Here is a 115,343-nt window from a genome sequence, read left to right as displayed (position 1 = left end):
CCGCCTCCACGAACGCGTCGTGCGTCTCGGCCACGTCGAACAGGTCCGTATAGAGCCGACACTCCGGGACCGCCGTCGAGACCAGGGGCCGCGTCGCCCCCATCCCGTCCATGATCTTGGTGGGCGAGCAGGCCCTGTTGAACGGGTGGTCGACGAGGTAGGGGATCAGGTTCACGTCGAACGTCTGGTAGTAGGCGGGCAACTCGTGCTGGCGCCGCCAGCCGAGGACGTGGACGTTCGGCAGGGCGATCGTGCGGGCGCAAGCCTTGCGCCAGGCTTCGGCCCCGGGCCCGGGCGGCCTGCCGACGACCACGATCGACGCCGTCGGGAACGCCATCGCGATCGTTTCCAAGAGCGGCCAGTCCAGCCGGTCCTCCAGCGAGCCGACGTAGCCCAGGAGCGGCCGGGGGAGCCGCGCCACGTCGTCCGGCGGCGGGCCGGGACGGTCCAGCGGCTCCCGCGTCAGGAACATGGCGGGCGTCCCATGGGCGATGTGGTGGATCCGGGACGCGGCGGCGGGGACCTCCCGACGCAGGGCCTCGGCCTGCTCGAGCGCCACGCAGACCGTCGACGCCGAACGGGAGACCAGGTCGCGCTCCAGCGCGCGAAGCTCGTCGGCGTGGTCGGGCCAGTAGAGCGTGTAGTCGTCCAGGTTGTAGTAGAGGGTCGCGTCGGGGCGGGCCAGGTCGACGAGGTGTCGATAATGCGGATAGGTGACGACGAGGCCCCGACGTCCCCCGCGGCGCGTCCAGAACCGCTCGATCGTCCGGGCGATGGGACGCATGCCGATGCGGGGGAACCGCTTCATCCAGCCGGGGGGGAGCAGCATGTCCCGCGCCCATCGCCGTTCGGCCTGGCGATGCGTGCGGCACGAAGGGGACCAGGGGCGAAGGCCCTTTCGCCAGCCGTTGCGGTAGTCGAGGCATCGGAGGGCCAGCAAGGAGACGTCGGGCTCGTCCAGCTCGCGAAAAAGGTTCTCGGTCGTGAACCAGCTGACGTCGGCGACGGCCAGCGAGAGCCGATCCGACGTCATGGGCCGACCGTCGCGAAGGTCTTGAGGACGGCCTCGGGTTCGTCCGGGATGTCCGTCTTGACCGTCATGAGCGAGTGGAAGGCCCCGGGCTGGTCCGGCGCCTTGAGCGTAAGCTTGACCTGATGGACGGCCTGCGCCCCCTTCGACTGGTCGTCGCTCTGCAATTCCGTCTTGGAGGTGGTGAGGCCCGTGATGCTGAACGGTTGCGCGGAGCGGACGAGCACGGTCTTGGTCACGCTCTCGCCCGGCTTCACCTGGCCGAAATTGATGATCGAGGGCGTCAATGCGACGGCGCTCTGGATGTTGGCGACCACCGAGATCGGGATCTTCTGCTGGTCGCTGGTCTCCAGGGTGATCTCGTCCTTGAAGTAGCCGTTGGGCGCGCTGGGCTGGAGCGTGGCCGTCAGCGTGAAGTTGATCTGGCCTCCCACGGTGCGGTCGACCTCGCGGAGTTCGGCCTTGATGTGGTCCGAGAGCGTGTTCATCTTCGTCACCTGCCAGTCCGGCTGGCCGCCGGCGTAGGCCAGCGTGAGCGCCGTGGTCTGCGGCTTGTCGGAGCGGCGGACGATCCCGAAATCGAGCTGGCCGGGATTGGTCACGATGTCGCCCCGGATGAAGCAAGAGGTGTTCAGGTCGACCTGAACGTAGGACGGGCTCTCAAAGACCAGGGTCAGGCCCGAGGGCTTGTGGCCGAGGAAACGCGTCGTGTCGACCGTCACCTCGATGGTGGTCTGGGTTCCCGGAGGGATGACCTTCGCCCCGACCTTGACGTCCGTGCAGCCGCACTTGGTGCGCCATTCCAGGATGCGGATCTCCTGGTCGGTCCGATTGACGACCGCGAAGGCGTGGCGGAGCTGCGAGCCCCGGGCGACGACGCCGAAATCATAGGCGCGCTCGGGGAGGGCCGCATCAAGCCAGTCGTAGCTCTGGGCCAGGGCCGCCGGACCCGCCGTGGCCAGCAGGGCCAGGAAGAACGCTCTGAGTCTCATCGAACACATCGCAGCGACTCCGATAATGGCTCCGCCCGGCGGGGACGACCTCGATCGAGGGGCGACCCTGGACACGTCCCCTCGGCTCGATTCCGCCCGGGCCCGTGGATCTCGGCGGGCCCTCCCCCCATTGTACCCGGGAGTCGAGTCGCGGCGGGAGTCGGCGTCCGGGCGGGCGTCGCCCCCTGTCGGGGCGGTCCAAGGGTCGTATGGGAAGCGGGTCCTCCTTGGGGAGATCGTCCATCAAGTCCCTGTTCGACGACGAAATTCCGCCCATCCTCCCCGACGAGTTCCGGATGCATGGATTCCGCGCGTCGTCCCGTGCGGAACGGTTCGAACAGCTCCCTGGTCGGAGTTCCGGGCCGATGCTACGATGGCCATCGCCGCCGACTCCACCCGGATGCGGGGTCGAACCGTCTGCGGCGCCGTCGCGGGGGGTCCAGGCCTTTCGCCGCGTGGGACGGCCCGCTCGACCGCGAGCGGCGACCGGGGCGGCCGGTCCGTTCCTCGCAACCGTGTGGCCCAGGTGATCGACCCATGTTGAAGCCTTCCGTGCAAGTCCACAACGTCGGCGGGGTGCTGCTGGCGGAGTTCTGGGACTGTCATCGCCTGGATCCGGCTCCCACCCTCGAGCTTCGCACCCGCTACGACGAGCATCTCAAGTCCAAGGGACGCCCGTTCGTGGTGATCGACCTGGCCGGGGTGGGGTTCGCGGGCTCCTCGTCGCTCGGGAATTTCGTGGCACTCCAGCGGACCGCCAGGCAGAATGGGGGGCGGGTCGTCTTCTGCCACGTCGAGCCCACGGTCCACGAAGTCTTCCGAGCCAGCAACATCGACAAGCTCTTCGAGTTCGTCGCCGATCGGGACTCCGCGATCGAGGCGATCGAACGAGGGGAGGTCGAAGCTCCGCCCAAGCCCGCCGAAGCGGCCGAGCCGACCCCGGCCCGGCGGAGCGGTCCGGCCTCGGACCGCCTCGAACGAATTCGTCGCAAGCGATCCGCTTCCGAACCCGAGTGATCTTATCAGGATCAGTAAAATGCCTCCAGCAGACCGGATCAGCATGACGGAGGTCGACGGGGTCAAGGTCGTCCGCTTCCACGACCGGCAACTGTTCGACGAGCGGACCGTGCGCGAGGTTGCGGAGCAGATCGCGGCCCAACTCCCCAACGACGGCCAGCCGATTCGGCTCGTGCTCGACTTCAGCGACGTCGGACTCATCTCCAGCACCCTCCTGAGCAAGCTGATCCTCCTCCAGCGCCGGGTCGACGGGACCCACGGCAAGCTCCGCCTCTGCGAGCTCTCGCCCGTTTTGCAGCAGGTCTTCCGCACCTCCAACCTGGACCGCCTGTTCGGCGTCGACCGCGACCTCCGCTCCTCCGTCGAACTCTTCCGCGCCTGACGCCCCGCGGCGATTCGGGCGCGACTCCCCGAACGCCGAGACGTTCCTCCACCGCCGCATCAGGTCTCGGAAAAGCCACGCCGCGGCCCGTTTCGAGATTTTCGACCTCGCCGACGGCCTCGTCGCGATCCGCACCCTAGGGTTGATTTGCAGAGGGGAGCGGAGGCGTGGACGCGAGCCCGGCTCGGTCCCGCGGTCAAGACGGTGCCTGGACGCCCGAGGTCCAGAAAGTGGAGGATCCGATGTTGAACCTGGACAAGTCGACGCAGCGACGGCTGATCTCCGGACCGAGCCGAGGGCGTGGCCCGCACATCTCGCTCGACCGTCGGGCCAGTCCCAGGATGCCGGCCGTCGACTGCCGGATCTGGCTCGGCTGGTGGGCTTCGGAGACGCAATTCGCCACGGTCGCCTCGCGGGTCGTGGATCTCAGCCGGGGCGGCGCCAGGCTCACGTCACCGACTCCTCTCGAAGAGTTCGAGGAGGTCTGGCTCAAGACGGCGAAACCCGAAGCGTCCGACTGCGTGCGCGCCGAGGTGCTCGAAGTCTCCGAAACTCCCGAGGGCGACCATGTGATCCGCCTCCGTTTCCACGAGGAATGCCCGGACGATTTCTTCGACGCGGTGACCCGGGGCTGACGGCTCCACCCTCCTCGACATCCCGCCCCGACCCTCCAGCCCTCTCGGGGCCGCCGCCTCTCCAGCGAGTCGGCGGCCCGTTCGATTTCCACTCTCGACGACTCGCGGGACGACGATCGTTGACCTGCGGCTCGCAGGCCTCCATAATTCGGGAAACTCCCGTCTTACGGTCGTCATGGTTCGAACTCCGGCGGCGTGGTCCACGAGGGACCCCAGGGACGGAAGTTCGGCCGGGAAGAGGTGGTCTTTGGGGCTCTTCGGCCGAGCGAGGAACTTGATCAAGGGCCTGGCGACGACGCCCGAGGTCGGCATCCAGCATTTCAACGTGGTGTGCCCGCTCGGCCACCGCGTTCGGGGCCAGCGGACCGAGGGCTATCAGGCGCTCCGATGTCCGGCCTGCGGTGAGGGCGTGTTCGTCCTTCCCGCGAGCCCGCTGCCCGACCCCGGCCCCCGGCTCTCCTCCCCTTCGGGACGTCGCAACGTCGAGTCTGGCGCCACGTCCCGAGTCGTCGAGGAAGGGCCGATCGAACTCCACGACCCCGGCGAGGTCACCGTCGAGATCGCCGACGCGCTCCCCCATCCGGACGCGGAGATCTCCTGGGAAGACGACGCCCCGTCCCGCTCCGCCCGTACGCCCGACGGCGCGGCCGAGCCGCCCGCGGACGCGTCTCCCTCGAAGGTCGCGAGGGCTCGCCCGGCTGGGAGGCCCCCGCGCCCTTCCGTCCGACCCGTCGAACCAGAGCCCGATCGGGACCCGACCCCGAAAGGCTCGCGTCGCCGCGAGGTCCCGCAAGGGGGGGTCGTCGAGGTCGGCGTCCGTGGTCGTCGCCGTTCCGGCGTCAGGCCGCTCCAGGTCTTCGCGATCGTCGCCCTGCTGGTCGTCGGCACCGTGGTGTACCGGGTCTGGAGCACGAGACGGCAGGGGCTCCCCCAGGTCGCCGCGCTGGGACGCGACGAGGGAATCCCCGCCCTGGAAGCCGGGGATTTCGACAAGGCGTACCAACTCCTCGCCCCGGCCAAGCAAGCCGTCGAAGCCCTGGGCGGCGAGGTCGAAGGGGCCGACCGGATCCGCCAGGCCGCCGACGAGGCGTCGCTTTACGTGGGATTGGCCGCCGCCGGGCTGGAAGAGCTTCTCGACGAGGCGGCCCGGACCAATCCCAAGTCCTGGGCGTCCCGCTTCGACGACCAGCATCGGGGCCGCGGGGTCCTCTTCGACTCGCGGATCCGGTCGACCCCGGACGGACCCGAGGGGAGGTATGAGATCGACTACGTGGTCCTGCCCACCGAGGACGCCGGCAGCTTCCGGGCCGGCGGCTCGCGTCCCGAACGGTCGGCCCGGATTGATTTCCGGGACTTCGAGCTGTTCGCTCTCGCGAAACCGCAAGTCGGCGATCACGTCGTCTTCGGCGCCCGGCTCGCCGCGATCGAGTTCGACGCCGGCAGCAACGCGTGGGTCGTCCGCCTGGAGCCCCGGAGCGGCCTCTTCGTCCAGTTCCACGAGGCGCTCGCATCCCTGGGATGGCCCGAGGCCGCCCTCTCCCCACCCACGCCCGAACCCGGAGACGAGCCATGACGCCGACCCCTGAAAGTCGACGACGGCACGCTCTTCGTCCCTTCGCGACGGCGATCGGCCTGCTCCTCGCGACGACGTGCTTCGCGATTCGGGCGAACGGCCAGGAAGCCGTGACGGCGGTGGAACCGGCCGATCTGACCCGTCGCGACGACCTGGTCGGGAAGTTGGTGTTGGTCGACGACCGGATCCGGTTCTTCCAGAATCATCCCCGAGTCGGCTACGACGAGCTTTACCTGAAGCGGACGCCCCTCGCGTTCCGGCTCCCCGAGGAACTTCGTCCTGACACTCCGCCCCGCAATCCGGCCGTCGTCGTCCAGGGTCGCCTGGTTCGCGAGGGCTCGCGACTTTACGTGGACGTGACGGGCCTGAACCTCCAGCCGGCGGACCTGGAGCGGTTGGACAAGGCCGTCGCCGCGCTCTCCGCTCGGGATTTCGCCCAGCGTCGGGAATGGGGGCGGTGGGCCGCGAAACGCGCCAGGGACTTCGGCGACGGGGCCCTCGGCGCGCGCGCGAAGGCGGTGGAGGCCGAGGCCCTTCGGATCGAGGCCGACGGGAGCCGGGGGACAGTCGACGCCGCCGACGAGTGGCTTACGCTGGCGAAGCAGGGACGGAAGCAGGGGGTCGCCGAGCCCGATCCCTCGGCCCTCGCGCACCGCGCTTTCCGGTCCATGCTCGGCTCCGCGAAGTCTCCCGCCGAGCTGGAGAAGCTCAAAGGCGAGGTCGAGGGGTTCTTTCCCGACGCCGCCCGGCCCGTCTCCGGTCCTGTCGGGGCGGTCGCCGCGTTGCGGGCCCGTTACGACCAGGACCCGGCCGCGACCTATCGGGCCGCGCCCGCCGAGCTTCGGAAGCCCCTGGATCGGGAACTCTGGTCGGACGTCGTCGAGAAGTGGCTGAGCGTGCAGGTGGCCCAGGACGTGCCGTCGGCGCTGAGGGTCGTCGATCAGGCCGCCGCCCTGGTTCCGGATCGGCCCGAACTCGCCGCCCGGCTGATCGACCAGGTCCGAACCCGGGCGCAAGCGACCCTCCCTTCCCTGCGGCTCTCGGACGTGAAGACCATCGGCGCGTTGCTGACCGATCGCGCCAAGGAGCCCGGCGCGGCCATCGATTTCTACCGCGACTGGCTCAAGGCCCGGCGCGACCGGCTCAGCGAGACCGACGCCGAAGGGCCGATCGCCCTGGCCGCGCTGTACGACGAACTCTTGCACGATTCGGACCAGGCCCGCGAGCTGCTGGAACGAGCCTGGAAGATCGCCCCGGGCTCGAACGAGGTGACCGAAGCCTTCAAGCTTCGGGGCTATCGCCGGGCCGGCGACGAATGGATCAAGGACTCCCCGAATCTCCAGGCGGCGGCGACGCCCCCACCCGTGGAGGGCGAGCAAGGCCTGCGAGGCAAGACGCCCGCCGAGGTGCGGGCCGTGATGGGGCTGGAGCCTTCCAGCAAGACCATCGTGGCGACCAAGGGCCGCGTGATCCTGCAATGGGTTTTCGTGGAGACCAGGCAACGACGCTACGTCAACTTCCTCTACGTCCCCGGAAGCCAGAATCCGCGGGTCGCCTCGGACTTCTTCCTGCCCCGGTAGCGATTCCGAGGGCCCAGGTGTCGGGCCGGCACGTCGATTTTCGATAAAATCTTCGTTCCACGAGATTTTTTGATTGCTTTCCGGCGACCGGGGTCCAGAATAACGACGTTTTCCCGCCTCATCACCCTCCTCAATTTCAGAAGCCGGGAAGTCTCGTCAACTCGAAGAGGCTCGCGGTCGAATTGATATCAGACGTGGACGAGGAACTCCGTGGAAGGGAACGTCCCTTTCCCCGAAAGTTTTAGGTTTCGGGAACAAAATCCTAGAAAATTCGTCAAACCTTTCTCTGGAATCGACGTAGTAACTGCGGCTTTGGGGAGATCCAGGCCCAGACCTTGTCGACGGCGCATCATGTGCTAGTAAAGGGTGTCGCGATTCGAGAGGCCGCCGGGCAGTTCGGTGCCATCTCGAGGGTCGACGCGGGATCGTCACGAATGAGACGGCGACCCACAAGCCATGAGCTATCATCTGTTTGATCGATATCCGATCCCAGCCGTTTCATCCCCCGCTGGCACTTGTAGGTGAAAGCGGACCCCTGATTCGCGGCGGCCGAGTCTCAGTGATCCCAGAAGAAAATACACCAGGAGGTGTACTATGGCCCGCAAAGACGCTCTGCTTCGCTTGACCTCTCGGTTGATCGCGCGACGGGACGCTCTCCGCAAGGCCCTCTCCGGGGATTCGGACGGCTTTCCGAAATTCTCCGACATGGGCGGGGTGGGTGACAACGTCGACGCCGCGGTGGATTCGGCCAACGACGAGATCAGCTCGCGCCTGGTGGAGATCGAGAGCCGCGAACTCGGCCAGATCGAGCACGCCCTCCAGCGGATCGCGGCCGGCGTGTATGGCCGTTGCGAATTCTGCAGCGGGAAGATCTCCGAGCCTCGCCTCAACGCCCTCCCCTATACCAACAGCTGCATCGACTGCCAGCGCGAGAACGAGCGGCTGGGGCAGGGGGGCCGGTTGATGGATTCCGACTCGCTCCGCTGGGCGAAGGTCTTCTCCAAGCCCTCCGACGAAGAGGGCGACGCCAAGATCAACCTCAGCGACTTCGAGATGGATTTCAGCGACTCCGCCCGCTGATCGCGAGCGAAGCATCGAGTCGAGCCGACTCGATCCCGAAATGATGCAGGCCGCCGAGGGGGAGTCCCTCGGCGGCCTGCGTTTTTTGGTGGGGTCGTCGGTCGCGGGTGGTGGGAAGGGATTCCAGCCCACGAGGGTCGAGAGCGGAACCAGCCCGTCTCGCGGATGGCACGGCGAGACCCAGAACCAGCCGGTTCAAGACCGGGGCCGGATCTCGACGAGCCGGTTTGACATCACGCGGGAAGCCGACAATCGCTCAGTCGTTCGATCGTCCACGCCCTGGGTCGGGGGCTCAATAGCGTCCGCCGCGACCACCACCGCCGCCGCCGTAGCCGCCGCCGCCGCCATAGCCGCCGCGACCACCGCCGCCGCCGCCGTAGCCGCCGCCGCCACCACCGTAGCCGCCGCCGCCACCGTAGCCGCCGCCGCCGCCACCCGAGCGAGGCTCGCGAGGTCGGGCTTCATTGACGGTCAACCGACGTCCGCCGTGATCCTGGTCGTGCAGGGCCCGGATGGCCTCCTGGGCTTCGGCATCCGTGTCCATCTCGACAAATCCGAAGCCTTTGCTGCGACCGGTCTCGCGGTCGGTGATCACCTGAGCGCTCTGGACCGTCCCGAACTGGGAGAAGAGCTGCTCGAGGTCGGCATCGGCGACCCCGTAGGTCAGGTTGCCGACGTACAATTTCTTGCCCAACTTACAATCTCCTGAGCGTGGACGTGAAAGCGGCCCTCGTTTTACTTTCTAGGCCGAGGCGAAAGGGGCCGGATGGCGGCCCGGCGGAAGGGAACGGAGGGGGGGCGAGAGGGTCCTGAAAAGCGGATCGACGTCGCCAACACATCCATTTCCAGCCACCCTTGAGTATACCGAACCCCGAACGACGCTCCCAAAGAATTTCCACGCTTTTTGGGGAATCGCGGCGAGGCTCGTCGAGGCCCTGGGCCGGCCTCTCCGCCGTGCCCGAAAAGCGTCCCGGGACGCCGTCAGCGAGGCGGTTTCCGCGCTTCGCCAGGTCGAGATTCCCGCGCCGCCCAGAGATCGAGGGCTCGTCGGTAGGCCTCGGGGTCGTTGAGATTCATGAGGGGGTCCAGGTCGGGGTCGACCCGTCGCATTTCGACCTCGGTCGCCTCGCGGCAGTGCAGGATCCGGCCGAGTTCCCGCGCCCGATATTCCTTGCGTTCCAGGAGGCTCGCGACAGCCCGGCGAGTCGGCTCGATGCGATAGAGGGTGTTGACGAGGTTGGTGAAGCCGCCGACGACCGGAGCGACCGCGTCGTGATCGCCGATCATCGCGACGAGGGCTCGGAGCCATTCGGGCGTGAAGAACGGGGCGTCCACCGGGGCGACGTAGACGAGTTCGGCCTCGGCGGGAAGCGCGGCGAGGCCCGAGGACAGGCCCTCGAGCGGACCCCGAGGCGATGGGGGGTCGCGCACGATCACGACGCCGTCCGGCAGCGGCGGGATCTCCTGATCGAAGGCCGCCGCCACGACCACCGGCCGGGCCGCCGACCCGACGAGCCGGACGACCCGCTGGAGCAGCGTCTCCGCCCCGAACGGGAGGTCGGCCTTCGACCTTCCCATCCGCCGACTCTCCCCCCCGCAGAGAACGATCGCCGCCACATCCGGCATCACGCACCTCCTCGGAGCCATCCTTCGCGGAACCGATCGCTACGGTACGCCCCGCGGTCTTCGCGGGCAACTCCTTATGGGGATGCGGAGAAGGAGGCTTGTAGGCCGAGGCGGCCGGGGGAGGGGGCGTGGAGTTTTGACTTGGGATTCCGGCAGGGGGTATATTGATCTGGTGCCGGTCCGTCGGGGTCGCGCGGCTCGCGTCCGTTCATCGCGAGCCGAGCCGCCCAATGACCGCTCGGCGTGGAGCCCGTTCATGAAGATCCGGTCGGCCTCGATCATCCTTGCGGCGGGCTCGATGGCCGCCGGGCTCGGCGTCGGGTTCCATCTGGGCCGGGGAGGCGGGACGATCTCGGCGCAGGCCGCCTCGGCGCCGGACGGCCCGGCGAAGCCCGACGTCCGCAAGATCAGCCGGGTCGAGGCCAACGACGTCCAGGTGTACGACGAGCTGGCCCGCGAGTACGACAGGTTCAAGCACGTCGATCGGATGTTCGAGCTGGTGTCGCGGGCCGTCCGCCCCACGGTCGTCCACATCATCACCCAGAAGACCACGAGGCACGAGGAAGGCCAGCGCACGCGCAAGTTCGAGGAGACCGGGTCCGGGGTCATCGTCCGGAGCGACAAGGCGTCCGGGCTCTACGTCCTGACGAACCACCACGTGGTCGAGGGAGGCAAGACCAGCCGGATCCGCGTGTTCCTGCAAGACGGCCGGTCGCTGACCCCCGAAAAGATCTGGAGCGACGTCATGGCGGACATCGCCGTGCTGAAGCTCGATCGCGACGACCTTCCCGCCGCCCGCCTGGGCGACAGCGACGTGGTCCAGGTCGGGAGCTGGGTGCTGGCCCTGGGGAGCCCGTTCGGGCTGACTCATTCGGTGAGCCAGGGAATCATCAGCGCCCGCAGCCGCCACATGGATGAGCTGCAGGACGTCGAGAATCAGGACTTCCTCCAGACCGACGCGGCGATCAACCCGGGGAATTCGGGCGGACCGCTCGTCAACATGCTCGGCGAGGTGGTCGGGATCAACAACTCGATCGCCAGCAGCCACGGCGGCAACGAGGGGGTCGGCTTCAGCATCCCCATCAACCTCGCCCGATGGATCATGAACGAGTTGATCGTCAACGGGCGGGTCACGAGGGGCGGGCTGGGGGTGATCCTCGACCCCGACTTCCGGCCCGAGAAGGCCGTCGAACGCGGCCTCGACCGCCCCCGGGGCGCCCTGATCGAACGAGTCGGGACCGATTCCCCGGCCGCCCGAGGCGGGGTCCGCGACGGCGACGTCGTGCTCCAGTTCGGCGGCGCCGTGATCCAGGACCTGAATCACCTGATCAACGCCGTCTCCATGTTCCCCGTAGGCAAGCCCGCCGATCTGGTCGTCTGGCGCGACGGTCGCGAGACCAAGCTCCAGGTGATGGTCGCAGACCGCGAGCGGACCCTCGGCCCCCCCGAGGAGTCGACCCAGGGCGGTCAGGGCGATCGGGCCGAGACTCCGGCGAAGACGTCGAGCCGCTCGATGGGACTGGAACTCCAGAGCCTGAATGCGGAACTCGTCGCCGGCCGAGGCCTCCCCGACACCCTCCTAGGGGCCCTCGTGGTCCGCGTCGAGCCCGACAGCCCGTTCGCCGCCCACTGCCAGGTCGGCGACGTGATCGCAGCGGTCAACGATCAGGCGATCCAGACGGCCGAGCAGGCCGCCCGCTACCTGGCGCTCAAGGACGGCGGCCCCTTGATCATCAGCATCGATCGTCCCGTGGGGGACCACGTCGAACGCCACGTCTTGCGAGTCCCTTGATTCATGCCACTGCACGAAGCGATCACCGCCGCGATCGAAAGCCTGGCGGCCGGACGTCCCCTGAGCACCGAAGCGGCACGGCTTGCGATCGGAGCGATCCTCGACGGCGAGGCCGGCGACGTGGAGACGGCCGCGTTCCTCACCGCCCTCCACGTGAAGGGGGAGACCGGCGATGAACTGCTCGGCGCCGTCGAGGCCATCCGCGAGCGGATGATCCCCTTCGCGTCGGGCCGCCCGGCGGCGATCGACACCTGCGGCACCGGCGGCGACCGCGCCGCGACGGTGAACATCTCGACCGGGACGGCCGTGATCCTGGCGGCCTGCGGCGTGCCGGTCGTCAAGCACGGCAACCGCGCGGCGTCCGGGAATTCGGGCAGTTCGGACGTGCTCACGGAACTCGGGATCGCGATCGAGTCGGAACCCGCCCTCCTGCGATCCACGCTCGACGACCTGGGCCTGGCGTTTCTGTTCGCCCCCCGCTTCCACCCCGGCATGAAAACCGTTGCGCCGGTCCGTCGCCGACTGCCGTTCCGCACCGTCTTCAACCTGATCGGCCCGCTCTGCAATCCGGCCTCGCCGGCGTTCCAGCTCGTCGGCGCCCCCCAGCCGGCCCACGCGGAAAGGATGGCGGAGGTCCTCTCGCGGACCTCGACGATCCGCCGTGCGGCCGTCGTTCGGGGGGAAGACGGGCTGGACGAGGTGACGCTCGCCGCGAGGACCGAGGTCCTGCTGGTCGAGGACGGCCGGATCGCGCGGCTCTCCTGGATCCCGGCCGATTTCGGCCTCTCCGAGGCGTCCGCGTCGGCTCTCAGGGTCGAGAACCCGGCGCAGAGCGCCGCCATGCTCCGGGGGGCTTTCGAGGGCGAGCCCGGCCCCGTTCGGGAGTTCTTACTGGCGAACGCCGCGGCCGCCATCTGGGTGGTAGAACAGACGCCTCTGCCCGAGGCCGTCGCTCGGGCCGCGCGGGCGCTGGACTCGGGCGAGGCCGCCCGGTTGCTGGAACGCTGGGCGAGGCGGACTCACGGGGCGTCCTGACCGCCCTACTCCGCCTTGGCCCGCGATCGGCCCAGCCAGAGTTCCTCGAGCACGGAGTAGCCGGCCTCGTCCATGCCGAGCGCCTTGTAGGCGTCGCGGGCCCGGTGGTTCTCGTGCTCGACGTAGAGGCGGATGCCGAGGACGTCGTCGGTCGCGAGCGCTTCGTCCCGGATGCGGCCGTAGAGGGCCTTGAAGACGCCCTGACCGCGGGACTCGGCTTCGACGTAGACGCTCTGGAGCCACCAGAGCCAGCCGGCCCGCCAGTCGCTCCACTCGCGGGTGATGGCGGTCTGGCCGACGACCCGGCCGTCGTCGCGGCTGACGGCCACCCAGTAGCGCAGCCGCTCGGGATCGGCCAGAGCCCGTGCCACGCCGTTGCGGAGGATGACGCGGTCCAGCCGCTTGTCCTCGGTCTCCTCGGCGAGCCTCAGGTTGTAATCGACGATCACGTCGAGATCGGAAGGCTCGCCGTCCCGGATGGTGAAGGAGGACTCCGGGCGATTCGATTGCGGGGTCACCTGCGGTCGCTCCGTCGATCTCGGGCTCGTCGGCTGGCTTCCTGGAGAACCCGGCGCTCCTCCTCGTTGAGCCCGTCGCGGCCCTCGCGGGCGATCTTGGCGAGGACCTCGTCGAGCCGGGCGTCGAGCTGTTCCTCGGGCAGGACGGAGACCGACGACGCCATCGCGCCGACCTTCTCGCCCCGGCTGACGACCGGGGTGCGGGGCCGGGTCGGCTCGTAGCGCGGCGGCGTGACGAGCTTGAGGCGGGGCCGCCTGAACCGGCCGTCGGTCAGCCGGGACCAACGCAGGTCGAAGTGCTTGAAGGCCACCGCGAAGGCCGCCCCCGCGAGGTGCGACTCGTAGGCGACGGCGCCGCCACGGCCGTCCGACAGCAGCGGCCAGACCAGGAAGATCGCCAGGACGACCCACATGGGCATGGGGATGAAGAAGAACAGGATCTCGCGGCGGGGATAGTAGAGCGTGTAGAGGGTGAGGACCCCCGCGACGGCGCCCGAGGCCCCGATCATGTAATGATATCCCGGCGCGAAGGCCTGCGCGACGGTCCAGCAGAACGTGCTGACGATCGCCGCGGCCAGGTAGAACGCCAGGAAGTCCCGCCCGCCGTAGAGCGACTCCATCTCCCGGCCGACGATCCAGAGGAACAGCATGTTCCCGAGGATGTGCCAGATCTTGGAATCGTGCAGGAACGTGGCGGTCAGCAGCTCCCAGACCCGGCCTTGCCGGAAGATCCCTTCGGGGGAGGCGGCGACCCATTCCCGGATGAAGTCCGGGTCGATGGCGAAGGCCCGCTGGGCCAGGAAGATCACGACGTTGATCAGGATGATCGTCTTGCACCACGGCGCCGGTCCGCTGAACCAGCCGGGGCCGCTCTTCTCACCACGATAATATTCGCGGTCGTATATCCCCATCTTGGCTCCGCTCCCGGGAAACGGGACGATCGGCGGTCGGGTCGGGATCCGGCCGAGGCCCACAAACTCATCATCGGGGCGGCCAGGGGAACTGTCAACGTCAGGCGCGAAGCCCGCCGAGAACGCGACGCGGCCGGGCCGTCGGGGCCCGGCCGGCGACGTGACGCCTCAATCGAGTTCGAGCGCCGCGACGGCCTCGCTGCGGGTGTCGTAAATCGGCCACACGATGTCGAGCGAGGTCACCCGCAGCAGTTCGCGGGTCCTCGCCGTCACGCCGGAGATCGCCATCGAGCCGCCGGAAGCCGTGGCCAGCTTCCAGGTGCGGATCAGCAGGGCCAGGAACATCGAACCGAAGTAATTGACCCGGCTGAGGTCGAAGACGATCAGCGGGGCGTCCTGCCGGCGGATCGGTTCGAGGATGAGGTCGGCGGCCTGTTCTTCGAGCCGGAACGAGAGCTTCTCCAGCGCGGGGGTCGCCGTGATGACGGTCACGTCGCCATGCCGTTCGATCGTGAAGGCCTCGTCATTGCTGATCTTCTTGGTGACCATCGTGGGAGCTCGCTTCGTGGATATGCCGAGTCGGACCGAGATGGAGTGGGACGTCCTTGTGGAGCCACCCACCTAGCCTAGCGCTTCCGCGGGGCGGCGGCAAGGTCGAAGACCCGCCTCCGGTCCACCCGCCGCAAGGGCGACGGGCGCGGCGGGGTGAAGTCGCCCGATCGGCGGGTCAGGCCGAAGGGCGGCAATTCGAGAAGGCGCGGATCACCTCGTAGAGGTCCCCGCTGACGAGCAGCTCGTCGTTCTCGAAATCGCGGAGCCAGACGTAGTTGTCGCGGTAGGCCTGGGCGAGCAGGGGGTACAGGTCGCAGAGGCGGATGGGGATGGACGGAGCCTCGACTTCCTCGTGGTCTTCCTCAGGGTAGGGGAAGAGTCGCAGACGTGCGGTCGCCATCGTTTTTCGTCCTCCGTGCATTCCCGCGGTTCGAATGACCGGGCGGTCCCGAACCGTTCCATGATCCGCTCGAGGGCCGAGCACGAGACCGGGGCGCGTCGATAGAGACGTGGTTTCGACCCTCCCGGCTCAATCCTGACGGAATCATCCATCGGCGTCCGGTCGGTCGCGGCATCAGGATTTCCGCCGGAATCGGTCGAGGTTCCGCCTTCTCATCCGTCACGATCGCTCCGGGACGCGGCCTCCGGCTGGGGATCGATCGCGCGGATCATCCTGGGGAGGCCGCGCGGACGCCGGGGCCGCGGCCGGTCGACGCCGGGACGAACCGCCCGGGCCGCGAGAAAGCGGCTCGTCCGCCCCGGCGATTACGCGGGCGAGGGTCGATTCGATTCTCGATCTGGACTCTTCTCGCGACATGTCCGTTTGTTATAGTTGATGAACCGCCCCGGTCGACCTTCCGCCGACCTCCTCAGGCCCGGGATCTCCCGGGGCACCCCTGCCAGCCCCGTTCCCTTGCGCAAAGGCCCTCTCCGTGAAGGCTCCACGAAGCGGAGTGAATCGTCGCGATCTCATGCGTCTGCGACGCCTGGGCTCGGTGGCGCACCGGGCCGATGCCGAGGCCGCCGGCGCCGACGGTTCCATGGACCTGCTGCGGGTGCACCGCCCCGGCATGGGCTCGTACTTCGAGATCCGCCTCGGGGCCCGCGTCCCGGGCGCCCTCGAGCTGGCCTCCCGCGCGCTCGACCTGATCGAGGCTCTTGAAGGCCAGCTCACGATCTACCGGGACGACTCCGAGGTCAGCCTCCTGAACCGGGACGCGCCGGACGGCCCCGTGGCCGTCGAGCCGGGCCTGTTCGACCTGCTGACCCTGGCGCGGGGGATCTCCGAGTGGAGCGGCGGGGCTTACGACGTCACCGCCGGGGCGCTCTCCGAGGCCTGGGGCTTCGTCCGGGGCCCGAAACGCGTGCCGACCGACGCCGAACGGGCCGACGCCCTGGCGAAGACCGGCTGGTGCAGGCTGCGGCTGGACCCCACGCGGCGGACGGTCGGCTTCGAGACCCGGGGGATGGTCGTCAACCTCGGCAGCATCGGCAAAGGATACGCCATCGACCGCGCGGTCGACGTCCTTCGCGGCCACTGGCTTCCCACGTCGGCCCTCGTCCACGGCGGTCAATCGAGCCTGTTCGCGCTGGGCTCTCCGCCGGGGCGGTTCGCGGACCGCTGGGAGGTCGCCTTGCGGAACCCGTTCGACCCGGAATCCCCCCTGGGAGTCTTCCGGGTGCGGAATCGGGCCGTCGGGACCTCGGGCGGAGCCTTCCAGCACTTCGAGGTCGACGGTCGCTCCTACGGCCACATCCTCGACCCCCGGACCGGCTCGCCGGCCGAGGGCCCCGCGAGCGTGACCGTCCTCGCCCCCAACGCCGCCGAGGCCGACGCGCTCTCGACGGCCTTGTACGTCCTGGGCGCCGAAGCCGCACGCGACCTGGTCGCCGCTCGGCCCGACGTCGGCGTCGTCTTCGTCCACGAAGGCCCTTCCGACCACGCCCCCCGCGTCGTCGCGATGGGGCTCGGCCCCCGGGATTTCGCTTCGTCCTGATTGCCTCTCGCACGTAGAAAGGAGGCGTCCCCTGAACGCCGCCAGACGCTATCAAATAGGGTTCCTCGGGGCGCTCTTCCTCGTCCTGCTCCGGATCGCGATCGGCTGGCACTTCCTCACCGAAGGGCTGGATAAATACGATTCGGGCCGGCACGGCAAGCCGTTCTCGGCCGAGATCTATCTGCGAAACTCCAGCGGGCCGCTCGCCCCCTATTTCCGGGGCATGCTCCCCGACGCCAACGGCCTGGAGCTGCTGGACGCCGACCGGCTCAAGAAGTCGTGGGCCGCGACGGTCGACGGGATCGCCGCCCATTACGGATTCGACGAGGACCAGAAGGGCAAGGCGAAGGTCGTGCTCGACGACAGCTACGTCTGGGCCGACTACTGGTTCAACAACCCGGAGAACGTCCAGAACCGCGACAAATACCTCCACGACCTCCGCGCGGCGATGCTCGTCGAGCGCGACCCGAAGTCCATGTCGTTCGAGCGGGAGCGGGCCTGGGAATCCAGGCAGGTGCTCAACACCGAGCGCAAGGCCCTCACGGAGCCGATCGTCGCCCAGGGCGCGGAGCTCGAATCGGCGGTGCTCGGCCTGGTCACGCCCGACCAGAAGCAGGCGGGCCGCTCCTGGCTCGACGTCGCCTGGGTCAAGTCGATCCTCCCCACCGGGCTCGCGGCGGACTACGAGAGCTGGCTGGCCCGTCGGGCCGAGTACCGGCCGCCGACGACCTTTCTGGACGTCGCCAACGTACTGACCATGTACGGCCTGATCCTGATGGGGGCCTGCCTGATCGTCGGCTTCCTGACTCCGTTCTCGGCGCTGTTCGCTGCGGCCTTCCTGGCGATGATCTATTTCTCCATGCCCCCCTGGCCGGGCCTCCCCGAGAGCCCGAAGGTGGAGGGGCACTACTGGATCGTCAGCAAGAACCTCATCGAGTTGATCGCCTGCCTGCTGATCGCGGCCACCCCGAGCGCCCACTGGGTGGGGCTCGACGCCCTCGTCTTCGGCCCCCGACGCCGACGCCGCCTGGCCCGGCGCGAGGGGACGCTGGAAGGCGAGGACGACGCCGAGTCGTCCCGCAGGCTGGAACGGTCCGTTTCCTGACTCGACCCTGACAGACGCACATCGATCCGAGAGGAGCTTGGGAATGACGAATCTGACCGCCGAGCAGCGCCTTCTGGGCCGAGAGAACGCGAACCGGGCGCTGGGGATGAGCCGCCGAGACTGGCTCGCCGCCGCCGCCGCCGCGCCCGCGATGGGCGCCTACTATTTCGGCTACAACAAGGGCCTGGGCGACAAGCCCCCGGTCAAGGCCGCGATCATCGGGACCGGCGACGAAGGCTGCCAGGCCATGATCCGGTTCCACAACCGCGACTACATGAACATCATCGGCTTCTGCGACGTCCGCCCCTCCCAGCAGGAGCGGGCCCGCAAGGAGTTCGCCAACCACAAGCAGTACGGCGAGGCCGACGCCAAGGCCGTCAAGCAGTATCAGACCAAGGAGGAGATGTACAACGACCCCGACGTCGAGGTCGTCATCATCGCCCTGCCGCTCTGGCTGCACGCCCCGGTCGCCATCGAGGCGATGAAGGCCGGCAAGCACGTCTTCACCGAGAAGCTGATGGCCCACTCCATCGGCGAGTGCAAGGAGATGTGCCGGGTCGCCCGCGAGACCAACAAGCTGCTCGCCGTCGGCCACCAGCGGCACTACTCGGCCCTCTACGACAACGCCAACTTCCTGCTCAACAATGGCGTTCTCGGCGAGGTCCGCCACATCCGCGCCCTCTGGCACCGCAACAACGCCCAGCCCAAGGTCGCCCGCGACAAGGCCGGGAACCCGGTCTACGACCTGGCGACCGGCCTCCCCCAGTACCAGCGCGACGACAAGGGGAACATCGTCTATCAGGATTCCTGGAAGCGGCCCTACCCCGACGCCGACAAGGGGATCGACTACGCCGCCTGCGGCTACAAGAGCCTCGACGAGCTGATCAACTGGCGGCTCTACAACCGCACCGGCGCCGGCCTGATGGCCGAGCTTGGGAGCCACCAGCTCGACGCCTGCTCGATCTTCCTGGGCAAGAAGCACCCGATCGCCGTCACCGGCGTCGGCGGCAATTTCTTCTACAAGGACGGTCGCGAGGTGGACGACCACATCTTCACGATGTACGAGTTCCCCGGAGAGGCCGAGAAGGACCGGGTCGTCGTCACCTACTCGTCGATCAACACCAACTCGTTCGACGGCTTCGGCGAGCAGATCATGGGGTCCAAGGGGACCATGATCGTCTACCAGGAGAAGGAGATCCTCCTGTTCAAGGAGGCCGGCCCCGCCGCCCTCTCGAAGACGACGAGCGTCACCGTCGACACCCAGAACAAGAAGCCGGTCCTGGAGACCAGCCCCAGCACCGCCGGCCCCAGCGCCGCGACGGCGATCGGCGGCCTGGCGACGGCCGACCCCTCCCGCGGCTACCGCGAAGAGCTGGAGCACTTCGCTTACTGCGTCCGCCACGGCGACTCGTCCAACTACCACGCCGACACCGACCACCAGCCGCGCTGCCGCGGCGAGGTCGCCCTGGCCGACGCGGTGATCGCCCTGACCACCAACATCGCAATGCGGGAGAACCGTCGGATCGAGTTCGATCCCAAGTGGTTCGACTACGCGTCCGACGCCACCCCCGACGGCTCCACGGTCGTCGCCAACCGCGGCTGACGTCCCTCGGAGAATGGGCGGGGCGCGATCCGACGCCCCGCCCCTCCGCTCCCCCCCCGACTTCTCGGCCTCCCGCCTTCCCCGCCGCACGCCGGCGCGGCCCCGCCCGGCCCCCGTGCCGAGACCTCCCTGGCTTCCCGACGAGGGTCCGTCCATGCAGTCCACCGCCGTCCCCGCCGCGACCGACGCCGATCGCGCGACCGCCCGCGTCCAGCTCCCGGGCCGGGAGGTCGAACTCCCCATCGTCGTCGGGTCGGAGGGCGAGCACGCCGTCGACATCGGCCGGCTCCGCGATCGGACCGGCTACGTCACCGTCGACCCCGGCTTCGGCAACACCGCCGCCTGCAACAGCGCGATCACGTTCATCGACGGCGAGAAGGGCGTCCTCCGCTATCGCGGCTACCCGATCGAGGAGCTGGCGGAGAAGAGCAGCTTCGTCGAGGTCGCCATGCTGCTGATCTTCGGCGAGCTCCCCTCGCAGGCGGAGCTGGAGCGCTTCCGGGCCCTGCTCACCGACGAGCAGCTACTCCACGAGGGGATGCGCCACCACTTCGAGGGCTTCCCGCCGCACGGCCACCCGATGGCGATGCTCTCGGCGATGATCAACGCCTGCGGATGTTACCATCCCGAGCTGCTCTCCGCCGAGATGGACGACGAGCGCCTGCTCCGGGCCACCGCGACCCTGATGAGCAAGGTCTGCACGATCGCGGCGTTCAGCTACAAGATGACCCAGGGGAGGCGGATGGAGTATCCCGACCCCTCGCTGAGCTACTGCCGCAACTTCCTGCACATGATGTTCTCCAGGCCGCACGGGCGGTACGAGCCGCCGCTCCAGGTCGTCCGCGCCCTGACGAAGTTCCTGATCCTGCACGCCGACCACGAGCAGAACTGCTCGACCTCGACGGTCCGCATGGTCGGCTCGTCCGGGGCCAACGTCTTCGCGTCGGTCGCCTCGGGCGTCTGCGCGCTGTGGGGCCCGCTCCACGGCGGGGCGAACATGGCCGTGATCGAGATGCTCCGGCAGATCCAGGAAGGGGGCGACGACCCCAAGACGATCGTCGCCAAGGTCAAGGACAAGAAGTTCCGCCTGATGGGCTTCGGCCACCGCGTTTACAAGAACTTCGACCCCCGGGCCAAGATCCTGGAGCAGACCTGCGGCGAGCTGCTCGACACCCTGGGCGTCTCCGACCCCTCGCTCGACGTCGCCCGCGAGCTGGCCTCGATCGCCCTCACGGACGACTATTTCCTGGAGCGGAAGCTCTACCCCAACGTCGATTTCTACTCGGGGATCATCCTCCAGGCGATCGGCATCCCGCTGAACATGTTCACGGTCATGTTCTCGATCGGCCGGGTCCCGGGCTGGATCGCCCACTGGTACGAGCTCTACCGCGATCCCGAGCGCCGAATCTGCCGCCCCCGGCAGATCTACACCGGCTCCGGGAAGCGGGAGTACGTCCCGATCGATGGCCGAGGCTGCTGACGCGCCACACCCGTCCTCGACGCCCGGCCGGGCGTCGAGGGATCGGGGTTGATCCAGAGACCTCGCGGCTCAGGAGACGTCGAGCGAGGTCACGAGGATGACCTCCAGGGTCCGGGGGCCGTGGACCCCTTCGACGCGGTTCAGCTCGATGTCGGACGTGGCCGACGGGCCCGAGATGAAGGTGATCGGCTGCGCCGGGGACTCGGCCGCCTTCTGGAGCTTGGCGACGGCCTCGGGCACGATGCCGACGACCTGGTTTTCGAAGATCACGCAGAGGTGATAGTCCGGGACGAGGGAGATCGCGCGACGGCCCTGGCCGGGGCCGCTGTCGAGGACCACGGTCCCGGTCTGGGCGATCCCCAGGGCGGAGCCGGTCAGGACGCCGTCGCTCTGTTCGAGCTGGTCGTTCGTCAGGCCCGGCTCGCGGACCAGGGTCACGCCCGGCGGCGCCCAGTCTTGCGGGAGGTCGGCCGGGACGACCAGCCGCGCGACGTTCCTCGCGGCGCACGACTCGGCGATGGCCCTCGGCAGGTCCGAGGCCCGCGCGATCTTGACCTTCGCCTTGTACTCGCGGACCCGCTCGATGAAGCGCTCGAGGCGCTCACGCTCCCCCTCCTCCTCGAGGAGCCGATAGGAGCGATCGACCACGACGTCCTCGGGACGCTCGGACGCGGGGACGTCCTTGAGGGCGGCGCGGATGCTGGCCAGCACGGTTTCTCGGGAGATGTTCACGGCCGGGTCTCCTCGCGGGGGGGCTGCTTGGGCTCGACCTTGGGCTGGCGCTCGCGCTGCGTCCACCACTCGCGGAAGGTCTGGGGGGCGACGGGGTAGACGTCGCGGACGGACGTCCAGCCGCCGAGGTAGCCGGGGAGGCGGTCGATCACGCCCCGCTTGACGACGAGCTTCTGTCCCTGGCGGCCGATCTTCTGCATCGCGGCGTAGCGCCGGGGCGAGGCGAACACCTTGGCCAGGGCCTTCATCGCCAGGTTCTCCGGGGCGAGGCGGCCGAGGAGGCTCTCCTGCTTGTGGCGGACGACCTTGCCGCGAAGGTGGACGAGGACCTCCGGGATGTTGATCTTCACCGGGCAGACCTCGTAGCAGGCCCCGCAGAGCGACGAGGCGTAGGGGAGCGAGCCGGCGTTCTCGACTCCGACGAGCTGGGGCGTCAGGATGGCGCCGATCGGTCCCGGGTAGACCGAGTTGTAGGCGTGGCCGCCGGTCCGTTCATAGACGGGGCAGATGTTGAGGCAGGCCGAGCACCGGATGCAGTTGAGCGCCTGCCGGCCCTCGCGGTCGGCCAGGACCCGGGAGCGGCCGTCGTCGAGCAGGATCAGGTGGAACTCGTCGGGGCCGTCGCCGGCCGGGGCCAGGCCGGTCCAGAACGAGGTGTACGGGTTCATGCGCTCGGCGGTGCTCGATCTGGGGAGGAGCTGGAGGTAGACCTCCATGTCGCGCCAGGTCGGGATGAGTTTCTCGATGCCCATGACCGAGATCAGGACGCGGGGGAGGGTCAGGCACATGCGGCCGTTCCCCTCGGACTCGACGATGCAGACGGTGCCGGTCTCGGCGACGCCGAAGTTCACGCCGCTGACCGCGACGGGGACGGTGAGGAACTTCTTGCGGAGGTGGGCGCGGGCGGCCGCGGCGAGGGCCTTCGGGTCGTCGCTCAGGTCCTGGGTGTTCTCCAGGGTGCGGCGGAAGAGCTCGCGGATTTCGGCCCGGCTCTTGTGGATGGCGGGCACGAGGATGTGCGAGGACCGCTCGTCGGCGAGCTGGATGATCAGCTCGGCGAGGTCGGTCTCATGGGCCGTGATCCCCTGATGCGCCAGGGCCTCGTTCAGGCCGATCTCGTCGGTGGTCAGGGACTTGATCTTGACCACCTCGCGGGCACCCTGGGCCTTGACGAGGTCGGCGACGATGCGGTTGGCGTCGTCGCCGTCGGCCGCCCAGTGGACCTTGCCGCCGACCCGGGTCACCGACTCCTCGAACTGGATCAGATACTTGTCCAGGTGGCGGAGGGTGCGTTCCTTGATCGCGCGGCCGGCCTCGCGGAGGGCCTCCCAGTCGGGCAGTTCCTGGACGGCCTTGACCCGCTTGCCGCGGATGGTCGTGGTGGCCTTGCCCATGTTGAAGCGGAGCTGGGAGTCGGCCAGGGAGAGCTTCGCCGCGTCCTGGAAGGCCATGGCGGGCTGCTTCGTGGGGAGGGGAGGGACCCCCTCGCGCGACATCAGCTCGGCGTTGGTGGTCGGGTCGTGTCGGGCCATGATCAAGCGTTCCTTTCGGCGGTCGCCGCCGCCGCCGCGATGCCGCCGGTCGGCATGCCTTCCTCGGTCGAGGCCAGGATCTCGGCGAGGTGGATGGGGTGGACGCCCGCCCGCTGGCGGTGGAGCCCGCCGCCGATGTGCATCAGGCACGAATTGTCGGCCGAGGCGCAGTACTCGGCGCGGGTGTCGAGCACGCAGCGGATCTTGTCCGAGAGCATGGCGATCGAGGTGTCGGCGTTCTTGACGGCGAAGGTCCCGCCGAAGCCGCAGCACTCGTCGGCCTGGGGAAGCTCGACCAGGTCGATGCCCCGCACCTTGCGGAGCAGGCGTTCGGGGGCGTCGCCGATGTGGAGCATCCGCTTGGAATGGCACGTGGTGTGGAAGGTGACGCGGTGCGGGAAGTACGCGCCGACGTCCTCCACGCCCAGCCTGTCCGTCAGGAACATCGACAGCTCGTAGACCCGGGGCGTCAGAGCGGCGACCTCGCGGATGAGCTGGGCGTCGCCGGTCTCGGCGGCGAGCTTGGGGTAGGCGTCGTGGACCATGGCGACGCAGGAGGCCGACGGCGAGACCACGACCTCGGCGTCGCGGAAGACCTCGACGAACCGACAGACCAGCGGCAAAGCCTCGCGCTGGTAGCCGGTGTTGTAGTGCATCTGGCCGCAACAGGTCTGGTCCATCGGGAAGTCGACCGTGTGGCCGAGCCGTTCGAGGAGGGCCACCATGGCCTTGCCCGTCCCGGGGAAGAGCGTGTCGTTGAAGCAGGTGATGAAGAGCGAAACTTGCATCGGCGCCGACTCCTGCGGACCCGCGGCGGCCGGGAGGGGCGAGCCGCCGTGCCGAAAGGCCGACCGCGCATCCCGCGAGTCGCGAACAATCAAGGAAAAGGATTATAGCCCAAGCCCCGCCCGACGACAGCGACCAGGGGCGGACGCCGGGACTCAGGGGGCCTCGGATTCCCGTCCCGCCGGCTCGTCCGCGGCGCCTTCCCGGATCGGCTCGATCCGGATCCGGCGGATCCGGGTGGGATCGGCCTTGAGGACCACGAGGCGGTGGCCCTCGATCTCGACGTAGTCGCCGGCGTGGGCCAGGCGGCCGAGAAGGTCGAGGATCAGACCGCCGGTCGTCTCGGCGTCGGTCTCGGGGATCTCGATGCCCACGGCGTCCTCCAGGCGGTCCAGCGGGCAGGACGCCTCGACCTCGAACACGCCGTCGCCCAGCGGGATGACCTCGGGGGCCTCGCGGTCGAACTCGTCCTGGATCGGGCCGACCAGCTCTTCCAGGACGTTCTCCAGCGTGACCATGCCCACGACGCTGCCGTACTCGTCGAGCAGCATCGCCAGGTGGACCCGGTTGCGCTGGAACTCCAGCAGGAGCAGGTCGAGCCGGAGGGTGACCGGCAGGTAGGGCGCCTTGCGGGCGAGCTGGCGGAGGTCGAGCCGGCCGTTCTGGAAGCCGCCGCTTCGGAAGACGTCCTTCACGTGGATCATGCCGACGACCGTCGTCAGGTCGTCCTCGCAGAGCGGGTAGCGGGTGTGGCCGGCCTGGCGGGCGAGCCGAAGGTTCTCCTCCAGGGGCCGCGAGAGGCTCAGGTAGACGATGTCGGGCCGGGGGATCATGACCCGCCTGGCGGTCTTCTCCTCCAGGGTCAGGACGTTCTCGATCATCATCCGCTCGCTGCGCGAGAGGTGGCCCCCCTCGTCGCTCTCCGCCAGGATGTGGCGGATCTCCTCGTCGGTGTGGGTGATCTCCTCGGCGCTGGTCCCGCCCAGGCCGAACACCTTGAGGGTCAGGTTGCTGGCGGAGTTGAGGAGCCAGATCGCCGGCCAGAAGATGTAGGCGAGCAGGACCAAAGGGGGGGCCGTGACCAGGGCGACGATCCGCGAGGCCCGGATCGCCAGCGTCTTGGGGGCCTGCTCGCCCAGGGCCATGTGCAGGAAGGTCACGAAGCTCAAGGAGAGGATCGGGACCAGGGCGATCGTCATCCCGCCCACGGCGAACTCGGAGTGGCCCAGGCCGACCCACTCCAGGAGCCGCTCCATCACCGGGTCGATCCACTTCTCGATGGCGCGGCCCAGGGCGAGGCTCGCGACCGTGATGCCGATCTGCGAGGCCGACAGGTAGAGGTCCAGCCGGTCGAGGGCCCGACTGGTGAGCCGGGCGGCCCAGTTCCCCTGCTCGGCCAGCTGGTCGATCTGGCTGGTCCGCACCTTCACCAGGGCGAACTCGGCCGCGACGAAGTAGGCGTTGACCAGGATCAAGCCCGAGATGATGAGGAAGTGGGACGTCTCCATGTCGGGCTTGCCGGGTTCCTGCTCTCGGGTTTGGCGGGTCTGGGACGCGGCCGGGGAGGGGCGGGACTCCCGCGATCCGGGGATTCTAACCGATCGCCGTCGGGCTGACACTCTCGAATTCCGTGCCCGCTCCCGGCTTGCGGCGAGGTGGAAAAAGAGGCGACAGGGAAGGGGGATTCTGCTAAAGTCTCGGCGACGAGATGGCGAGGGCCCCCGGCGACGATGCGGATTCCGGCCCCTCGCCCCCGGCTTGCTCGAAGGATCGGGCCCGTCTCGCGAACGCTCAAGGAGGAGTGCGCCGCATGGATGCTCATTGCGTTCGGTCTTCCGTCCCCCGCGCCTGCGTCGCCCTGCTCCTGGGCGCCCTGCCGTTGCTCTGCGGCGCCTCGCACCGGACCACCAACTTCGTCGTCGAGGCCCCGAGCCGCGACGTGGCCAAGAAGGTCGCCGAGCACGCCGAGGAATGCCGACGCACGATCGCCCTCGCCTGGCTCGGTCGCGAACTCCCGGACTGGGCGCACCCCTGCCCGGTCAAGGTGAAGCTGACCGGCGGCGAGGCGGGGGGCCTGACGTCCTTCGGCTTCGGCCACGGCCACGTCAGCGACCAGAGCATGGAGGTCGAGGGCCGTCTCGACCGGATCCTCGCCTCGGCGCTCCCCCACGAGGTGACCCACACGGTCTTCGCCGCCTTCTTCGGCGGCCCCATGCCGCGCTGGGCCGACGAGGGCGCCTCGCTCCTGAGCGAGGACGAGCGCGAGCGGAAGCGCCACGACCAGATCGCCATGGACCTGATCGCCCGTCGCGGCGAGATCCCGCTCGACGACCTCTTCCGGATCGACGAGTATCCCAGCGACCTCATGGCTTTCTACGGCCAGGGCTACTCGATCTCCCGGTTCCTGATCGAGATCGGCGGTCGGCCTCGGTTCCTCAAGTTCGTCCGAGACGGCCTGGAGTCCGACTGGGACGCCGCGACGCTCGACCATTACGGCCTGGCCGACGTCCGCGAGCTGGACCGGGCCTGGCGATCCTGGCACCGAGGCCTGCTCGCCAATCGCAACGCCCCCCCCGCCAACGAGGCCGTCCTGGCCTACGGCGACGAGCCCGGCGTCGTGGGCGATCCCCCGCGCAACGCCCGCCCCTGATCCCCCCGAGCACCGACCCGCCTCCCCCGAAATGGCTTCGTTCGCGCCCGTGCGAGAACGAAGCCGTTTGACGTAAAGCATTAATTTGTAGAGATTTGCAACCGGATTTCGGGGCCTCGGATTGGCTTCGATCGACCAATTTCGCCGCGCTCGCGAAGCCTCGGTGCGGCCCTGAGCCGTCGCCGGGCGGGACGGGACCCCGGATTGGCTTCGATCTGCGCCGACGAAATCGAAGCCAATCGACGCAACTTGATGCCGGTATTGCTGTTGCGTGCCGATTTCGGATCCGAGAATTGGCTTCGATCGGTCAATTTCGCCTCGTCGCCGAGGTGGCAAGTCGTCCTCGCGGTCGCAACGACCCGCGTTTGACGAAGGCGTCGCACGGGCGCGGGATCGCGGATCGCGAATTGCCAAGGAGCGGGGACGGTCGGGAGCCGCCCATCGTAGACCTTGCGACATGATCGCGGGATTGGCGCGCCGATCCGGGAGGAAAAGCGATCCCGGGCCGGCAGCGCCACGGGTCGGCTGAGCGGAGCGCCGCGCGGCGAGCGACGGCGGATCACTTGCCCTGGGAGGCGGCGGCGTCGACCCGCTCGGCCATCCGTCGGCTGTGATTCCGCCGCGCCGGACCGAGAAGCCTCCGGGAGTAAGGATGGCCGCATCGGGTTCGATCCACTACAGTGGGATCAACCGGATTGGAGAGACTCGCCCACGGCTGGCCGAGATCGAAGGAGATCGGCCGCGTCTCCGCGCGGAAGCGTCGATCCGGTTTGCCGCGAACTTCGCGGCTTCGCGCGTCGAATGGTCGCGCGTAGATCAGTGAAAGCGGCCGCTCGACGTCCGGACGAATTCGTACGGCATGACGTCGGCGAACAGTTGCATTTTAGGCGGATATGAGACCCATCATGATTGATCCTCCGGTCGATAGGGACCGTGACCACATCCTGGGGCCAGAAGACGCCGAGATGACCCTGGTCGAGTACGGCAGCTATACGTGCCCCCGCTGTCAGGCCGTCCACGAGGTCGTCGAGGGGCTGCGGAGCCGGTTCGGCGATCGGATGCGGTACGTGTTTCGACACCTGCCCGTGGCCGACGACGAGGACGCGACCCGAGCCTCCGTGCTGTCTGAATACGCGGACCAGACGACCGGACGGTTCTGGGAAGTGCACGAGGCGTTGATGGAGCGGGGGCCGTCGTTCTCCGAGGGCGACTTCGACGAAATCGCCCGCGACCACGGCCTGTCTCCGGGCGACGCGACGCACGAGCCCGAATACGCGGCGGCGCGGGCGCGGGTCGCCGAGGACGTCGAGGGCGCGCAGCGCGGCGGCGTGCGGGCGACGCCGACCTTCTTCATCAACGGCCGCCGGTATGCGGGCGCCTGGGACGAGAGCTCGCTGGCCGACGCGATGCTCGGTTCGCTCGGCCATCGCATCCAGTCCGCCGCGTTCGGCTTCGTGCATTGGGGGCCGTCGTCGGGGCTGCTGCTGGGGCTGGCGACGGTGCTGGCGTTGGCGCTCAGCAATTCTCCCCTGGGCCCGGCGTTCGCGGCGTGGTGGGAGACGCGGGTGGGATTCGTGTGGGGCGAGGGCGGATTCGTCCATTCGCTGCTCCACTGGGTCAACCACGGGCTCCTGACGATCTTCTTCTTCGTCGTGGGGCTCGAGATCAAGCGCGAGTTCACCGTCGGCCATCTGGCGACCGTTCGGTCGGGGGCGCTCCCGGTGATCGCCGCGCTGGGCGGGATCGTCCTGCCGGCGGTGATCTACGCAACGGTCGCGCCCTCGGAGCTGAAGCACGGGTGGGGCATCCCGATCGGGACCGACACGGCCTTCGCGGTCGCCCTGATCGTGCTGCTGGGGAGCCGCGTCCCGGTCGAGCTGCGGGTGTTCCTGACCGCGGCGGTCATCATCGACGACATCGTCGCGATCCTGGTCATCGCCCTCTTCTATAGCGGCGCGATCCACATGGGCTACCTGATGGCCGGCGGCGCGGCGACCGCGTTGCTGTTGGGGTTCAACCGGGCCGGCGTCTACTCCACCCTGCCGTACGCGGTTTGCGGGGTCGTCCTCTGGTTCGTGCTCCACGAGGCCGGGTTGCACGCCACGCTCGCGGGCGTGATCCTGGCCGTGCTCATCCCGTCGCTCCCGCCCGCGAATTTCCACGCGCTGCTGGCGCAGGCGGCGACGGTGATCCACCTGGAGGACCGCCACACCGGCGAGGCGATGCGGACCGGGCCGTCCGAGCCGTCGATGCGCACGCTGGACGCGATCTACGCCCGGATCGAGTCCCCGGCCGACAAGCTCCTTCGTTCGGTCGAGCCCTGGTCGAGCTATCTGGTGCTGCCGATCTTCGCCCTGGCGAACGCGGGGGTCGCCTGGTCGCCCGGCGTCCTCGAAGGGCAAGTACGATTGATCCTGGCGATCGTGCTGGGGCTGGTCGTCGGCAAGCCGATGGGGATCGTCCTGGCCGCGTGGCTCGCGGTGCGCGCCGGCCTGGCCGCGAAGCCGGACGCCTACTCATGGCGCCAACTGTGCGGGGCCGGGGCGCTCGGCGGGATCGGCTTCACGATGTCCCTGTTCATCGCGAGCGTGGCCTTCCCGGACCGGGCGGATTACGCGGCCGCCAAGATCGCCATCTTCCTCGCCTCGCTGGCCGCCGGGGCGATGGGCATGCTGATCCTGTGGCGGAGGCCGCAGGCGGACGAGGCCTGAGCGACCGGGGGGCGGTACGGCCGCCGACCAGGGCGATTGCACCCTAAGCGATGGCCAATGAGACCAGGATCGAGAACCAAGGAAATCCCTTCGGCACGATCGGTCTTGATTATCGGCCCTCAGTCTTGATGGCCCCGCGTGTCCGGAGTTCGCTCGTAAAGCCCGGTTTGGTGACAGACGCCGGAGCCTCGTTTTCGAGGCCTCGGCTATTCATCTCCACCACACGAGCTAACGCTGGCTACGGCTCTCAGTCGCTCAGGGTGATCCACGACCCCGAACTTGTTGGATCGCCTCGGCGATGGCATCGCAGACCTCGGGATCGGAGTCGCGAACGGCGGCTTCGAGAGCCGGTAGGAAGGCGCGGGCGCGGGATCGGTAGCCACCCACCACTCGTGCCGCGGAGGCCCGAACTTCGGCGTCGCGATGGTCGAGACGATCCGCGCAGGCCTTAAGCTGTTGGTGGAAAAGGGCGATGCCCTTGGCCGCCTCGCCACGGACCCCGGTGTCCGGGTCGTTGAGGGCCCCCTCGAGCGCGGGGAGGCAGACCGCGTCGGGAGCGATCCGGATGCAGGCGAGGGCGAAGGCGGCCCGGAGACGGACCTCGCGGTCGGGACTCTTGAGGCCCCCGGCGAGGAGCCTCATCGTTTCGGCGTCGGACTCGGTTAGGGCGTTGATCGCATCGCCCCTTTGCCACTCGTCCGGTGAATTCAAGGCGATCGCGACGAGGGCAGAAAACGCGGACCTGGCGGCGGGGCCGAGGGCCCGGAACCCGTACATCGCCCGCATCCGCTTATCCTCGTTCGTCGGCACCCGCACCGGGAGCTTCAAGCCCCTCTCCAGCACTATGTTGGCCTTCCGACTGACCGAGGAGTCCGATGAGCGGAGCCAGTTCAGAAGCGTCGGGACCGCCTTCGGGCCGAGCGCACGGACGGCCGCGACCGCCTCGTCCGAAAGGACCACCGACCTCCGGGGCGTCGCGCGGCGGTCCTCCAGCCATGCACTAAGCGTCTCCCCCCGGTAGGACGGCTCGGGTGGGCTCCCCGGGCGCGATAACCAGACCCCCAGGGAGGCGACGGCAAGCGCGGCCGCCCCGACGATAACGGTTCGCGATTTCCGTTTCATGGTGGGACTCCGGACCGGACGAACGGACCACTTGGTAACCGAGGCTAGCAACCGCGCCACGCACCATCAAGACATTTGTCGGAGGGGCCGCAGGGGGCGGGCTCACAAGCGAACCCCCGTCGCCCGATTTACGTCCCGAACAGGACTTCCTCGAGATAGCTATCATTCCAGGCGGCGCTCAGTCGTTTGGCCTTCACCCCGGCCTTCTGACTCTTCTCGTTCTTCGGCAGGCTCAACGCCGCCCGGCGAACCAAGGCGGAGTTGGCATCAGCGTCTGTTTTCCTCACTCGACTTCGGTCTTCGCCGAAGCTCATGTCCAACCGCCGGTGCAACGAGTTCTCGATCCCCCAGCGACCCCGCACCGCCGCCCCGAATCGCCGGGCAATCATCTTCTTGCTCGAGATGAAATAGCGGACCTTATCGCTTGGCTTGCCATCTCGAACCGTGTCGCTGACGGCCAGACCGAGCTGCTTCAGGCCCTACGACCAGGTCCGATCGGGCAGGTTCTCGGGCACGGCGCGCACGTGGTACTTACGTTGCTCGGACCGGCCATGACCTTTCTCGACCGTCTCGTGGGGGCTGACCTTCACCCGAGCGAAATCGTCATCCATGTGGACCAGGAAGAACTCCACGATACCAGCATGCAGCGTCGGCTGGTTGCCTTTGACGGCCAACACATAGTGGCCTCCTGCTTGGCTATCTTCTCAGCAATCTCGGTCTGATTGCCCATGGCATCGATCGTCACCTGCGCTCCCGAGATCGCCAGAGGGTAGGTGACCTTGCGGCGACGCGGGTCGGTCAAGCTGGCCAAGTGCCCTTTGATCCGGGTGGAAGGTTCGTCAGGCATGGGAGTGGGACGTCCCGAGGGCTTCGGCGTCTCGGTAGCCGGGCCAGCGGCCGACGTCCCCGAGCATTCTCACATCCTGATCATCGCAAACCACCCATCATGCGCAGCCGCCCTGGGCCGCCGACGCCTCGTCGGCGCAGCGCCGCGGTCGCCGGCCCGCCCGAATCGACCCTCGCCGCCCCGGACTGATGGAGCCCCGGCGTCGCCGACGAAAAACCCCCGCCGGGCCTGGAGGCCGGGCGGGGGTCGAGGAATCTGGTCGGATCAGGGCCGAGGTTCAGTCGCCGGTCGCGTGGCTCGGGCTTTCGGGGGAGTGGTGGAAGTGGACCATGCCGTTGCCGTGGACGGCCGTCAGCGCGGGTTGTCCGTCGCGGCGATCGTCGTCGGTCTCGTGGTCGATCTCGTCTTCCTCGCTGTGGCGGAGTTTCTTGAGGTAGTCGCCCAGCCGTTCGCCGAGGACGTAGTAGATCGGGATGACGAACCGGCCGAGGACCGTGCTGATGGCGATGCCGAAGGCGATGACGACGCCCAGCGAGTTCCGGCTGTAGGCGCCGGCGCCGGTCGCCCGGGCCATGGGGAGCACGCCCATGACGAAGGCGAACGAGGTCATGAGGATCGGTCGGAGTCGCTCGCGAGAGGCGATCATAGCCGAGTCGAGGATGCTCTTGCCATGCTTCTCGCGCTGCTCGACCGCGAACTCGACGATGAGGATCGCGTTCTTGGTCTCCAGGCCGATGAGCATGACGAGGCCGATCTGGCCGAAGACGTCCAGGGGCATGTCGTAGATCCAGAGGCCGACCATGGCGCCGAACATGGCCAGGGGGACGGTCAGGATGATGACCGTGGGCCGGATCCAGCTCTCGTAGAGGGCGGCCATGAACAGGAAGACGCAGACGATGGAGAGGGCGAAGATGTAGGTCGCCTGGTCGCCGGTCTTGATCTCCTGGAGGGTCGTCCCGGTCCATTCGTAGCCGAAGCCCTCGGGGAGCACCTCGTCGGCGACCTCGCGGAGGGCGTTGAGGGCCTGGCCGGAGCTGTAGCCCGGGGCCGGGTTGCCGGTCATCTTGGCCGACGTGTAGAGGTTGTAGTGGGGCACGTCGATCGGGCCGAGGGCGTAGTGGACCTCGCCCAGGCTGCTGAGCGGCACGCGCTCGCCCTTGCGGTTGAGGGCGTAGAGGTTCTGGATGTCCTCGGGCTTGTTGCGGACCCCCCCCTCGGCCTGCATCAGGACGCGCCAGACCTTGCCGTAGAGGTCGAAGTCGTTGACGTAATAAGCGCCAAGGTTGACCTGGAGGGTGGCGAAGACGTCGGCGACCGGGACGTCGAGGCGGCGGGCCTTGACGCGGTCGAGCTCGAAGCGGAGCTGGGGGACGCGGGCCGTGAAGGGGGTGAAGACGCTGGCCAGCTCGGGCCGCTTCTTGGCCGCGTCCTGGAACTGGTCGACGACCCGCTGGAGGGCGTCGACCCCCTTGGACGCCCGGTCCTCGATGACCAGCTCGTGGCCGCCGGTCTGGCTCAGGCCGCGGATCGGCGGGGGCTGGAGGACCAGCGGCAGGGCGTTGTGGATCTCGGCGAAGAGCATGCCCTGGAGCTGCTGCGCGAGGGCGGCGGCGCGGAGCTCGGGCTTCCGCCGCTCCGACCAGGGCTTGAGCGGGGTGAAGACGATGCCCGAGTTGCTCTGGGTCGTCGAGTTCATGATGTTGAGGCCGTCCAGCGCGACGATGTGCTGGATGCCGTCGAGCTTCTGGGCCACCTCGGCCACCTTGTGGACCACCTTTGAGGTGATCTCGCGGCTGGTGCCGTCGGGGGTCTGGATGACGACGAGGAGGTAGCCCAGGTCCTCGGTCGGCACGAACGCCTTGGGCCGGGCCGCGATCATGTAGCCGGTGAGGGCCAGCAGGCCGAGCGAGGGGGCGACGATGGTCCACCAGTGGCGGGCGGTGAAGACGAGGACCGCGTCGTAGGAGTCCTCGATCCACTTCATGCCGGCGTTGAACCAGCGGAAGAGGAAGAACCGGGTCTCGCCGCGCTTGGGCCGTAGGAACAGCCGGGCCATGGCCGGGCTGAGGGTCAGCGAGTTGATCGCCGAGAAGACGAACGAGAAGACGATCGTCATGGCGAACTGGTTGTAGAGGCGGCCGGTCATGCCGGGCATGAAGGCGACCGGGACGAAGACGGCGGCGAGGACCAGCGTGATGGTGACGATGGGCGCGGTGATCTCGGCCATGGCGGCCCGGGTGGCCTCCAGCGGCCGGTATCCGCGATGGAGGAACTTCTCCACGTTCTCGACCACGATGATCGCGTCGTCGACCACCAGGCCGATGGCCAGGACCAGGCCGCAGAGCGTCAGCGAGTTGATCGAGAAGCCGAAGAGGGCCATCGCGGCGAAGGTCGCGATCAGCGACACCGGGATCGCCAGCATGGGGATGATCGTGGCCCGGATCCCCTGGAGGAAGACGAAGACCACGATCATGACCAGGCCGAAGGCCTCCAGGAGGGTGTGCTCCACCTCCTCGATGTTCTCCTCGACGTACTTGGTCGTGTCGTAGGCCATCGCGTAGTCGAGGCCGTCGGGGAAGTCCTCCTTGACCCGCTCCATCTCGTGGCGGACGGCCTCGACGATGTTCAGGGCATTGGCGTCGGCGTACTGGAAGACGGGCATGGCGCCGGCGGGCTGGCCGTCGAGGAAGCCGGCCGTCTCGTAGTTCTCCGAGGCGAGCTCGACGCGGGCGACGTCCTTGAGGCGGACCATCGAGCCGTCGTCGTTGCGGCGGACGATGATCTCCTCGAACTCGGCGGCCTTGGAGAGCCGGCCCTTGACGGTGATGGGGAACTCGCGGACCTGGCCCTCGGGGACGGGCGAGCCGCCGATCTTGCCGGCCGCCGCCTGGAGGTTCTCCGAGCGGACGGCGGCGAGGATCTCGTCGTGGCTGATCCGCATGTTGGCCAGGCGGTCGGGGTCGAGCCAGATCCGCATGGCGTACTTGCGGCCGAACGACATGACGTCGCTGACGCCGGGGATGCGCTTGAGGACGTCGGAGATGTAGATCTGACCGTAGTTGTCCAGGAAGTTGGCGTCGTAGCGGCCGTCCGGCGAGATCAGGTTGACGACGCAGACCATGTCGGTCGACGTCTTCTTGATGGTCACGCCGTACTGCTTGACCTCGGGGGGGAGCTGGGCGTTGGCGGTCTGCACCTTGTTCTGGATGTCGACCGCGGCCATGTCCTGGTTGTAGCCGACGTCGAACGTGGCCACGATGTTGGAGATGCCGTTGCTGGTGCTGTCGGAGCTGAAGTAGAGCAGGCCCTTGGTGCCGTTGATCTGCTGCTCGATGGGCGTCGTGACGGTCCGGGCGACGCTCTGGGCGTCGGCCCCGGTGTAGGTCGTCGTGACCTGGACCTGGGGCGGGGCGATCGGGGGATACTGGGCGATCGGCAGGAGCGTCGCGCAGATCCCGCCGATGAGCACCATCAGGATCGCCAGCACCGTGGCGAAGATCGGCCGGCCGATGAAGAAATTCACCATGTTGAGAATGCGCTCGTTGGGGTTGGGGAGGTCCCTCGGGGACGGGCAAGGTCCTCAGCCGCGGTCGTCGGTCCCGTGCGCGCCCTCGGCGGCCTTCGGCCCGGCCGGGGACGGCGGCGTGGGTTTCGCCTCGGCGGGCGTCTCGGGTTTCGTCGCCGTCCCGGGCTCGGTCGGCGTCTCGGACTTCGTGGGGGTCTCGACGGGCCGGGCGAGGGTCGCGGGCTGGACCGTGACGGGCATGCCGGGCCGGATCATCTGGAGGCCCTCGACGATCACGGGGACCCCCGCTTCGAGGCCGCCGAAGAGGACTCGCATCCCCTGGTAGGTCGTCAGCCCGGCCTGGACGCTCTGGATGGCGACCTTCCCCTCCTTGTCGATGACGTAGACGACGGGGCCGGACTCGCTCTCGGAGACCGCCTGGGCGGGGACGACCACCACGTCCTTGAGCTGCTGGATCTCCATCTTGAGCTTGACGTACTCGCCGGGCAGCAGCGAGTCGTTGGGATTGGGGATGCGGGCCTTGGACAGGAAGGTCGAGGTGGTCTCGTCGATGAAGTTGTCGATGAAGTAGAGCTGCCCCATGTAGGGATGCTGCTCGTCCCCCTCGACGCCGGGGCGGGTCAGCTCGACGGTCGCCTGCCGCTGCACGAGCTGGGTGGCGCGGTCGAGGTATCGCGAGCTGACCCGGATGTCGACCGAGAGGGGGTCGAGCTGCTGGATGGTGGCGAGGTCGGTGAAGCCGCCCCCTTCCTGGCCGGGGCCGACGAGGTTGCCGACCTTGACCTGGGCGACGCCGATGCGGCCGTCGATCGGCGAGGTCATGCGGCAGTAGCCGAGGTCGAGCTGGGCGTCGCGGACGCCGGCCTTGGCCGCCTCGAGCTGGGCCTTGGCGGCGAGGATGCCGATGTCGTAATCGGCCACGGCCTGGTCGTAGTTGGCCTCGTCGGCCTCGACCTGGGCCTCGAACTGCTTGCGATCGGCCTCGGCGCGGTCGAGGTCCTCCTGGGAGCCGGCGTTGCGCGTGAGGAGGACGCGGGCGCGACGCTCCTCGATCCGCTTGAGGTTGAGCTGGGCGAGGTCGAGCGCGACCTTGGCGGCGGCGATCTCCCGGTTCTTCGACTGTTCGGCCTTGCGGACGGCCGCGTCGGCCTCGGCCTGCTTGGCCAGGGCCGAATCGAGGGCCACCTTGTAGGGCTCCTCGTCGATCACGAAGAGCAAATCCCCCTTCTTGACGAACGAGCCCTCCTCGAAACGACGTTCGGTGATGAAGCCCCGGACCCGGGCGCGGAGGGTGACGGCCTCCATCGCGCTGGTGGTGCCGTTGGGGGTGTCGATGATGGGGACGTCCATCCGCCTCGACTCGACCACGCCCACCAGCGGCGGCGGCGGGACCCGGGGGGCCTCGGGCTTCGAGCAGCCGGGCGAGGCCGCCCAGGCCAGCGTCGCGGCCGTCAGGAAGAGGCGCCGGGCGGACTCGCGTCGAAAGCTGCGTGGGATCTTCATGGGCTGCCGGCCCCTGCGCGGGGCGTCCTCGGTCGGAGGGGGAAGGGCGCCTCGCGACACGGTCGCGACGGCCCGGGAATGGGGTGGTGTCTCAATTCGCCCCCGGCGCGGGCCGGGACGAGAGGGCTAGGACTCTTCGCGGATGACTCGCCACTCGTCGGGGAAGATCGTCTCCATGACGCGGAGGCGGGTCCCGGCGTAATCCCAGTCCGTGTAGAGGGGACGCCAACCGAAGCCGTCGAGCATCATGTTGAGGCTCTCGCGCTTCAGTCGGCAGGCGTGCTCCGTGGGGCACCCCTTGAAGAGCGGGTCGGCGTTGATCAGGCCGAGATGGGTGCCGACGGCCACCGCGAACGAGGCCGAGGTCAGTCCCTCGGGCGTCCAGGGGTCCCTCAGCGTCAGGTCGCCGTCCGCGATCGCCGCCTCGATGATCTCGCAAACCCAGCTGGCGCACTGCCGATCCCGCTCCCTCAGGAGCTTTCGCCTCTGGACGTCCGCCCGATCCTGGAGGTTCGCGAGGCGGATCACCATTTCCGCCTGGTAGTATTGGGGGTGGAGCCGGCCGAACAGCTCGTCGGCCACGCCGATCGCGAACATCCGCTCGCGGGCGCGACCCTCGAAGGCCCGGGCCCGCTCGAACAGCTCGCGACGGTGCTCGATGCTCTGCACCGCCAGCGCCGCAACGAGGTCTTCCTTGGTGGAGAAATGCTGGTAGATCGTCCCCTTGGAATACTCGGTCGCCTCCGCCAGGCGGTCCATGCTCAGGCCCGCGAATCCCTGCTCCATCAGCATCCTTCGCGCGACGTCCAACAGGTACGCCTCGCGCTGGCGGATCTCCTTCTGTTTTCGCGTGGTCGTGCTCATGAAGGGGATTATCGACGGATCGTCGAAATTCGTCAAGTCGTCGAATCCAACTTCACGCCCGGGACGGCGACCGGGGGAGCCGGTAGATGGGGAAAGAGGGGAGGGCGGAGCGACGGTGGATTACGGCCGGGCCCCGGTCGTCGATCGCCGGAAATTCGACGGTCATCGGCCCCGGCATGGTCGCTCCCGGCAGAGGGCGAGGCCCGACGGAAGGGGAAGGCGGTCTAGGCAAACCGACGCGAGGCCAGTAAATTCGGGCTTTGAATTCGCGGGGACTCCGCCGTTTCGCCGCCCCGATCCGTCCCACACGGACGAGAACGGCCGGAGGGTATCGCCGCCCCCGTCCTGACGGTCCCTCAGAGAGAGACGCAACCACCCATGATGATCAAAGCGACCGACGTCCGCCGTGGCATGGTGATCACGATGGAGGGGGTGAACTATGTCGTGGTGGATTTCGCCCACCACACGCCCGGCAACCTCCGCGCGATGGTCCAGACCAAGCTCCGCAACATGAACTCCGGCTCGCTCATCGACAAGCGGCTGCGGTCGGTCGACCAGATCGAGGTCCCTTACGTCGAGACGAAGCCTTACGAGTACCTGTACTCGTCCGGCGACGAGCACGTCTTCATGGACACCGAGACCTTCGACCAGCTCCACTTCTCGCCCGAGATCATCGGGACGGCGATGGAGTTCCTGCTTCCCAACAATAAGGTCATGGTCAAGTACATCAACGACAAGCCGGTGTCGATCGAGATCCCCGACTCCGTCGAGCTGACCGTCGCCGACACGCCCCCCGCCCTCCAGGGAGCCACCGCGACCAACCAGTACAAGGAAGCGACGCTGGAAACCGGCCTCAAGGTCCAGGTTCCTCCGTTCATCAAGCCGGGCGAGAAGATCCGCATCGACACCCGGACCAGCGAATACCTCGAACGCGTGAAATGACCGGCGTCGCGGCGCGACGACGAACGGCCCGGGGCCGCGCGAAGTCGCGTCGGTTCCGTCCTATCCCCTTCCACCGTAAAGGCGCGGATCGTGGATGAATTGACCCGGCTGCTGTCCGATCTGGTCTCGATCCCCAGCGTCAACCCGATGGGGAGGGACGTGACCGGCCCGGAATATTACGAGGCCCGCATCGGGGCGTATCTGGAGTCTTGGTTCCGCGAGGCCGGGATCCCGGTCGAGCGCCAGACGGTGGCGCCCGGTCGGGTGAACCTGATCGCCCGCTACGAGTCCCCCGATCGCGGCGCGCGGTCGTTGCTCTTCGACGTCCATCAGGACACGGTGCCCGTGGAAGGGATGACGATCCCCCCCTTCGAGCCCCGCGTCGAGGAGGGGCGGCTCTACGGTCGCGGCGCGTGCGACGTGAAGGCGGGGATGGCGGCCATGCTGCTGGCCTTCCGCCGACTCTGGCGCGAACGGCCGGCGGGCTCCGCGTCGGTCGTCCTGGCCTGCACGGTCGACGAGGAGTACACCCACCTGGGGTCGGACCTGCTCGCCGAGACCCAGAAGGGGATCGACCTGGCGATCGTGGCCGAGCCGACGCAGCTCGACCTCGTCCCCTGGCACAAGGGCTCGGTGCGCTGGAAGATCCGCACGAAGGGGGTCGCCTGCCACAGCTCGAAGCCGGATCTGGGGGTCAATGCGATCTACCGCATGGCCCGGGTCGTCGACGCCCTGGCGGGGCACGCCCGCGTCCTGATCGAATCGACGCCGCATCCCCGACTGGGCCCTCCGACGTTGTCGGTCGGCCGGATCGAGGGGGGCCAGAGCGTCAACGTCGTGCCCGACTTCTGCGAGATCGAGATCGACCGCCGGATCCTCCCCGGCGAGACGTGGCAAGGCTGCGTCGAGCAGGCGAGGGCCGCCGTGGCCGCCGGCGCCGAGGGGCTGGACGGGGTCGTATTCGAGGAGCCCTGGGGTCGGATGCCCGCCCTGGAGACTCCGCTCGGCCCCTGGCTGGAACCGCTGACGCGGGCCGTCGAGGCCGCGACGGGGAGGACGCCGGGCCTGATCGGGGTCCCCTACGGCACCGACGCCGGCCCGCTGGGCGAAGTGGGCATCCCCGCGATCGTCTTCGGCCCCGGCGACATCTCCCAGGCCCACACCCGCGACGAGTGGGTCGAGCTGAACCAAGTGGCTCTGGCCGTCGAGGCGTACTACCAGATCGCCCGCGCCCTCGGCTGAGCCGTTCCGAGGTCATCGCGGGAGGCGAATGCGAAACCGCCCCGAAAGCCTCTTCCGGGAGAAGAGGTTCGGGGCGGTTCCTCTCGGGAGCAACCCGGACGTTGAATCCCTGGGCTGCGGCCCGACGCTCAGGCTGATCGGTCGGGAGACCGGATCAGAAGACGTCCATGGTGAAGTGGTTGCCCTGGTAGAACTTCTTCTTGTTCCAGTCATGCCAGCCGTGGGGATGACGGAACTTGTCGAGGACCCGATAGCCGCCGTAGAAGTTGCGGTAGTACGGGCCCTGAATCTGGGGCACGATCCGCTGCTCGCGGGGGTACTTGTACCAGCCGTCGTACAGCCCGTTGTACTCGAAGCCGTTGCCCGGGACTTGCGGGGGCACGTAGGGCCAGTGCAGGTAATCGTTCCAGTCCTGCGCCTTCGCCGATCCACCCAGCATGAACGCCAGGGCCAGCGCGAACGCCGAAATCCATGAGCCTCGCGACACGTTCCACCTCCGTGTAGGGAACTAACCCAGTCCACGGATAGAATGACACACGGAACCCGGCCGTGGGGCGAATCCGAAAAACAATTCCCCTCCCAAGGATCGGTTATGCACGAAGCGCCGAATCGCCCGTCCGGGTCCTCGTCATGGCTCATTCCGGTTGGTCGTCGGATGGGGGTCGCGGGGGTCGCGGCGCTGCTGGCGATCGCGACGGCCGGGGCCGCCGAGCCCCCCCGGCCCGAACGCCCGCACCTCGAACGCTGGGTGAAGCTCCTGGCCTCGCCCGAGCTGGAGGGCCGCAGCGGAGAGGGGGGGCGGAAGACGGCCGCCCTGATCACGGAGGAGTACCGCCGCCTGGGCCTGGAGCCGCTGTTCGACGGCCAGTTCGGCCAGGAGATCCCCCCGGCGCCGCCGGTGGAGGCGGTCGGTCGAAACGTCGGGGCGATCCTGCGCGGGGCCGATCCCGAGTTGAAGGACCGCTTCATCATCGTATCGGCCCATTACGACCACCTGGGGGTTCGTGGGGGCGTCCTCTATCCGGGGGCCGACGACAACGCCTCGGGCGTGGCGATGCTCCTGGAAACGGCGCGCTCGCTGGTCGAGTCGGCCGGCAAGCCTCGGCGCTCGGTCGTGTTCCTCGCCTTCGATCAGGAGGAGGTGGGGCTTTACGGTTCGCGCTTCTTCGCCGCGAACCCGCCGTTCCCGATTGAGAGCATCGACCTGTTCCTGACCGCCGACATGATCGGCCGGTCGCTCGGCGGGGTCTGCGAAGACCTCGTCTTCGTCATGGGGACCGAGCACATCCCGGCGCTGCGTCCCTGGCTGTTCGAGGAGGCCGCGGGTCGTCCGTTGACCCTCGGAATCCTGGGGGCGGACCTCCTGATCTTGAACCGGAGCGACTACGGTCCGTTCCGTAGTCGGAAGGTCCCCTTCCTGTTCTTCAGCACCGGCGAGAACCCTCGCTACCACGCGCCTAGCGACACCGCGGAGACCCTGGATTATCCCAAGCTGACCGAGATCAGCCAGCTCATCCACGGGGTCGTCGCGAAGGCGGCGGTCGCGGACGCGCTCCCCCGGTGGAGCGACCAGGTCGATCACCCGCTCGAGGAGGCGGTCACCATCCGAGACGTCCTGCGCGTGCTCGACGCCAACCGGGCCGCGCTTCGGATCAACGCCGCGCAGGCGTTCGTGATCGCCGGGGCCTTGCGCACTCTCGACGGCGTGGTCGAGCGCGGGACCGTCTCGCCGGCGGAGCGGGCGAGCATCATTCAGGCGGCTCGGATCGTCCTCATGACCGCCTTCTGAGAGTCAGTTTTCCTGTTCGAGATGCAGGATCGGGACGTCTCCGGGCGGCGGCGGAGCAGGGGCCCGGAAGGGCCTCCCCGCCGGGCCTTCGACGCCATCGCCGGGCTCGACGAAGATCCGAGGGCGAGGCCGGGGCGGTGCGATCCCGCCGAACTCGTCGGGCGCGATCGGGTTCAGGCCCTGATCGACGCCGGCGTTCGGGGCGAACGGGAGATTCGGCATCCGGTCCAGCTCGCCCGGTCCCAGTCCCGGATCCGGCTCGCGAGCTTCCTCGAAGTCGAGGCCGTCCATCCCGGCCTGGGCCCGCCGGAGCGCGCCATCGGTCGCCTTCTGCGCCAGGTGCTTCGCCCAGGCGTTTTCGGGGTTCTCGACTTCGGTGAGGACGGGGCCGGCCGGGGAGTGTTCGAGCTTCACCGCACGGACGTTCGTCTCGCGATCGATGTAGTCGATGATCCCCCGCGCCCGATCGACCTCGCCCTGGCCCAGCAGGATCTGCGTGCGGAGGCAGAGCCAACGGAGCCGCGAGCCGGGATCGTCTGACGCCGCCTCGACCGCGTCGAGATGGCGCTCGGCGGTCGCGTAGTCCCGGTTCAGATAGGCGAAGAAGAGCCGGAACTCCTCGAACGATTCCGGCGAGGGGTCCGCGCGATCGGCTGGGGGAAGTTCTTCCAGCAGGCTCCGGGCGAACTTCGCGAGCCGTTGCAGCCGGTACTGCCGGGGATGGATCCCGCCCAGCTCGCTGAGGATGGGAAGGATGGTCGCCCGGTTTCCGGGGCCGTCCCCGGCCGTCATGGGGAGCCAGGTCTGGATGAGGTCCACGGCGCAGGCGGCGAGTCGATCGAGCCAGCGGTCCCGGGTCGCGGCGTCCGGGGCGATCAGGACGATTTCCTCGGTGTTCAGGTCGCAGAAGGCCGCGAGTCCCGAGGGCCCGCCGTCCAGCACGCGGAACGCCAGGGTCCGGCCGTCCGGGGACAGGGCGGGGGCGCGGATGCGGAGGCCGGCGTCGAGGGGGTGGAACCGCTTGAACGTGTTCTGCGTCTGCACGGTGTACCACTTCATGACCTGGTCCTGGCCGTCGGCGTCGACCAGGCACACTCCCTGCTCCTGCTCGCCGTCGAGCGCGAGTTCGACGTGGATCGTAGGGAGCCGTTCGCCGACCGCCGTGGCGGGGCCGCGGAACCGCTGCGGCACGTTAACCGGCGCGGCGGCCTCGAGGGTGGAGATCCGGGCGCTGAAGCCGGCCTCCACATTGATCCTCACGAGGTCGACCTGGGTGTGCCGGAACGGCCCGCGCGTCGGGCTGGCGATCATCAGGATCGTCTGGCTGTCGAGGCCCCAGACGGGGGGCGAGGCGGTCAGCGCGGCGTCGTTGCTCAGGAGACGGTCGCCCCCACCCGCCGGATTCAGCAGGTGGACGGAAACTCCTGGGCCGTCCGGCCCTGGCGCCAGTTTGAGGTAGACGAGGCGGAGGCCGTCGGGCGACCAGGCCGGAAAGCGGGCGGCGTCGATCGTCCGAGACACCCGGTCCTCGTCGAGCCGCAGCAGCCAGACGCCGCCGGCCGGGCCTGGTCTCGGAATCGCCAGCCGTCGACCGTCGGCGCTCAAGGTCGGCCTCAGGAGAACGATCGCGGCGCGAGACTCGGCGTCGAGTTCCAGGTCGGGCTGGACGACGATCACTCGTTTCTGGTCCAGCCCCGACTGGACGACGACCTCGTAACGGCCGCGGACGCTGGACGGCCCGTCGGGCTGGGTCGCAACGAAACGACCGAACACCAGGGAACGGCCGTCGGGCCCCCAGGTCGGCGAGGAAAGCGGATCGGAAGATTCCGCGAGCAGGACCGAGTCCGAGCTGCCGGCTCGGGTCGCCCAGAGCCGATAGACCCGCCGCGCGGCGGCGGGGGTCGGCGACGGGATCGCCGGCGCAAGGATCCAGCCGTGGGGGAGGGCGGGGGCCTCGGCGGAGTCGACGGCGAGGTGGGCGATCCACCGGCCGTCGCGCGACCAATCGATCGGAGCGCCGAATGCGACCGTCGCGAGCGCGGCCGACAGGACGTGGGGGAGGCCCACCAGGCTCGACAGCATGTTCCCAAACCCTCCGCCGGGTCGGGGCCGCGATCCGCCTCCGCAACTGTGGAGAGGGCGTCGTTCGCCCGGCGCGACGACGACGCGATTCAAGTATAAGGTCGCCGGAGCCGACTTCCTAGTTGAAAGGCCCCGCCCCAATCCGGTCAGGCCGCTCCCACGGCGCGTCCGTCGCGGCGGACGACCCCGCGCATTTGACCGAGCCTTCGAAAGTTGTATGTTTCTCTCGAACGAGTTACGTCCAGCGGTCGCGCCAAGGGCCTACGGACCGGTCCTTGAATCGGCCTCCCTCCCGGCGATAAGATGAGGGATCGTCGCTCGCGGACTTCCCCGACGCCCCGGTCCCGGACGGCTCGAGAGTCGAGCCCCCTTGAGTCTCCGCCTTCTTGAATTCGGGAGCATCCATGCGTTTCGTCCTGATCGATCGCATCCTCGACGTCCAGCCCGGGCGTTCGCTGCACGCCATCAAGAATCTTTCGCTCGCCGAGGAATACCTCGCCGACCACTTCCCGGGATTTCCGGTCATGCCCGGGGTGCTGATGCTGGAGGCCCTGACGCAGGCCGGAGCGTGGCTGATCCGGGACATGGAAGACTTCGCCCACAGCATCATCGTGCTGAAGCAGGCCAAGACCATCAAGTACGGCAGCTTCGTCGAGCCGGGCCGCCAGCTCGAACTCAAGGTGGACCTGGTCTCCGACGTCGGCCAGAACGCCACGTTCAAGGGGGTCGGGGTCATCGACGGGCAGGAGATGGTGAAGGGCCGGATCATCCTCACCCGGTACAACCTGCGGGAGAAGAATCCGCTCCTGCACAACACCGACGCCCAGATCGTCGCCGGGCTTCGGGACCTCTACGCCACTCTGCGGAAGGGCTCGGTGGGCGCTCGCGCCATCGCCCGGACGCCCGAGCCGGCGGCGGCGAAGCTGGTCTGAACCGGCCCGGAAGGGGAGGGCGGCGGCCGTTTCCTCAGGCGCGACCCGCCCATCCGGCAAGGTCGATAAAGTCTTCGCGGGGAAGCCCGGAATATTTCCCCAGCCTTGCCCAGTTTGATCGTATCCTTGGTTGAGCGTGATGAGGTTGCAAGGAATCCCGATTTTCTGGACAATCGGACGCGACTCTCGGATTCCGGCCGAAGGATCCGGGAAGGCCCCCCCAAGCGAATCGGGCTTCCACCTTGCGACCCACCCCCCCTGAAGTTCGCCGCTCGATCTCGCCGACGATTAAGTGAGCCGACTTGATCGAAGGCCCGACCGCGTCCCCGATTCGCCGTGGATCGAGTGCGAGCCCGTGTTCCCCCTTATTCCTGAGGATGACATGCCCGCATACGAAGAAATCTTCGAGAAGGTCCAGTCCACCCTGGTCGACGCGCTGGGGGTGGACGAGGAGGAAGTCTCCCGCGAGTCCACGCTGCAGGGCGATCTGGGTGCCGAGTCGATCGACTTCCTGGACATCGTCTTCCGCCTCGAGCGGAACTTCGGCATCAAGATCCCCCGGGGCGAGCTGTTCCCGGAGAACCTGGCCGATCCCGAATGGATCGCCGACGGCCGGCTGACGTCGAAGGGCGTCGCGGAGCTGAAGGCCCGCCTGCCGTTCGCCGACCTTTCGAAGCTGGAGGCCGACCCCGACGTCGAGAAGCTGGGCGACCTGTACACGGTCGACATGCTGGTGCAGTACGTCCAGAGCAAGCTCGGCTCCTGAGCCGGGCCGCGGGGCCGTCTCGGAGGACGGACGGTCCGCGCGACGCCGCGGCGGGTGGTCCCCCCCCACCCGCGCGGGCGGGCGTCGTCGACCTCCTCGGGCGATCGCGGGGCGGCCGGACCGAATTCCCAATCTTTCCCCTGGCCTGGCGGCGTCTTCGACCATGCGATGGATCTGGATCGACAAGTTCGTGGAGTTCCGGAGCGGTCAGTTCGCGCGAGCGATCAAGAACCTGACCCTCGCCGAAGAGCACCTGCACGACCACTTCCCGGGCTATCCGGTCATGCCGGCGTCGCTCATCATCGAGGGCCTGGCCCAGACCGGCGGGATCCTCGTGGGGGAGGCCGGCGGCTTCACCGAGAAGGTGGTGCTCGCCAAGATCCCCCGGGCCGAGTTCTTCGGCGTGGCCTGCGCCGGAGATCAGCTCATCTATGAGGTGACGCTGACCGATCTCCGTTCGGAGGGCGCGGTGGTCGACGCCAAGGCGTTCCTGGGGACGGACCTGCTCGCGGACGCCGAGATCGTCTTCGCCCACCTGGACAACACCCGGGCCAACCAGATCTTCGGCCCCAAGAATTTCGTGTTCACGCAACAGCTCTTGGGCGTGCTCGACCTCGCCAAGGCGCAGCAACGGGCCAAGGAACTCGACGGCAAGGCCGTCGAGCACGAGGTCAACGGCGAGCCCTCGGCGACGCCGCCCGCCCCTTGAGGCGGTCGCCAAGTCCGCGGGCATTCGGTAGACTGTACGCATTCCAAGTTCAGGGTCCTCTCGCGGGACGAATCCAGTCCGGGCGGTTCCTGGAGCCTCCCGACGGCTCACCGCGAAAGGCGGGACGGCCGAGGGGTCGAGCCGCAGGCCATCACCGGGGAGTTCGACGGGTCATACATGCTTGGTTCCGAACGCCGCGTGGTCATAACCGGGTTAGGGTTCGTCACACCTCTGGGTGACGCTCCGGATCGCATCTGGGAGCGGCTCGCGACCGGCGAGGGGGGGCTGCGACGCGTCGAAGCGTTCCCCGTCGAGGGGCTGCCCAACGACATCGTCGCCGAAATCCGCGATTTCGACTTCCTCAAGGGCTACGCCCTGCCGAAGTATCGCACCTCCCTGCGCAAGAGCCGCAAGTACATGGCCCGGGACATCCAGCTCGCCGTGGCCGCCGCCCAACGGGCGATGGACGACGCCGGCCTGGTCGACGGCGGCGTCGAGCCGACCCGGATCGGGATCGACCTGGGAGCCGGCCTGATCTCGACCGAGCTGGACGAGCTGGCTCCGGCGATCTCGCTGGCCTCCTCGGCGACCGGCCAGTTCGAGTTCCCGGTCTGGGGCCGCGAAGGGATCGGCGTGATCGAGCCGATCTGGCTGCTCAAGTACCTGCCCAACATGCTGGCCTGCCACATCTCCATCCTGATGGACTGCCAGGGGCCGAGCAACACGATCACCGAGGCCGATGCGTCGTCGAACCTGGCGATCGCCGAGGCCGCGCGGATCATCGCCCGCGGCAAGGCCGACGTGATGATCACCGGCGGCGGGGATTCGAAGATCCACCCCCTCAGCCTCACCCGGATGGCCCTCTACGACACCATGTCCCGCTGGAGCGGCGAGCCCGCCGCCGGGCTGCGTCCGTTCGACGCCCGCCGCGACGGCACGCTCGCCGGCGAAGGGGCGGGGATCCTGATCCTGGAGGAACTCGGCCACGCGCTGCGGCGCGGGGCGAAGATCCACGGCGAGATCCTCGGCTCGGGCTCGGGCTGCGACGCGGTCCTCGCCGGCGGCCAGGACCCGGACGGCGGCGGCACCGAGATCGCCATCAAGGCGGCGCTCCGGGAAGCTCGTCTCGAGCCCGGGGCCGTCGGCCACGTCAACGCCCACGGCTCGGGCTCGAAGGTCAGCGACCTCGCCGAGGCCCGGGCGTTCGAGCGGGTGTTCGGCCCGGGCAAGGTGCCGGTATCGGCCCTCAAGGGTTTCTTCGGCAACATCGCCTCCGGGGCCGGGGCGGTCGAGCTGATCGCCAGCCTGGTCGGGGTGAACCGGGGGCTGATCCCGCCGACCCTGAACTGCGACGACCTCGACCCGGGCTGCAAGATCGACGTCGTGACCGGGGCCCCGCGGCCCACCGACAATTCGGTCTTCGTCAACACCAACGTGACCGTCAACGGCCAGGCTTCCGCCGTCGTCGTGCGGGGGGGCGCCCCCTCGGGGTCTCCCGGCTGAGCCTCGCCTCGCGCATCGGTTCCGATCGCTCCTCGTTCCATCCAGGTCGGGCGCAGTCCCGGGAAGTTGCTTCATGCGGCGCGTCGTTGTCACAGGAATGGGCATGGTCACCCCGGTCGGCCGGGACGTGGAGACGACCTGGTCCGCGCTCCTTTCGGGGAAGAGCGGCGTCGGGCCGATCACGCTCTTCGACGCCCACACCTTCCCGACCCGGATCGCGGCCGAGGTGAAGGACTTCGACCTGTCTTCCTACATCGAGGACGGAGACCGCTGGAGCGAGCACTCCCGCAACACGCGGTTCGCGCTGGCGGCCGGTCGGATGGCGATGGACGACTCGGGGCTCTCCCAGGCTGGCGACGAGTTCGATCGGACGCGGTTCGGGATCTACCTTGGCGCGGGCGAAGGCCAGCAGGACTTCGAGCGGTTCGTGAAGCTGGTGTACAAGTCCGGGAAATCGGGCAAGGTCGCCACCCAGGATTTCACGAAGTACGGCGTCCACGACCTGCACATGATCCATGAGGCCGAGCAAGAGCCCGGCACCCCGGCCGCCCACCTCGCGGCGAAGTTCGGGGCCCGAGGGCCGAATTCGAACTGCCTGACCGCCTGCGCGGCCAGCTCGCAGGCGATCGGCGAGGCCTTCGAGATGATCCGCCACGATTGCGCCGACGTGATGCTGTCCGGCGGGACCCACAGCATGATCCACCCGTTCGGCGTGACGGGCTTCATCCTCCTGACGGCCCTCTCGACCCGCAACGACGAGCCGGAGAAGGCCAGCCGGCCGTTCGACCGCGACCGCGACGGCTTCATCATCGGCGAAGGCGCGGGCATGCTCGTCCTCGAGGAACTGGAGCACGCCAAGGCCCGCGGCGCCAAGATCTACGGCGAGATCGTCGGCTACGGCTCCACGGCCGACGCCTTCCGCATCACCGACAGCCACGAAGACGGCCGGGGCGCGATCGCCTGCCTCCGCCAGGCCCTCGAAGTGGCGGGCCTGGAGGCCGATCAGGTCGACTACGTCAACGCCCACGGCACCAGCACCTCGGTCAACGACTCGGTCGAGACCCTGGCGATCAAGAAGACGTTCGGGGACGCCGCATACAAGGTGCCGATCTCCAGCACCAAGAGCATGATGGGGCACCTGATCGCCGCCGCCGGCAGCGTCGAGGCCATCGTCTGCCTGCTGACCATCCGCGACGGCCTCCTCCCCCCCACGATCAACCTGGACAATCCCGACGCCGACTGCGACCTCGACTACATCCCCCACGAGTCGCGGAAGAAGAAGGTCGACGTCGCGCTCTCGAACAGCTTCGGCTTCGGCGGCCAGAACATCACCTTGATCCTCAAACGCTATACCGATTGACCGGAGTCTCGCAGCCGTTCCAGCCCCCGACGTCCGTCTCGCTCCGTGGCGAGCCGGGCCCGGGTCGGTCGTGGACGGCATGGACGAATCCGACGGGAGCCCAGTCGTGGTCGGCCTCTCAACGCTTCTCATCGTCCTGGCGGTCCTGGCGGCCACTCCGGTCGTGGTCTTCGGCGGCTTCCTGGCGTACACCACCTGGATGTACTGCCCGGTGATCCGCCGGATCTTCCAGGAACGGCCGGTGTTCCAGCCCCTGAAGATCGTCCCCGAAGACCTCGGGGAACCCGCCGCCTTCCCGACGGCCGACGGCCTGACGCTCAAGGGGAGCTACTTCAAGGCTCGCACCGATTCGCGGGTCGGCGTCCTGGTCTACTGTCACGAGTTCCTCAGCGACCGTTGGAGCTACGCGCCGTATCTCGACCACCTGAGGGATCGCGGCTTCGACGTCTTCAGCTTCGACTTCCGCAGCCACGGGGCGAGCGCGGTCGACCCGTCGTACGAGCCGCTCCAGTACGCCTCCGATCGCGAGGTGGAGGACCTCCGCGCCGCCCTGGCGTATCTCCGCTCGCGGCCGGATCGCGACCTTTCCGGCTACGGGCTGTTCGGCGTGAGCCGGGGGGGCGGCACCGCCTTGCTCGTCGCCGCCGCCGAGCCCGACGTCTGGGGGGTGGTCACCGACGGCGCCTTCCCCACTCGGGGCACGATGACCGCGTACATCGTCCGCTGGGCCGAGATCTACGTCCGCAGCCGGTGGTTCCTGGCCCTGGTCCCCCGGTTCATCTTCGCGACCCTGGGAGACGTGGCCCGGAGAGGGACCGAACGGGCCCGCAACTGCACCTATCCCAGCGTCGAGCGGGCCGTCGCCCGGCTCTCCCCGCGTCCCTGGCTCCAGATCCATGGCGAGCGCGACGTTTATATCGGAACCGACATCGCACATGAGCTTTTCGACTGGGCGGGCGAGCCCAGGAGCCAGTGGTTCGTGGCGGACGCGAAGCATAATCGCTGCCGCGAGACCGAGCCCGAAGAGTACGCCCGCCGGCTCGGCGAGTTCGTCGACCTGCACGCTCCTCGGCGGCCCCTGGCCGAGATCGAGGAGGAGATCGCGGCCTCGGAGTTCGGCAAGTACGACGCCGTCCACGGCCGCGCCGAAGCCTCGGGCTTGATCACGAACATCGCTTCCTCCGTGACCGGCTGAATCCTTCCACCTGCGGGGCGTCGACCGATCATGCTCACGTTCCTGAAGCGGCTCGTCGGCCGCCGGATCGCGAACCGCGCCCGCCGATTGGCGGTCGAGTTCCACGACCAGACGAAGCAGGCCCGCAAGGTCCAGCGCGAGCTGCTCCTCTCTCGGATCGCCCGCAACGCCGACAGCGCGTTCGGCCGCGACCACCACTTCGGCCAGATCCGCACCCCGGAGGATTTTCGCAGGCAGGTCCCGATCGGCGACTACAGCCGCCACGAGCCCTACATCGACCGGGTCCGCAACGGCGACGTCTCCGCGCTCTTCGGGCCGGGGACGGACGTCCTGATGTTCGCCATGACCTCGGGGACCACCAACCGCCCGAAGACCATCCCGGTCACCCGCGAGTCCCTGGAGAATTACCGCGCGGGCTGGTTGATCTGGGGCATTCAGGCGTTCGATTCCCATCCCGACATCATCGAAAACGGCCTGCGTCCCATCCTCCAGATCGCCAGCGACTGGCGCGAGAGCTATTCGCCCGCCGGCATTCCCTGCGGGGCGATCACGGGGCTCACGGCCTCGATGCAGTCGCGGATGATCCGGACCACCTACTGCATGCCCCCCAGCGGCTCGCGGATCAAGGACGTGGAGTCCAAGTATTACGTCGCGCTGCGGTTCTCGATCGCCAAGAACCTGGGGACGATCATCGCCGCGAACCCCAGCACGATCCTCAACATGGTCCGGCTGGGCGATCGCGAGCGCGAGACCTTGATCCGCGACCTGTACGACGGCACCCTCGCGACCAAGTGGGCCATCCCCGACGACGTCCGCAAGGAGCTGAAGTTCCGGACGAGGTTCCGGCGCAAGGCGGCCGCGCGGCGCCTGGAGGCGATCGTCGGCGAGACCGGCCGCCTCCTCCCCCGCGACTACTGGCCGAATCTGGAGTTCCTCTCCAACTGGATGGGGGGGACGATGCGGGCGTACCTGCGCGGCTATCCTGAATTCTTCGGCGAGAAGCCGGTGCGCGACGTCGGCTTGATCGCCTCCGAGGGGCGGATGACGATTCCCATCGAGGACGGCACCCCCGCCGGCGTGCTCGACATCCGGCACCACTACTTCGAGTTCATCCCCGAGGATGACGCCGACAAGGCCGACCCCCAGACGATCGAGGCGGCGGACCTTGTGGAGGGGAAGAATTATTTCGTCCTCCTGTCCACGGCCGGCGGCTTGTACCGCTACAACATCTTCGATCTGGTGCGTTGCGTCGGATTCCACGGCGAGGCCCCGATCGTCGAGTTCCTGAACAAGGGGGCCCACTTCTCCAGCCTGACGGGGGAGAAGATCTCCGAGCACCAGGTCATCACGGCCGTCGAGACGGCGCAACGGGCCGTCGGCATCCGTCTGCGTTCGTACCTGCTGCTGCCGATCTGGGGAGACCCGCCGTCCTACGGGCTGCTCGTCGAAACCTCCGACCTCCCCGACGACGGGGCCGCTGAGCGGCTCGACGCGGCGGTCGAGGAGCAGCTTCGGACGTTGAACGTGGAGTATGCCGCCAAGCGGGACAGCCTCCGCCTCGGCCCGGTCCGCACGATCCGCATCCAGGACGGAGCCTGGGGCGATTTCCAGAAGCGTCGGCTCGCCCGCAGCGGCGGGACCGTCGAACAGTATAAGCAGCCGCACCTGATCCCGGACGTCGAGGCGATCCACGGGTTCCCGATGGCCGCGACCATCGGCTCCTGACCTCGCGGGGAGGGGGGCGGGCCGCTCGGTCGACGCCCCCGCCGGCAAGCTTCGCCTTGCCCGGACGCCGCGTTTATGATAAGGCTGCGCCTGCTTTCAAATCGAGGCCAGGGCTCCAGGGCCGCCGTCCAGACGATTCCGACTCTGGCGGACTCCCCAGCGAGGGGGAACCATTCTCATGACTTGGGCGAACGCCGAAGCGCGGCAGACGATCTCGGTACGACGAACGATGCTCATCGTGGCCGCCGCGACCGCCACGATCTGCGGGCAGCTCGGCTGCGCGACCAGCCAGGCCTTGCAGGCCTCCGCGGGGGCGATGTCGAGCATGCTATGGTCCCGCGCCCCCTCAGCACCCGGATACGACCTTTACGCTGAAGGCATGGCTGGATCGAAGGCCGTCAAGGACGCCGAGGCCCTGGCCGCCGGTCCCGACCGGAAGCCCCAGGCCGGCGCAGAGGGCCGCTACGAAGGGGAACCGGCCTCGGACGGTCGGACGACCCCGGCGCTCGCCGCGACACGCCCACGGTCTCGTGGGACGGCCGATGAAAGCGTCCGCGTCACGCTGGGACGTCCCGAGAGCCTTCCCGTGCTGAGAGACCCCGACGGCGCGGCTGGACCGCTGATGGCCTCCGCCGCTCCCGACCCCGCCCCCGCCGCAGTCGCGGCCGAGCCTCGTCCGGTCGAACCGCCGGCCGAGCTTGCGCCGGCGCCGCCTGAACTCGCCGCCGCCGACCTGGCGCCCGCTCCGCCGGAGGCCGTCGCCGACGACCTCGCGACCGAGCCCATCGCCGAGCCAGCCCCGGCCCAGTCGCCTCCCCCTGCGCTCGCCCAGGCCAAGCCGGGCGGGGAGGCTCCGGTCGGGGCGGCCGGGCCGTCCCTGAAGTCGATCCTCGACGAGGCTCGCGCGCGTCTGGAGGCCATGTCGACCTATCAGGTCTCGATCACCCGCGTGGAGCGCGTCGGCAATCAGGTCCTCCCCGAGGAGAAGGCCCTGCTGAGCATCCGTCGCAAGCCCAAGGCCGTCCGGCTCGAATGGCCCGACGGGGCGAACAAGGGCCGCGAAGTCATCTACTCGGCCGCGATCAACGATCGGGTGATGCACGTCAACATCGCCAACTCGGCGATCCCGATCCCGCGCATGAGCATCCCCGTCGACAGCCCGCTCGCCCTGCGGAACAGTCGACACGCCATCACCGAGGCGGGCTTCGACACGATCTTCAACAACCTCGCCAGCCAGGTCGATTCTCAGGGCCGGCCGACCGGGGCCGAAGGCAGGCTGACGTATAAAGGCGTGCAGAAGCCCAAGGACGTGGATCGAGAATGTCACCTGATCCAGCGGATCACGCCCACCAGGGAAGTCTGGCGGGTCTATCTCGACGCCGACAGCCTGATGCCGGTCGTCGTCACCGCCCACCAGGCGGACGGGGCGCTGCTGGAGTCGTACCGATACGACGGACTCAAGGCGGACCCGACCGAACTCGCCGCCGCCGACGCTTTCGATCCCGACAAACGGTGGGGGGAGTCCAAGGGCCTCTTCTCGCGGCTCGCCAAGGCCGCCTCCGCCGCGTCCGACCAACCTGCGCCCACGGCGACGCGTTGACTGCCAATTCGGCGGGCTGTCGGTCGCGGGCGAGGTCCCGCGATCGACTCGCTCGTGCGACTTAGGGGTTTTTTTAAAACCCGACCTTGCAAGCGGTTGCTTCGATCGTGTCTGATGGATGGCGGGCCGAGGAGTCTATTGGCCCATCCTTTGCGTGCGATCACCCTGGTTGAATCCTCGGAGCGGATCAAACGTGGGTCGAGACTATGACGTCATCAGCAGTACACGATTACTCGATCCTCATCACGGACGATGATGCGGGCGTTCGCGAAACCCTCCGCGACATCCTCATCCCGCACGGCTATCGCACGTTCCTCGCCGAGAGCGGCGAGGAGGCGATCGATATCGTCCGTGATCATCACGTCCACATCGCGCTGCTGGACATGCACCTGCCCCGGTTGTCGGGGTTGGAGACCCTGGCGGTCTTCCGCCAGATGCGAGCCGCGCTGCCGGCGATCCTGATCTCCGGCGCCTGCGACGAGAGCCTGATGCGCCGCGCCCTGTCCGAACACGCCTTCTGCGTGCTGGAGAAGCCGGTCAGCCGCCACGTGGTCATCCATGTGGTCCACAAGGCGCTTCGCAAGTTCTACGACAACTGATCCAGGCGGCGGCAACTCGTCGGATCGCGGATTCATCGCTCGATTGCGGGGACTTGGACGCGATCGACTCCCGCAGCCGAGAGCCGGACGGACCGCCCATCGATCGGATCCTCTCGGGGGGAACGATGATCGAAAGCGATCCGCCTGGCCTGCGCACTCCCTCGACGGCTCAGCCGAGGGGCTGGGAGTCCTCGTCGAATTCCGGGTCGAGCCCGAGTTGCGATTCGCCGGAGCCGGTCCACAGCTTCACGATGACCCGCGTTCCGTGCACGTCGACGACCTCCACAAGGCTATCGGGCTCGATGTAGAAATTGTCGGCGGTGACGTCGATGAGGAGGTTGCCGAATCGGGCCTTGCCCGTGGGACGCAAGGGGGACGTGGTGCGCCCGGTCTCGCCGATCAGGAAGGCGAACGACTCATAGCCCTCCATCGAGGGCTTGGCGGCCGGGTCGACGCTCTCGCCGAGGTTCCTCGGCTCGGGCTGGAGGATGAGACGATTGAAGATCGGGATGGCCGGGAAGAACCGCGCCAGGATCACCGCCCCGATGGTCACGCCGATGAGGGAGATGGTCAACTGGATGAGGGTCAGCCCCATCTCGCGATATTCGTACTCCTGGGTGGGCCAGACGAAGGTGTGGCTCGCCATGACGATGCTGGCGAGCATCAGCACGATCCCGGACATGCCGAAGATCCCGAAGCCGGGGAGGACGAAGAGTTCGACGGCCAGCGAGAGCAGGCCCATGAGGAAGAGGATGATCTCGAGCTGGTCGGCCGTGCCGCTGAGGTAGTGGCTCCAGAAGAAGAGCATGAACGCCAGCGACGAGACGATCGCCGGCAGGCCGATGCCGGGCAGCTTGAGCTCCAGCACCATCATGAAGAGGCCGACGAACAGGAGGAGCCAACTCACGTAAGGGTCGGTCAGCAGGGTCACGAGCGAGTCGACCCAGGTCGGACCTTCGACGCGGATCGCCATCCCCTGGAGCCCGTAGACGGCCTTCAGTTCCTCGACGTCGCGGACGGTCTCGCCGATGCCGAAGGCGAAAGCCTTCTCGGCCTCGATGGCGAGCGGCCGTCCCGGCTCCTTGCGGGTCTCGATGTTCGCGTAGCGGTTCGGGTCGGCCTCGGCCTCTCGTCGCGACAGGAGCCGTGTCGCGCCGGTGGTCTGATCGAGGGCCTCGACGACCTCGACGTCGGGGTCGATCATCGCGCGGGCGACGGCCTCGGGGTGGCCCTTCTTGGAGGCGAGGAACGCGGCCTTGTCGGCGAGGCCGGCGATCTGGGCTTCGGTGAGCGATTCCAGCCGCCCTCGGGCGGTGATGAGCTGGCGGACGTCGCCCAGGGAGGCGCCGGCCTTGAAGACGATGTCGCGGCAGGCGAGCGGGAGCAGGGCCGAGACCCCCAGCGCCCGCTCGTTGATATAGGCGACGGTCTTCATGTCCTCGATGCCGGCGATGAGGTCGGCGACGCCGTCGGCGGCCTCGACCATGCCTCCGGGGCTGTCGATCTCGAAGAAGACGAGGTTCGCCCGCTCCTGCCGGGCCTGCTCGATCCGACGACCGAGGTACGAGAGCTTGGAAGCCTCGATCGGGCCGTCGATCCGGATCCAGACCGGGCGCAGGAGGCTCCCCAGCGTCGGGTCGTCGATCGCGGCCGAGCCGTCGATCCGATACAGGTGGGCGACCTCGGCGGGAGTCGCGGCCACCCGCTTGCACAAACCTTCCTCACGCGCACGATCGGCCGTGAGGACGCCGCGACGGCCCCCTTCCCACGCGGAAGGTTGGTCGATCGCCTGGTGGTTCTTGAGGAACTCGGGCAGGTTCTCGGCGAGGACGTAGTGCACGCCCTTGTCGGCGGTGCGGACGAGCCGAAGGTCGGCGTCGCGGTCGAGCATGCCCAGGATCAGGTCGGGGTCGCGGGCCTTGCGCACCGCCAGAAACCGCAGGGGCTCGCGGAGGGCGGGGTCGAACGACTGGTTCTCCGGGGTGATCGGCCCCAGGCTGGCCTGCGCGCCCATCACGATCTCGGTGCAGGCGAAGACCGGCAGGACGGCGAAGCCGGAGAGGGGTTCGGGGACGTAGGCGACGGTCAGCTTGGCCCCGCCGAGCTCCTTGGCGATGAAGTTCGCCAGGTCGTACGACGCCCCGAAGTCGCTGGTCCCGGGGGCGGTTTCGCCGGGGATGAACTGAAAGATCAGGACCGCCCTGCGGCCCTGGGCGCCGCCCGAGGTCTTGTCGACGAGGCTGCGGGTCTGGGCGCGGAGCTTCGCGATCGTCTCGTGCGTGATCGGCTCGACGATCGTGAAGAGTTGACCGGGCGTCGACTCGTCTGGGGTGCCAGGAGCCTGGGCCTGGGCGAGGGCCGCCGCGTCGCCCAGGATCGCGAGCCAGCAGCCGAGGGCCGTCGCCTGAAGGACGGAGCGAGCGTGGAGGCGGGGGATCACAAGGGGGCGTAGCATGAACTCGGACTCCCACCGCAAACCGTCGTCGCCGGGCGTCTACGGGAATCACGCGTCCGATCGGCCGCCGAGGAACGGGGCGCCTTCGCACGAAGGCCGGGGCCGGAGCCCCGGGACGTCCTCGGGCGTCCGACGACGTCGCGGTTCGCGTCGGATGCGTCCCTGACTGTTCGACCGCGCTGATTATAGGGCTCCGCGAAATGACCGTCAAACCAACGGTCGCGCCGTCCCGCCCGCGGCCGTCTCGTCCAGGACGGCGCGCAGCAGAAAGCCCTCCGTTGCGGGGAGGGCTCGCTGGGGGAGTGGCGGTGCGGCCCGCGGACTCAGCGCAAGGGCGCCGACTGGGCGGGGGCGGGACGCGACGCGCTGGCGGCGGGCGCGGTCCGGGGGCGATCCTCGCCGGTCGGGTTGCGGACGATCTTCCACTTGGGGAATTCCTTCCCCTCGAAGTTCTCATCCTTCACGGCGGCGTTCGGCTTCACGGGATCGAGCCGGAAGTCCTTGCGGCTCTTGCCGTCGGGCGAGATGAGGACGATTCGGATGGGGAGCATGAATCGGCGGTCGAGCTGGACGAGGGCCTGGCTGAAGCTCTCCCGGTCCACGTCGAGCTTGGGCTTGATGCTGACGCCGTAACTCTTGTCGTCGGGCGTGGCCATCAGGCCGATGGTGTAGCGCTTCTTGGCCTCCTCGGCCTTCATGTTGAAGAGGAACGGGAGGGGGCCCTCCTCGATGGCCTTCTCGGCCTGATCCTTCTCCAGCGGGAAGATGAAGATCTGGCTGGTATCGGTCTTGTACTGCCAGACCTCGGTGCCGGTGCAGACGATGCGCTCCTCGTGGGTGCTCTCCCACGCCTCGCCGTCGGCCTTCTTGATCGGCCGCTTGTCCTCGCCCTGCTTGATCTTCTTGAAGTCGATGAAAGCCAGGTTCGGGCTCTTGAAGATGGCCCGACCTTCGTAGTACTCGATTTCATCCCAGGCCGGGATGACGTCGGTCCGGAAGATGGTGACGTCGAGGGTCTTGAGCTTCGTGCTCTGGCTCTCCCAACGCTTCAGCAGGGTGTCGACGTCCGTCCCCGGGGCGACGGGCGCGGCCTGGGCGGGCTCCTGGGCCTGCGGAGACGCGGCCGCCGGCTGGGGGGCCTGGCCGAACGCGAGCGCCCCTCCGACGGTCCAGGCCGTCAGCAGTCCGCTCGCCCCGATGGTCAGTCCTCGTGCCATTCTGGAATCCCTCCCCATCCTTGCGACTCGTCCCGGGCGCCAGCGGCCCTCCGATCCGGGACCCGTCGCCCTCTCGGCGCGCGTCGGGCCCTCCCTTGAGGTCTAATTACCAAAGACCGCGGATTCCCACCAGAGCAGCCCGGTGCGGCTCGTCCCGCCGTTCACGGCGAACTCCCGCCCCGGCGGAAGCCTGCCGATTTTCTCGCCACGACGCCTGGACATGGGGCGGAAGCTGGGGAGAAACCGGAGGGGAAATCGTACACAAGAAGTTTGCTGGTAAGGTCTTGCGATTTTTCATTGCAAGGGCTCAAGACTTGCGAATGAAAACACTCGAAACCAGTGGACCGGCCAAGCTTCGACGCCCCGAACGAGGAAGGAGAGCGCCATGCGACCTCATCCCATTCAGGAAATGTCCCCCCCGTCCTGGCCGCTTCCCTTGATCGCGATCGAGCCGCGAGGCCCGCGCCGGGACGGTTGACGTCGATCACTTGACCGGGGGCGGGCGGCCCTTGAAAATCTCGAAGTCGGTCTCGGTGATGATCCTCCCTTGAACCCGCTTCGAGATCCGGACGACTCATGGCCGCACCCGAACGCCCCCGGCTTCGCCCCCTGCTCCCGCGTCGTCAGGATTGGGAAGGCCAGGCCCTCGTCGTCCTGGAGGACCCGTCGCGATTCTGCCCATCGCCGATCGTCCTGCCCATCGACGTCTACCTGCACGTCGTCCGGCGTTTCGACGGCCGGAACACCGTCGAGGACGTCCAGCGCCTGATCCTTGAGGCGACCTCGCTGCGCGTGGACGCGGGATTTCTGCGGAAGCTCGTCGACGATCTCGACCGCTCGCTGGCCTTCGAAGGGCCGACGTACGAGGCCGCCGTCGAGGCGTTCCGCGACGCGACCGAGCGGCCCGCGGCGCTGGCGGGTCGATCCTATGAATCGGAGCCCCGTCGACTCGCGGCCGACCTCAACCGTTTCTTCCGGTCTCGAGGAGGGGCGGGACGGCTCGCCCTCGCCGCACCGAAACCGACGTCGAACGGGGCGCTCCCGGCGCCACGATTACGAGGCGTGGTGAGCCCGCATATCGACTTCGGTCGGGGGGGGCCGGTCTACACCTGGGCTTACAAGCGTCTGGTCGAGGAGTGCGACGCCGACGTGTTCGTGATCCTGGGCGTGGCCCACCAGGCCTGTCGGAGCCGGTTCGTCCTGACTCGGAAGGACTTCGCGACCCCGCTCGGCCCTGCGCGCACCGACCAGGCGTTCGTCGACCTCCTCGTGCGGGAGTGCGGCGATCAGCTCTTCAACGACGAGCTGACGCATCGGACCGAGCATTCGATCGAGTTTCAGGCGGTCTTCCTCCGGCACGTCCTCGGCGACCGTCCGTTCACCATCGTGCCGATCCTGGTCGGCTCGTTCCACGACCTGCTGAAGCGTCGGGTAGACCCGATCGCCGACCCGGAGATCGCGCGGTTCATCAACGCATTGCGCGGGGCGGAAGCGGCGAGCGGACGGAAGGTCGCGTACATCGGCGGCGTGGACCTCTGCCACGTGGGGCCGGAGTTCGGCGACCCGGATCCGGTCGACGAGGAATCTCGGGGCCGCATCCGCGCGTTCGACCGCGCGCTGCTCGACCGGGCCGAAGCGGTCGATCCCGAGGGCTGGTTTCGCGCGGTCGCTGACGTGGGGGACCGCTGGCGGGTCTGCGGGCTGGCCGCGACCTATACGATGCTGCACGCCATCGGCCCGTCGAAAGGCGAGGTCCTCCGATACGACCAGGCCGTCGACGAGCGCGGCCGAGCGTGCGTCTCGTTCGCGAGCATGATCTTTCGCGAGGCCCTGTGACGCCCCCGCAGCCGACGTCGTCACGCCCGAACCGGCTTCACGTCTGGCCCCTGAGCCGGCCGCGCCCTACAATAGAGACGTCATTCTGGAGGCGGTCCCGGCGGCGGAGGATGGCCCGACGGGCGAGACGTCCGGCGTTCAGGCCGGGGTCGGCCGATTCGGCCGTTGGTAGATCCCCTGCGCGACGCCGCGACGGCGGATTCACGAGGTTCGATTCGAAAAATGGATCAAGGCATACCCGGCCCCGCCGACGTGGAACTGGACCTGATCGCCGTCGGCGCGCATCCCGACGACATCGAGATCGCCTGCGGCGGCACCCTCGCCAAGCTCGCCCATAAGGGCTACGCGGTGGGGATCGTCGACCTGACCGACGGCGAGCCCACCCCGGGCTCGCCGGGTCCCGACGTCCGCCTGGAGGAGGCGCGGAAGGCCGCCGAGATCCTGGGCGTCCAAACTCGGATCAACCTGAACCTGCCGAACCGCCGCCTGTTCGACTGCTTCGAGGCGAGGGTGGCCCTGGCCAAGGTCTTCCGGCGGCATCGCCCCAAGGTCGTGCTCGGGTTCGGCGGCAAGACGGTGATGGCCTCTCCCGATCATTACCAGGCGATGCTGATCACCGACGCGGCGGTGTTCTACAGCCGGCTGACGAAATGGGACGAGTATTTCGACGGCCTTCCACCCCATACAATTCTAAACCAATTGAGTTTTCCGTTGGCGCTGCATGGGTTAGACTTGCCCGAAGCGTCGGGCTTCATCATCGCCGATATGGGGAGCACCCTCGAACAGAAACTGGACGCCGTCCGTTGTTACCAGACACAGTTCCCCGCCAAGAAAGTAGGGATCTACAAAGCCGTCGAGACGATGAATCGGTATCACGGGCTGACGGCCGGATATGAGGCGGGCGAATTGTTCCTGACTTACAGGTCGGTCGGCGTCGACGACCTCATGCGTTGGGCGAGTCCGACCCACGCGCGAACCTGACCCCGACGGTCGGCCGGACGTGACCTTATCGCAGACGCGGTCCGGTCCGGGGCGACGGACCAGGGCACCGCGCCGCCGGCGGAGTGGCGGAGTGGCGGTCGAAAACTAGACGAAGGCGGTTCTCGTGGCCGTGTTATCCAGCCTGAAACGATGGTGGCAGCAGACGTTCGGCGGACGGGCCGGCCACGACCCGGAGGCGACCGACGAGTTCGCCACACTCTCCTCGCTCACGCTCGACCCCGGCCGGCTCCGCCTGCGGGTGGGGGTCGTCTCGGTGCGCGGGAACTACCGCGAGCACAACGAGGACAATTATTTCGTCCCCGGTCGCCGCCCGGTCCGGCACGACGTGCTCCACGACAGCGCCGAGCACGCGGCGATGACCCTGGAGCCCTCGAACCTGTTCATCGTCGCCGACGGCATGGGGGGGCAGCAGGGGGGGGAGCAGGCCAGCCTGATGGCCGTCGAGCTGATCCCCAGGGAGGTCGCCAAGCGGCTCCCCGTCGACCAGGCCGAGCCCCGACACGTCCAGGAGGCGATCCGCGAGGCGGTGGCGACGGTCAATCAGGAGATCCTCGGCAGCTCCGGCGCGATGACCGAGTTCTCGAACATGGGGACCACCGTGGTCCTCGCCCAGTTCCGCCCCGACAAGGTGTACGTCGCCGGCATCGGCGACTCGCGGGCCTATCGCCTTCGCGAGGGGGTCCTGGAGCGGTTGACCAAGGACCACTCCCTGGCCGACGCCCTGCTCGACGCCGGGACGATCACGGCCGACGAGCTTCGCAACCACAAATTCAAGAACGTCCTCTACCTCTACCTGGGGAGCAAGGACGCCCGCAGCGGCCCGGAGGATTTCCGGGTCCTGGACGTCCGGCCGGGGGACCGCTTCCTGATGGCCAGCGACGGCCTCACCGGCGTCGTCGGCGACGAGGAGATCGGTCGGGTCCTGGGGGCCGTCGAGGACCCCCAGGAGGCGGCCGTGCTGCTCAAGAATCTGGCGCTGGCGAACGACTCCAAGGACAACGTCACATGCCTGATCGTCCACGTCGTGGCCCAGTCCTAGCCCGCCCCGCCCCTCGGCGCGAGGGGCCGCGGGAGGATTCCGGCGGGCCACCGCGATCCCAGGCGATGAAGGTCGGGCGATGATCGGTCGGGACGAGTTCCTGGAGTGCGCGGAGCGGTCGGGCCTCGTCTCTCGGGCCGACCTCGCGCCCCATCGCGCGCGGGGCGGCCGCGACGACGTGGAGGGGCTCGCCCGCCGGCTCGTCCAGCAGGGCCTGTTGACCCAGTACCAGGCCCGAAAACTGCTGGCGGGGGCCGTCCGCGGCTTCATCCTGGGGGGGTATCGCATCCTCCGCCCGCTCGGCGAAGGGGGCATGGGGAAGGTCTATCTCGCCTCCCACGAGGAAGACGGCCGGAAGGTCGCGATCAAGGTCCTCCCGCCTCGACGCGCCCAGGAGGAGACCAACAGCCTGGCGCGGTTCAAGCGCGAGATGGAACTCTCGATGCGATGCGACCACCCCAACGTCGCGCGGACTTTGACGTTCGGCAACGACGGCGACGTCCATTTCATGGTCCTGGAATACATCCCGGGCCTGAGCCTGTACGACATGGTCAAGAGCGAGCGCTACGGCCCGCTCCGGGTCGCCTCGGCCTCCCGCCTGTTCCTGCGCATCCTGAGCGGGCTTGAGGCGGCCCACGCGGTGGGGATCGTCCATCGCGACATCAAGCCCTCGAACGTCATGATCACGCCCGAAGGCGATGCGAAGATCCTCGACCTCGGCCTGGCGAAAGCCCTGGGCGAGGACGCCGGGCTCACCCGCGCCAATACGCTCCTGGGCACGCTCGACTACGCCAGCCCGGAGCAGCTCAGCGACGCCACCCGGGCCGACGTCCGCAGCGACCTCTACAGCCTGGGCTGCACGCTCTACTTCGCCCTGGCGGGCGTACCCCCGTTCGAGGGGGGCGACGCCATCAACAAGATCTTCAAGCAGCGGATGGAGGACCCCGAGCCGATCGAGCGGGTCGCCAAGGGGGTCCCCGCCGCATTCGGCGCCGTCGTCCGCAAGCTGATGGCGAAGGAACCCGCCGAACGCTACCAGAACTGCGCCGAACTCCGGGTCGACCTGGAGCGGTGGACCGACCCCCTCCGCGTCCGCTCGCTGCTCGGTCCCGCCGCCGACGCCGGCCACGCCTTCCATCCCCCCCCTCCGACCCTCGAGGAAGACGACCTGCGGCTGCTCGTCGCCGACGCGAGTCCCAGCGTGATCTCGCTCCGCGACCTGGGCGACGCCGAGCCCTCGCCGGCGCCCCGGCATCGCGCGCCGCCCCCCCCGATCCCCGCCCGGATCCGGCCGAACTCCGTGCGCGAGCCCCGCACCGATCCGTTCGGCGACGCGCGCTGGCTGATCCATTTCACGCTGATCGCGATGGCGGTGGGCCTGATCGCGATCATCGCCATCGCGCTGTTCCGGCATTCCTGACCCCTCTCATGGACCCGACGGTGAACCTCCGTATCATGGAGGGGGGGGGCGGGAGGTCCGCCCCGGCCGGCCGGTCGAGCGATGCTCGGGGATCGTGAGGCATCATGTCGTCGGGACGCAAGAAGCGAGGTGGGCGAGGCGCGACCGAGGCCCCGGGGGATTCCGACGTCCTCGACCTGTTCCTGCCCCCGGTCGCGAACTGGTTCCGCTCGACCCTCGGCGAGCCGACGCTCCCCCAGCGCCTGGGGTGGCGGTCGATCGCCGCCGGCCGAAACACGCTGATCGCCGCGCCCACCGGCTCGGGCAAGAGCCTGGCCGCGTTCCTGGCCGGGCTGGACCTCCTCTGGCGATCCCCCGAGCGGGGGCGAGGCGTCCGCATCCTCTACGTCTCGCCGCTCAAGGCGCTCAACGCCGACGTACATCGCAACCTGCGGACGCCCCTCGAAGGCATCTTGGAGGAAGCCGAGGCGTCGGGGACGCCGCTGCGGCCGCTGTCCACGGCGGTCAGGAGCGGCGACACGCCGGCCAGCGAGCGGGCGCGGATCCTCCGCAAGCCGCCCGAGATCCTCATCATCACCCCCGAGTCGCTCCACCTGATGCTGACCTCGCGGGCCCGCGACACGCTCCGGGAGGTGTCGCACGTCGTCGTCGACGAGATCCACGCCCTCTGCGGCGACAAACGCGGCGTCTTCCTGTCCCTGCTCCTCGAACGCCTGGAAGCTCTCGGCGCGGGGAGGCCCTTCACTCGCATCGGTCTTTCCGCCACGCAGAAGCCGCTGGAGGAAGTCGCGCGGTATCTGGGCGGGGTCCGACCCGATGGTGCGCAGGGCGGCGAGTTCCGTCCCGTCGAGATCGTCGACGCCGGCGGCCGGAAGCCGATGGACTTGCAGGTCATCTGGCCCTCCGGCGAGGACGGCGGGAAACTCGGCCCCCCGGGTTCCATCTGGCCGGCCATCGAGGACCGGGTGCTGGGGCTGGTGGAGGAGCACCGCTCGACCCTCGTCTTCGCCAACAACCGCCGGACGGTCGAGAAGCTCACGGCCCGCCTGAACGAGCTGGCGACCCGCGACGTCGAGCGTGAGGCGCCCGGAGAATCGGACGAGCCCGTCGCAACCCCCTTCCGCGCCCACCACGGCAGCCTCAGCCTGGACGAGCGGAGGACGACCGAGGAGATGCTCAAGCGGGCGGACCTCAAGGCGGTCGTTTCCACGGCTTCGCTGGAGCTGGGGATCGACATGGGGGAGGTGGACCTCGTCTGCCAGGTGGAATCTCCCGGCAACGTCGCGCGGGGGCTCCAGCGCGTGGGGCGATCGGGCCATCTCGTCGGCGGGATCAGCCGGGGGCGACTCATCGCCAAGACGCCGAGCGACCTGCTGGAGACGGCGGCCCTGGCGCGGGCGATGCTCGCCGGCGACATCGAGCCGCTCCGCGTCCCCCGCAACTGCCTGGACGTGCTGGCCCAGCAGGTCGTGGCGTGCGTGGCGATGGATCGCTGGGACGCCTCCGAGCTTTACGACCTCGTTCGCCGGGCTTACTCCTTCAGCGAACTTTCCGCCGACGCCTTCGAACGCGTGCTCCGGCTGGTCTCGGGACGCTACTCCACCGGCTCGATCCGCGACCTTCGCGCCCGGGTCGCCTGGGACCGCGTCCACAATCAACTCGGGGCGCTGCCCGGGACCTCCCGCCTGGCGCTGACGGGGGGCGGGACGATCCCCGACGTCGGACATTTCCCGGTCTACCTGGGCGAAGGGGGGCCGAAGCTCGGCGAGCTGGACGAGGAGTTCGTGTTCGAGCGTCGCGTCGGCGAGAGTTTCATGCTGGGCAACAGCGCCTGGCGGATCGAGGTCATCGACGTCCACAAGGTGATCGTCGGCCCGGCCGAGGGGAGCCAGGTCGTCATGCCCTTCTGGCGAGGCGAAACCAACCCCCGTTCGATGGAACTGGGCCAAGCCGTCGGCGTCCTGACCCGCGAGATCGCGGAGGGGCTCGACGACCCCGGTCTGCCCGCAAGGCTGGAGCGGGAGTGCCGCCTCGAACCCGCCGCGGCCCGTCTGCTGATCCGCCGCGTCGCCCGGCAGCGGCGGCTCGCGGGCGTGGTCCCCGACGACCGTACGATCCTCGTCGAGAGCTTCCGCGACCCGACGGGCGAGACCGCCCTCGCCGTGCTCTCCCCCTACGGCCGAATGCACCTGGGCTTGAAGCTCGCGCTCCTGGCGCGGATCCAGGACCGATACGGATTCACCGCGTCCTGCCTGCACGGCGACGACGGCCTGCTGTTTCGCCTGCCCCAGACGGAGGAGCCGCCGCTCGACCTGCTCGACGGCCTCGACGGCGCCGAAGCCGAGCGGCTGATCCGCCGCGTGCTCCCCGACACCTCCCTCTTCGGCCTGCGGTTCCGGCAGAACGCCGGGCGGGCCCTCCTGATGCCCCGTCCCGACCCCTCGAAGCGCACGCCGCTCTGGCTGCAACGGCTCCGCGCCAAGGACCTGCTCGGCGTCGTCGGCGAGTTTCCCGACCACCCGATCGTGGTCGAGACGTATCGCGAGTGCCTGGACGACGACCTCCAGACGCCCCGCCTCCGCGAGTTCCTGGACGCCGTCTCCGCCGGGACGATCCGCGTCGAGAAGCGGGCCGACGAACTGGCCTCGCCGTTCGCGTCGGACCTGGTCTTCCAGTTCACGGCGGCCTACATCTACGAGTGGGACGAGCCCCGCCGCAAGCCCGACGAGTCCCGTTCGGCGACGATCGACGTCGACCTCCTGGACGGCCTGCTGCACGGCCTGGAAGCCGGTCGGGGGCTCGACGAGCAGGCCGTCGGCCGCGTGGAGGGCCGACTCCGCCAGCGCGGACGCCCGCCGCGCACCGCCGACGAGATGGCCGAGACGCTCCGCACCCTGGGCGACCTCGCGGCCTCCGACCTGGCCGGGCCGATGGAGGCGTTCGCGGTCGACCTGGCCGGGCAGGGGAGGGCGGCCCGGATCGAACTGGAAGGAACCAGCGAACCCGGCCGCTGGATCTCGGCCGAGGAGTCGGCGCTTTACGCGTCGGCCTTCGCGCCGGAAGCCGCGCCCGACGCGGAGGCCGTCGAGACGATCGTCCGGCGCTACTTGAAGACCCACGCGCTGGTGGGGCTGGCCGACCTGATCCGGCGGTATCCGATCCCCCCCGAGACCGCCCGCACGCTCCTGGAAGCCTGGGTGGAGTCGAGCGACGTCGTCCAGATCGAGGAGGGGGACGACGGTCCCCGGTGGGCCGAGCGCGAGAACCTTGCCGAGATCCAGCGCCTGACGCTGGCGCAAAGGCGGAAGGAGAGCGTCGCCGTCGCGCCCGAGGTATTCGCCGATTTCTTCGCCCGCCGGCAGCACGTCCACCCGGAGACCCGGCTCTCGGGGATCGAAGGGGTGGAGGCGGTCCTGGAGCAGTTCCAGGGCTTCGCGGCGACGGCGGAATTCTGGGAGGAGGAACTCCTGCCGAGGCGGGTCGTCGGCTACCAGCGATCCTGGCTGGACGAGGCGCTCGCACGGGGAGCTTGGACCTGGCGGGCCGCGACGGACGGCCGCGAGACGCCGCTGGTCGCGATCGTCCCGCGCGGCTTCGCCGGGGGCTGGCCCGAGCCCACCGACGCCCCGCCCCTGAGCGACGACGAGCCCAAGGTCCTGGAGGCGCTGGAACGGCGCGGCGCGTCGTTCGCCGCCGACCTGGCGCGGGCTTCGGGCGTCGATCTTTTGTCGTTGCGGCGGACCCTGCGATCGTTGTTGCACCGCGGCGCGGTCGCCAACGACCGATTCGACCCGCTCCGTCCTGGCGCCTTCGAGGTTCTGGACGTGGTCGACCGGACCTCCGCGGGAGCCTCGCGCGGCGGTCGGCGGCGTGGAATTTCTCGGCGCGTCGAACCGTCTCGTCCCGAGGGCCGATGGGAGCTCGTCGTCCCGGCCGTCGAGTCGGACGAGCGGACGCTGGCGTGGATCGACGCCTTGTTCGCACGATACGGGGTGCTCGCGCGGGAGACGGCGGCGGTCGACGCCTGGGCCCCCCCCTGGTCGACCCTGTACCCCCACCTCGCGCGGTTGGAGCTACGCGGCGAGATCCGCCGGGGCTACTTCGTGGAGGGGCTTTCGGGCGTCCAGTACGCGACCGAGGAGGCTGCCGAAGGGCTCGCGGCCCTGGCGGCGGCGACGGGCCGCGACGCCCTCGAGATCCTGATCTCGGCGGCCGATCCCGCCAATCTCTACGGGGCCGGAGCCCCGCTCGACATCCCCTTGCTCGAAGGGGGGGCCGCCCGCCTGATCCGCTCGACCGGGAATTTCCTGGTCCTGCGCGGAGGGCGGCCGATCCTGATCCTGGAAGCCTACGGGAAGCGGCTTACGGGTCTGGCGTCGGCCTCGAAGGCCGAACTCGACGCGGCGCTGGCCCGCGTCCTCGATATGGCGTCTCCCGAGCGCCGGGTCTTCAAGGTCGAGACCTATAACGGCCAGCCCACCGTGGCGAGCGCGGCGGCCGAGCGGCTCACCGAACTGGGGTTCGTCCGCGACTATCCGGCCCTGACTTATTACGCCGCCTGGTCCCCGGGCGGGATCTGAGCCGCCGAGATGCACTCGCGGAGGCCGCCCCGGCCGACGAGTGAGCGGCACGACATTTTCATATCCAGCACCTCCTGAGCGAATCGCGCGTGCGATGATGGAGTTTGCCGCTTCACCAGAAACCGTTCATGCAGCAGGAGCCTTACCGTGACGCAGGCCCGAGCCGAACGCGATTCGATGGGCGAGATGGAAGTTCCGGCCGCCGCGTATTACGGGGCGCAGACCGAGCGGGCTCGTCGGAATTTCGAGATCGGCTCGCTGCGGTTCCCGCGAGCCTTCCTCCGCGCGCTGGGGCTCGTCAAGAAGAGCGCGGCGAGGGTCAACGTCGACCTGGGGCTGCTCGATCTGAAGCTCGGCGCCTGGATCGAGGAGGCGGCGCAAGAGGTCGCAGACGGCCTCCGCGACGACCAGTTCCCGCTGGTGATCTTCCAGACGGGGAGCGGTACCTCGACCAACATGAACGCCAACGAGGTGGTCGCCGGTCTCGCCAACGAGAAGGCCGTCGGCCGCCGGGGGGGACGATCGCCCGTCCATCCCAACGACGCCGTGAACCTGGGCCAATCCTCCAACGATGTGATCCCGACCACCATCCACGTCTCGGCGCGCGAGGAGTTGGAGAAGCGGCTGAAGCCCGCGCTGGAGCGGCTTCGCGACGCCCTGGCCGAGCGCGCCGAGGCGTTCGACGGAGTGGTCAAGATCGGCCGCACGCATCTCCAGGACGCAGTCCCAATCCGGCTCGGGCAGGAGTTCTCGGGCTACGCCGCGCAGATCGACCACGGCCTGAGGCGGATCGGCGTCGCGTCCGAGGCCCTCGCGGAGTTGCCGATCGGCGGCACGGCCCTGGGAACGGGGGTCAACACTCACGTCGAGTTCCCCGCGAGGATGGCCGAGGCGCTGGGCCGAGAGACCGGTCTGTCCTTCCGACCGGCCGCCAACTTCTTCGAGGCGATGGCCGGCCGCGACGGGATCGTCGAGGCGTCGGCCCTCCTGAAGACCGTCGCCGTGAGTCTGTCCAACATCGCCAACAACCTGCGGCTCCTGGGATCCGGCCCCCGCTGCGGGATCGGCGAGGTCCTGATCCCCGAACTCCAGCCGGGAAGTTCGATCATGCCGGGGAAGGTCAACCCGGTCATCCCGGAGGCCGTCATGATGGTGGCCGCACAGGTCGTGGGGAACGACGCCACGATCGCCTGGGCGAACGCGCTGGGATCGAACTTCGAGCTCAACGTCATGATGCCGGTGATGGCTTACAACCTCCTGGAGTCGATCGGGCTGTTGACCGACGCGGCGGAGCATCTCACCCTCAAGTGCATCGACGCCCGGGAGTTCCTCGCCGGCCAGAAGGCCCAGGGGACCACTCGCGTCGAGGCCGACGAGGCGCAGTGTCGGGACCACGTGGAGCAGAGCCTGGCCATGTGCACCGCGCTCGCTCCCCGGATCGGTTATGATAACGCCGCCGCTCTGGCCAAGGCCGCATACCGCGAAGGGCTGACGATCCGGGAACTCGCGTATAAGATGGATGGAAAGACGCCGGAAGACATCGCCGGGCGGCTCGGCCTGCCGGCCTCGACCGAGTTGCTGCGTGAACACGGCGGCTTCCCTTCCCGGGCCGAGATCGACCGCCTGCTCGACCCGATGCGGCAGACTCATCGAGGGTATGAAGGCGGCGCCCTCGGGGGATGAATGGGGTTTCCTGGAAACTTCTCTGGGACTTTCAGAGTGATTTCGGAGAGAATGAGGAGCGACTCGGAGTGGGCGACCATGGGGGCGGGATCACATGATCGACGATCCGGATTTCAACCTCGATGCCGAAAATTTTGACATCGGGCGTCTCGACGCATCGAAGGGCCAGGAGGAATCGCCCGATGCGGACGCGCCCCACCCGGCCGAGCCTGTCGTGGTGATCCAGTATCGGAATCGCGGCCTGCCCGCGGTCGTGCTGTTCCCGCTGACGCTCGTCGCGTCGTTGGCGTTGTTCGCGGGATACCACCACCTGTACGTCCAGCCGATCTTCTCGCGCACGCAGGCGCTCGCGGCCTCCCAGGCCGAGACTCTCCCGCCCGCCGCGCCGGATCTCGACGAGACGCTGGCGCAGGTTTCGGCGGCGATGGCTCCGCACATCCCCATGCCCCTCACGCTGGAAAGCCAGCCTTTGCCGCCGGGCTTCCTACTCTCGCCTCCGGTCGCCGCCTCCCCCCGGCCCGTCGAGCCCGCCGCCCCCCTCGCCCCGGACGTGTTGGCCTGGCCCGGCTCCGGACCGCCTCCCTTGAAGACCGCCGAGCCCGCGCCGCCTGCTGAGACGAAGCCCTCGGACCCGCCGACCGAAGCGGAAGAACCTCGCCCCGCTCCACCGATCTCGATCGCGTCCACGGCTTCGGACGCGGTGAAGCCGGTCCCTCCCCAGCCTGAGGCGTCGACTCCCGAGGTCGACGAACTCCCCGAGCCCGCGCCCCCCACTCGCGAGGAGCTGATGGAGCGGATCCGGCAGGAAGGGTTGTTGAAACAGGCCCATGAAGACGAGATGGAGCGTCGCAAGCTCGACGCACGCGTCGAGGTCGCGGCCGACGCCCAGGCGCGAGTCGAGAACGATCGGGACGAGTTCCGCCGGGCCCTCGGACAGATCGTCGCGGCCGGCGGCCGAGACGCGGGAGAGGCCATCGAGGACCTTTGCAACCAGTTCGGACGGGGCTACAGCGAGGAACTCAAAAATCGCGCGTACGGCAGCCTGGCCCATTACAAAGGCAAGCTCACCCGCGACGGCGAGGTCCAGATGCTGCGCGCCATCGGTGTCCCCGAGCCGGGCATCCTCGACTACCTGGCGAACCGGCTGCACCGCTCGATGAACTCCCGAAACGGTCCTCGCGGGCCGGCCGAGGTCCGCCTGTTCGCGGCGAAGCAACTCCTGCGGATCAGGCCGGATTCCGCGGCCCTGCCGGCGGCCCCGCCGCCATCGTCGACGCCCGCCCAGACCAAGCCGACCTCGGTTCGACGGACCATCAACGCTCGACGCCCGTGACCTCCCGCGCGATCCAGCCGCGCCTCGAATCGATTCCCTTCCAAGCCTCCGTCGCCCAGGGAAGATCTCCATGCACTTCTTCGAGTTGAAGTCGACCTTTCTCGCGGCTCTCGCGCTCCTCCTGGTCGGCTCCTCCCGGGGCCAGGACATCCACCCCGACGTTAAAGCGGGGACCGACCTCCTCCACGTCGGCGACGGCCTCGCCGATCAGGGGAATTCCAACGACGCCCAGCTCCGCTACAAGGAAGCCTTCGAGAAGATCCTCCCTCGCCTCCGTCGCATCCCCTTCAAGCACGAGGTCAAGCGCGACGTGACCAAGCGCGAGAAGCTCCAGGACATGCTCCTCAAGGAGTTCGAGGAGGACATGACGCCGGCCGAGTTCGAGGCCAACGAGAAATCGCTCAAGGCGTTCGGCCTGCTCCCGACCGACATGGACCTGAAGAAGCTGCTGGTCGATGTCTATTCCGAGGAGATCGCCGCCTACTACGACCCCAAGACCAAGACCATGTACATGATCGAGGAGCCCGAGGCCAAGAAGAACGAGCCTCCCACGTTCCTCGAACGGTTCCTGGGGAAGACCGGCGGCTTCGATAAGGACGAGAACAAGACCGTCATCGCCCACGAGATGACCCACGCCCTCTCCGACCAGCACTACGATCTGGACGCCCTCCACCAGATCTCCAAGCGCAACGACGACCAGTCGCTGGCGGTCTCCGCCCTGATCGAAGGCGAGGCGACGTTGGCCATGATGGCGGCCGGCATGGACGACTGGGAAGGCTCGGAGATCATCAAGACCCCGTCCGAGAATCTGGCCCGGGGCCTGAGCCTCATGGCGCCTTTCATGACCTCGCTGGGAGGAGGCCAGGCACTCAAGGGAGCGCCTCCGATCATTACCGAATCGATGCTCTTCCCCTACCTTCGCGGCATGGTCTTCTGCGCGAAGCTCGCCAACGACGACGGCTGGAAGGGGATCGACGCCGCCTATCTGGATCCTCCGCTCTCCACAGAACAGATTCTCCACCCCGCCAAATATGAAGAAAATCCCGACAATCCGACCCTGATCGAACTGGGGAACCTCGACCCCGGTCCGGGTTGGAAGGAGGTCGGTCGGAACGTCCTGGGCGAGATGCAGACTGCGGTTTTGCTCCGTCGCCACGGCGGGACGGCCGCCGCGGCGGGATGGGACGGCGACCGCTACGCCGCCTTCGAGGGGCCGGACGGAAAGCTGGGCCTAGTCTGGATGACGACCTGGGATAGTGAATCCGACGCCCGCGAGTTCGCTCAAGCCCTGGTCCGGTATCAGACCGACCGGATGGGCGACAAGAAATTCCAGCCCCAGGAAGTGCCCGATTCGCTATGGAGATGCGCGGACGGAGACTGCCGGGTCGTCGAGCGTCGCGGCACCGACGTGGCCGTCGTCGAGGGATTCCCCGGCGTCGTCTCGGGCTCGCTCCTGGAAGCCGCTTTCAAGGCCGAGAAGTCCGAGATGAAGCGTTCCCCGAGGCTCGCCGCTGAGAATCCCGCCACTCAGCCCTAGACGGCCCGGTAGAATGAAGTCGAGATCATCCCATGCGACCGAGGCGTGTTCGAATTTGCGACGCGGGCGCGGATCCAGACTTTAACCACGGGCGGCTGGACCATGAACATCTTCCCGCATCTGCTGGCGTCATCCCGATACTTCGTCGCAGCGGCGGCCCTGGTCATCCTCGCCGGCAATGGGACGGCGCAGGAAGCCAAGGAGGCGCCCGCCGAGAAGCCGACGGTCCTTGATTCGCCGACGTCCGTCGCGACCGTCGAGTCGAAGTCCGGGGCCGCCGACAGGTCCGCGAAGGAGCCCGAGCGCGTCGTCAAGACCGACGAAGAATGGCGGAAGCTCCTGACCTACGACCAGTATCTCGTGACCCGGATGAAGGCGACCGAGCCGGCGTGGTCCGGGCGATACTCGCACGGTCGCTTCAAGGGAACCTTCCTCTGCGTCTGCTGCGGGGCCGAGCTGTTCGACGCCCGCCATAAATTCGAGTCCGGCACGGGATGGCCGAGTTTCTGGCGGCCCCTGAACACGAAGGTTCTCGAACAGGCCCTGGATCGGAGCGAAGCTGAGCCCCGCGTCGAGGTGATGTGTTCCCGCTGCGGCGCCCATCTCGGACACGTCTTCAACGACGGCCCCGCGCCGACCGGCCTCCGCTTCTGCATCAATTCGCTGGCGCTCAAGCTGGATTCCGAGCCGGCCCGGCCCACCACCGCCAACCGCAAGACGACTAACCGGCGACGGTCCTCGGCCACCCGAGACGAGCGCCCGGAGTCGCCGGAATCCACCGCCCCGGCTCACGACAGCGCGGGTTCGAGCCGGTCTCCCCGAAGTCGGTGATCCTGATCGATCAACGGGGACGCTCTCGTTTCGCCGCCAGGCGGGGCTCCAGCCAGGTCGCAAGATCGCTCGCATAGAGCCCCGGGTCAGGATCGAACTCGAAGGTGTGGCAGCCGTCGGGATATTCCAGGATCTGACGGTCCTCGGCGGCCACCCTCCCGAAGTACGCGCGAGTTCGCGCGTTGTCGACGATCCGATCCCGCCCCCCCAGCATGAGGAGCGTCGGCTGGAGGAGCTTTTTCGGGGCTCGACGGATCATCCGGTCGATCAGGAAGCTGGCGAGCAAGAGCCCGGCCGTCGCCTGCCGAAGCCCCATCGGATCGTCGCGAATGAACGCCTGCTTCTCGGGGTCGTCGGTGAATAGGGCGGGGTCGGCCAGGGGGATCGGGAACGTTTTCCGGCGGTTTGTGAAGACCGCCTTAGCGATCCGCAGCTTCTCGGCGAACGTGACCCCGACCTGGGGCTCCAGGCCGGGGCAGATCAGGGCCAGGGCGTCCACCAGATCGGGCCTGCGGACGGCCGTCAACACGGCGATCTTTCCTCCCCAGCTGATCCCGGCCAGGGCGATGGGCAGGGAGGGCGCCTCGGCCTTGATCCGCTGGATCCACTCGGCGACGTCCTCGACCAGCCGGAGCGCGGATGGGGTGTGACCTCGTTCCTGAAGGTTGGGGCCGGAGCCGCGCCGGTTCGGGAACGAGACGTCGTAACCCGCCTCCGCGAGCCGTCTGCCCAGTCCGGGATACCATCCCGAGTGGCTCTGGACGCCGTGCAGCACGACCACCCGGCCTCGGGCTTCGCCGACGGCCGGCCAGCGGGCGACGCGGCAGGGGTAGCCGTCGGAGGTTGTGAACTCGATCTCCTCGTGCGCAACCTCAGGCATGGTCGAGCTCCCGGGTCTCGGTCGTCATCGCGGCCAGCAGATCGGGGTCGACGCGCATCCCCAGGCCGGGGCCTTCGATCGGCCTCGCACGGCCGCCATAGCCGAACGTGAGGTCGTCGCGAGTCACGTTCGATTTGAGGATGTGGCGATCGTAAGATCCTTCAAGGTAGCGAATGCCCGCGACCCGACTGGCCACGTGGCGGCCGGCGGCCGAGAGGATCGCCGTCTCACCGGGGTGGCAGCCCAGCTGCACGCCCAGCCCGTTGCGGCGAGCCAGGCCGATCAGGCGGAGCGACGGCAGCACGCCGCCGCACTTGGAAAGTCGGACGTTGAAGAAGTCGGTCGTCTTGCGGTCGACCGCCGCGATACCGTCCGGCCAGCCGCAGAGCGACTCGTCGAGCATCACGGGGAGTCCGAGGCGGGGCCGGAGATCCGCCAGGGCGTCGACCTCGGCGTGGGCGACCGGCTGTTCCAGGAGTGAAGGGCGGAAGCGGAGCAGGGGGTCGACCTTCTCGATCAGCTCGTCGGCCCGCCACGCCTCGTTGGCGTCGATGCGGATGTCCATCCGACGCCCGAGGATGCGGCGGATCGTCTCCAGCCGCCCAGGGTCGTCCTGGCCGGCCACGCCGACCTTCGCCTTGACGTCTCGGAAGCCGTAGACCCGGAACTTGATCGCCGAGATCCGCTCCTTGCGGCGCGATTCGGCCGTGATCGCCGCGCTGTAGCGGACCGGGAGGGGGCGGGCGTTCCGCTCCAGCCCGTCGGCCGTCGCCAGGGCCACGGCCTCGCCGAGCGAAACGCCGAAGCTCCGACCGTAGGCGTCGAGCACGGCCAATTCCAGCGCGCAGCGGGCGGCGTTGCCGCGCATCCCACGGGGGTCGTCGTCGATCTCCGGGAGGCTCAGGCGTTCCAGGGTCGCCACGACCTCGGCGAACGAGCCCGGTCGACCGATCGCGCGGGGCCATTCGCACTTTTCGAGGGCCTGAAAGGTGGTCTCGATCGTCTCGCCGGTCACGTACGACCGGGGGACGCCCTCGCCGAAGCCGGTCGCGCCGTCGTCCAACTCGACGCGCACGACGAGGTTCTCGCTGGTCGTTCGCTCGTGCGAAGCGTGCTTGACCGGCTTCTTGAGCGGCACCTCGACGCGGTAGAGGGTCAGCCGGCGAATCGAAACTCCCCGGGACGAGGACCGCGGGGAGGGGCATGGATCGGACAAGGCTAGCTCCCGGTCATTCCTGCTTCGCGAGGCCGGATGCGCGGCGACGGTCGTTCGTCACTCGTCCGGGCCCCCCTAGCCTAACACACGCCGGCGCATGAGCCCCCTGGATCCGCTCGCCCTCACCTGAACCTATCGGTTCAGGCGAACCAGAACTCCACCACCGGGGGGGAGGTCGAGTTCGATCCGATCGCCGCCCGGCAGGGGACGCCAGACCACGGTCGGCGCATGGAACGCCTCCATGTCGCCGGGGCCGTTCAGCGCTACTCGAGTCCTCGCCTTGTAATTCAGATTGACGACCAAGACGTGCGTTGGAGTTCCCACCGACGATCCGAAGTAGCCGAGGAGCCAATCTCGCGAGGACGGTTCGGGCGTGAAGGCGCTTCCGGCCGGGAGGGGCTCGCCGCCCAGGGGTGCCTTTTCGGAATGGTAGGCGCCGAGTGAGCGGAGGGGTTGAAGCTCGGTCGCCACGGCGACGAACTCGCGGTTGAGCTGCGAGACCGCCCAGAATCGCGGCAGCGGGACGCTGGTCTCCCTGGGGTCTTTCCAGAATCCCGTGTCGTAACGAAAGTGGGCCAACCCCTGAGCTCCGTAGGCGAGCGAGGTGTAGGTGAGCCAGCGCAGTTCCTGCTCATCGGGCAGGCGTAGACCTTCGCCCGTGGATTCGCAGGCCTGGATGACGTTGAGGAACGGGACGTCGGCCGCCAGTGCGGTCGAGCGGATCAGGGCGAGGTTGAGGAAGTACTGGGTGCCGTCGCCGGAATGCTGGAAATGGTAGTGGTCGTAGCTGATCAGGTCGGGCCGAACGACGTCGACGAACTGTCTCAGGTGATCGCGGTACCGCACCGCCGTCAGGTCGCTGGTGTTGACGCCCGCGAAATCCTGCGGATAGCCGACCCTGGCTCGCTCCGCGACGTCGTCGCTGACCTGGAGCTGGCCGTCGCTCGCGTACGTCGGCAGCAGGCAGATGAAGGCCATGTGGGCCGGGTCGCGTCGACGAATCCAGGAGATGATCTTGCCCAGCTTGGCGAACGCGCCGGCACCGGGCTCGTCGGCCAGGTAGTAGGAATAGAGCGCCGGATGATCGCGGACCTTGACGATCAAGGCGTCGAGCGCCTCGGCCTGCGCCGGGTCGTCGAGATCGGGCATGCCGATTTCAAGGACCGCGCGCAGCCCGTGGCGATCGTAGATGTCGAGGTCCTCGGCGCGCTTCGTCCAGCCCAGATTCCAGCCGCCGGCCGCAAGTTGCGAGGCCGTCACGTCGTTCAATGGGGTATGCGATCCCGGCCCCGCCCAGTAGGTGACGATGGGGGCGCCGAGCTTCCATGTGGATTTGGGGTTCGAGTCTTCGCCGAACGTCGAAACCCCCCAGACGAGGATGGCCAGAAGGGACGCGATCCACGGAGTGACGGATTTCACTGATGAGCCCTGCTGAGTGGGAAAGCGTTCCACGATCGGGTGACGACGTGGCGAAGTCTTTCCTTAAGGTATTAGCAACTTTCGACCTCCAGGTACATCCGCGGACGGCGGCCTGGCCCAGCGACCTGGATCAAACCTGGACCCGTGCGTCGAAGGTTTCACGCGGGCGGGGCGCGGGCCTTGGGTGGGGCTTCCGGAGGAGCGGGACGCGGCGCCCCGACGTTTCGCAAGGGGGTTTGCTCGGCGGGATTTCGGGCGATTCTCATCGTGGAAATCGGCGGCCGCCGGATCCTTTGGCGGCGGGCGTCCGGATCGCGTACAATGACGATGTGAAACAATCGGCCGGATCTCGCGGGCGTCCCGATGCGGGGGGTTGCGGGACTGACGAGGGCTCGAGGGGGGCGGATCGTGGATGACGCGTTCTGGCCGATCGTCTTCCTGGCGATGGGCTTGATGCTCCTGGTTCTGGAGCTTTTCATCCCGTCGGGCGGCTTCATCGGCCTCAGCGCGATCGTCTGCCTGGGCCTCGGGCTCTGGAACGCGTTCCAGTCCTCGCGACGCCTCGGGATGATCTTCGCGGCCGTCGACTTCGTCGCGGTGCCGACGACGGCGGTGCTGGCGTTCCGGCTGTGGTCGCGTTCGCCTTTAGGTCGTCGGTTCGCGCTCGTCCCCCCGGAGCCTGAGGAGATCGACGTCTCGCACACGGACCGCCGGATCCATGACCTGGTGGGGACCGACGGCCGGTCGCTCACACCGTTGCGCCCCTGCGGCCATGTCGAGCTTCGTGGTCGACGGTATGATGGGATGGCTGAGGCCGGTCTCATCGCCGAGGGGGTGCGGGTGCGCGTCGTCCGCGTCCGCTCCGGCCAGGTCGTCGTCCGGCCGATCGACGTCCCCGCGAGGGAAGAGCCGACTTCTCGGCGTGAGGAACCCACCCCGCCTCACGTCGATCTCGGCGCCGAGGCCTAGGCCCGTTCGACGACAGCGACTGACCAACAACCCACGAGGATCTTCCATGACCGCCATGATTCTCGCTCAGGCGAATCCGCCCGCGATGCCCGTCACGACCCTGTTCTGGCTGGGGGTCGTCACGCTCGGCGTGATCGCACTTCTCGGCGGTATCTTCATCACCAAGTATTTCAACCTCTGGATCCAGGCGTTCCTCACCCAGGCGAACGTCAGCATCGTCGACCTGGTCGGGATGTCCTTCCGCAAGGTGAACCCGAACATCATCGTCCGGTCCAAGATCATGGCCTATCAGGCCGGACTGACCGAGAAGGACGGCCTCACCACGCGGGCGTTGGAGTCGCACTATCTCGCGGGGGGGAACGTCCCGAACGTGGTCCGCGCCCTGATCGCCGCCAACCGCGCCGATATCCCGCTCTCTTACAAGCAGGCGACGGCCATCGACCTGGCGGGCCGGAACGTGCTGGAAGCCGTGCAGACGAGCGTCAATCCGAAGGTCATCCCCTGCCCGGACCCGAGCCAGGGGCGGAGCACGATCGACGGCGTCGCCCGCAACGGCATCCAGTTGAAGGTGAAGGCCAAGGTGACGGTGCGGACGAATCTCGACCGCCTGGTGGGCGGGGCGACCGACGAGACCATCATCGCCCGCGTCGGCGAAGGCATCGTCAACGCCATCGGCTCGGCCGAGACCCACCTCCAGGTGCTCGGCAAGCCCGACTCGATCTCCAAGCGGGTGCTGGAGAAGGGGCTGGACGCCGGGACGGCCTACGAGATCCTCTCGATCGACATCGCCGACATCGACGTCGGCGACAACATCGGCGCCAACCTCCAGGCCCTCCAGGCCGAGGCCGACACCCGCGTCGCCCGCGCCAAGGCCGAGGAACGGCGAGCGTTCGCGGTCGCCAAGGAGCAGGAGATGCAGGCGGCCGTGCAGGAGAACCGCGCCAAGGTCGTCGAGGCCGAGGCCGAGGTCCCGCTGGCGATCGCCGAGGCGTTCCGCCAGGGCCACCTCGGCGTGGGGGACTACTACAACCTGAGGAACGTCCAGGCCGACACCGAGATGCGTTCGGCCATCGCCGGCACCGGGAGCAACGTGCGACAGCCCGTGGTCTCGACCCCGTGAGCCGTCGTCGCGTCGCCCGCCCCCGCCCCCGCCCCTCGTGATCGCAGGAGTTGCAGCCGATGGGTAGGCTCGAAGCCATCTCTCAGTTCATCGTGCCCCTGATCTTCCTGGCAATCTGGGCGTTGACCTCGCTCCTGAACCGGGAGGGCCAGCCGCTGCCGCAGCGACCGGCCCGACCGGGAGGTCGACCGGGGCCCAACGCCCTGGGGCCCGCGGCCCGTCGCGAGGAGACCGCCGGGATCCGGGACGGCGAGTCGCCTGCGCCCTCGGCGTCGAGACGATCGACGGCGGATCTCGGCTCGGAGGAGGGCGGGGCGTGGACGCCCGATCGCGTCCCCAGGCCGTCGCCCTCTTCCGCGCCGACGCCCCCGCGTCGGATCGGACGCCAGGCGGCCGCCGATGGGCAGCCTGCGGCCGACGTCTACGTCATCGACGACGAGCTCGTGTTCATCGATCCCGTCAGTCGCATGCAAATCGGGTCCGCGCCGGTTTCCGGACCCCGATCGAGCCCTCGCCCCGCGGCCGCGCGCAAGCCGTCCCGAAGCCGCCGTCAGGAGCCGAGAGGGGAGCGTCCGCTCGGCGAGGATCCTGCCACGCAGCGCGTGCTCTCTGAGCAGGTCGGTCAGTCGATGGCCCTGAATCGGGGCAAGCCGATGGACCTTTCCCCGCTCACGTCGAAACTCACGGCCCTTGGCGACACTTCGCTTCGGAACGCCTCGTCGGCCGCCGCCACCGTCGCGTCGAACGTCGTCCCTCCCTCCCTGACCGCCCAGGAACTAAGTCGGATGATCGCCGACCAACCCCGGCTGCGCGAGATGGCCCTGATCGCCGAAGTCCTCCAGCCCCCGGTCAGCCTTCGCAGGTCTCGAAGGGGAGTCTGAGCCCCGCCCCCTGTTCGTTTCCCCCCGCGCGAATGCGCCGATTTCGCGCATCCCTCGGCCTGCAACCATCGTGCAGGCCGAGTTCGTTTCCGGCCCGATCGTCGTCCCGAATTCGCTCCAGGCGTGGAGCCGTCGCGCCGATAAACGACCCTGGACCTGGAGAGCATCCGGGTCCGTCGCCAATGGCATGGCGCCTCTCGACTTAGCAGAGCGGTATCTCCACGGATGGAGTGCGTCCGGTTCCCGGGCGTTCACTCAATCACGACATCTTCGCGATTCGACTGTCGACGAGGAGATCCGATGCCTCCCCACCGATCCCCCCTGCGCCTCGTGCGTCTGGGCGCCCTGCTCGCCCTGGCGTGGACGGCCCCGATCCCCACTTCCCTCGGCGATGACGCGCCGCCCGACGACGGACTTGCCTGGCGTTCCGATTACGGTCAGGCGCTTGAGGAAGCCCGCACGTCCGATCGCCTGCTCTGGATCCAGTTCACGGGCCCCTGGTGCCCCAACTGCCTCCGCATGGAGCAGGACAGCTTCCCGGCCCCCGCCGTCGTGGCACGGTCGCGGTCGGACTTCGTCGCGGTCAAGCTCCGGGCGGACGTCCAGGAAGACCTGGCGCTGAGCTTCGGCCTGACGGGCCTCCCGGCCACGGTCCTCGTCGATCCCTCGCGCAACGTGCTGGGCGTCCATCAGGGCTATCTCGGCCCCGAGGACCTCGACGGCCTCCTCGGCCGCGCCGTCGCGAGCCGGGCCCCTCGCCACAACGTGGAGGATCTGGCCGACGCCCCCCGACTCGCGCGGGAGTTCGTCGGTCCTCCCGAGCCTTCCCAAATTCAGATCGCGAAGGTTGAGAAGCCCTCGAAGATCGAGGAACACGTGGAACTCTCGGGCTATTGCCCGGTGAGCCTGGTCGCCGAGAAGCGCCTCGTCGAGGGGCAGGCGGAATACGCCGTGGCGCATCAGGGACGCGTCTACAAGTTCGCCAATCTCGTGACCTTCAACCTCTTCCGCCGGGACCCCGATCGCTACGTCCCGGCCAATAACGGACGATGCCCCGTCGAGCAACTCGACCAGGGGAAGGAGGCCCCCGGCGATCCCCGGTTCGGGGCCCTCTACAAGGGACGCCTCTACCTTTGCGCCTCGAAGCAGGACCGGCTCCGATTCGTCGGGGATCCGGATCGATATGCGACGGTCGGCGTCGAGGAGCAGGGGAATTGCCCGCACTGTCTGGCCGAGGCGGGCGTCCTCGTTCCGGGTGATCCCCGCTACAGCCTGACGATGGCCGGGCGGAGCTACTGGTTCCCCGATGACCAGCACCGCAACGCGTTCATGTCACTGGCGCCGTCGCGGACGATTCGCCGCTGACGGCCGGTTCGGGCACCCCGTTTGCATTGACCGTGCGACGTGGCTAGGTGAACGCGAGACGGCGAGGCGATCGACGATGGACGCATCGAAGCGAAGGTTCCGTTCCGCGATGGACCTCGGCGGCTTGTCGCTGAAGGAAGCGCTGCGACGGACCTGGACGAAGCTCAACGAAGACGAGTTGATGACGCGGGCGGCGGCGATCACCTTCTACGCCATCGCGTCCCTCGTCCCGTTCCTCGGCCTCGTGGTGATGCTCGCAGCCGAGGTGCTTCCCTGGATTTCTCGCGACAAGCAGGTCGATCCGACGACGCTGCTGGAGGGGATCTTCCCGCCCGAGGCCACGAAGCTCCTGGTCGGCGAACTCGAGAGCATGCGCAGCCGTCCCAGCGGTGGTCTGATCTCGTTCGGGACGTTCGCCTTGCTGTGGCTGAACTCCAGCCTGTTCGTCTCGGTCATGGACGCGGTCAACCGGATCATGCGCGTGACGGAGCGGCGGCCTTACTGGAAACAGCGGCTGATCGCCCTGTTTATGGCGGTGCTGGAGGCGATCCTCTTGATCCTCGTCCTGGCCAGCACCCTTCTCTGGCCCCAGATCCTGGGCTTCCTGCGACTGGAGGGGGCTTCCGCGTACCTCCTGACGCTCGCCCACGCCCTGACGGTGTTCGGCCTCATCCTCATCAGCTTCGCAGCCGCCATGTACTTCGCGCCGGACGCGGACCAGCGCTGGGAGTGGATCACGCCCGGCAGCCTGCTGGGATCGATCCTGTTGGTTTCGGTGAGTTACCTGTTCCGCTACTACGTCCAGCGTTGGGGCGACTATAGCGCGACCTACGGTTCCCTGGCGGGCGTGATCGTCCTGATGAGCTGGATCTGGCTCTGTGCGGTGGAGCTGCTGGTCGCGGCCGAGTTCAACAAGGTGATCGAGGACGCCTCGCCCTACGGCAAGGATTACGGCGAGCGGACCGAGAGCCCGTCCACCCGGGCGCGAGCGGCCGGCTTCATCGGGGCCTTCTTCAGGCGGGGACCTCTCAAGGAGAAGTCGAACCGGATGCGCTCGCCGATGCTGGACGATCCCTCGGCCGATCGCAGTCTCGAGCCCGACGCGAGCGCGACGGCGAGCGCCGACGACGCCGACCCGGATTCCTGAACGCGCGGATCCAGGTCAAGGCGTGATTCGCTCCAGGGCTCGTTTGGACCAATCCCGGACGCTCCGTTCCGGGTCGGCCTGGGCGTTCCGAAGCGCCGGGGCTGCCGCCTTGGCCGAGGTCCCCAGGCCGCCGAGCGCATACGCGGCCGTCGTCCTGACGAAGGCGTCCTCGTGCTTCAGGGTTTCGATGAGGAGCGGAACCGAGGCCCCCGTCCCGGGGTTCGTCCGCGCGGCGGCCCAGCAAGTCACGGCGAGGACCAAGGCTTCGTCCACGCGACAGCCGACGTACATGGGGAACGTCGGGTACTGGTTCGATTGCGGGCCGAGGTTCCCCAGCATCAGGAGCACGCTCTCGCGCCCTCCTTCCGGCACGTCATGGATGCCGCCGAGCGCCGCGATGAGGGTGTACTGAGTCGCCTCGAGTCGCGCGATCCGGCGGCGATGGCGGGCTTCCCGATCGAGCAGGGCGTCGGGTGTCGGAAAGGCGTTCTCGGCGTCCGGGTCGATGCGGCTCAGTGCGATCGCGCACCAGTCGCGGAGGGGGCCGTCCTGGTCTTGCATTCGCGCCTTCAAGATCGGAACCGCGGCCTTCGCCTGAGGACCGATCCGGCCCAGAGCCATGACCGAGGACTCGTCCCACAACAGTTCCTCGGGCGACCTATGACTCTCCAACTCCTTGATGAGCGCCGGGGTCGCTGCCTGCGCCTGTGGGCCGAGGCGGGCCAACACCACGGGCGCCAGCAGGCTTTGCTCCGCCGAGTCGTGTCGAGGGATGAATCCGATCAACGTCTCGAGGTCTTCGGGGACGTTTTCGCCGATCCGGCAGAGCGAATAGGCCGCGGCGACGGACTTGTGCTCTTTCATCATCGCTCGTAGCTCCGGCGCGGCGGGCCTCGCCTTCTCTCCCAGAGAGCCGATCACGAAGGTTGCATCGTCCCGGACCCACGGATTCTCGTCTTGCATCGCCCTGCGAAGCGCGGGCAGCGAGGTTTCACCGTCGCGATCAATCTTCGCCAGGGATTTACAGGCCATCTTGCGGACGTCCGAGCCTTCGTCCTTCGTCGCGGCGATCAGGTCGGGGATTGCGGCTCTCGCGTCGGGGCCGATCGACCCCAGGGCCCAGGCGGCGTCCCGACGGATGTACTCGGCTTCGTCTTTCAGGAGCGCGACGAGGGTCGGCACGACCTCCTTCCCGCGTGGACCGAACGAACCGAGGGCCACGATCGCCTCCGCGCGCGTATTCCCGTCGTTGCTCCGTAGCGCGTTCACCAGGGCGGGGATCGCGACTCGTCCATCGCGGTCGATCTCGGCCAGGATCGGCGGCAGGCTCGTGAGATCCATCAAGGCTCGGTCGGCGGGGGGAGCGGCCATGACCGGGAACCGTTCCCCCAGGATCGACAGGGCGCTCTGCGACATCGGGTCGAATCGGGCGAGGGCGAGCGCCGCGGGTAGGCGAAGCTGCTCATCCCTGGATTCTAGTCTTTCGCGGACCGTCTGGAGCGTGAGCGGGTCCTCGGGGGCGATCCGAAGCAGGGCGGCGACGTCCCCTTCCCTGGCCAGCAAGGGGAGGGCGGCCTTGGCTGCGGGACCGATCGAGCCCAGAGCCTCGCCCAGGCTGATTCTCAACGCCTCGGCGAACTCGCCCTGTTCTTGATAGAGTTCCAAGAGCGACGGCAGGGCGGGCGCCGCCTCTTCCCCAAGCCAGCCCAGGAATTCCAGGCAGGCCGCCTTGACCATGAGGTCCTCATGCTTGAGGCCCTTCGCGATCAGGATCGGCAGGGGCTCCGGTTCGAGCTTCGCGATGGCGAAGAAGACCTCCTTGAGGATCTCCTGATCGGACTTGAGGGGACCGATTGCGTCGATCAGGGCGGCCGTCGTTCCAGCGGCCTCGGGACCGATTCGGCCGAGACTCCGAACGACCCTGAAGACGAAGAGCGGATCCTCGAGACGCTCAAAGCCGACGTTCCGACGGTCGATCCGGACGGATCTCAGCGCCTTGATGAGCGGGGGGGCCGCCGCCTTCGCCGCCGGTCCCATGCGACCGAGGACCTCGGCCGCCGCCGCGCGCACGGGCCCTGATTGGTCGTCGAGCAGGGCCACGATCTCCGGGAGCGATGCGGCGGCCTCCGGCCCAACGCGGCGAAGCGTCATCGACGCCCGATCCTGGATATCGAAGTCCTCGCTTCCGATATCCAGGATCCAGGCGTAGATCGGTCTTCCTTCATAGGTCCGCTCTGAAGCCTGGGCCGCGAGAGGCGTTGCGACGACGGCCAGAAGGAAGAATCGATATGTGCTCATCGAGCCCCGCTCTCCAGGTTGATCGATCGTCCGGTCGGGGCGAGTTCGCTCGCCGAACCGACCTCCTCGGCGATCCGGCTGGACGAACGCCTTCGATCGAGGGCTCGATCCGGCCGATGGGCGGTTCCCGGGGGTTCCGACTCACTCTGGCGTCGACGCGGTTCGCACGGCAAGGAAAATCCAACCGCAGATCGACCCGGGATGGGAATCGTCGGCGTCGAGCGGCCAGGCCAGACGGGCCGCTCCGGGCATGCACGATCTGCGGAATCTCCGGGTTGCGGAAAGTCGGCTTGAACTCGGGGAGGGGAAGCCCTATTTTGAGCATTGCCTCGATGCAGGGACGCTACGGCAAAGGATTGCGACTTTGAGGCCGGGTCGGGCGCGCATTAACGCCACTCCCCTCGCTGGACATCGCACCACGCCCCCCGTCCCCGCCTCCCGGCGGAACCCGCGTCGTCCCGTCGACGCCGATTTCGATCTCCTCTGACACACAACGCCCGACTCGCAAGGCGCCGCGCGCGAACCCGGAAGGTTCAGCGTCGCGGATCCCGCCTACGGGTCGGCCCGGCACCTCGAGCTGAAGGAGACTAGCCCGATGACCGTCCGCTGGAAGCCTCTGTTGATCCTCTCGGGACTCTTCGTCGCGGTCGCCGTGGTCGGCGTGATCGCGATCTCGTCCACACTCGCCCCCCCCTCCTCGCAGAGCGTGCTCAAACAGGCTCGGACGGCGCGCGACGCCGGGCGACTGGCGGACGCCGAGATCTACTTCAAGCAGGCGCTCCAGTCGGAGAGCAAGAACTCCGCGATCCATGAAGAGTTCGCCGAACTCTACGATGAGATGCTGAAGTCCGCCCCCGCCGAGCGTCGCGACGCCCTGCGGACCGAACGCACGGACCACCTCATCAAGGCGGTGAAGTTCGATAAGAACCTCAAGGGGCCTCGGGTCCGTCTGCTCCAGCTCGCCATGGCCGACGACGTCGCGTCGGACGCCGTCTACTGGGCGAAGGAAGTCGCGACGATCGACCCCGAGAACCTCGACGCCGCCTTCGTGCTGGCCTTCGACGGGCTTGAGTCCCGCACTCCGAACCTCGCCGAGGTGCGGACGCTGTACGACCGCCTTGTCGCCGGCGAGGCCCCCGAGGTCCGCAGGCTCCTGACCCAGGCCCGCCTGGCCGTCGCCACGAACGACGCCCCCGGCCGCGACGCGGCTTTGGCCGCGGGCCGAAAGCTCGCCCTGGCCGACGACGCCGCGCCGACCGACCTCATGGCCAAGCTCCGGCTCGCCGCCCTCGACGTCCAGAACGAGTCCGATCCGGCCGCCCGGGCCGAGATCGTCAAGGGGATGGTCGCCCTCTCCGATCGGTTCCTCGCCTCCGCCGAGCCCGGCTCGCAGCGGGCCACCCGCCTGAGCTACCTCCTGGAGCAGACCCAGCGCTCGCTCGTGCGGATGTCGCAGGTCGAGGGAGACGCCACGACCGAGGCCCTGATCGAGACCATCGAGCAGCAGCTCGCGACCCTCTTCGAGACGAGTCGGAAGGCGGGCGAGCTGGTCGATTACCAGATCTATCTGACCTACGCCGACCACCTCCGGTTCCGCCGCCAGCGCGACCGCTGCCTCCAGGTTGTCAACGAGGCCCTGGCCTCGCCCCTCGCGCTACGGCCCAGCTCCTCGCTGATCGTGCTCGGGCTCCACACCGTCGGCGCCGAGATGGCGCTGGTCCAGGCCGACGACTCGGCGCGGGTGGCGAAGGCCGCTCCCCACATCCAGGCCCTGCTGGCCGCGGCCGAACCCCGCTATCAGGGGCTCGGGCACCTCTTCCAGGGGGCCGTCGAGCTGGAGGAATCGGGAGTGGTCGCCTCGGCGACGAAGAAGCCCGATCCGGCCGACGCCCCGGCCAAGCCCCAGCCCAAGCTCCGGGCCAGCGCGCTGGCGCACCTCAAGGCCGCCGCCCAACAGCTCCCCGAGGTCGCCGAGGCGCAGGCCCGCTACGGCGTCGCCCTGGTGCTCAATCAGGAGCAGTCGCTGGGGCGCCAGTACCTCCAGAACGCCCTGAGGATGTCCAGCCTCGACCCCCAGTATGAGTTCTGGGCCGCCTGGACCATCCTCCAGGCCGGATACCCCGAGGAAGCCGCGCCGATCATCGATTCGCTCTCCAAGCAGCTCGCCCAGGGGACCATCCCTGGCGAGATGAAGGTCGTCCTGCACCAGCTCAGCGGCGAGCTTTTCCAGGCCCGCCGAGGGCCCGGAGACCTTGAACGGGCCGCTCAGGAGTTCGAGAAGGTCGCCAAGCTCGGCGATAAGTCCGACGGCGGCTCGACGCTCCGGCTCGCCCAGATCGACGTCCAGCGCGGTCGGCCCGACGAGGCCATGGCGCGGATCGACGCCCTCCGCAAGACCGGCCAGGCCCCCCCGGCGGCCGAGAACCTGGCGGTCCTCATCCTGGAGCAGCAAGGCAAGAAGGAAGAGGCCCGGAAGCAACTTGCCGCCGCCAAGGCCAAGTTCCCCAACGCCTCCGAGATCGCCGGCCTCGAGGCCGCGTTCCTCGCCAAGGACGGCAAGGCCGACGACGCCGAGAAGTCGCTCGGCGCGTTCCTCGTCCAGCACCCGGACGACGTGACCCTCTCGATGATGCGGGCCCAGATCCTCAACGACTCGCTCGACCGCGTCGACGACGCCCGCAAGCTCCTGGCCGAGCTGGGCGAGCGTTCGGATAGCTCCGCCCCCTGGGTCCAGCTCGCCCAGCTCGAGATGAGCCGCAACAACCTCGACGCCGCCGCCGCGGTGGTCGCCAAGGTCCGGAGCCGCTGGAAGGAAGGCGCCACCGGCGACATCCTCGAAGGCCAGCTCGCCCTGAAGCGCGGCGAGATCGCCGCGGCCATCGCCCACTTCGACGAGGCCCTCAAGAAGGACCCCGAGAACAAGATCGTCGCCTTCTGGAAGGCTCAGCTCGACGGCCGCTCGGGCTCCGTCGCCGAGGCCTCCAAGGCCCTCGAGAGCATCGTCCGCGACCGGCCCAGCAAGGAGGTCGAGGCGGGCGTGACCCTCATGTCGGCCGCCCAGTCCGCCCTGGCGAACCTGTCGCTCCAGAACGGCAACGTCGATGACGCGATCCGACGATTCGAGGAGCTGAAGCGGAACAACGAGTCGGGCGCCCTGACCCGCGCCGACCGCTGGCAGCTGGTCACCGCCCTCGTCGCCAAGAAGCAGTGGCCCGTCGCCAAGGCGGAACTGGCCTCGCTGCTCGGCGACGAGACGAACCCGCCCAACCCCGACGAGCGCGTCCGCGCCGCGAATTTCTATCGCCAGCACGACGAAGCCTCGTCCGCCCTCGCCCAGCTCGAACTCGTCCTGAAGGACCACCCGACGAACGCTTCGGCCGTCGTCACCCGCGCATTCCTTCACATGCAGGCCAAGCAGTACGACGACGCGACGGCGCTCCTCAGGAAGGCCGTCGACCTGCTCTCGAAGGACGGCGAGAAAGCCCCCGACGTCCTCTACCTGATGATGGCCGCCGTCGAGAACGAGACGCCCCCGATGGAGACTTCCGCCGAGCGGACCATCCGGGTCGTCGACGAGGGCCTTGAGGCCCAGCCGACGTCGATTCCGCTCGTCCAGGCGAAGTACCTGATCCTCGCCAAGGGGGGCGATCCGGCCAAGGGCCTGCAATTCGTGGAATCGAAGGCGAAGGACGACTCGACCGGCGTCTACCGTCGCATGCTCGTGGACGTCTACCGTCATCAGAAGGACTACGAAGGCGCCGAGCGGATGCTCCAGGGCCTCGTCTCCGAGTCGCCCAGCGACGGCAACCTCGCCGCCGGCCTCGTCGAGGTGGTCTCCCTGGCCGCCGCCGACGCGATGGCCGCGGGCGACGAGGCGAAGCTCCGCTCGCTCGACGAGAAGGCGGCGAACCTCATCCGCGAGTACCGGACGAAGTTCCCCACCAACCTCGCCATCCTCCAGGCCGAGTGCGACCAGGCGGCTCGCCGGGGCGACTACACGCAGGCCGTGAGCATCACCGAGGAGATCGACAGGGTCGCCAAGAACTCGTCGGTCGGTCCGATCTTGCGGGCCCGGCTGTTCGCCTCGCAGAACCGCCCGATCGACGTCGCCAAGGCCTACGCCCAGGCGGTCGAGCGTGAGCCCCGTCGCCTCGACGTCCGGGTCTCGCTCGGCAAGGCGGCGCTCAAGGTCGGCCAGGTCGACGAGGCGCTCCAGCAGGCCGACTACGTCCTCGGCGTTGAGAAGGGGAGCCGCGAGGCGGTCCTGCTCCAGGCCCGCGCCCTCGACGCCTCGGGCGTCAGCGACGCCCAGCGCGAGGCCTCGCGGACGAAGGCCGTCAGCCAGCTCGAAGCGGCCCTCGCCGCCGATCCCAAGTTCGCCGACGCCTATCAGGTGATGGCCGATATCGAGCTGAAGCGGAATCGCCGCCCGGCGGCCCTCGCCGCGCTGAAGCGGGGCCTGGACGCCGAACCGGCGGACCCCTCGATCGTCGCCCAGTACGTGCAGCTCCTGGCCGAGCCCGACCCGGCCAGCCCGGCCGCACGCCCCGCCGGGCTCGAAGAGGCCAAGCGGCTCGCCGCCGAGATCGCCAACCGCGACGCCAAGGGGACGACCCTCCTGGCCGCGGCGGTCGGCTTCCACAAGGCTCGCCGACTGGAACTGGCCCTGCCGCTCTCCGAGAAGGCCGCGACGCTCCTCGATTCGCCGGTCTCTCACCTGAACCTGGGCGATCTGCTCCTCTCCCTCGCCGAAAGCCAGCCGGACCCGGACAAGGCCCGGCCCTACTTCGAGCGGGCCGTCGAGCAGTACGACCGCGTCCTGCAGCTCCAGCCGGGGTCGATCGAGGCCGTCAACAACAAGGCCTGGGTGCTCCACAGCTCCCTGGGCCGCAGCCAGGAGGCCCTGGAACTCGCGCAGGCCCTGGTCGCACGGGCCAACCCGGCCGCCCTCCCCGGCGAGTTCTACGACACGCTGGGCGCCATCCAGGAATCGGTCGGCCGTCCCGCCGACGCCGAGGAGTCCTACCAGGAAGGGCTCAAGCGATCCCCGGAGCTGGCCGTGCTGCACTACCACTACGGCAAGCTGATCGCCGCCGACAAGGCCCGCGGCAACCGCGCCAAGGATCACCTGTCGAAGGCCATCGCCTCGAAGGACCAGCTCAGCCCGGACATGGCCGATGAGGCCGTGCGGCTGGTCAACCAGATCGACGTCGACGGGCGCTGAGCCGCCCCCGGATCGCGTCATCGAGATCGTCGCAAGAAGGGCGGCCGGGGGAGACCCTCGCCGCCCTTCGGCGTTCCGGCCTTGCCAGAGTCGCGACGATCGTTAAGGTGGGCCGCGTCCGACCTGGACGGCCGAGGGAGAGTCTCCGGCCGCGCGACCAGGTCGGGGCCCGCCGGGAGTTGAAGGGATGAACCAGTCGGCCGAAGAGACGCTGAACCGCACGCTGTCCCCGCACGAGCAGATGGACTTCGCGGGGATGGAGCACTACTTCCGCGTCGGCCGCTCGGCGCTCGACTGCATCCAGGAGGGCCTGAAGGCCGCCGGTCGCACCGAAGCGGGCGCCAGCCCGTTCGGCGTCGAGACCATCCTGGACCTCCCCTGCGGGCAGGGCCGCGTCATCCGCTGGCTCCGGATGGGCTTCCCGAACGCCGAGATCACCGCCTGCGACATGAGCCGCGAGGGCGTCGACTTCTGCGCCTCCACGTTCGACGCCGTTCCAGTCTACTCGTGCGACGACCCGGAAGACATCCCCGTCCGGGCCGGGCACTACGACCTCGTCTGGGTCGGGTCGTTGTTCACCCACCTGGAAGGCCCGAAGTGGGTGCGCTTCCTGAGGGCCTTCCACGCCGCGTTGCGGCCCGGCGGCGTCCTGATCTTCACGACCCATGGCCGCCGCGCCCACGAATTCATGGCGACCCGGGCTTTCCACTACGGCCATGACGATGCGGCCCTTGCGGAACTGGCCTCGGCCTACGACCGCGACCGCTTCGGCTACGTCCGGTATCCGGGGACCGAGTGGCACTACGGCACGTCGGTCTCCCACGTCGATTGGGTCCTCGACCAGATCCGCGCCGTGGAGGGGCTGACCTTCGTCCAGCACGGCGACGCCGCCTGGGACGCGCATCAGGACTGCTTCGTCTGCCGCCGCGACGCCTGAGCGCGGCCCGGCCTGGCGGCTCGGCGCGCTCGCTCGACAGCCGCGATCCGCCGTGTTAGGTTGGCGGGATTGAGTTTTCGCGCCGAGGGGAGGGCCGTCGCCCGGCCCTTCGGCGACGGTCTCGCGAACGCGAACACGGAGAGAACGACGTGACGACGTCTGGACGCACCATGATCTCGACGACCTTGATCTGCGGGATGATCCTCGGCCTGGGCGCCTGCCTGGCCTTCAGCACGCCCGCCGGCGCCCAGGGCGCCGACGAGAACCCCCGCGTGGAAATCGACACCACCGAGGGGAAGATCGTCGTCGAACTCGACGCCAAGAAGGCCCCGAAGACCGTCGAGAACTTCCTCAAGTACGTCGACGACGGCTTCTACAGCAACCTGATCTTCCACCGGGTGATCTCCGGCTTCATGATCCAGGGTGGAGGCCACGACGCCACTCTCCGCGAGAAGACGGAAGGCGTCCGCGCCGCGATCCCGAACGAATCGAGCAACGGCCTGTCCAACAAGCGCGGCACGATCGCCATGGCGCGGCAGAACAATCCCAACTCGGCGACCTGCCAGTTCTACATCAACCACGCCGACAACGCCCCCCTCGACACCTACGGCGGCGGCTACACGGTCTTCGGCAAGGTCGTCGAGGGCATGGACGTCGTCGACGCCATCGCCAAGACCCCGGTCCAGGATCGTGGCGGCCTCCAGAACGTCCCCGTGAAGCCGATCACCATCACCGGGGCCAAGCGCGTCAAGCCTTGACGAATGGATCGATCGCGGCCGGTGGGGGCCCACGCCCCCGCCGCAGGCCCCGCCTGCATCTCTTGACCACCCGACGCGACGACCCTAAGATTGCTATCTTGCTGGGCCGCTGCCGCGCGGGCGGCCTCTCCCTGCCTGGTTCGATCCGATTGATAGTTTGAGGAGTCCGTTCATGGCTCACGTCGTCGCAGAGCCCTGCTTCGATTGCAAATACACGGATTGCGTCGTGGTCTGCCCCGTGGATTGCTTCTACGAAGGCGCCCAGATGCTGTACATCCATCCGGACGAATGCATCGACTGCGAGGCCTGCGTCCCCGAGTGTCCGGTCGAGGCCATCTTCCACGAGGACAACCTCCCCGAGGAGTGGAAGGAATTCACGGCGCTCAACGCCGAGATGTCGCCTCAGAGCCCGAACATCAACGAGAAGAAGGACGCCCTCGAAGCGGAGTCCTGCGACAAGAGCCGTAAGCGGAGCTGATCGCCGACGGCCCGCCCTTCGCGGACCGGACGCCCTCGCCGAGCCTGACGAACCCCGGGGATCCCCTCGGGGTTTTCTCTTTTTCAGGCCCCCTGCCTCACCTTCGACGAGTCGTCACGGCCCTGAAGCAGGAGCAGCAGCGCCCCGGTCGTGAGGCAGACGGCGGCCGAGCAGCCCATCACCGGGCAGACGCCCCAAATCGACGCTGCGCGGCCCGTCCACAGGGCTCCGAGCGGCACCGAGCCGGAGAAGACGACCATCCAGACGCCCATGATCCGGCCCCGAAGCTGGGCGGGGATCCGCATCTGGATCAGGGTTTGCGTGGACGAGTAGAAGAAGGCCGCCCCGAACCAGGCTCCGAACAGGCAAACCGCGCCCGACCCCAGCCGGGCGAGGGACGGCCATGTCGGGGAAGACCAGATCGGGAACAGCGAGGCGGCCAGCAGGAACGTTGAGAAGCAGAGCATGCCGTAAACGACCATCCGCTCCTTGCGGACGTCGTCCCCCATCCTCGCCACCGTCAGGGCCCCGAGCGTCGCCCCGGCCCCCCCACTGGCGAGCAAGACGCTGTACCCGCCGACGTCCACCCCGAGGATCGTCCGGGCGAAGACGGGCGTCATCGCCTCGTAACCCATGCCCATCAGGCCGAAGAATCCCATCAAGGCCAGGTGGCCGGAGATCCGCCGCTCGCCTCGTAGGTACACCAGGCCGGCGATCACGTCGCGCAGGGCCGCCCCGCTGGACAGGCCCGCGCGGGTCCGCGGGGGGACACGGATCGCCAGGACCGAGGCGATCGCGGCCAGGTAGCTCACGGCGTTCAGCGTGAAGCAGCCCGCCGCGCCCAGAACCGCGAAGCCCACGCCCGCCAGGGCCGGCCCGATCACGCGGGTCGCGTTGAACATCCCGGCGTTCAGGGCGATGGCGTTCGTCAGACGCTCCGGGCCGACCAGCTCGTAGAGAAAGACGTGCCGACTCGGCAGCTCGAACGAGACGCAGACCCGGGCCGTCGCCAGGATCACGGCCATCTGCCAGAACTGGATCGTCCCGGCGGCGACAAGGCTCGCCAGTACGAAGGCGCAGGCCATCTGGCCGACTTCCATCGCCAGGATCATCGCGCGAGGAGCGACCCGATCCGAGATGGCCCCGGCGAACAGGCCGACGACCAGCCCCGGCATCAGGTTCGCCATCTCGATGACGCCGAGCCGGTCGGCCGAGCCCGTCTGCTCATAGACCAGCCAACGGACCGCCGCAGCTTGCAGCCAGGTGCCGATCAGGCTCACGCCCTGGCCCGCGAAATACAGGCGATAGTTCCGGTTGGAGAGCGACCGGAACATGCCCCCGTCGGCCGGAGCGGGGTCGGAAGTCATGAAGCGGCCTCGGTGACCGCCGTCGGCACGGGCTCGACGGACGCCAGCGACGTCCCGACTCGACTCGCGACGAGATAGGCGACCCCCGAGACGACATACGCGAACAGGGCCGCAGGTTGCACCGATCGGAGCCAAGCGGCGTCGAGCCACTCGCCGGCCAGCGGCGCGAGCCCGACCGAAACGCCCAGAACCCAGGCCCCGGCCCCAGGCGCGTGCCATCCGGAACGGAGGCCCGTCCATCGGCCTCGACTTCGCAGGACGTCCGCCGCCAGGACTCCCCCGGCCGAAGCGAAGAACGCCCCAGCGATCGTCGCGATCGCCTCCAGCCGCCACGCCAGGCCCGTCGCTCCGGGCAGGAAGAACAGGAGCCCGGCCAACCAGACCCCGGTCCATCCCCGCAGCACCGGCCAGTGGCCCCTCAGCCGCTGCGTGAACAGGGCTGATGCGTAGCACGCCGGGGCAAGCGACGAGAGCCCGAACAGCAGCAGGAGGGCCCCCGCGATCCGGGGGCCCGTCGAACCCCCGAGCCCATCGGCGATCGCCAGGCGGATCGATCCCGCGCCGCCGGTCGCCGACAGAACCAGGGCCGCGAGCAAGGTGGCCGCCCCCGGGGCCAGGATGCCGATCCAACCACCGAGACGCACGTCGCGGCGGTCGCGCACCGCTCCCCCCCATTCCACGGCCATCAGTCCCGCAAAGGCGAACGCCCCGAAAACGAACTGGAAAATCCTCGGCTCCAGGAGCGTCGCTCCGCCCGCCGAAGCCACGCTCGCCGCCCCCGGGGAGACGCTCGCTGGCGACTGGAGCCCGCACCAGGCGGCGGCCAGGATGAGGACCAAGGCCGCGAACGGCGAGTAGACCCGCATCATCGCCGCGATGACGTTCATCAGCCCCAGCCCATTGGCCGAAGCGATGATGAACGTCCAGAACGCCAGCGCCGTCAACGCGAGCGGTCCTTCCAGGGGGACCCCGCCCAGGCTCGTTGAAAGCAGCGAATCCTGATTGACGAGTCCCCAGGCCGCGAGCCCCATGAGCGTCAGCCGGACCGAATAGGCGATCGCAATCGCACCCCATACGGCTGCGAACAGGCCGTAAAGGACGCCCGTGATCCACTCGGCCCCGTCCACGCCGAAAGCCTCCGACGCGACCACCGTGAGCCGTCGGCGCGTCTGGAGACCCTGCAGGGCGAGCGGCAGGTAAAGCAGCCCATAGCAGGCGATCAGGGCGAGGACCGCGCTCGGATAGCGAGACAGGACGCTCGCCCCGCTCGGACCGATCCCCCCCAGCGTATCGAGGAGCGGGAACCAGGCGAGGACGCCGAGGTACGCCGGCGCGAGGCTCGCCGACCAGCCGCGAATCGGAGGCGACGGCTGATCGAGCTGCGCCTGAACGACGGGGGCTTGGAGGAGAGGTTGCGGCTGGGTCGGATGGGGAGGGCTCACGATGATTCGCAATCCGATGCGTGCGGGGTCTTGAGTCGTCGTTGACGAAAGAACATAGTCTACCATGTCCGCCGATCCGGCCGGAGGAACGCGATGAGAAGCTCCCGCAGCCTGGCGTCCCGGATCGTCGTTTACAGCTGGGCCGCGCCGACGACGATGGTCGGTCTCATCGCGGGAGGACTCACTCTGGCGACGGGAGGTCGCAGCCGGGTTCGTGAGGGCGCCCTCGAGTTCCACGGCGGCTTCGCGACCTGGATGGCCCGCGGCCTGGGCTTCGGCGCGATGACGCTGGGCCACGTCATCCTGGGCTACGACGGCTGGTGGCTCGACGTACTTCGTCCCCACGAACAGGTGCACGTGCGGCAGGCGGAACGCTGGGGGATCGCGTTCCTCCCGGCGTATCTCGTGGCGAGCGTCCTCGCCTGGGGCGCGGGGAACCACTACTACCACGACAACTGGTTCGAGCGCGACGCCCGCGCCCGCTCCGGAGAGCGGGAAGGCCCAGGCGCGACCTGATACCAAATTGCCTCGATCACCGGCCCTCGGGTGCCATGGGGTCGTCCCCGAGCCCGTGCCGCAAGGCATCGGATGGACACGGGTTCGGGGACGAACGCGTGGCACCCGAGACCGCTCGGCAATGGCGAGTCATCAAAGCAATTGCGAATGACTCCGCCGGGCGGGTCCTCCGATCCCGACCGTTCCGGGCCGCCTCGCCGCGTCCCCGATCGCGCGGGGCTCATCGTTCATTTCCGCACGTCGCCGGGGTGCCTCTCCGCGAGGCCCGAGGCCGTCGAGTAGTCCCTTGACAGCGCTTTCCGGGCGTCGTCTACTGCACCGTCGTCGCAACCCCAAACGCCTCTCCACGCCGGGACGATCCAGAACACCGACATGAGCACACAAACGATCCCCTCCACGAGCCCGCTGCCCGATTACCTCGCCAGCGCGACGCCCAACCCGGTCTCGAACCGATCGCCCTGGTACACGAACACCGCCCCCACCTTCGCGGGGGTCTTCCTCTGGTTCGTGTTCTGGAACTCGATCTCGGGGAGCGGGCTGACGGTCGGCGGACTGCTGGCCAGCCTGGTCGGGATCGTGCTCGGGGCCCTGATCTGCCACTTCCTGTTCTACCTGGCGCCCGGCCTCCTGGGCATGAAGACCGGCTTGCCCCTTTACGTGGTCGGCTCGTCGACCTTCGGAGCGATCGGCAGCCTGATCATGCCGGGGTTCCTCATGGGTGCCCTCCAGTTCGGCTGGCTCGGGGTCAACGCTTATGGGTCGGCCGACGCCTTGATGCAGGGCTTCAACGGCGACGAGAACATGTTCTACGTCCTCGCCGTGCTCTGGGCGGCGGCGGCGGCGTTCGTCGGCCTCAAGGGGATCCAGTACGTGGCCAAGGTCGCCACGTTCCTGCCGATCATCCCCCTGGCCGTCCTGATCATCGGCCTGGTGCAGTTCGGCGGACCCGCGTTCAGCTACAAGCCCGCGGTCGACGTCCAGGGCGAGACCGGGTCGATGGCCGCGATCTTCACGATCATGGCCTTCATCGTCGGCTTCTTCGGGACGGCCGGCGCCGCCGGCGTCGACTTCGGCACCAATAGCCGAGACGCCCGCGACGTGCAGCTGGGCGGGATCGTCGGCGTCATCATCGCCATCATCGTCACGGCCGGGATCTCGGTGATCGTGGTGGCCGGCGCCCGCGCGGCGAACGCCATTCCGGAGACCGAGAACCTGATGACGGCGGCCCTGAAGGTGAGGCTGTCCGACAACTTCTACAAGATCGTGATGATCGGCCTGACCCTGGCCTCGTTCCCCGGTGCCTGCTTCTCGTCGTTCATCGCAGCGAACAGCTTCAAGACGGTCATGCCGAAGATCAACCCATACCTCTCGGTCGGCGTTGGCACGCTCGTCAGCATCATCCTGGCGGTGACCGGGATCGCGGGCAACCTCGCCGGCGTCTTCGGGATCATCGGCGCCTCGTTCGGGCCGATCTGCGGCGCCATGACGGCCGACTACCTCCTCAACGGGCGTCGCTGGAGCGGCCCCCGCGCCGGCTTCAACCCGGCCGGCTGGCTGGCCTGGGCGGTCGGCTTCTTCGTGGGCGTCATGCCCAACCTGCACGCCGTCGCCCCGCAGATCCCCTCCGTGCCGGCCGCCCCGGTGGCCGCGTACATCGTCGGCTTCGTCCTGTACGCCCTCTTCTACAAGATGGGTCTCAAGACGTCCGTCCTCGCCATGCCCCAGCGGATCGACGTCTGACCGTCTCCGCCGTCGGCCGGTGATCGATCAAGGGCCGGAGGATTCGTCCTCCGGCCCTTACGCGTGCGCTCAGCGGCCCAGCAGGGTCGCGATCAGGCTGGGGGGCCGGGTGCCGGGGACGACGATGCGGTCGCCCGGGAAGAGCTGATAATTGGTGAGGGTGTCGCCGCGATCCTTGATGGCGCACCAGTCGATGCGGAGCACCTGGTCCACGCCCCCCGCGGAGTGGGGACGGACGAGGTACGCCTTCTCGGGGAGGCTGTTGGACTTGAGCCCCGCCAGGAGGATGGCGTCGAGGGCCGTCTCGTTCCCCTTGATCGGGAATTTCCCTTCGGTTCCGACCGTCCCGAGCACGTAGTAATGCTTGCTCTGGGACGCACTCAGCCGCACCGAGACCCGATAGGGCTCCGACGGCTTCTGTCCGCGCTTGAGGGCGTCGAGCGTGAGCTGCTGGGCGACCTTCTCCTCGATCTGGTCGAGGGTGAGGCCGACGACGTAGACGTCGCCGTAGAGGCCCAGGTCGACCAGGCCGTCGGCCTGCACCACGAACGACGACGGGGCCCAGTCGGCCGGCAACGGCTTGACCGTGACGTCCAGCTCGTCCGGAGGCTCGACCACGTACCTGGGCATCGTGGTCTTGTCCAGCTCTCGCGCCTGGTCGGGGTCGATCAGGCCACGATAAGGGACGCGATCGGACTCTTTACGCAGGCGATGCCCACCGCAGCCCGGTCCCGAAAGGACGAGGGCCGTCGACAGCCCCGCGAGGATCATGGTCCTCCGCGAGCAGCGGGAGACTGTCGGCTTCCGTGCGGTCATAAGCCAGGCACCTCGGAGACTCGGAAACGGGGCCGACCCCGACGCACCGGCGCAAGATCAGTCCCGATGCCGGTGGTCGTGCGACTCTAGCCTTCCGGATCGGCAGAAAACGACGGGGGGCTCGAAGGAAAGTCGAGATTGACCAAAGATTCCCCAAAAGCTAGTGTCCTGGTGCCTCGAAACAGGATTCCGGCCCGTCGAATCGGCAAGGACGGCGATTTCGGCGGATTCCGTGGGACCGAGCCGGACGGGCCTACGAGGTAGCAGAGGCGGTTGCCCATGCCGACGAATTCATCGCGCGTGCTCTTCGTGGGACTCGACGGAGGGACGCGAACGATCCTCGACCCGATCTTCGACCGGGGCTGGGCGCCGAACCTCGCGAGCCTCTGGCGACGCTCGGCCGTCGGCCGGCTGCGATCGACCGACCCGATGGTCACGCCCGTCGCCTGGACCTCGTTCTCGACCGGCTGCACGCCCCTGACCCACGGGGTCCACGACTTCAATTTCCTGGACCACTCCGACGGGACGATCCGCGAGCACGACGCGACGACCGTCCGCACGCCGACGATCTGGGAAGTCCTCAGCGACCTCGGAGGCTCGGTCGTCAGCCTCGGCCTGCCCCTGACCTATCCCGCACCTCCGGTGCGCGGACTGTTCGTCGCCGGGGCCGACGCCCCCGACACGGAGCGGGCCTTCGGCCAGTGCCCCGAATTCGGCCGCCGTCTCCGCCTGGAGGTCCCGGCCTACACGAACAAGCTCGTCTGGAAGCGACGCCCCCGGACGGCCGACGAGGCCCGCGAGCAGGCCGACCGCTGCGTCGCGATCTTCCGGGCCCAGGCCGAGGCGGCCCTCAAGGCCGACGGCCAGGTCGACTGGACCGCGATGATGGTCCACTATCACAACCTGGACAGCCTCCAGCATCGGATGTGGCCGTACTTCGACGTGGACGAGACCGGGATCCGCGAGGCCGGCTTCACCGACGCCGTGGAACGCTGCGTCCGGGAACTCGACGCCTCCATCGGGAGGCTGCTGGAACTGGCGGCCGCACGAGACGCGGCGGTGGTGGTCGTCTCCGATCACGGCTTCGGCCCGTGCCGCTCGCTGGTCAACGTCAACGGCATGCTCCGGGCGGCTGGCCTCCAGCGCACGCGGGTCTACGGGACCCGGTTCCGGTATCGCGCGATCCGGCTCCTCGAACGCCTCCGACGCTGGCGGGCGCTCCGCGAGCCCGGCGCGGCCGCGCCGGCCAAGGTCCGCCCGATCGACGGCCAGATCTCGTGCGACTGGCGGCGGACGGTCGCGTTCGCCCCGTTCGGCCAGCTCTGCGGCAACGTCTTCCTGAACCGCGAGGCGGTCCCGGGAGCCTCGGCGGACCGTGCGCTCCGCGAGATCGTCGCCCTTCTCAAGGACGCCCGAGACCCCGAGCGCGGCGAGAAGCTCTTCGCGGACGTCTACGCGACGGCCGACCGCTTCGGCGTCGACCCCGCCGAGCAGGGGATGCCGGACGTCTTCGCCCTCTCGGCCGACGGCTACCAGGCCCAGGCCAAGTGGTCCGAACGCTACCGCAACACGATCCTCCGACCCGATCCCGGCTTGCCGGCCACCCACTGGCTCGACGGCGTCGTGGCGATCGACGCGCCGGGCGTCCGTCCCGGCCCGCGACTCGACGCCTGCCTCCACGACGTGGCGCCGACCTCCCTGGCGATCCTCGGCCTGGAGGCGCCCGGATTCATGGAAGGCCGCGTCTTGCAGGACGCTTTCGAAGCCCCCCCGACTCTCCATCGGTATGAGACGCCGAATCTCGTCGCCGCCGACCCCGAGCCGATCGGCGACGTCGTCGCCGCGGGCGTCGACTGACGCATCGCGAATCGGTCCCCGATTCGTTCGTTCCCCAGCAAGCCGACTCAGCAAGAGGTACTCATGGAAGAGATCCAGAAAGAAGTCCACTCGTTCATCCTGAACGAGTTCCTGCCCGGTGAAGATCCGTCCGAGCTGACCGAGTCGACCCCGCTGATCACCGGCGGAATCCTGGACTCGATCACGACGCTCAAGCTGGTCGTCTACCTGGAAGAGCGCTTCGGCATCACGGTCGAGGCCCACGAGGCGGGCGTGGAGCACCTGGACTCCATCCGTCAGATCGCGGACTTGGTCGCCGACAAGAAGGCGGCCTGAAGCGCCGACGCGTCGCGGGACCGTTCACGGGGGATCGCCCGGCAGCGCCTCGTCGTCGACCAGCTTCGCTTCGCGGAGGTAGTCGACGAGGTCGAGCGTCGCGGCGCCCCCCGCGTCCATGCGCGGAACCTTGTTCTGGCCGCCGAGCTTGCCTCGACGCCTCATCCAGCCTTCAAAGGCTCCCGGACGGGCCGCGATCAGGGCCGGCGCGGGGATGCCGGAGCCCGGCCGTCGATGCGCGTCGTAGTCGGCGTTGCGTCGGCGCAGGTCTTCATCGAGTCGCGACCGGAACGTCGCCAGGTCGCCCGGCCGAGCCTGGAATTCGATCACATATTGATGGAATCCCAGCGGTTCCGCGAACCGAGGGCCGACGTGCCATTCGCGGATCGTCGCCCCGGTCGCGGCGGCCGTCTCGGCGAGTGCGGCCTCGACCTCCTCGTGGATCAGGTGCTCCCCGAACGCCGAGAGCGTGTACTTGGTCCGGCCGGTGAAGCGGAGCAGGGGAGGGTCGAGCGATTCGAAGCGGATCGTGTCGCCGATCACGTGCGCCCACATCCCCGCGCAGGTCGAGACGACCAGGACGTAGTCCACGCCCGTTTCCACGTTTTCCAGCCAGTATCGGCCCGCGTGGGGCGACTCCGGCTCGTACTCGGCGACCGGGATGAACTCATAAAAAATACCGTGATCGACCAGGAGCCGCAGCAGCCCGGTCTCCGGGTCGCCGAAGGCGACGAAGCCCTCGGAGCAGGGGTAGGTCTCCTGGAGCCGGACCTCGTCCGAGCCGATCGTCTCGCGGAACGTCGCCTCGTACGGGTCGAATTTGACGCCGCCGTGGACAACCAACTCCAGGTGGGGCCAGACCTCGGCGATCGTCGACCGGCCGCTCAGGGCGAGCACGCGCTGAAAGAGCATGAGGAGCCAGCTCGGCACCCCGCTCACCAGCGTGATTTTGTGCGCCAGGCTCCGCTCGGCCAGTCGATCGAGCTTGCGGTCCCAGTCGGATTCCAGGGCGAGGTCGAGCGGCGGGAACGTGTAGGGCCGCAGGGCCGGCGCGAGCTCGATCGCCGCGACGCCGCTCAGGTCGCCTTGCCGGACCCCCGGCGCGGGCTCCTCCAGCTTCGTGGTTCCGCCCAGGAAGAAGACGCGGCCGTCGAAGAGCTTCGAGCCGGGCCGGGCCGCCATGTGGGCGGCCGTCACGGTCTGCGCCGCCTTGCGATTCGATCGCACCATCTGGCGCGACACCGGGATGTACTTCGTGGCCCCCTGGGTCGTGCCGCTGGTGAGCGCGAGGTAGGGGATGCGCCCCGGCCACGTCAGGTCTTCGAAGACGGGGTAACGGTCGCGGAGATACTCGCTCCAGAGGGCCTCGTACGTGCGCGCCGGGACGCGCCGTTGGTACTCCTCGACGGTACGAATCGCGTCGAAGCCGTGGTCGCGGCCGAAGCGGGTGCGCCGGGCCTGAGAAACCAGCCGTCGCAAGGTCCGCCGCTGCTCACGGACGGGATCGAGGGCGGCGAGCGTTCGCATCCGCATCTTCGCATGGACATGGAAACCCGCGTTGACCAGCCGGCGGGCCGGGGCGGACCCGGAGAGGATCGCCAGAAGCGAGGATTCGTTCACGACGTGACGGCCTCGGGCTTGATCCTTCGGCAGAGGTAGACCCCGGCCGGTGGGATGTTGCGGGGCTCGAAGACGAACCGGACGTCCTCGAAGAACCGGCGATAGAGGCCCCGATAGACGAGCGGCATCTCGGTGATCTGGTTGAACGAACCCTCGGGCTTGAGGGCCCGCCGGACGACGCGGAACAGGCTGGTTTGCAGGTCTTTCGGGAGCGAGGGGGTCGGGAGCCCGGAGAGGATGTGGTCGACCTGCTCGATTCCCCGATCGCGGAGCATGTCGGCGAGGTCGCGGACGTCCCCCCGGACGACTTCGAGGTCGAGATGGTCGCCGTAGCGGTCGCGGAGGATCGCTGCGAAGTCGGGGTCGCGCTCGACGATCAGGGCACGGCTGCGGCCGGCTGTGCGTTCGGCCAGGGCGCGGGTGATCGGCCCGGTCCCGGCCCCGAGCTCGACGACGAGGTTCGGACGGTCCCAGTCGATGCCGCGGAGGGTGGCCCGCGCCAGCCATCGGCTGCTGGGCGCGAGGCTGGCGATGGCGGTCCCCTGCCTCAAGAACTTGCCGAGGAACAGCGTGAAGTCGCTCATGGGCACCGCGTCAGGAAGGGAGCAGGGGGGGCGGAGAGGGGGAGGCGAGGCGCGGGGCCGCCTCGGACGGGGCGTCGGCGACGAGGAATCCGGACGGGTCGAGCTCGCTGGGGAGCGGGCCGAGCCGGTCGTTCAGGAAGCGATCGATCAACTTATTGACGAGTCGCGATTTTTCGATCTGTGGCGCGTGTCCGCATTGAGGGATCACGACCTGGCGGACGTCCGGGATGCGATCGCCGGCGCGGATGGAGCCGGGGACGTCGGAGAGCACCTGATCCTCCGCGCCCCAGACCACGAGGGTCGGGCTGGCGACCTGGTGCAGCAGGTGCTCCACGGAATGTCCGACGGTCCCCCGCAGCGTCCGCAAAACCCCCTTCTTCCAGCGACGGTCCTGGAATTTCCGCTCGAAGGCGCCGACCAGCCTGTCGTCCGCGAATCGGGGCTCGTGGAACGCCGATGCGACCAGGCTATCGTAGCGGCTCCGTCTGACCCCCTCGATCATCGGCAGGTTCTCGTCGCCGTGGAAGCCCGACGGGCAGATCAAGACGAGCCGGCCCACCTTCTCCGGGTTGGCGACCGCGTAGGTCAGCACCACCTGACAGCCCAGGCTCGAAGCCGTGAAATGGTAAGGCGGGCGCTGCACGAACTCGTCGAGGTACGTCTCCAGCCGTCGCGTCAGGTAGTCCACCGTGACGTCGTTGCCCGCGTCGATCCAGCGGTGCAGGGCGTCCCCGCCGTAGAGAAGGATTTCCGGCACCTTGAGGTCGAAGCGGCTCGCCAGATGGCGCTCGTTGGCGAACCAGCTCTCCGATTGCTCGGCCAGCCCATTGACCAGCACCAGAGGCGTGTGGGACGTCCGTTCGGGTCGAAGGCGGGGGAACCCGATCCACTTGAGCACGCGGCGGGGCATGGCGGGGGAAGACTCCTGGAGGTCGATCGACGTCGTCTCCGTCGACCCTATCATGAACCCGCGCCGGGGCCAACACGGACCGGCCGGGGTTCACCCCGAATTCGCGCAACCCTCTCGGTCGGGAAATCGAACGGAAAGGACCACTCTGCTTGACGAGGCGTGCGGACGCCGGAACGATGAGTGCACCGGGCTGGGCTCGATCGACCAGGCGTCCTTTCAGGGGTGAACCATGCGCATCTTCATCACGGGGGGCTCCGGGCTCATCGGCACCCACCTGGTTCGTCGACTCCTGGAGGCGGGCGATCGGCCGGTCGTCGTGTCTCGTCGGGCGGATGAACTGCGTCGAGACCCCGCGACGCGCGACTATGAGGTGCTCCAGGGCGATCCGACCGCTCCGGGACCCTGGCAGCAGGCGGTCGACGGCTGCGACGCGGTGGTGAACCTCGTCGGGCACAACGTGTTCGCCCAGCGCTGGAACTCCGAGGTGAAGCGGAAGATCCGCGACAGCCGCGTGGACGGGACGGAGCACGTCGTCGCCGCGATCTCGGTCGCCAGGGCCCGTCCGCAGGTGCTCGTCCAGGGCTCGGCGACCGGCTACTACGGCCCCCGCGGCGATGAGGAACTGGACGAGTCCGCTCCGTCCGGGACCGACTTCCTCGCGGTCGTCTGCCGCGAGTGGGAGCAGGCCTCAGCGCCCGTCGAGGCGTTGGGGGTTCGCCGGGCGGTCGTCAGGACCGGGATCGTGCTCGCCGCCGGCGATGGAGCCTTGAAGGTCATGACGCCCCTGTTCAAGCTCGGCCCCGGCGTGCCGGTGGGGGGAACGGCGGTCTCGCCCCGGCGCGAGGGCAGCAGTGGATGAGCTGGATCCACATCGAGGACATCGTCGGGATCCTGGACCTCGCGCTCCGCAATCCGGGGGCGACCGGCCCCATCAATGGCGTGGCACCCCATCCGGTCCGCAACGCCGACTTCTCGCGGGAGCTCTCGCGGACCCTCTGGAAGCCCTACGCCCCGTGGCGCGTCTTCCTCCCCTTCGGCCCGCCCGATCTCCTCCTCCGGGTGGTGCTGGGCGAGGTCGCCGAGGTCATCGCCAAGGGCCAGCGCGTCATCCCTCGCCGGGCGTCCGATCTCGGCTACAAATTCCGCTTCCCCGACCTGGCCGGAGCCCTCGCCGACCTGTTCGCCCCGGCGCATTCGACCGCCGATCGATCCGCCGCGGCCGGGTCCGGTTCCGCTCGCTGACGCCTGAAAATTGGGTTGGTTCGGCGCGGTTGAAGCCAAGCGTATGACGTAAAGCTTTTTAAATTAATAAGTTAAAAATTTGGCGATTGGGTTCGTTCGGCGGAAACGACTTCACTTCGCAATGCTTGTCCGCGCGGGCCGCTAGAGCCTACGATCCAGTCCGGATGCCAGGGAGCCTCCGGGTGAAGGGACTTCGCCAACTGGATTGTGGCATCAGAACGGCAAACGCGAAGGGGTTGGCGCGATATCCAGACAGATGGGGCGACGGCTACTTGAGGAGGTAGCCGACCACGGCACCGGCCGCGAAGGTGAGGGCGAAGGCCGCAAGGCCGATCGTCAGGAGGATGTTGGGACGAGAGACGGCGGCGGCGGCCAGGGGGGCGAACCAGCGGGGATAGGCGGGGGGACGGGTCGCGGGAGAGGGGGCCGGGGGCCTCGCCACCGCGGCTTCCTCGGCCGGTTCCGGCGGTCGGGGCGCGACCGGCGGGGGCGAAGGTGCAGGGGCCAGAGCCGGCGCGGGCTTCCTGGACCTGGGGCGGATCAGGGACTGGAGCGCTTCGGCCGCTTCGCTGGCGTCCTGGAATCGGTCCTGGGGCTTGAACGCCATCAGCTTGTCGAGGACGCGCTGGGCGGCGGCGGGGAAATCGGGCAGGTGATCCGTGATCGGGACGTGTCGGTTGTTGATCCGGCGTCCCAGCCGGTCGATGGGGGACTCTCCGGGGAAGGCCAGCTTGCCGGTCATGAGGTGGTACATGGCGCAGCCGAGGCTGAAGACGTCGCTGCGGCCGTCGACGTCGCGCCCCAGGGCCTGCTCGGGCGACATGTAGTCCACCGTGCCGACCGCGATCCCGTCGGCCGTGGCGAAGGTCGCCCCCTCGTCGGCTTCCATCAGGACGCCCAGGCCGAGGTCCAGGATCTTGACCTTCTTGTCCTCGCTCAGCAGGATGTTGGACGGCTTGACGTCCCGGTGGACCATGCCTTGCTCGTGGGCATGGGCCAGGCCCAGGGCGGCCTGCGCCGCGTAGTCGATCATCTCGGCGGCGGGGATCGGGCCGCTGCGCTTGAGGCGGTCGCCGAGGCTCTCGCCGTTGACGTACTCCATCACGATATAGAGGACGCGGTTGGCGCGGTCGGCGTCGTACGCGCGGACGACGTTGGGGTGGTCCAGCCGGCCGACGAGCTTCATCTCGCGCTGGAAGCGCGCCACCACGCGGTCGTTGCAGGAGAGTTCGGGGGCGATGATTTTCAGCGCGACCACGCGGTCCATCATCTGATGATGGGCCTTGTAGACGCGACCCATCGACCCCGCGCCGATCCGGTCGAGGATCACATATCGGCCGACGAGCATGCCGTACGCCTTGTTCGCGAGCAGCCGCCGGGCCTGATAGGCCGTGAGGAGGCGGTCGCGTACCAGTCGCTCGGCGAGGCCGTTCGGGTCGGCCGGGTACTCTCCGGAGTCGACGCGACTGGAGATCTCCTCGAACATTCGTTCGCTGAGGACGCCCGAGCTTTGCAGCACCGGGAGCAGGTCCACAGGCGTCCGACCTTCCGACCTGGTCCTGTCAGGGCTCGCCATCGCCGATGTCCATCCCCGAGACGCAACCAACCCTGGCGGCCCCCGCTGAGGCTCGCCGCCCGCCGCCGTCGGCGTCCGCTCGATGAAACGGACGCCTCACGGTATCAAAAGTGCACCAGTCGCTCAATCGTCCGATCTTCCGTTCGTCCGGTCCGCGACGGCGGAAGCTACCGGAAACCGGCGGGAGGGCGTGGCGCCCCACTGGACGGTCGTTCCCGCAGGGGCTACGATCCGTGGATCACTGTTCGTCGCCCCGCCTCGATCTCGACGCCCCGCCGCGGTCCTTGCTCTTTCCGCGATCGCCCGGGCGCGAGTAACGGAGGGGGGCGTTACCCGCGACCTGGTCTGGCTAGTCGTCCCTCGGGGCGGAAGGAAATTCGGATATGGCGGCGCCGAGCGACCCCCAGCTTGCCTTGCGCCAGTTCTCGAAGCGGCACGAGTTCTTCGTCGGCGTGGACAGCGACGGGTGCGCCTTCGACACGATGGAAGTGAAGCACAAGGAGTGCTTCATCCCGAACATCATCAATTCGTACGACCTGGCGGCGATCTCCAAGTACGTCCGCGAGGCGGCCGAGTTCGTGAACCTGTACTCGCAATGGCGGGGCATCAACCGGTTCCCGGCCCTCGTCATGGCTTTCGATCTGGTGATGAACCGGCCGGAGGTCGTCGCGCGTCGCTTCCGCGTCCCCGCCCTCAAGGGCGTCCGCGAGTGGATCAAGCACGAGACCAAGCTCTCGAATCCGACGCTCGCGCGGGAGGTCGAGGCGAAGAACGACCCGGACCTGGCCCTGGCGCTGGCCTGGAGCGAGGCCGTCAACCGGACGATCGGCGAGATGGTCCACGACGTCCCCCCGTTTCCGTTCGTGCGGGAGTCACTGGAATGCCTGCAAGGCAAGGCCGACGTCATGGTCGTTTCGGCGACCCCCGGCGAGGCTTTGGAGCGGGAATGGGAGGAGAACGACCTGAAGTCGTTCGTCAGCCTGATCGCCGGCCAGGAGTTGGGGAGCAAGAAAGAGCACCTCGCCCTCGCCGCCGTCGGTCGCTACGACCTGGATAAGATCCTGATGATCGGCGACGCTCCCGGCGACATGAAGGCCGCCTTCGACAACGGGGTCCTGTTCTACCCGATCGACCCTGGGTTCGAGGACGAGTCCTGGCAGCGGTTCTTCGAGGAAGCCCTGCCCAAGTTCCTCAACGGCGAATTCGCCGGCGGCTACATGGATGCCCAGGTCGCGCGGTTCCAGTCGCTCCTCCCGAGCGAGCCGCCCTGGAAGACCGCCTGAGAGACGACCGACCGGCGTCGGCCGGAGACCCGTCCGGACCCCGCGTGGCGAGCCTCGCCCCCGCGCGGGGACTGGCGGCGGCGCGGGCGAGGCCGTTGCGACGCCTTGTCGACGGTCCGCCGGCGTGTTGAAATCGTGGGGAAAATCGGGACGCCGTCGGCTCGGGACGGCCGTCGGGCGGTTCGTCGCATCGGAAAGGATCGAACGCATCATGCCTCCGCGGAACGTCGTCGTGGCCCAGTCCGGCGGGCCCACCTGCGTCATCAACAATTCGCTCCGGGGGATCATCGAGAGCTGTCGGCGTCATCCCCAGACGTTCGGCAAGGTCTACGGCGGTCGGTTCGGCATCGAAGGGGTGCTGAAGGAGGAGTTGATCGACCTGACGGCGACCTCGGCCGAGGAGATCTCCCTGCTGCGGACGTCGCCGGCCGCCGGGAGCATCGGCACCTGCCGCTACAAGCTGAAGAAGGGGCTGGACGAGGACTTCACCCGCGTCGTCGAGGTCTTCAAGGCCCATGACGTCGGCTACTTCTTCTACATCGGCGGCAACGACTCCCAGGACACGGCGCACAAGATCAGCGTCCTGGCCCGCGACGGCGGGCTCGACCTGGTGGCGGTCGGCGTCCCCAAGACGATCGACAACGACCTGGGAGACGCCCAGTTCCGGCTGCTCGACCACTCGCCCGGCTACGGCTCGATCGCCCGCTACTACGCCCACTACGTCAGCCAGGCCAATGAAGAGAACGCCGGCTCGTCGCCCGCCGACCCGGTGCTGGTGGTCCAGGCGATGGGCCGGAAGATCGGCTACATCCCCGCCGCCGCCCGCCTGGCCGACCCCGAGCGGAAGATGCCGCTCCAGATCTACCTGACCGAATCGGGCCTGACCCTGGAACAGCTCGGCGAGAACGTGATCCGCCAGCTGGAATCCGACGGTCGCTGCCTCGTCGTCGTCAGCGAAGGATTCGACGTCGGCGAGCTCGGGACGATCCGAGACAACTTCGGCCACGTCCAGTTCAGCTCCAGCCAGCAGACGGTCGCCCAGATCGTGGTCAACTATTTGAACACGCTGAAATTCCCCGTGCCGGGCAAGGCGCGCGGCCAGGTCCCGGGGACCGACCAGCGGAACGCGATCGCCTACGCCAGCGTGGTCGATCTCGACGAGGCCTACGGCGTCGGCGCGCATGCGGTCGACATCGCCAGGAACGAGGGGAACGGCTGGATGTCCACCATCCTCCGCGACCGCTCGGGATCGTCGTACAGCGTCCACTTCGACAAGGCCCCGCTGGAGCAGGTCGCCAACTCGGAGCGGTTCTTCCCGGAGGAATGGCTCGCCCCCAGCCGGATCGACGTGACCGACGACTTCCTGGAGTACGCGCGCCCGCTGATCGGCGAGGACTGGGTCAGCGTCCCGACCGTCGGCGGCCTGCCTCGGTTCGCCCGGATCGCGCCGGTTTACGCGCCCCGGAAGCTGGCCGCATACGTCCCGCAGACGTATCGGAAGTGAGACTCCGGCACCGAGGGCGGCTTATGACCCCCTCGCGGCCTGTGGTAGAATCACGACCCGAAACCCCTTCATCGCCCGCCCGGCCGGAAGGCCGTCCGCTTTTGACCTTTTGGGAATCGACGCACATGGCCGCCAACCAACCGACCGCCGATATTGGACTCGTGGGCCTCGCCGTGATGGGCGAGAACCTCGTGCTGAACATGGCCAGCCACGGGTACACGGTGGCCGTCTTCAACCGGACCACCTCGAAGGTCGACGCCTTTCTCGCCGATCGAGCCAAGGGGAAGTCGATCGTCGGCGCGCACACCGTCCAGGAACTCGTCGCGAGCCTGAAGCGGCCTCGTAAGATCATGATCATGGTCAAGGCGGGCTCGCCGGTCGACCAGGTGATCGACGAACTGGTCCCGCTCTTGCAGCCGGGCGACGTCCTGATCGACGGCGGCAACTCCCACTATCCCGACTCGACCCGGCGGACCCGGGCGCTGAAGGAGAAGGGGATCCTGTTCGTCGGAACGGGAGTTTCCGGCGGCGAGGAAGGGGCGCTGAAGGGCCCCTCCATCATGCCCGGCGGCAATCCCGACGCCTGGCCGCTGGTCAAGCCGATCTTCCAGGCGATCGCCGCCAAGGCCCCCGACGGCACCCCTTGCTGTGATTGGGTCGGCCCCGAGGGCGCCGGCCACTACGTCAAGATGGTGCACAACGGCATCGAATACGGCGATATGCAGCTCATCTGCGAAGCCTACTTCGTCATGCGGAAGCTGCTGGGTATGGAACCCCCCGCGCTCCACACCGTCTTCGACCGCTGGAACAAGGGCCCGCTCGACAGCTACCTGATCGAGATCACCCGCGACATCCTCGCCCACAAGGACGAGGAGACCGGCAAGGCGACCGTCGACCTCATCCAGGACACCGCCGGCCAGAAGGGGACCGGCAAGTGGACCGTGATCTCCGCCTGCGACCTCGGCGTCCCGCTGACCCTGATCTCCGAGGCCGTGTTCGCGCGGACGCTCTCCTCCCAGAAGGATGAGCGGGTGGCCGCGTCCAAGATCCTCAAGGTCCACCCCACCTCGTACAACGGCAACCATCAGACGATGGTGGACGACATCGAGCAGGCGCTCTACGCCAGCAAGATCATCTCGTACGCCCAGGGCTTCGCCCTGATGCGGGCGATGGCCAAGGATTCCGGCTGGGAGATCAACAACGGGGCCGTCGCCATGATGTGGCGAGGGGGCTGTATCATCCGCAGCGCGTTCCTGGGCCGGATCAAGGAAGCCTTCGACCGAGATCCGAACCTGACCAACCTCCTCATCGATCCGTTCTTCGCCCAGGAAGTCGGCCGTGCCGAGGAAGGTTGGCGGCGCGTCGGCGCCGCCGCGATCACGCACGGGATCCCGATCCCGGCCATGGTCTCGGCGCTGTCGTACTTCGACGGCTACCGGACCGCCCAGCTTCCGGCCAATCTGCTCCAGGCCCAGCGCGACTTCTTCGGCGCCCACACCTACGAGCGGATCGACAAGGCCCGCGGCGAGTTCTTCCACACCAACTGGACGGGCCACGGCGGGACCACCGCCTCCACGACGTACAACGTCTGAAGCCCAGGCGGGAATCCCGCTTACGCCACCAAAACGGGGCGGACTCGACGCGCGAGATGCGCGGCGGGCCCGCCCCGTTCGCATCTCCGGGGATGAACCGCGAGACCCCTCGAGGGACCCCGTTTTGGATCGGTCGACGGGCCTGGAACGGGGGGGAATTCGGGAAGATTTGTGAAGGGACCTAGAAAGAACGTCGATCTAGGGATACAATCACGTAAGAGCCTCACTCTACTGCCATTTGACGCAAGTCCTTACGGCACAATAAGAACGCGCTGTTTGAACTCGACTGGTTCGGGTTCGAGAGTCGGCGTCGACGGGAAGTTCCGTCGGCAATTCGCGGAAGTTCTCGACTTCCTCCTGGCCGTCGCGTTAAGTCCGCCTGCCCTTGCAGGCCATTCGGATCGTAATAGGTTGATAGGAATCATGAACCAAGGCCCTTGTGCGGACCTCCCCGCGCCGGTCCTGGACCCCCGTCTCATCGCCGCGTCGGCCGTCGCCGATGCCGCGATCGACGGCGCCTCGTCATCGCTCCAGGAGGACTCATCCATCGCCCACGACGGCGAACCCCTCGTCGATCTGGAAGCCACCCGGCTCCACGTGCCGCACAAGGGCACCCGCAACTCCCGGTCGAAGCCGGTGGAACCCGCCGCCGAACCCGAGTGGCACGACGACCTGATCGGTCGGAAGCTGGCCCAGTACCGCATCCTGGAAGACCTGGGACGCGGGTCCATGGCGCGGGTTTACAAGGCCTGGCACCTGGGACTGGAACGGACCTGCGCGCTGAAGATCATCGATCCCACGCTGGTGGCCCGTCGGCCTAACCTCCGCGACCAGTTCTGGGCCGAGGCGCGGGCCGCGGCGAACCTCGTCCACCCGCAGGTCGTTACGATCCATAACCTGGGTTCGGACGCCGGTTTCCACTTCATCGAGATGGAGTACGTCCAGGGCAGCGTGAGCCTCCGCGACTCGATCGTCAAGGACGGCCCGTTTGAGGCCGGCCGCGCCGCGAGGCTGGTGGGGCAGATCCTGCTCGCGCTCGGCGCGGCGCATCGGTCGGGGATCATCCACCGTGACGTCAAGCCGGCGAACGTCCTCCTGACGGCCGAGGGGCACGCCAAGCTCGCCGATTTCGGCCTGGCCCAGACCCGGGCCAAGCTCAGCGGGGCGAATCAGCCCCTGGCGGGCACGCCGACTTTCATGGCTCCGGAGCTGTTCAACGGCACTCCGGCGAGCCCCCAGTCTGACATCTACGCCCTCGGCGTGATGTTCTACTACGTGCTCACCGGCCGCTTGCCCTACACCTCCGATCGGATCGGCAGCCTGATCAACCTGCATCAGAGCGAGCCGATCCCCGACATCCGGGCGATCCTCCCCGGCACCCACCCTCGCCTCGCGGAGTTGATCGAGCGTTGCCTGGCGAAGAGCCCGGCCGCGCGGTTTGCCTCGTCCGAGGAGTTGGGGAACCAGTTGCAGATGCTGCTCCATCATCTTCGGGATACCGAGAGCCTCGTCCGCGAGTGCTTGCAGGGCGTGGACGCCTTCATCCAGGGAAATCGCGACACCTTCCGCGTCCTCCTCCCCCAGCCAGGCGACCGGCTTCAAGAGGTCATGGTCGAGGTCAACGACGGGGAGGAGGGGAAGGGCGAGCGCTACCTGTCCGTCTTCTCCGTGTGCGGCCCCGCCGAACCTTCCTACTACGGCTACGCCCTGGCCCTGAACAGCCGCCTGACCTATGGCAGCCTCTCGATCCGGTATGTCCTCGGCGCACCGATGCTCGTGATGTCGCGAACCTTCGTGCGGGATCGAATGCGGGTCGGCGACCTTCGCGACGCCATCCTGGAGATCGCCCACAACGCCGACCGCATCGAGGCCCAGATGACTCGACTCGACCTCTATTGATCGAGGTCGAGCCCTCCCTCGGCAGGAGTTCCCGTCATGGCGGTCGCGACCGAGTTGCAGTCGGCGAGTCAAGGCCTGGCCATCGGGGTCTCCCTGATCGCGCTCTTCCTCGGATTGAGGCAGTGGTACGAGCAGCGGGCGAGGGGGGGCCTCGCGGACGAGGACGCCGCGTTCCATCGTCGTCAGGACGTGCGCCGCTGGCTGGGCGTCGTCGTGATGGCGACGCTGGCCGCCGTGGTCTTCGCAGGGTCTGGGGTCCCGCCCAACTTTCAAGGCAAGGGGAACCCGGCGTTCGTCCTCGTCTGGCTCGCCGTCCTCGGCCTGATCGTGGTGTCGCTCGGCGTGGCCCTCTGGGATTGGAGCGCGACCTGGCGGTTCGCACGCGAGAAGCGGCGGGCGCTGGTCCGCCACCACGTCGAGGAACTCAAGCACCATCTCCGAATCGTCGCCGCGTCGGCGCGGCGGGAACGTGAGCGGGAGTCCACTCCTGACGATTCCCCCGCCACCGAACCGGAGAGCTGAGCCGGATCGTCTCAGGCCCTTGCCCCCCAGCTTCCCATCTCGGGGATGATCAGGCCCGTCGAGCCGACCGTGATCGGTCGGCCGGTTCGGTCCTGGAACGAGGTGTCGGGATCGATCCCGAGCCGATCGTAGAGGGAGACGATGATGTCCTGCGGACGAATGGGACGTTCCGCCGGGGCACCCCCGCGTGCGTCGGAGGAGCCGATGGTCTGGCCTCCCGGGATGCCGCCGCCGGCCGCCAGGACGCTCATCACGCGGCCGTTGTGGTCGCGGCCCGGGATCGGGTCTTGCGGCAGACCCTGATTGAGCCTGGGCGTGCGGCCGAACTCGCCCATCACCAGCACGATCGTCGATTCCAGCAGCCCGCGCTGGTTGAGGTCTTCGATGAGGGTCGCCACGGCGGCGTCGAGGATCGGCAGGACGTTGTGCATCCCCTTCTCAATGCTCGAGTGCCAGTCCCAGCCGCCGAACGTCAGGGTGACGAATCGGACGCCGGCCTCGACCAACCGCCTCGCCAGCAGGGCGCTCTGGCCCCAGGTATGGCGGCCGTAGCGATCGCGGAGATGGGCCGGCTCCCGGGCGAGGTCGAACGCCGCGCGGGCCTCGGGGCCGCTGATCATCGTGAGGGCCGCGTCCTGGAAGCGGTCCAGGTCCGAGCCGGCGGCGGTGCGCTCGATCCGGGCGCGAGCGGCGTCGAAACGCGAAAGAAGGTCGCGTCGCGAGCCCAGCCGGCCGGCGTCGACCCCAGAGGGAAGGTCCAGGCTCGTGGCGTGGTAAGCGTCGTTGTTGGGGTCGCCGTCGGCGTTGAACGGGTCGAAGGTTCGGCCCAGATACGCCGCGCCGTGGTAGCCGATTGGCAGCCCCACGGTATGGGTGTTGGGCAAACCGACGTACGACGGCATCCCCGGCTGCTTACCACCCTTCACGCGCGAGATGATCGAGCCGAACGAGGGATTGATGGGCGACTGGTTGACCCCGTTGGGGCCGCCGTAGCCCGTCAGCATCCAGTGGGCGGCCGTGAAGTGGTCGTCGTTGTCGTGGTGGACGGAGCGGAGAAGGGCGAACTTGTCCTGGATCGCCGCGTGCCGCGGCAGCAACTCGGAGATCTGAATGCCGGGGACGGCGGTCGGGATGCAACCGATCGGCCCCCTGACCTCGGCGGCGGCCTCGGGCTTCGGATCGTAGGTCTCGTGCTGGGGAGGACCACCGTCGAGCCAGACGAGGATGATCGAGGGATCGTCGCCGCCGCGCTTCGTGATCCCGCCGCTCGCCTTGACCCGGAGCATGTCCGCCAGGGTCAAGCCCGAGAGACCCAGCGTCCCCGCCTTGAGGATCGCCCGGCGCGTCACGCCCGCCCCTTCGCCGCCTGCCGATCCCATGAGGTTCAACATCTGAGGAGGCTCCTTCGATCAGGCGAACGTCGCGGGGAAATCCGTTTTGATGCCTGGGAGTTTAACCTTGTTTCAACAATTTGCAAGATGCTGCGGCGATTCATGCACCTACTCGAGGCGCGCGATTTTTTCGACCAGGCCGGGCGAAGCGGCAGCGGTCCGCCGTCGGGCGATGGCGGCGGCGATCGGAAAATCCGATGTAGGGAAATCAGGGGCATTCGTTGACGCGATGATGCGACAGCCGTAGATTTCCATGAGGACGGATCCAGGATCGATCGGCGTCCCGATCCCGATTTCGCGGAGCGGCGAGCCTCGGGTTTCGGAGCGCGTCCGGTTACCAGTCCCATCAGAATCGGTTGATTCGGGCCCGATGACGTCCTCCACGACGACGGCGACCTCCCGACGCCCCCGACTCGGGTCTCCCCTCGCCTTGCTCAATTCCGTGTCGAGGTGACCTTTCGGCCGCCCCTGTCTCAGGGAGAATCCGTGCCATGCGAACCAGGACGTTCCGGCGAGGTTTATTCGCGTTGGGGCTAGGTTGGGCCGCGTTGGTTCTGGCGTCGTCGACGGCGGTGATCGCCGACGAGCCCGACGCCGCGACGTACTGGGACGTGAAGGATCTGCGGCCTGGGATGAAAGGCGTGGGCCGGACCGTGATGGTCGGCTCGAAGCTCGAGGAGTTCGGGGCCGAGGTCCTGGGGGTGATGCGAGACGTCAGCCCCGGCCGGGACATGGTCCTGTGCCGGCTCAGCGGCTGCAACCTGGAGCACGCCGGGATCATCCAGGGGATGAGCGGCAGCCCGATCTACATCGACGGCAAGCTCGTCGGCGCCGTCGCCTTCGCCTGGGAGTTCGCCAAGGACCCGATCGCCGGCGTCACGCCGTTCCAGCAGATGGTGAAGTACGTCCGAGCCAGCGACCGCCGGCTCGCGGCCGAGGCGTTGGAGGAGGACGGGACGGCTCCGATCCAGGCGTCGCTCTCGTACGCGACCAAGATCGAGATCGAGGGGCTCACGGGCGACGAGCCCGCGGCGAACCGCTTGGAGATGCCGTTGCGGGTCTCCGGCGGGGGGGCCGGCATGATCCCGATCGCGACGCCGCTGGCAGCCTCAGGGTTCAGCCCTCGGGCCCTGGCGATGCTCGACGAGAGGCTCCGTCCCCTGGGGATGGCCCCCATGTCGGGGGGCCGCGCCTCCGACGAGATCATCCAGGCCGAAGGGGAGAAGCCGTTCGAGCCGGGGTCGCCGCTGAGCATCGCCATGGTGATGGGCGACTTCGACCTCTCGGGCATCGGCACGGTCACGCACGTCGAGGGGAACCGGGTGTACGGGTTCGGCCATCCCATGTTCAGCCTGGGAAACTGCGAGTTCCCGATGATGACCGGCTACATCCACACCGTTTATCCCCGAGCCAGCGTCAGCATGAAGATGGGCTCGCCGCTGAAGGTGGTGGGCGTGGTGGACGCCGACGTCAGCACCGGGGTCGCCGGTCGCATCGGGGCCAAGCCCGACATGCTGCCGATGTCCGTGCGGGTCAAGACCGGGAAGTACGCCGACGCCCGCACGTACAAGGTGGGCATGGTCCGCGAGCCGTCGTTGACCTCGGCGCTGATCATGTCGATCCTCACCAGCGCGATCGACACGGAGGGGAACCTGCCGGAGGAACTCACCGCCCGCCTCCGAGCCGACGTCCACGTCGAGGGCCACGGGACCATCACGCTGCAAGACACATTCAGCGGGCCGAGATACACCGGGCCGATGGGGGCCTCGGCGCTCTTCGGGCCGCTCGCCTCGATCGTGAACATCCTGGTCAAGAACCCGATGGGGCCCGTCCGGATCGCGGCGATCGACTGCGACGTCGAGATCGAGGACGGACGACGGGTCGCGGCCATCGAGTCGGTGCGGCTCCAGTCCGTGA

At 68.4% G+C, this 115,343-nt stretch carries 91 protein-coding genes (2 of these 91 cut by a window edge); 56 read left to right on the top strand and 35 right to left on the bottom strand.

The annotated features are described in order from the left end of the window. Both VT85_RS18615 and VT85_RS18610 read right to left on the bottom strand, forming a co-directional pair. Nucleotides 1-1,033, bottom strand: partial view of a glycosyltransferase gene (locus VT85_RS18615; protein ID WP_068418730.1) — the 5' portion only. Its footprint begins 125 nt before the window's first position; 1,033 of the gene's 1,158 nt are visible here — the first part of the coding sequence; the start codon lies at nucleotides 1,031-1,033; its stop codon lies off the left edge, out of view. Continuing rightward, nucleotides 1,030-2,022, bottom strand: a complete 993-nt coding sequence (locus tag VT85_RS18610) for a DUF1573 domain-containing protein (RefSeq protein ID WP_068418727.1) — start codon at nucleotides 2,020-2,022, stop codon at nucleotides 1,030-1,032. The genes VT85_RS18615 and VT85_RS18610 overlap by 4 nt, the downstream gene beginning before the upstream one ends. Nucleotides 2,023-2,559: 537 nt before the next feature. On the opposite strand from VT85_RS18610, the gene VT85_RS18605 reads away from it, so the two are divergent. The 6 genes from VT85_RS18605 (at nucleotide 2,560) to VT85_RS18580 (ending at nucleotide 8,289) form a co-directional block, all read left to right on the top strand. Next, on the top strand, nucleotides 2,560-3,039 hold the full coding sequence (locus VT85_RS18605; protein ID WP_068418724.1) for an STAS domain-containing protein: 480 nt from the start codon (nucleotides 2,560-2,562) through the stop codon (nucleotides 3,037-3,039). 19 nt (nucleotides 3,040-3,058) lie between these two features. Then, the gene (locus VT85_RS18600; RefSeq protein ID WP_068418721.1) at nucleotides 3,059-3,421 is read left to right on the top strand and encodes an STAS domain-containing protein; all 363 of its coding nucleotides are present in this window, start codon (nucleotides 3,059-3,061) and stop codon (nucleotides 3,419-3,421) included. 242 nt (nucleotides 3,422-3,663) lie between these two features. Then, entirely contained in the window at nucleotides 3,664-4,056 is a 393-nt protein-coding gene (locus VT85_RS18595) for a PilZ domain-containing protein (protein ID WP_068418718.1), read from the top strand. Nucleotides 4,057-4,330: 274 nt separating this feature from the next. Further along, complete coding sequence (locus tag VT85_RS18590) at nucleotides 4,331-5,629, top strand: hypothetical protein (protein WP_068418715.1); 1,299 nt, start codon at nucleotides 4,331-4,333, stop codon at nucleotides 5,627-5,629. Then, nucleotides 5,626-7,209: a hypothetical protein gene (locus tag VT85_RS18585; protein WP_068418713.1), complete on the top strand. Its 1,584-nt coding sequence runs from the start codon at nucleotides 5,626-5,628 to the stop codon at nucleotides 7,207-7,209. Before VT85_RS18590 ends, VT85_RS18585 begins: the two co-directional genes overlap by 4 nt. A 594-nt stretch (nucleotides 7,210-7,803) precedes the next feature. Next, entirely contained in the window at nucleotides 7,804-8,289 is a 486-nt protein-coding gene (locus tag VT85_RS18580; RefSeq protein ID WP_068418710.1) for a TraR/DksA family transcriptional regulator, read from the top strand. 292 nt (nucleotides 8,290-8,581) lie between these two features. Here VT85_RS18580 and VT85_RS26920 read toward each other — a convergent pair whose 3' ends face one another. Next, nucleotides 8,582-8,983, bottom strand: a complete 402-nt coding sequence (locus VT85_RS26920; protein WP_082858719.1) for an RNA recognition motif domain-containing protein — start codon at nucleotides 8,981-8,983, stop codon at nucleotides 8,582-8,584. A 287-nt stretch (nucleotides 8,984-9,270) separates the two neighbouring features. Continuing rightward, nucleotides 9,271-9,867, bottom strand: coding sequence for an NTP transferase domain-containing protein (locus tag VT85_RS18570; protein WP_068418704.1), 597 nt, complete (start codon nucleotides 9,865-9,867; stop codon nucleotides 9,271-9,273). A gap of 304 nt (nucleotides 9,868-10,171) precedes the next feature. Between VT85_RS18570 and VT85_RS18565 the strand changes: the two genes are divergently transcribed. Both VT85_RS18565 and trpD read left to right on the top strand, forming a co-directional pair. Next, complete coding sequence (locus VT85_RS18565; RefSeq protein ID WP_068418701.1) at nucleotides 10,172-11,707, top strand: trypsin-like peptidase domain-containing protein; 1,536 nt, start codon at nucleotides 10,172-10,174, stop codon at nucleotides 11,705-11,707. 3 nt (nucleotides 11,708-11,710) lie between these two features. Beyond that, a complete protein-coding gene (gene trpD / locus VT85_RS18560) occupies nucleotides 11,711-12,742 on the top strand; it encodes an anthranilate phosphoribosyltransferase (RefSeq protein ID WP_068418697.1) in 1,032 nt (343 codons plus the stop codon). A gap of 5 nt (nucleotides 12,743-12,747) precedes the next feature. Here the strand turns inward: trpD and VT85_RS18555 are convergent, their stop codons facing one another. The 4 genes from VT85_RS18555 to VT85_RS18540 all read right to left on the bottom strand — a co-directional run bounded on the left by VT85_RS18555 (nucleotide 12,748) and on the right by VT85_RS18540 (nucleotide 15,123). Then, a complete protein-coding gene (locus tag VT85_RS18555; protein ID WP_197490867.1) occupies nucleotides 12,748-13,260 on the bottom strand; it encodes a GNAT family N-acetyltransferase in 513 nt (170 codons plus the stop codon). Then, complete coding sequence (locus tag VT85_RS18550) at nucleotides 13,257-14,171, bottom strand: rhomboid family intramembrane serine protease (RefSeq protein ID WP_068422271.1); 915 nt, start codon at nucleotides 14,169-14,171, stop codon at nucleotides 13,257-13,259. The genes VT85_RS18555 and VT85_RS18550 overlap by 4 nt, the downstream gene beginning before the upstream one ends. Before the next feature lie 168 nt (nucleotides 14,172-14,339). Next, nucleotides 14,340-14,720: an STAS domain-containing protein gene (locus VT85_RS18545; RefSeq protein ID WP_068418694.1), complete on the bottom strand. Its 381-nt coding sequence runs from the start codon at nucleotides 14,718-14,720 to the stop codon at nucleotides 14,340-14,342. A gap of 178 nt (nucleotides 14,721-14,898) precedes the next feature. Further along, entirely contained in the window at nucleotides 14,899-15,123 is a 225-nt protein-coding gene (locus tag VT85_RS18540) for a hypothetical protein (protein WP_068418692.1), read from the bottom strand. Between the two features lie 571 nt (nucleotides 15,124-15,694). Here VT85_RS18540 and VT85_RS18535 point away from each other — a divergent pair. The 4 genes from VT85_RS18535 (at nucleotide 15,695) to VT85_RS18520 (ending at nucleotide 20,908) form a co-directional block, all read left to right on the top strand. Beyond that, nucleotides 15,695-16,720: an FAD:protein FMN transferase gene (locus VT85_RS18535; RefSeq protein ID WP_197490866.1), complete on the top strand. Its 1,026-nt coding sequence runs from the start codon at nucleotides 15,695-15,697 to the stop codon at nucleotides 16,718-16,720. Nucleotides 16,721-16,943: 223 nt separating this feature from the next. Then, nucleotides 16,944-17,825 carry a hypothetical protein gene (locus VT85_RS18530; protein ID WP_068418686.1) on the top strand — a complete coding sequence of 294 codons (882 nt, stop codon included), beginning with the start codon at nucleotides 16,944-16,946 and terminating at the stop codon, nucleotides 17,823-17,825. A 43-nt stretch (nucleotides 17,826-17,868) separates the two neighbouring features. After that, the gene (locus VT85_RS18525) at nucleotides 17,869-19,428 is read left to right on the top strand and encodes a Gfo/Idh/MocA family protein (protein WP_068418683.1); all 1,560 of its coding nucleotides are present in this window, start codon (nucleotides 17,869-17,871) and stop codon (nucleotides 19,426-19,428) included. 154 nt (nucleotides 19,429-19,582) lie between these two features. Beyond that, on the top strand, nucleotides 19,583-20,908 hold the full coding sequence (locus VT85_RS18520) for a citrate synthase (RefSeq protein ID WP_068418679.1): 1,326 nt from the start codon (nucleotides 19,583-19,585) through the stop codon (nucleotides 20,906-20,908). Nucleotides 20,909-20,977: 69 nt separating this feature from the next. On the opposite strand, the gene VT85_RS18515 is transcribed toward VT85_RS18520, so the two are convergent. The 4 genes from VT85_RS18515 to VT85_RS18500 all read right to left on the bottom strand — a co-directional run bounded on the left by VT85_RS18515 (nucleotide 20,978) and on the right by VT85_RS18500 (nucleotide 25,466). Further along, nucleotides 20,978-21,640 carry a lactate utilization protein C gene (locus VT85_RS18515; RefSeq protein ID WP_068418677.1) on the bottom strand — a complete coding sequence of 221 codons (663 nt, stop codon included), beginning with the start codon at nucleotides 21,638-21,640 and terminating at the stop codon, nucleotides 20,978-20,980. After that, nucleotides 21,637-23,136: a LutB/LldF family L-lactate oxidation iron-sulfur protein gene (locus VT85_RS18510; protein ID WP_068422268.1), complete on the bottom strand. Its 1,500-nt coding sequence runs from the start codon at nucleotides 23,134-23,136 to the stop codon at nucleotides 21,637-21,639. Before VT85_RS18510 ends, VT85_RS18515 begins: the two co-directional genes overlap by 4 nt. Before the next feature lie 38 nt (nucleotides 23,137-23,174). Continuing rightward, a complete protein-coding gene (locus tag VT85_RS18505; RefSeq protein ID WP_068418674.1) occupies nucleotides 23,175-23,960 on the bottom strand; it encodes a (Fe-S)-binding protein in 786 nt (261 codons plus the stop codon). Nucleotides 23,961-24,113: 153 nt separating this feature from the next. Beyond that, nucleotides 24,114-25,466, bottom strand: coding sequence for a hemolysin family protein (locus VT85_RS18500; RefSeq protein WP_068418671.1), 1,353 nt, complete (start codon nucleotides 25,464-25,466; stop codon nucleotides 24,114-24,116). 302 nt (nucleotides 25,467-25,768) lie between these two features. Between VT85_RS18500 and VT85_RS18495 the strand changes: the two genes are divergently transcribed. Beyond that, nucleotides 25,769-26,608, top strand: a complete 840-nt coding sequence (locus VT85_RS18495; protein WP_197490864.1) for a hypothetical protein — start codon at nucleotides 25,769-25,771, stop codon at nucleotides 26,606-26,608. Between the two features lie 905 nt (nucleotides 26,609-27,513). Next, entirely contained in the window at nucleotides 27,514-29,319 is a 1,806-nt protein-coding gene (gene nhaA / locus VT85_RS18490; protein ID WP_197490863.1) for a Na+/H+ antiporter NhaA, read from the top strand. 255 nt (nucleotides 29,320-29,574) lie between these two features. Here nhaA and VT85_RS18485 read toward each other — a convergent pair whose 3' ends face one another. The 6 genes from VT85_RS18485 to VT85_RS18465 all read right to left on the bottom strand — a co-directional run bounded on the left by VT85_RS18485 (nucleotide 29,575) and on the right by VT85_RS18465 (nucleotide 37,181). Continuing rightward, a complete protein-coding gene (locus tag VT85_RS18485) occupies nucleotides 29,575-30,279 on the bottom strand; it encodes a HEAT repeat domain-containing protein (protein ID WP_197490862.1) in 705 nt (234 codons plus the stop codon). A gap of 290 nt (nucleotides 30,280-30,569) precedes the next feature. After that, the gene (locus VT85_RS27780; protein WP_231871532.1) at nucleotides 30,570-30,902 is read right to left on the bottom strand and encodes an ISAs1 family transposase; all 333 of its coding nucleotides are present in this window, start codon (nucleotides 30,900-30,902) and stop codon (nucleotides 30,570-30,572) included. Nucleotides 30,903-30,920: 18 nt separating this feature from the next. Next, on the bottom strand, nucleotides 30,921-31,118 hold the full coding sequence (locus VT85_RS18480; protein ID WP_156512946.1) for a hypothetical protein: 198 nt from the start codon (nucleotides 31,116-31,118) through the stop codon (nucleotides 30,921-30,923). Between the two features lie 447 nt (nucleotides 31,119-31,565). Next, nucleotides 31,566-34,814 carry an efflux RND transporter permease subunit gene (locus VT85_RS18475; RefSeq protein WP_082858716.1) on the bottom strand — a complete coding sequence of 1,083 codons (3,249 nt, stop codon included), beginning with the start codon at nucleotides 34,812-34,814 and terminating at the stop codon, nucleotides 31,566-31,568. A gap of 54 nt (nucleotides 34,815-34,868) precedes the next feature. Continuing rightward, nucleotides 34,869-36,317 (bottom strand): efflux RND transporter periplasmic adaptor subunit, encoded by a 1,449-nt coding sequence (locus tag VT85_RS18470; RefSeq protein WP_082858715.1) that lies wholly within the window; start codon nucleotides 36,315-36,317, stop codon nucleotides 34,869-34,871. 126 nt (nucleotides 36,318-36,443) lie between these two features. Next, a complete protein-coding gene (locus VT85_RS18465; protein ID WP_068422265.1) occupies nucleotides 36,444-37,181 on the bottom strand; it encodes a TetR/AcrR family transcriptional regulator in 738 nt (245 codons plus the stop codon). Nucleotides 37,182-37,559: 378 nt separating this feature from the next. Between VT85_RS18465 and efp the strand changes: the two genes are divergently transcribed. Next, a complete protein-coding gene (gene efp / locus VT85_RS18460; protein WP_068418658.1) occupies nucleotides 37,560-38,123 on the top strand; it encodes an elongation factor P in 564 nt (187 codons plus the stop codon). 90 nt (nucleotides 38,124-38,213) lie between these two features. Then, nucleotides 38,214-39,365: a M20 family metallopeptidase gene (locus VT85_RS18455; protein ID WP_231871407.1), complete on the top strand. Its 1,152-nt coding sequence runs from the start codon at nucleotides 38,214-38,216 to the stop codon at nucleotides 39,363-39,365. A 154-nt stretch (nucleotides 39,366-39,519) separates the two neighbouring features. Here VT85_RS18455 and VT85_RS18450 read toward each other — a convergent pair whose 3' ends face one another. After that, nucleotides 39,520-39,852: a hypothetical protein gene (locus VT85_RS18450; protein ID WP_068418655.1), complete on the bottom strand. Its 333-nt coding sequence runs from the start codon at nucleotides 39,850-39,852 to the stop codon at nucleotides 39,520-39,522. A gap of 168 nt (nucleotides 39,853-40,020) precedes the next feature. Here VT85_RS18450 and VT85_RS18445 point away from each other — a divergent pair, with 168 nt between their 5' ends. Further along, a complete protein-coding gene (locus tag VT85_RS18445) occupies nucleotides 40,021-41,154 on the top strand; it encodes a M20/M25/M40 family metallo-hydrolase (protein WP_197490861.1) in 1,134 nt (377 codons plus the stop codon). A gap of 3 nt (nucleotides 41,155-41,157) precedes the next feature. On the opposite strand, the gene VT85_RS18440 is transcribed toward VT85_RS18445, so the two are convergent. Continuing rightward, the gene (locus VT85_RS18440; protein ID WP_068418649.1) at nucleotides 41,158-43,236 is read right to left on the bottom strand and encodes a PD40 domain-containing protein; all 2,079 of its coding nucleotides are present in this window, start codon (nucleotides 43,234-43,236) and stop codon (nucleotides 41,158-41,160) included. A 404-nt stretch (nucleotides 43,237-43,640) separates the two neighbouring features. Between VT85_RS18440 and VT85_RS18435 the strand changes: the two genes are divergently transcribed. The 9 genes from VT85_RS18435 (at nucleotide 43,641) to VT85_RS18390 (ending at nucleotide 53,625) form a co-directional block, all read left to right on the top strand. Continuing rightward, a complete protein-coding gene (locus tag VT85_RS18435) occupies nucleotides 43,641-44,168 on the top strand; it encodes a 3-hydroxyacyl-ACP dehydratase FabZ family protein (protein WP_068418646.1) in 528 nt (175 codons plus the stop codon). Nucleotides 44,169-44,550: 382 nt separating this feature from the next. Then, complete coding sequence (locus VT85_RS18430) at nucleotides 44,551-44,934, top strand: acyl carrier protein (RefSeq protein WP_068418643.1); 384 nt, start codon at nucleotides 44,551-44,553, stop codon at nucleotides 44,932-44,934. Nucleotides 44,935-45,097: 163 nt separating this feature from the next. Further along, nucleotides 45,098-45,643 (top strand): 3-hydroxyacyl-ACP dehydratase FabZ family protein, encoded by a 546-nt coding sequence (locus tag VT85_RS18425; RefSeq protein ID WP_068418639.1) that lies wholly within the window; start codon nucleotides 45,098-45,100, stop codon nucleotides 45,641-45,643. Nucleotides 45,644-45,820: 177 nt separating this feature from the next. Further along, a complete protein-coding gene (locus VT85_RS18420; RefSeq protein WP_068418637.1) occupies nucleotides 45,821-47,146 on the top strand; it encodes a beta-ketoacyl-[acyl-carrier-protein] synthase family protein in 1,326 nt (441 codons plus the stop codon). A gap of 73 nt (nucleotides 47,147-47,219) precedes the next feature. Then, on the top strand, nucleotides 47,220-48,506 hold the full coding sequence (gene fabF, locus VT85_RS18415; protein ID WP_068418633.1) for a beta-ketoacyl-ACP synthase II: 1,287 nt from the start codon (nucleotides 47,220-47,222) through the stop codon (nucleotides 48,504-48,506). A 106-nt stretch (nucleotides 48,507-48,612) separates the two neighbouring features. Beyond that, complete coding sequence (locus tag VT85_RS18410; RefSeq protein ID WP_197490860.1) at nucleotides 48,613-49,701, top strand: alpha/beta hydrolase; 1,089 nt, start codon at nucleotides 48,613-48,615, stop codon at nucleotides 49,699-49,701. 30 nt (nucleotides 49,702-49,731) lie between these two features. Further along, nucleotides 49,732-51,426: a GH3 auxin-responsive promoter family protein gene (locus VT85_RS18405; protein ID WP_068418630.1), complete on the top strand. Its 1,695-nt coding sequence runs from the start codon at nucleotides 49,732-49,734 to the stop codon at nucleotides 51,424-51,426. A gap of 178 nt (nucleotides 51,427-51,604) precedes the next feature. Further along, nucleotides 51,605-53,026 carry a DUF1571 domain-containing protein gene (locus VT85_RS18395; protein WP_156512945.1) on the top strand — a complete coding sequence of 474 codons (1,422 nt, stop codon included), beginning with the start codon at nucleotides 51,605-51,607 and terminating at the stop codon, nucleotides 53,024-53,026. Nucleotides 53,027-53,232: 206 nt separating this feature from the next. After that, on the top strand, nucleotides 53,233-53,625 hold the full coding sequence (locus VT85_RS18390) for a response regulator (RefSeq protein ID WP_068418621.1): 393 nt from the start codon (nucleotides 53,233-53,235) through the stop codon (nucleotides 53,623-53,625). A 169-nt stretch (nucleotides 53,626-53,794) separates the two neighbouring features. On the opposite strand, the gene VT85_RS18385 is transcribed toward VT85_RS18390, so the two are convergent. Then, nucleotides 53,795-56,080, bottom strand: a complete 2,286-nt coding sequence (locus VT85_RS18385) for an NfeD family protein (RefSeq protein ID WP_082859008.1) — start codon at nucleotides 56,078-56,080, stop codon at nucleotides 53,795-53,797. A 323-nt stretch (nucleotides 56,081-56,403) separates the two neighbouring features. After that, nucleotides 56,404-57,297 (bottom strand): hypothetical protein, encoded by an 894-nt coding sequence (locus tag VT85_RS18380; protein WP_068418616.1) that lies wholly within the window; start codon nucleotides 57,295-57,297, stop codon nucleotides 56,404-56,406. A gap of 576 nt (nucleotides 57,298-57,873) precedes the next feature. Here VT85_RS18380 and amrB point away from each other — a divergent pair. The 9 genes from amrB to msrB all read left to right on the top strand — a co-directional run bounded on the left by amrB (nucleotide 57,874) and on the right by msrB (nucleotide 72,558). Then, nucleotides 57,874-59,133, top strand: a complete 1,260-nt coding sequence (gene amrB, locus VT85_RS18375) for an AmmeMemoRadiSam system protein B (RefSeq protein WP_068418613.1) — start codon at nucleotides 57,874-57,876, stop codon at nucleotides 59,131-59,133. A gap of 222 nt (nucleotides 59,134-59,355) precedes the next feature. Further along, the gene (locus tag VT85_RS18370) at nucleotides 59,356-60,114 is read left to right on the top strand and encodes a PIG-L family deacetylase (RefSeq protein WP_068418610.1); all 759 of its coding nucleotides are present in this window, start codon (nucleotides 59,356-59,358) and stop codon (nucleotides 60,112-60,114) included. 124 nt (nucleotides 60,115-60,238) lie between these two features. Next, entirely contained in the window at nucleotides 60,239-61,174 is a 936-nt protein-coding gene (locus VT85_RS18365; RefSeq protein WP_197490859.1) for a PP2C family protein-serine/threonine phosphatase, read from the top strand. 79 nt (nucleotides 61,175-61,253) lie between these two features. Further along, on the top strand, nucleotides 61,254-62,594 hold the full coding sequence (locus VT85_RS18360) for a serine/threonine-protein kinase (protein WP_068418607.1): 1,341 nt from the start codon (nucleotides 61,254-61,256) through the stop codon (nucleotides 62,592-62,594). A gap of 104 nt (nucleotides 62,595-62,698) precedes the next feature. Further along, nucleotides 62,699-67,174, top strand: coding sequence for a DEAD/DEAH box helicase (locus tag VT85_RS18355; RefSeq protein WP_068418604.1), 4,476 nt, complete (start codon nucleotides 62,699-62,701; stop codon nucleotides 67,172-67,174). A gap of 177 nt (nucleotides 67,175-67,351) precedes the next feature. Continuing rightward, nucleotides 67,352-68,857 (top strand): class II fumarate hydratase, encoded by a 1,506-nt coding sequence (locus VT85_RS18350; protein ID WP_082859007.1) that lies wholly within the window; start codon nucleotides 67,352-67,354, stop codon nucleotides 68,855-68,857. A 94-nt stretch (nucleotides 68,858-68,951) separates the two neighbouring features. After that, entirely contained in the window at nucleotides 68,952-70,190 is a 1,239-nt protein-coding gene (locus VT85_RS18345) for a hypothetical protein (RefSeq protein ID WP_068418598.1), read from the top strand. 70 nt (nucleotides 70,191-70,260) lie between these two features. Further along, nucleotides 70,261-71,727 carry a hypothetical protein gene (locus VT85_RS18340; protein ID WP_068418595.1) on the top strand — a complete coding sequence of 489 codons (1,467 nt, stop codon included), beginning with the start codon at nucleotides 70,261-70,263 and terminating at the stop codon, nucleotides 71,725-71,727. 45 nt (nucleotides 71,728-71,772) lie between these two features. Then, nucleotides 71,773-72,558: a peptide-methionine (R)-S-oxide reductase MsrB gene (gene msrB / locus VT85_RS26915; protein WP_231871406.1), complete on the top strand. Its 786-nt coding sequence runs from the start codon at nucleotides 71,773-71,775 to the stop codon at nucleotides 72,556-72,558. A gap of 10 nt (nucleotides 72,559-72,568) precedes the next feature. On the opposite strand, the gene VT85_RS18330 is transcribed toward msrB, so the two are convergent. From VT85_RS18330 to VT85_RS18320, 3 genes are all read right to left on the bottom strand, one after another. Then, complete coding sequence (locus VT85_RS18330; protein ID WP_068418593.1) at nucleotides 72,569-73,438, bottom strand: alpha/beta fold hydrolase; 870 nt, start codon at nucleotides 73,436-73,438, stop codon at nucleotides 72,569-72,571. Next, nucleotides 73,431-74,654, bottom strand: a complete 1,224-nt coding sequence (locus tag VT85_RS18325; protein WP_068418590.1) for a dipeptide epimerase — start codon at nucleotides 74,652-74,654, stop codon at nucleotides 73,431-73,433. Before VT85_RS18325 ends, VT85_RS18330 begins: the two co-directional genes overlap by 8 nt. A 132-nt stretch (nucleotides 74,655-74,786) precedes the next feature. Next, nucleotides 74,787-75,923, bottom strand: a complete 1,137-nt coding sequence (locus tag VT85_RS18320; RefSeq protein WP_156512944.1) for a hypothetical protein — start codon at nucleotides 75,921-75,923, stop codon at nucleotides 74,787-74,789. A gap of 558 nt (nucleotides 75,924-76,481) precedes the next feature. Between VT85_RS18320 and VT85_RS18315 the strand changes: the two genes are divergently transcribed. The 5 genes from VT85_RS18315 to VT85_RS18295 all read left to right on the top strand — a co-directional run bounded on the left by VT85_RS18315 (nucleotide 76,482) and on the right by VT85_RS18295 (nucleotide 81,555). Continuing rightward, nucleotides 76,482-77,042: an NfeD family protein gene (locus tag VT85_RS18315; protein ID WP_197490858.1), complete on the top strand. Its 561-nt coding sequence runs from the start codon at nucleotides 76,482-76,484 to the stop codon at nucleotides 77,040-77,042. Nucleotides 77,043-77,088: 46 nt separating this feature from the next. Then, nucleotides 77,089-78,162 (top strand): flotillin-like protein FloA, encoded by a 1,074-nt coding sequence (gene floA, locus VT85_RS18310; RefSeq protein WP_068418580.1) that lies wholly within the window; start codon nucleotides 77,089-77,091, stop codon nucleotides 78,160-78,162. Between the two features lie 59 nt (nucleotides 78,163-78,221). After that, the gene (locus tag VT85_RS18305) at nucleotides 78,222-79,043 is read left to right on the top strand and encodes a hypothetical protein (protein ID WP_068418577.1); all 822 of its coding nucleotides are present in this window, start codon (nucleotides 78,222-78,224) and stop codon (nucleotides 79,041-79,043) included. A 300-nt stretch (nucleotides 79,044-79,343) separates the two neighbouring features. After that, nucleotides 79,344-80,408 carry a thioredoxin family protein gene (locus tag VT85_RS18300; protein ID WP_068418574.1) on the top strand — a complete coding sequence of 355 codons (1,065 nt, stop codon included), beginning with the start codon at nucleotides 79,344-79,346 and terminating at the stop codon, nucleotides 80,406-80,408. A 124-nt stretch (nucleotides 80,409-80,532) separates the two neighbouring features. Continuing rightward, the gene (locus tag VT85_RS18295; protein WP_197490857.1) at nucleotides 80,533-81,555 is read left to right on the top strand and encodes a YihY/virulence factor BrkB family protein; all 1,023 of its coding nucleotides are present in this window, start codon (nucleotides 80,533-80,535) and stop codon (nucleotides 81,553-81,555) included. Nucleotides 81,556-81,570: 15 nt separating this feature from the next. Here the strand turns inward: VT85_RS18295 and VT85_RS18290 are convergent, their stop codons facing one another. Beyond that, nucleotides 81,571-83,853, bottom strand: a complete 2,283-nt coding sequence (locus VT85_RS18290) for a HEAT repeat domain-containing protein (protein WP_068418568.1) — start codon at nucleotides 83,851-83,853, stop codon at nucleotides 81,571-81,573. Nucleotides 83,854-84,448: 595 nt separating this feature from the next. On the opposite strand from VT85_RS18290, the gene VT85_RS18285 reads away from it, so the two are divergent. The 4 genes from VT85_RS18285 to VT85_RS18270 all read left to right on the top strand — a co-directional run bounded on the left by VT85_RS18285 (nucleotide 84,449) and on the right by VT85_RS18270 (nucleotide 91,250). Continuing rightward, nucleotides 84,449-89,077, top strand: coding sequence for a tetratricopeptide repeat protein (locus VT85_RS18285; protein WP_068418562.1), 4,629 nt, complete (start codon nucleotides 84,449-84,451; stop codon nucleotides 89,075-89,077). Between the two features lie 187 nt (nucleotides 89,078-89,264). Beyond that, nucleotides 89,265-90,014 (top strand): class I SAM-dependent methyltransferase, encoded by a 750-nt coding sequence (locus tag VT85_RS18280; RefSeq protein ID WP_068418559.1) that lies wholly within the window; start codon nucleotides 89,265-89,267, stop codon nucleotides 90,012-90,014. A gap of 170 nt (nucleotides 90,015-90,184) precedes the next feature. After that, entirely contained in the window at nucleotides 90,185-90,772 is a 588-nt protein-coding gene (locus tag VT85_RS18275) for a peptidylprolyl isomerase (RefSeq protein ID WP_068418556.1), read from the top strand. Nucleotides 90,773-90,944: 172 nt separating this feature from the next. Then, nucleotides 90,945-91,250: a ferredoxin family protein gene (locus tag VT85_RS18270; protein ID WP_068418554.1), complete on the top strand. Its 306-nt coding sequence runs from the start codon at nucleotides 90,945-90,947 to the stop codon at nucleotides 91,248-91,250. An 83-nt stretch (nucleotides 91,251-91,333) separates the two neighbouring features. Here the strand turns inward: VT85_RS18270 and VT85_RS28620 are convergent, their stop codons facing one another. After that, nucleotides 91,334-92,617 (bottom strand): MFS transporter, encoded by a 1,284-nt coding sequence (locus VT85_RS28620; protein WP_068418551.1) that lies wholly within the window; start codon nucleotides 92,615-92,617, stop codon nucleotides 91,334-91,336. Further along, the gene (locus VT85_RS28615; protein ID WP_197490856.1) at nucleotides 92,614-94,059 is read right to left on the bottom strand and encodes a hypothetical protein; all 1,446 of its coding nucleotides are present in this window, start codon (nucleotides 94,057-94,059) and stop codon (nucleotides 92,614-92,616) included. The genes VT85_RS28620 and VT85_RS28615 overlap by 4 nt, the downstream gene beginning before the upstream one ends. A 93-nt stretch (nucleotides 94,060-94,152) precedes the next feature. On the opposite strand from VT85_RS28615, the gene VT85_RS18255 reads away from it, so the two are divergent. Together VT85_RS18255 and VT85_RS18250 are read left to right on the top strand one after the other, a co-directional pair. Further along, nucleotides 94,153-94,575 (top strand): hypothetical protein, encoded by a 423-nt coding sequence (locus tag VT85_RS18255; protein WP_068418545.1) that lies wholly within the window; start codon nucleotides 94,153-94,155, stop codon nucleotides 94,573-94,575. 372 nt (nucleotides 94,576-94,947) lie between these two features. Next, nucleotides 94,948-96,315 (top strand): hypothetical protein, encoded by a 1,368-nt coding sequence (locus VT85_RS18250; RefSeq protein WP_068418538.1) that lies wholly within the window; start codon nucleotides 94,948-94,950, stop codon nucleotides 96,313-96,315. Nucleotides 96,316-96,384: 69 nt separating this feature from the next. Here the strand turns inward: VT85_RS18250 and VT85_RS18245 are convergent, their stop codons facing one another. Continuing rightward, on the bottom strand, nucleotides 96,385-97,131 hold the full coding sequence (locus VT85_RS18245; protein ID WP_068418535.1) for a polysaccharide biosynthesis/export family protein: 747 nt from the start codon (nucleotides 97,129-97,131) through the stop codon (nucleotides 96,385-96,387). Nucleotides 97,132-97,410: 279 nt separating this feature from the next. Here VT85_RS18245 and VT85_RS18240 point away from each other — a divergent pair, with 279 nt between their 5' ends. Then, a complete protein-coding gene (locus tag VT85_RS18240) occupies nucleotides 97,411-98,988 on the top strand; it encodes an alkaline phosphatase family protein (RefSeq protein WP_068418533.1) in 1,578 nt (525 codons plus the stop codon). A 63-nt stretch (nucleotides 98,989-99,051) separates the two neighbouring features. Then, the gene (locus VT85_RS18235; protein ID WP_068418531.1) at nucleotides 99,052-99,303 is read left to right on the top strand and encodes an acyl carrier protein; all 252 of its coding nucleotides are present in this window, start codon (nucleotides 99,052-99,054) and stop codon (nucleotides 99,301-99,303) included. 24 nt (nucleotides 99,304-99,327) lie between these two features. Here VT85_RS18235 and VT85_RS18230 read toward each other — a convergent pair whose 3' ends face one another. The 3 genes from VT85_RS18230 to VT85_RS18220 are packed head-to-tail and all read right to left on the bottom strand — an operon-like array spanning nucleotide 99,328 to nucleotide 102,471. Then, nucleotides 99,328-100,923 carry a GH3 auxin-responsive promoter family protein gene (locus tag VT85_RS18230; RefSeq protein WP_068418529.1) on the bottom strand — a complete coding sequence of 532 codons (1,596 nt, stop codon included), beginning with the start codon at nucleotides 100,921-100,923 and terminating at the stop codon, nucleotides 99,328-99,330. After that, on the bottom strand, nucleotides 100,920-101,507 hold the full coding sequence (locus VT85_RS18225; protein WP_068418527.1) for a methyltransferase domain-containing protein: 588 nt from the start codon (nucleotides 101,505-101,507) through the stop codon (nucleotides 100,920-100,922). The genes VT85_RS18230 and VT85_RS18225 overlap by 4 nt, the downstream gene beginning before the upstream one ends. Before the next feature lie 10 nt (nucleotides 101,508-101,517). Beyond that, nucleotides 101,518-102,471 carry an alpha/beta fold hydrolase gene (locus tag VT85_RS18220; protein WP_197490855.1) on the bottom strand — a complete coding sequence of 318 codons (954 nt, stop codon included), beginning with the start codon at nucleotides 102,469-102,471 and terminating at the stop codon, nucleotides 101,518-101,520. 175 nt (nucleotides 102,472-102,646) lie between these two features. Here VT85_RS18220 and VT85_RS28610 point away from each other — a divergent pair, with 175 nt between their 5' ends. Then, nucleotides 102,647-103,276, top strand: a complete 630-nt coding sequence (locus VT85_RS28610) for an NAD-dependent epimerase/dehydratase family protein (protein ID WP_197490854.1) — start codon at nucleotides 102,647-102,649, stop codon at nucleotides 103,274-103,276. Continuing rightward, a complete protein-coding gene (locus VT85_RS28605) occupies nucleotides 103,273-103,659 on the top strand; it encodes a DUF1731 domain-containing protein (RefSeq protein WP_197490853.1) in 387 nt (128 codons plus the stop codon). The genes VT85_RS28610 and VT85_RS28605 overlap by 4 nt, the downstream gene beginning before the upstream one ends. A gap of 268 nt (nucleotides 103,660-103,927) precedes the next feature. Here the strand turns inward: VT85_RS28605 and VT85_RS18210 are convergent, their stop codons facing one another. Next, on the bottom strand, nucleotides 103,928-105,235 hold the full coding sequence (locus VT85_RS18210) for a serine/threonine-protein kinase (protein ID WP_068418526.1): 1,308 nt from the start codon (nucleotides 105,233-105,235) through the stop codon (nucleotides 103,928-103,930). Nucleotides 105,236-105,618: 383 nt separating this feature from the next. Between VT85_RS18210 and VT85_RS18205 the strand changes: the two genes are divergently transcribed. The 5 genes from VT85_RS18205 to VT85_RS18185 all read left to right on the top strand — a co-directional run bounded on the left by VT85_RS18205 (nucleotide 105,619) and on the right by VT85_RS18185 (nucleotide 112,035). Continuing rightward, nucleotides 105,619-106,518, top strand: coding sequence for an HAD family hydrolase (locus tag VT85_RS18205; RefSeq protein ID WP_068418523.1), 900 nt, complete (start codon nucleotides 105,619-105,621; stop codon nucleotides 106,516-106,518). A 211-nt stretch (nucleotides 106,519-106,729) separates the two neighbouring features. Next, nucleotides 106,730-108,022, top strand: a complete 1,293-nt coding sequence (locus VT85_RS18200) for a diphosphate--fructose-6-phosphate 1-phosphotransferase (protein ID WP_068418521.1) — start codon at nucleotides 106,730-106,732, stop codon at nucleotides 108,020-108,022. Nucleotides 108,023-108,147: 125 nt separating this feature from the next. Beyond that, complete coding sequence (gene gnd, locus VT85_RS18195; RefSeq protein WP_068418518.1) at nucleotides 108,148-109,614, top strand: decarboxylating NADP(+)-dependent phosphogluconate dehydrogenase; 1,467 nt, start codon at nucleotides 108,148-108,150, stop codon at nucleotides 109,612-109,614. Between the two features lie 423 nt (nucleotides 109,615-110,037). Beyond that, nucleotides 110,038-111,513, top strand: coding sequence for a serine/threonine-protein kinase (locus tag VT85_RS18190; RefSeq protein WP_068418515.1), 1,476 nt, complete (start codon nucleotides 110,038-110,040; stop codon nucleotides 111,511-111,513). A gap of 36 nt (nucleotides 111,514-111,549) precedes the next feature. Beyond that, nucleotides 111,550-112,035 (top strand): hypothetical protein, encoded by a 486-nt coding sequence (locus VT85_RS18185; protein ID WP_068418512.1) that lies wholly within the window; start codon nucleotides 111,550-111,552, stop codon nucleotides 112,033-112,035. Nucleotides 112,036-112,046: 11 nt separating this feature from the next. Here the strand turns inward: VT85_RS18185 and VT85_RS18180 are convergent, their stop codons facing one another. Further along, nucleotides 112,047-113,426, bottom strand: coding sequence for a DUF1501 domain-containing protein (locus tag VT85_RS18180; RefSeq protein WP_068418508.1), 1,380 nt, complete (start codon nucleotides 113,424-113,426; stop codon nucleotides 112,047-112,049). A 108-nt stretch (nucleotides 113,427-113,534) separates the two neighbouring features. Then, entirely contained in the window at nucleotides 113,535-113,681 is a 147-nt protein-coding gene (locus VT85_RS27770) for a hypothetical protein (protein ID WP_156512942.1), read from the bottom strand. 236 nt (nucleotides 113,682-113,917) lie between these two features. On the opposite strand from VT85_RS27770, the gene VT85_RS18175 reads away from it, so the two are divergent. Next, nucleotides 113,918-115,343, top strand: the 5' portion of a protein-coding gene (locus VT85_RS18175; RefSeq protein ID WP_068418505.1) for a SpoIVB peptidase S55 domain-containing protein. The gene runs 479 nt beyond the window's last position; the window shows 1,426 of its 1,905 coding nt (coding positions 1-1,426); it begins with the start codon at nucleotides 113,918-113,920; its stop codon lies off the right edge, out of view.

The organism is Planctomyces sp. SH-PL62, from assembly GCF_001610895.1.
GTDB lineage: Bacteria > Planctomycetota > Planctomycetia > Isosphaerales > Isosphaeraceae > Paludisphaera.
The sequence above is the reverse complement of the archived record's forward strand: the minus strand, read 5'-3'. Positions and strand labels throughout refer to the sequence as shown.

Excerpts from the sequence above, each read along its gene's own strand:
- VT85_RS18280 (WP_068418559.1), top strand. The coding sequence starts at position 89,265 with ATGAACCAGTCGGCCGAAGAGACGCTGAACCGCACGCTGTCCCCGCAC.
- VT85_RS27770 (WP_156512942.1), bottom strand. The coding sequence starts at position 113,681 with ATGGAAATCTACGGCTGTCGCATCATCGCGTCAACGAATGCCCCTGAT.
- VT85_RS18370 (WP_068418610.1), top strand. The coding sequence starts at position 59,356 with ATGGATCAAGGCATACCCGGCCCCGCCGACGTGGAACTGGACCTGATC.
- VT85_RS18440 (WP_068418649.1), bottom strand. The coding sequence starts at position 43,236 with ATGCTGTCGAGCCTGGTGGGCCTCCCCCACGTCCTGTCGGCCGCGCTC.
- fabF (WP_068418633.1), top strand. The coding sequence starts at position 47,220 with ATGCGGCGCGTCGTTGTCACAGGAATGGGCATGGTCACCCCGGTCGGC.
- VT85_RS18550 (WP_068422271.1), bottom strand. The coding sequence starts at position 14,171 with ATGGGGATATACGACCGCGAATATTATCGTGGTGAGAAGAGCGGCCCC.
- VT85_RS18290 (WP_068418568.1), bottom strand. The coding sequence starts at position 83,853 with ATGAGCACATATCGATTCTTCCTTCTGGCCGTCGTCGCAACGCCTCTC.
- VT85_RS18390 (WP_068418621.1), top strand. The coding sequence starts at position 53,233 with ATGACGTCATCAGCAGTACACGATTACTCGATCCTCATCACGGACGAT.
- VT85_RS18300 (WP_068418574.1), top strand. The coding sequence starts at position 79,344 with ATGCCTCCCCACCGATCCCCCCTGCGCCTCGTGCGTCTGGGCGCCCTG.
- floA (WP_068418580.1), top strand. The coding sequence starts at position 77,089 with ATGACCGCCATGATTCTCGCTCAGGCGAATCCGCCCGCGATGCCCGTC.
- VT85_RS18435 (WP_068418646.1), top strand. The coding sequence starts at position 43,641 with ATGCGTTTCGTCCTGATCGATCGCATCCTCGACGTCCAGCCCGGGCGT.
- VT85_RS18240 (WP_068418533.1), top strand. The coding sequence starts at position 97,411 with ATGCCGACGAATTCATCGCGCGTGCTCTTCGTGGGACTCGACGGAGGG.
- VT85_RS18520 (WP_068418679.1), top strand. The coding sequence starts at position 19,583 with ATGCAGTCCACCGCCGTCCCCGCCGCGACCGACGCCGATCGCGCGACC.
- VT85_RS18545 (WP_068418694.1), bottom strand. The coding sequence starts at position 14,720 with ATGGTCACCAAGAAGATCAGCAATGACGAGGCCTTCACGATCGAACGG.
- VT85_RS18425 (WP_068418639.1), top strand. The coding sequence starts at position 45,098 with ATGCGATGGATCTGGATCGACAAGTTCGTGGAGTTCCGGAGCGGTCAG.
- VT85_RS18530 (WP_068418686.1), top strand. The coding sequence starts at position 16,944 with ATGCTCCCCGACGCCAACGGCCTGGAGCTGCTGGACGCCGACCGGCTC.
- VT85_RS18185 (WP_068418512.1), top strand. The coding sequence starts at position 111,550 with ATGGCGGTCGCGACCGAGTTGCAGTCGGCGAGTCAAGGCCTGGCCATC.
- VT85_RS18250 (WP_068418538.1), top strand. The coding sequence starts at position 94,948 with ATGAGCACACAAACGATCCCCTCCACGAGCCCGCTGCCCGATTACCTC.
- VT85_RS18525 (WP_068418683.1), top strand. The coding sequence starts at position 17,869 with ATGACGAATCTGACCGCCGAGCAGCGCCTTCTGGGCCGAGAGAACGCG.
- VT85_RS18610 (WP_068418727.1), bottom strand. The coding sequence starts at position 2,022 with ATGAGACTCAGAGCGTTCTTCCTGGCCCTGCTGGCCACGGCGGGTCCG.
- VT85_RS18595 (WP_068418718.1), top strand. The coding sequence starts at position 3,664 with ATGTTGAACCTGGACAAGTCGACGCAGCGACGGCTGATCTCCGGACCG.
- VT85_RS18330 (WP_068418593.1), bottom strand. The coding sequence starts at position 73,438 with ATGCCTGAGGTTGCGCACGAGGAGATCGAGTTCACAACCTCCGACGGC.
- VT85_RS18380 (WP_068418616.1), bottom strand. The coding sequence starts at position 57,297 with ATGGCACGAGGACTGACCATCGGGGCGAGCGGACTGCTGACGGCCTGG.
- VT85_RS18585 (WP_068418713.1), top strand. The coding sequence starts at position 5,626 with ATGACGCCGACCCCTGAAAGTCGACGACGGCACGCTCTTCGTCCCTTC.
- VT85_RS18500 (WP_068418671.1), bottom strand. The coding sequence starts at position 25,466 with ATGGAGACGTCCCACTTCCTCATCATCTCGGGCTTGATCCTGGTCAAC.
- VT85_RS18275 (WP_068418556.1), top strand. The coding sequence starts at position 90,185 with ATGATCTCGACGACCTTGATCTGCGGGATGATCCTCGGCCTGGGCGCC.
- nhaA (WP_197490863.1), top strand. The coding sequence starts at position 27,514 with ATGATTGATCCTCCGGTCGATAGGGACCGTGACCACATCCTGGGGCCA.
- VT85_RS18535 (WP_197490866.1), top strand. The coding sequence starts at position 15,695 with ATGCGTCTGCGACGCCTGGGCTCGGTGGCGCACCGGGCCGATGCCGAG.
- VT85_RS18570 (WP_068418704.1), bottom strand. The coding sequence starts at position 9,867 with ATGGGAAGGTCGAAGGCCGACCTCCCGTTCGGGGCGGAGACGCTGCTC.
- VT85_RS18605 (WP_068418724.1), top strand. The coding sequence starts at position 2,560 with ATGTTGAAGCCTTCCGTGCAAGTCCACAACGTCGGCGGGGTGCTGCTG.
- VT85_RS18205 (WP_068418523.1), top strand. The coding sequence starts at position 105,619 with ATGGCGGCGCCGAGCGACCCCCAGCTTGCCTTGCGCCAGTTCTCGAAG.
- VT85_RS18510 (WP_068422268.1), bottom strand. The coding sequence starts at position 23,136 with ATGTCGCGCGAGGGGGTCCCTCCCCTCCCCACGAAGCAGCCCGCCATG.
- VT85_RS18245 (WP_068418535.1), bottom strand. The coding sequence starts at position 97,131 with ATGACCGCACGGAAGCCGACAGTCTCCCGCTGCTCGCGGAGGACCATG.
- gnd (WP_068418518.1), top strand. The coding sequence starts at position 108,148 with ATGGCCGCCAACCAACCGACCGCCGATATTGGACTCGTGGGCCTCGCC.
- VT85_RS28610 (WP_197490854.1), top strand. The coding sequence starts at position 102,647 with ATGCGCATCTTCATCACGGGGGGCTCCGGGCTCATCGGCACCCACCTG.
- VT85_RS18465 (WP_068422265.1), bottom strand. The coding sequence starts at position 37,181 with ATGAGCACGACCACGCGAAAACAGAAGGAGATCCGCCAGCGCGAGGCG.
- VT85_RS18180 (WP_068418508.1), bottom strand. The coding sequence starts at position 113,426 with ATGTTGAACCTCATGGGATCGGCAGGCGGCGAAGGGGCGGGCGTGACG.
- VT85_RS18345 (WP_068418598.1), top strand. The coding sequence starts at position 68,952 with ATGATCGACGATCCGGATTTCAACCTCGATGCCGAAAATTTTGACATC.
- VT85_RS18210 (WP_068418526.1), bottom strand. The coding sequence starts at position 105,235 with ATGGCGAGCCCTGACAGGACCAGGTCGGAAGGTCGGACGCCTGTGGAC.
- VT85_RS18190 (WP_068418515.1), top strand. The coding sequence starts at position 110,038 with ATGAACCAAGGCCCTTGTGCGGACCTCCCCGCGCCGGTCCTGGACCCC.
- trpD (WP_068418697.1), top strand. The coding sequence starts at position 11,711 with ATGCCACTGCACGAAGCGATCACCGCCGCGATCGAAAGCCTGGCGGCC.
- VT85_RS18285 (WP_068418562.1), top strand. The coding sequence starts at position 84,449 with ATGACCGTCCGCTGGAAGCCTCTGTTGATCCTCTCGGGACTCTTCGTC.
- VT85_RS18350 (WP_082859007.1), top strand. The coding sequence starts at position 67,352 with ATGGGCGAGATGGAAGTTCCGGCCGCCGCGTATTACGGGGCGCAGACC.
- VT85_RS18580 (WP_068418710.1), top strand. The coding sequence starts at position 7,804 with ATGGCCCGCAAAGACGCTCTGCTTCGCTTGACCTCTCGGTTGATCGCG.
- VT85_RS18255 (WP_068418545.1), top strand. The coding sequence starts at position 94,153 with ATGAGAAGCTCCCGCAGCCTGGCGTCCCGGATCGTCGTTTACAGCTGG.
- VT85_RS18505 (WP_068418674.1), bottom strand. The coding sequence starts at position 23,960 with ATGCAAGTTTCGCTCTTCATCACCTGCTTCAACGACACGCTCTTCCCC.
- VT85_RS18385 (WP_082859008.1), bottom strand. The coding sequence starts at position 56,080 with ATGCTACGCCCCCTTGTGATCCCCCGCCTCCACGCTCGCTCCGTCCTT.
- VT85_RS28620 (WP_068418551.1), bottom strand. The coding sequence starts at position 92,617 with ATGACTTCCGACCCCGCTCCGGCCGACGGGGGCATGTTCCGGTCGCTC.
- VT85_RS18225 (WP_068418527.1), bottom strand. The coding sequence starts at position 101,507 with ATGAGCGACTTCACGCTGTTCCTCGGCAAGTTCTTGAGGCAGGGGACC.
- VT85_RS18200 (WP_068418521.1), top strand. The coding sequence starts at position 106,730 with ATGCCTCCGCGGAACGTCGTCGTGGCCCAGTCCGGCGGGCCCACCTGC.
- VT85_RS18430 (WP_068418643.1), top strand. The coding sequence starts at position 44,551 with ATGCCCGCATACGAAGAAATCTTCGAGAAGGTCCAGTCCACCCTGGTC.
- VT85_RS18470 (WP_082858715.1), bottom strand. The coding sequence starts at position 36,317 with ATGAAGATCCCACGCAGCTTTCGACGCGAGTCCGCCCGGCGCCTCTTC.
- VT85_RS18340 (WP_068418595.1), top strand. The coding sequence starts at position 70,261 with ATGCACTTCTTCGAGTTGAAGTCGACCTTTCTCGCGGCTCTCGCGCTC.
- VT85_RS18235 (WP_068418531.1), top strand. The coding sequence starts at position 99,052 with ATGGAAGAGATCCAGAAAGAAGTCCACTCGTTCATCCTGAACGAGTTC.
- VT85_RS18405 (WP_068418630.1), top strand. The coding sequence starts at position 49,732 with ATGCTCACGTTCCTGAAGCGGCTCGTCGGCCGCCGGATCGCGAACCGC.
- VT85_RS18600 (WP_068418721.1), top strand. The coding sequence starts at position 3,059 with ATGCCTCCAGCAGACCGGATCAGCATGACGGAGGTCGACGGGGTCAAG.
- VT85_RS18495 (WP_197490864.1), top strand. The coding sequence starts at position 25,769 with ATGGATGCTCATTGCGTTCGGTCTTCCGTCCCCCGCGCCTGCGTCGCC.
- VT85_RS18540 (WP_068418692.1), bottom strand. The coding sequence starts at position 15,123 with ATGGCGACCGCACGTCTGCGACTCTTCCCCTACCCTGAGGAAGACCAC.
- VT85_RS18220 (WP_197490855.1), bottom strand. The coding sequence starts at position 102,471 with ATGATAGGGTCGACGGAGACGACGTCGATCGACCTCCAGGAGTCTTCC.
- VT85_RS18270 (WP_068418554.1), top strand. The coding sequence starts at position 90,945 with ATGGCTCACGTCGTCGCAGAGCCCTGCTTCGATTGCAAATACACGGAT.
- VT85_RS18565 (WP_068418701.1), top strand. The coding sequence starts at position 10,172 with ATGAAGATCCGGTCGGCCTCGATCATCCTTGCGGCGGGCTCGATGGCC.
- amrB (WP_068418613.1), top strand. The coding sequence starts at position 57,874 with ATGGCCGCACCCGAACGCCCCCGGCTTCGCCCCCTGCTCCCGCGTCGT.
- VT85_RS28605 (WP_197490853.1), top strand. The coding sequence starts at position 103,273 with ATGAGCTGGATCCACATCGAGGACATCGTCGGGATCCTGGACCTCGCG.
- efp (WP_068418658.1), top strand. The coding sequence starts at position 37,560 with ATGATGATCAAAGCGACCGACGTCCGCCGTGGCATGGTGATCACGATG.
- VT85_RS18420 (WP_068418637.1), top strand. The coding sequence starts at position 45,821 with ATGCTTGGTTCCGAACGCCGCGTGGTCATAACCGGGTTAGGGTTCGTC.
- VT85_RS18445 (WP_197490861.1), top strand. The coding sequence starts at position 40,021 with ATGGGGGTCGCGGGGGTCGCGGCGCTGCTGGCGATCGCGACGGCCGGG.
- VT85_RS18475 (WP_082858716.1), bottom strand. The coding sequence starts at position 34,814 with ATGGTGAATTTCTTCATCGGCCGGCCGATCTTCGCCACGGTGCTGGCG.
- VT85_RS18395 (WP_156512945.1), top strand. The coding sequence starts at position 51,605 with ATGACTTGGGCGAACGCCGAAGCGCGGCAGACGATCTCGGTACGACGA.
- VT85_RS18360 (WP_068418607.1), top strand. The coding sequence starts at position 61,254 with ATGATCGGTCGGGACGAGTTCCTGGAGTGCGCGGAGCGGTCGGGCCTC.
- VT85_RS18355 (WP_068418604.1), top strand. The coding sequence starts at position 62,699 with ATGTCGTCGGGACGCAAGAAGCGAGGTGGGCGAGGCGCGACCGAGGCC.
- VT85_RS18305 (WP_068418577.1), top strand. The coding sequence starts at position 78,222 with ATGGGTAGGCTCGAAGCCATCTCTCAGTTCATCGTGCCCCTGATCTTC.